Raw genomic sequence first — 112777 nt, 5'->3', positions numbered from 1 at the left:
GTTGCCGCGACGTTCCTGCATCTTCTCCAGCAGGGGCTTGAGGATCTCCCGGAAGCCGGCGACGTTCGCCCTGACCCAGCCGGGGCGGTCGACGACCAGGACCGGGGTGTCGTGGGTCTCCTCGGTGCCCATCCGGGTGAAGCCCCGGACGTGCTCCTCCGAGGCCTTGGCGTGACGGCGCAGCTCGGCGACGACGGCTCTGGCCTCGTCGCGGCTCACCTCGGGGCCCGGCCTCACGAGCCGGGTCGCGGTCGCGACCGCGAGATTCCAGTCGACCATCTCGGCACCACCGATGCTCGTCATGCGTCAACCGTACGTGAGCCCTCCCCCTTGGGGCAGGGCACGGAGCGGCCGGGGTGACGGCTCAACGGCCGTGGTTGCTCCCACCTGAGGGGCGCGGGGAACTGCGCGACCGGCCCCCACCGCCCCGCACTCCGACGACAACCCCGGCCCACCCCACGGCCCCCCCCGCCCAGCCGCAGCAGCTCAGCCGCAGCCGCACCCCGCCAGCGCCGTAGCCACCCGGTCCAGCGCCGCCTGCACCGGCGCCGCCTCCGGGCTGTCCGGGTCCGCCGTGAGGAAGGCGAAGGCCAGCAGGCGCCCGTCCTGGTCCACGACCATGCCGGAGAGCGTGTTGACGCCGGACAGCGTGCCGGTCTTGGCGCGCACCACGCCCGCCGCACCGCCGACCGGGCCGTCCACGAAGCGCGTGGACAGCGTGCCCGTGAACCTGGCGACCGGCAGCCCGGTGAGGGCGGGGCGCAGGCCGGGCCGGGTCGGGTCGGCCGCCTTGGTGAGCAGGGCGGTGAGCAGCCGCGCCGTCAGCTTGTCGGTGCGGTCCAGCCCGCTGCCGTCATGGAAGACGGCCCCCGCCGTCGGCAGTCCGAGCTTCTTCAGCTGGGCCCCGATCGCCGTGCCGCCGCCCGCGAAGTCCGCGCGCACGCCGGTCGCGAGGGCGGTCTGGCGGGCCAGGGCCTCGGCGATGTCGTTGTCGCTGTAGGTCAGCATCCGCTCGACCAGCGCGGACAGCGGCGGGGAGGACACCGTCGCGAGGGTCTCGGCGCGGGTCGACGCCTTGGAGGGACCGGGGGGCGAGGTGGTGATGCCGGCCGCGTTGAGGAACGCGGCGAACTCGTTCGTGGCCTGTGCCGCCGGGTCGGGGTAGCGCTGTACGGGGCCGCTGGTGGAGTCGTCGGTGCGGGCCTCGTCCGCCGCGAGGGCGGTGACGCGGGCGAGGTTGCCGTTCTCTCCGATGGGGTGACGACCGGACCCGGCGAACAGGGTGGTGTCGTACGACAGCGTGACCCGCTCGATGCCGCGCTTCTTCAGCGCCGCCGCGGTCGAGCCGGCCAGGGTGCGCAGGCTCGCCCAGCCGTCGGCGCGGGGGCGGGCGGTGAGGGTGGGGTCGCCGCCGCCGACCAGGACGAGTTCGCCGGTGTCGGGTTCGAAGGCGGTGCGCGTGGTGAGGCGGTGGTCGGGGCCCATCGCGGACAGCGCGGCGACGGCGGTGGCGATCTTCGTGGTCGAGGCGGGCGTCAGGGCCTGGTCGGCGCCGGAGCCGTAGAGCAGGCGTCCGGTGGCCACGTCGACGACGGCGGCGGTGTGCACGGGGCCGAGCGCCGGGTCGCCGAGGAGGGGGCCGAGGACCGTGGCGAGGGCGGCCGGGTCCGGGGCGGCGGCCTGCGGCGCGGACTTCACGGTGTTGCCGGTGGCGCCGCCATAGCCGCCGAGGCCGGCGAGGACGGCGGCGGCGCTGGGCGCGGGGCCCGGTACGGCGTCCCCGGGGTGCGTGGGGCCGTACGCGGGTCCGTGATCTGCGCCACCCGTGCGGTCGAGGGCGACGGCGTGGTCCCGCTCGGCCGTACGCTGACCGCTGGAGTCCCAGGGGCCGGCGGCGGTGACCACACCGGCGGCCAGTGCCAGCCCGACGGTCGTCGCACCCGCGGTGTAGCGCCAGTTCGGGCCGGGCTTCGGGCGTGTGCCGCGCAGGTGCCCAACCCGCGCCTTCGTGGCCTGCACCAGCCGTGCGACCTGCGGCTGGACGGCCCGCGCGACCCGGTTCCCCCGGGGGCCGGCGGCCTCCGTGTCCCGCGGTGCGCCGGACGGCGTGGCCCGCGCGGAGACGTTCCGCCGCAGTCGTGCGAGCGGCGGCGCCAGGGTCGCGGCGACCCGGGCCAGACGGGGGCGTAGGGCGGCGGCGACCCGTGCCGCGTGCGGTCCCGCGGCCCGCCAAGGCCTCAGTTCTGGCACGACCACCAGCCCCTTTCGCGATCACACACCTGCGTGAGGGACACTTAATCACCCGAAGTATGTGTTGATCATGGAGGAGCCACCGGTGGAGTTCGACGTCACGATCGAGATTCCGAAGGGTTCGCGGAACAAGTACGAGGTGGACCACGAGACCGGTCGGATCCGCCTGGACCGTCGACTCTTCACCTCGACCGCCTACCCGACCGACTACGGCTTCGTCGAGAACACCCTCGGCGAGGACGGTGACCCGCTGGACGCGCTGGTCATCCTGGACGAGCCCACCTTCCCGGGCTGCCTGATCCGCTGCCGCGCGATCGGCATGTTCCGGATGACCGACGAGGCCGGCGGCGACGACAAGCTGCTGTGCGTCCCGTCGACGGACCCGCGCGTGGAGCACCTGCGCGACATCCACCACGTGTCGGAGTTCGACCGTCTGGAGATCCAGCACTTCTTCGAGGTCTACAAGGACCTCGAGCCCGGCAAGTCCGTCGAGGGCGCCAACTGGGTCGGCCGCACGGACGCCGAGACGGAGATCGAGCGGTCGTACAAGCGCTTCAAGGAGCAGGGCGGCCACTGAGCCCTGCGTCTTCTGAGCCCTGAGTCCTGAGCTCTGGGCCCGGCACATGAAGGGGTCGCACGCGTGCGCGTGCGGCCCTTTTGTGTGTCGGATGGATCTCCGTGCGCATACTGAGGGATACGGAATGTGTCGTTCAGGGAGCGTTGCTCAGTGACGGAGGCGGAGGACCGCAAGCCGCAGTCGGACGAGGCGAGGAGTGGCTACGACGGCGAGTCGACGTCGGAGATCACCTCGGAGTTCGCCCTCCCCGAGGGGCTGGCCGTCCACAGAACCGGCGGTGAGGCGGAGACCACGTCGGAGTTCGCCGTCCCGCGGGGGCTGGACGCACCGCAGGTGACCTCGGCCGAGCCGGAGGGGTCGGCGTTCAGCCGGCCGAGCACGTACGACGCGCGCAGTGCTCCGGCCGCGTTCACGCCGCCCACCGGGATGCCGACGGTCAGCCTCGCCAAGGACGTGCCCTGGCAGGACCGGATGCGGGCGATGCTGCGCATGCCGGTGACCGAGCGGCCCGCGCCGGAGCACCGGCCAAAGGCGGAGGACGAGGGGCCGGCCGTTCCGCGCGTGCTGGACCTGACCCTGCGCATCGGCGAGCTGCTGCTCGCCGGCGGGGAGGGCGCGGAGGACGTCGAGGCGGCGATGTTCGCGGTGTGCCGCAGCTACGGCCTGGACCGCTGCGAGCCGACCGTCACCTTCACGCTGCTGTCGATCTCCTACCAGCCGTCGCTGGTGGAGGACCCGGTGACGGCTTCGCGCACGGTGCGCCGCCGGGGCAGTGACTACACGCGGCTGGCGGCCGTGTTCCGGCTCGTGGACGACCTGAGCGACCCGGAGACCCACCTGTCGCTGGAGGACGCCTACCGGCGCCTCGCGGAGATCCGCCGCAACCGGCACCCGTACCCCACCTGGGTGCTCACCTCGGCCAGCGGGCTGCTCGCGGGAGCGGCCTCGGTGCTGGTCGGCGGCGGGGTGCTGGTGTTCCTGGCGGCGGCGGTCGGCGCCATGCTCGGCGACCGGCTGGCCTGGCTGTGCGCGGGGCGCGGGCTGCCGGAGTTCTACCAGTTCCTGGTGGCCGCGATGCCGCCCGCGGCGATCGGGGTGGCGCTGACGCTCGCGCACGTCGACGTGGCCGCGTCCGGGGTGATCACCGGTGGGCTGTTCGCGCTGCTGCCGGGGCGGGCGCTCGTGGCGGGCGTGCAGGACGGGCTGACCGGCTTCTACATCACCGCGGCCGCGCGCCTGCTGGAGGTCATGTACTTCTTCGTCGGCATCGTCGTCGGGGTGCTGGTGGTGCTTTACGTCGGCGTGAGCCTGGGCGCCCACCTCAACCCCGACGCGGCGCTGGTGGGCGCGCATCGGCCGGTGGTGCAGATCGTCGCGTCCATGGTGCTGTCGCTGACCTTCGCGGTGCTGCTCCAGCAGGAGCGGTCCACGGTGCTCGCGGTGACCCTCAACGGCGGTGTCGCCTGGGTCGTCTACGGCGCGATGCGCTACGCGGGCGAGATCTCACCGGTGGCCTCCACGGCGGCCGCGGCGGGCCTGGTGGGCCTGTTCGGGCAGTTGCTCTCCCGCTACCGGTTCGCGTCGGCGCTGCCGTACACGACGGCGGCGATCGGGCCGCTGCTGCCGGGCTCCGCCACGTACTTCGGGCTGCTGGCCATCGCCCAGAACGAGGTGGACCGCGGGCTGGTGTCGCTGACCAAGGCGGCGGCACTGGCCATGGCCATCGCGATCGGCGTCAACCTCGGGTCGGAGATCTCCCGGCTGTTCCTGCGCGTCTCGGTGGAGAAGCGCAGGGCGGCGAAGCGGACCCGCGGCTTCTGAGCCGGGCGGCTGTCGCGCCGCCGCCCGGGTCGGTCAGTAGCCGCCCTGGTCGTACGGGCCGTTGCTCTGCCGGCGGTACTGGCCGTTGTCCTGCTGCTGGTACGAGCCGTCGTCCTGCTGCGGGTACGGGCCGTCGTGGCGCTGCTGGTACCGGCCGTCGTCCTGCTGCGGGTAGCCGCCCTGCTGGGCGCCGTAGGGCTGCTGCTGGGGCTGCTGCTGGGACTGCTGGTGCTGCTGCTGGTGCTGGGGGTACTGCCGACCGTAGTACTCGTTCTGGTCGTAACCCTGCTGGTAGCCCTGGTCGTTGCCGTACGGCGCCTGCTGGTGCTGGGGCTGCGGCTCGTACTGCTGCGGGTACGGCTGCTGGTGCTCCTGGGCCTGCTGCGGGTGCCGGGGCTCCGGCTCTATGCGGCGGAGCTGGGTCGTGGCGTCGTCCATCATCTGGGGCTGGTGCTGAGGCTGGTACTGGTGCTGTCGGGCCTCGGGCTCCTCGGAGGCCTGCGCCGCCGCACGCTTCTTCTTGCCGCGCTCGCGCAGGTACTCGATGAGGATCGGGACGACCGACACCAGGACGATGAGGACGAGGATGGCCTCGACGTTGCTCTTGATGACCCCGATCTGGCCCAGCCAGTAGCCCGCGAGGGTGACGCCGGTGCCCCACGCGACGCCGCCGATGACGTTGTACACGAGGAACGTGCGGTACTTCATCCGGCCGGCGCCCGCCACGATCGGGGCGAAGGTGCGCACGATGGGGACGAAGCGGGCCAGCACGATCGCCTTGGGGCCGAACTTCTCCATGAACTCGTGGGCCTTGTCCAGGTTCTCCTGCTTGAAGAGCTTGGAGTTGGGCCGGCCGAAGAGCTTGGGACCGAGGAACTTCCCGATCATGTAGCCCACTTGGTCGCCGAGGACGGCGGCCAGCACGATCAGCGTGCACACCAGCCACAGGGGCTGGCTGATGAAGTTGCCCTCCGCCACGAACAGACCGGCCGTGAACAGCAGGGAGTCGCCGGGCAGGAAGGCGAACAGCCCGGACTCCGCGAAGACGATGAGCAGGATGCCGGGCAGGCTGAACGTCTCGATCAGGTAGTCCGGGCTGAGCCACTCGGGGCCGAGCGCAAGCGTGGTCACGGGTCTGTGGCTCCTGCGGGTGGGGGTGCGGGCGGGGGCTGGCTGCCTCAACGTATCAACGCAGCCGACCGGGCCCAGGTTCCATGGGCTCCCTCAGGATGCACTGTGGGCGGCCCGGCACAAAGCTGTGTCCATGAGCATCGAGGACCACGGCGGTGGGCAGGACCCCCGCCCCGACGTACTGGTCGTCACGACGAACGACGTGCCCGGGCACCGGGTGCAGCAGGTCATCGGTGAGGTCTTCGGACTGACCGTGCGCTCGCGGCACCTGGGCAGCCAGATCGGCGCCGGCCTGAAGTCCATGGTCGGCGGCGAACTCAGGGGACTGACGAAGACCCTCGTGGCCACCCGCAACCAGGCGATGGAGCGGCTCGTCGAGCAGGCACGCGCGCGGGGCGCCAACGCGGTGCTGGCCTTCCGCTTCGACGTGACCGAGGCGGCCGACGTCGGCACGGAGGTGTGCGCGTACGGCACGGCGGTGATCGTCTCCCCGGAGTGATCCCGGGTGACCCTCAGCCGCCGTGCCGGGCCGCGTTCGCCCGGATCGCCTCGCGCAGGTGCTCGGCCAGGCCGGGCCGCATCCCGTCGTAGAACGCCTTGAAGCGCTCGTCGGCGACGTACAGGTCGGCGAGGTCGCGGTGCGCGGCGTACGAGCAGGGGTAGAACCAGCCGTCGATGTGCAGCCGGTGCTCCTCCGCGAGGTCCATCGCGGCCTCGCCGGCCGGCGCCTCCCCCGCGGCCATCAGGGCGGCGTAGCGCTCGCTCCAGTCGGCCACCTCGGCCTTCATCCGCTGCCAGTCCCCCTTGGTGTAGGACGCGGCGCGGCGCTGCGACTCGGCGTAGGTCGCCGTGCCGCCCCAGCGGCGCTCGGCCTCCTCGGCGTACTGCTCGGGGTCCTTGTCGCCGAAGACCTCGAACCTCTCCTCGGGCGTGAGGTTGATACCCATCGTGCGTGCCTCCATGGCGTGCTCCACGGCCTCGGCCATCTTCCGCAGCTTCTCGATCCGGGCGGTCAGCAGCTCGTGCTGGCGGCGCAGGTGCTCCCGCGGGTCCGCGTCCGGGTCGTCGAGCAGGGCCGCGACCTCGTCGAGCGGGAAGCCGAGCTCCCGGTAGAACAGGATCTGCTGGAGCCGGTCGAGGTCCGCGTCGCCGTAGCGCCGGTGGCCGGCGTGGCTGCGCTCGCTCGGCGCCAGCAGGCCGATGGCGTCGTAGTGGTGCAGGGTCCGCACCGTGACCCCGGCGAAGCCGGCCACCTGTCCGACGGAGTAGCTCACTTCCGCTCCTTTCCTGGTACGCGCTCCACAGTGGGTCCTCACGCCGCGTGAGGTGCAAGCGGCTTTCCCCGGCGGCCTTCGCGGCGCCCCTCCCCCGGTGGCCGCACCCCGGAGGTTGGGTCCCTTTTGTCTGCTTATCGTGATCGCGTGGCCCAGGACTCCGCGCAGCAGGCGCCCTCCACCGCTCCGGCGGCCCCCGCGCGCGTGCTGCTGCGGTCGCTGCTGCCCGCCCTGGTGGTGGGCGTGACGGCGAGCCTGATCTTCATCGGGGTGAGCGCGGCGGCCGAACAGCTCCAGCACGTGCTGTGGACGGACCTGCCGGACGCCCTGGGCGTGGGCCGCTACTCGGTGCTGTGGATGTCGGTGATGCTCGTCGCGACGGGCGTGGCGGTGGGCCTGGTGGTGTGGCGCATACCGGGACACGCGGGTCCCGATCCGGCGACCACCGGCCTCGACGCGCCCGTGCTGCCGCCCGTCGTCCTGCCCGGCCTGCTGCTCGCGACCGCCCTGATGCTGGCCGGCGGTCCGAGCCTCGGTCCGGAGAACCCGATCATCGCGGTGAACGTGGGCCTGGCGGTGTGGCTGGGCACGCGGGTGCTCCCCCACGCCCCGACCGGGCTGTGGGGCGCGCTGGCGGAGGCGGCGACGATCGGTGCGCTGTTCGGCACGCCGGTCGCGGCGGCGCTGGTCATCTCCGAGGCGCTGGCGGGCCGCCAGGTGCAGGGGCTGCTGTGGGACAACCTGTTCGCGCCGCTGGCCGCCGCCGCGGCCGGCGCGATCACCACGACGCTGGTGGCACACCCGAGCTTCGACCTGCACCTGCCGCCGCTCGGCCGCCCCGACTGGGCCGATCTGCTCGCCGCCCTCGTGGTCGCCTCGGCCGGCGCGCTGCTCGGCCTGTGCGCGGTGTACCTCTTCCCGTACGTCCACGGCGCCTTCCGGCGGCTGCGGCACCCGATGCTGGCGCTCCCGGCCGGCGGAGCCGTCCTGGCCCTGCTGGCGGCCGTGGGCGGGCACCTGACGCTCTTCAAGGGGCTGGACCAGATCGGGGAGCTGGCGCGCGACCCGGAGGGCTGGTCGGCGGGCGGCTTCGCGACCATGGCGGTGGTGAAGCTGGCGGCGATGCTCGTCGCCGCGTCCTGCGGCTTCCGCGGCGGGCGCATCTTCCCGTCCGTGTTCGTCGGCACCGCCCTCGGCCTGTGCGCGCACGCGCTCGTGCCGGCGGTGCATCCGGCGCTCGGGGTGGCGACGGCCGTGCTGGGCGTGCTGCTCGCGGTCACCCGGCAGGGCTGGGTGAGCCTGTTCACCGCCGCGGTGCTGGTCTCCTCGCCGACCGTGCTCGCCCTGCTGTGCATCGCCTCGCTGCCGGCCTGGCTGCTCGTGACGGGACGCCCGCAGATGCAGTTGCGGCCCGACGGGACCCCGGTGCGCTGACCACCGTGCGGTCAGCGGCCCAGGCGGGTGAACGTGCGCACCGCCAGCGGGAAGAAGACCGCGAGCAGTGCCAGCGGCCACAGGACCGCTGCCGTCAGGTGCCCGTCCTCCCCGCCGGGGGCGCCGAGCAGGTCCCGCACGGCCGTGGCCGTCCGGGACATCGGGTTCCACTCCACGGCCGTGCCCAGCCAGCCCGGCATGGACGCGGGTGCGGCGAGCGCGTTGGACAGGAACCCGACCGGCCAGACGAGGATCTGCACGGCCTGCACCAGCTCCGGCTTCCCGGCGACCAGGGCCAGGTGGATGCCGATCCACAGCATCGCGAAGCGCAGGAGCAGCAGCAGGCCGACGGCGGCGAGGAAGGCACCGGGGCCGCCGTGCGGCCGCCAGCCGAGCGCGAGGCCCACCCCGGTCAGCGCGGCCAGGGAGAGCACCGACTGGAGCATGTCGGCGCCCGCCCGGCCGACCAGGACGGCACCGTCGGCCATGGGCAAGGACCGGAAGCGGTCGATGACGCCCTTGTTCAGGTCCTGGGTGACGGCGAGCATCGTGCTCTCCAGCCCGAAGACCATGGTGAGCGCGAGCATGCCGGGCAGCAGGTAGTCGAGGTAGTCGCCGCGCACCCCGCGGCCGCCGCCGATGAGGTAGCCGAACATCAGCAGCAGCATCACGGAGAAGACGAGCCCGACGACCAGCCGGACGGGCTGCCGGGCCCAGTGGGCGAGCTCCCGGCGGGTCATGGTCCAGCAGTCGGTCAGCGCGTGGACGTTCATGCGGCCCTGCCCTCCGTTCGGTCGCGGTCCGCCGTGCCGTCGTGGTCCGCCGTTCGGTCGTGGTCTCCCGGGCGGTCGGGTCCCGCCATACGGTCGTCGTCGCCCGGGCGGTCGGGTCCCGCCGTCCCGTCCCCCTCCTCCGCCCCGTCCCGCGGTCCGGTCAGGTGCAGGAACACCTCGTCCAGCGTGGGCCGGCGCAGGGCGATGTCCTCGGCATCGATCCCGGCCTCGTCGAGCGCCCGTACGACGCCGGAGAGCGCGGCCATGCGGTCGGTGACCGGGGCGCTGATCAGCCGGCGGTCGGCGTCCACGCGGAGGTCGTCCCGGGGCACCGGCAGCAGCGCGACGGCGGCGCCGAGCTGTCCCGCGTCGCGCAGCACCACGTCGATGCGGTCGCCGCCGGTGCGGGACTTGAGCGCGTCGGGCGTGCCCTCGGCGACCACCCGGCCGCGGTCGACGAGCGAGACGAGGTCGGCCAGCTGGTCGGCCTCCTCCAGGTACTGGGTGGTCAGCAGCACGGTGGTACCCCCGCCGACCAGGGAGCGCACCGAGGCCCACACCTCGGCGCGGCCGCGCGGGTCGAGGCCCGTGGTGGGCTCGTCGAGGAACAGCACGCGGGGCTCGGTGACGAGGGCGGCGGCGAGGTCCAGGCGGCGCCGCATGCCGCCGCTGTAGGCGCGGACGGGCTTGCGGCCGGTGTCGGTGAGGCCGAAGCGCGCGAGGAGCTCGTCGGCGCGCACGCGTGCGTGACGGGCGCCGAGGTGGTGGAGGCGGCCGAACATCTCCAGGTTCTGCCGGCCGCCCAGCTCCTCGTCCAGGGCCGCGTGCTGGCCGAGCAGGCCGATGGCGCGGCGGACCGCGCGGGCCGCGCCCACCACGTCGTGCCCGGCCACCTCGACCCGGCCGGCGTCGGGGCGCAGCAGGGTGGCCAGGATGCGCACCAGGGTGGTCTTGCCGGCGCCGTTGGGTCCGAGGAGCGCGTGCACGGTGCCGGGGGCGACCCGCAGGTCCAGTCCGTCCAGCGCGGCCTTGCCGCCGTACCGCTTGCGGACTCCCTCGACGGTGATCGCGGGGTCGTCGGTCACAGCGCGCCCTCCCATTTAGTCAAACTTGACTACTGGCGTTCACCGTACTGCGGGCAGTCCTGGTCGTCAAACTTGATTAGTGGTCGTCCTGCGGGTGCCGGTCCCCCGTCGCGTACGGATTCTCCTGGCCGTCGGCCAGGACGCCGACGAACGGCTCGCCCTCGCCCGCGAAGGTGTACGCCCCGCCCTCGATCCGCTCGACGAGCCCGCGGGTCCACGCCGACTCCGCGTCGGCCGTGTGGACCCAGAAGTGCATGATCTCGCCGATGTGCCCGAGCTGTTCGGGGCCGTCCGCGGGGACGTAGTGCTCGGTGACGGCGGCGCGCCACTGCGCGATCCTCTCGATCCGCTCCTTCAGCAGCGCCACCGCCTCCTCGCGCGGCAGGTCGACCATGAAGCCGATCGCTGCGGACTTCACGTCCACCTTCTGGTCGTACGAGGTCAGCGCCTCGCGCACCAGGCGCAGGAACTCCTCGGTGCCGGCCCCGGTGATCTCGTACTCGGTGCGCGGCGGACCGCCGGCGGTGGACGGGGCCGTCTCGTGCGCGCGCAGCAGCCCCTGCTTGGCCATCTGCTTCAGCGCGTGGTAGATCGAGCCGGGCTTGGCGTGGGACCACTCGTGGGCGCCCCAGTACTCCAGGTCGTTGCGCACCTGGTAGCCGTGGGCCCGCCCGTGCTGGCGCACCGCGCCCAGCACGAGGAGACGGATCGCTGACATGGGCCCCAGCCTAGGACCCGTGCGGGCCGCGCCGGAGCGGGGCGGCCCGGGGCCCGGCGCGCTCAGGAGCCGCCCTGCTCCAGCGCCACGAGCTCGAAGGCGGTCCTGCCGTCCAGGGACTCCCGGATGATGTCGGCGTGGCCGGCGTGCCGCGCGGTCTCGCGGATCAGGTGCAGGCACAGCCAGCGCAGCGAGACCCGCTCGTCCGGCGGGAACCACGGCTCGTCCGGCAGCGCGAAGGTGTCGTCCAGGCTCGGTGCGGAGCGGATGAACTCCTCGGTCTCCGCGGCGACCTGCTCCCAGTACGCCAGCTGCCCGGGCAGCGTCTCGTCGCCGACGAGGACGAAGCACTCGTGCCAGTTCGACCGGTCCCGCGGGACGGCCGGCGGCACGCCCTTGGCGCGGGCGATCCAGCCCTGCTCCACCTCGGCGACGTGCTTGACCAGCCCGGCCAGGGACAGCTCACTGGCGCTCGGGCGGCTCGACGCCTGCTCCTCGGTCAGCCCCAGCACCGCCCGGCGGATGCCGCCGCGCTGCTCCGCGAGGAAGGACAGGAGCGCCCCCCGCTCGTCGCCCTGCGCCTCGGCTCGCACGTGAGTGACCATTTCCGGCCGCCTTTCGTCGGGTCCCACCGCCAGGCCCTTGCTGCCTGACACCGACGACGTTACGGACGCTTGAGGTCAGCCGCTGTCCTCAACTCGGGGACGTCCCCCGACGGGTTCCACGGCCTCCTGGGGTCCCCGCGGCCGTTCAGAAGGGGAACCGGCTCCGGCCGCGCTGCACCGAGATCCACTTCAGGGTGGTGAAGGCGTCCAGGGTCGTCTCGCCGTTCAGCCGGCCGATGCCGGAGTGCTTCTCGCCGCCGAACGGCACCAGCGGCTCGTCGTGGATCGTGCCGTCGTTGACGTGGAACATCCCGGTGTCCACGCGCTTGGCGAAGGCGACGCCCCGCTCGACGTCGGCGGTGTGGACGGCGCCGCTGAGGCCGTACGGCGTGTCGTTGACGATGCGGATGGCCTCCTCCTCGCCGTCGAAGGGGACGAGGAGCGCGAGCGGACCGAAGATCTCCTTGTGCAGCAGCGCCGAGTCGGCGGGCACGTCCGTCAGCACGGACGGCTCGACGAGGTTGTCGTGCGCCCCGCCGCGCACCAGGACCGTGGCGCCCTCGGCGACCGCCTGGTCGACGGCGGCCGACACGGCGTTCGCCTGGAGGGAGTTGACCACCGGGCCGATGACGGTCTGCGGGTCGCTCGGGTCGCCGGTCTTGAGCGTCCTGACCTTGGCGACGAACTTCTCGGTGAACTCCTCGGCCACCGAGCGGTCCACCAGGACGCGGTTGGCGGCCATGCAGACCTGGCCCTGGTCGACGTAGCGGCTGAAGACCGCCGCGTCGACGGCGTAGTCGATGTCCGCGTCGTCCAGGACCACCAGGGCGCTGTTTCCGCCGAGTTCGAGCACCGTGCGCTTGAGCTGGGCCGCGCAGACGGTGGCGATGTGCCGGCCGACCTTGTCGGAGCCGGTGAAGGAGATGACCTTGGGGACCGGGTGCTCGATGAAGGCGTCGCCTATCTCGGCTATGTCGGTCAGGACGACGTTGAGCAGCCCGGGCGGCAGGCCCGCGTCCTCGAAGATCCGGGCGATGTACGTGCCGCCGACGACCGGGGTGTCCTGGTGCGGCTTGAGCACGACGCCGTTGCCGAGGGCGAGCGCGGAGGCGACCGGCTTGATCGACAGCAGGAACGGGAAGTTGAACGGGCTGATCACGCCGACCACGCCGACCGGCTCGCGGTACAGCCGGTTCTCCTTGCCCTCGATCGGCGACGGCAGCAGCCGGCCTTCGGAGCGCAGGGTCAACTGGGCGGCCTCGCGCAGGAACTCCTTGGCGAGCCCGATCTCGAACCCGGCCTTGAGGTGCGTGCCGCCCAGTTCGGCGATGATCGCCTCGGTGATCTCCTGCTCGCGCTCCTCGACCAGGCGCAGGGCGCGCTCGAACACGGCACGGCGGGTGTAGGGATTGGTGGCCGCCCACGCCTGCTGGGCCCGCTGGGCCGCGCGGTAGGCCTGGTCCACTTCGTCGACGGTGGCGATGGTGATCGAGGCCAGCTTCGTGCCGTCGTACGGGTTGACGTCGATGATGTCCCAGGAGCCGGTGCCCGGGCGCCACTCGCCGTCGATGTACTGCAGGGCCAGGTCGGTGAAGCAGGACGACATGTGATCCCTCAATCCCTTGCCGTCGGAGCACGAAGGCTCTGATCTCGCGTCATCGTACTTATGTCCGGCACGAGTTGGAGGGCGCGTTGACGGAAAAGGCGAGGCGACGCGCGGGTTGCGGGGGTCTGTCCCCCCGGCGCGCGGGACCGCGCGGGACTACGACAGCTGGAGCAGGCCGCGCAGGAGGTCCCGGCTGGCGTCGGGGCCCGGGCTGTCCTGCTGGAGTTCGCGCAGCGCGTTCTCGTACTGGGCGACGTCCTCGCGCTTGTCCAGGTACAGCGCGCTGGTGAGCTGCTCCAGGTAGACCACGTCGGACAGGTCGGACTCCGGGAAGCTGAGGATCGTGAAGGCGCCGGACTCGCCGGCGTGGCCGCCGAAGCTGAACGGCATGACCTGGAGCCGGATGTTGGGGCGCTCGGAGATCTCGATGAGGTGCTGGAGCTGGCCGCGCATCACCTCGCGGTCGCCGTAGGGGCGGCGCAGGGCGGCCTCGTCCAGGACGATGTGGACGTCGGGGGCGTTCTCGGAGACGAGGTACTTCTGCCGCTCCAGGCGCAGTGCCACCCGGCGGTCGATGTCGGCGGCGCTCGCGTCCTTCATGCCCCGGCTGACGACGGCGTGCGCGTACGCCTCGGTCTGCAGCAGGCCGTGCACGAACTGCACCTCGTAGGCGCGGATCAGTGAGGCCGCGCCCTCCAGGCCGACGTAGGTGGGGAACCAGCTCGGCAGCACGTCCGAGTAACTGTGCCACCAGCCCGCCACGTTGGCCTCGCGGGCGAGACCGACAAGCGCCGCGCGCTCCGCCTCGTCCGTGATGCCGTACAGCGTCAGCAGGTCCTCGACGTCGCGTGTCTTGAAGCTCACCCGGCCCAGCTCCATCCGGCTGATCTTCGATTCCGAGGCACGAATGGAATACCCCGCAGCCTCGCGCGTGATGCCGCGCGACTCACGCAGCCGCCTGAGTTGCGAGCCGAGCAGCATGCGTCGCACCACCGATCCGGGCTCTCCCGCGCTCACGTTCGCCAGCCTCCCCAACCGTCTTCAGGGGCAGGAGTCTGCCACTAAAACACTTCGAGCAGTACTCGTCCGATTACAGAGACGGAAAGAAGCCAAAGCATACGCACGGAGGCGCACAAGGGAAGAGGGCGGAGGATGCGGCTCCCCGCCGTCGATCTGCGAGAAGATGGCGGAAAAAATGGCCAAGAAGCGGTACGGGCAGGTCGATTTCGGTCACGTGCACGTGCATCTGCCCTTGCATCTGGTGTACGCATCCGAAACCATGGTCCCGCGCCACCGCTGCATCGCAACGACCGCGAATTCCCGGGAGTGCCTCGCATGGGGACGAATGGATCGACCATGCTCGAGCCGTTACGGCAGGGCCTTCCGCCGCTGGATCCCGCGGCCGTGTCCAACGCTGCCTCCTGTGCCCTGCCCGCCCGCTTCGAAGCGGTGGGCGAGGCGCGCGGGTTCGCCCGGAAGACGCTCGCACAGTGGGATGTCGGCGACCGCTTCGACGACATATGCCTGGTCGTCTCCGAACTCGTCACCAACGCCCTGCGGCACGGCCTGTCGTCACTCGACGCCCCGTGTCCCGTGGACCGACACCCTTTCGTGCGGCTGCACTTGATGCACTGGACCGGCCGGCTGGTCTGCGCGGTGCGCGACCCCAGCCGTGAGGGGCCGGTCGCGGGCGAGGCGGACGACTTCGCGGCCGAGTCGGGCCGCGGCCTGTTCCTGGTGGACTCCTTCGCCGACGGCTGGGGCTGGCAGCCGCTGAGCGGCACGCTGGGCGGCAAGGTGGTCTGGGCGCTGTTCCGGCTGCACGCGCCGGCCGAGTAGACGCGATCCGGTGTCCGCGGGCGCCGGTTCTTGCCGCGTCTCTGCACGCGTTCCTCTACGCGCGTGGCGGCCGGCTCCGGCGGGCGCGGCCGTGCGGGGACGTCGGCGTGTTCGCCGGGCGGGGACGTCAGCCCGCGATCAGGTGGTCGAACTCCCCGTCCTTGACGCCGAGCAGCATCGCCTCGATCTCGGCCCGGGTGTAGACGAGCGCCGGGCCGTCCGGGAAGCGGGAGTTGCGCACCGCCACGTCACCGCCGGGCAGTCGCGCGAACTCCACGCAGGATCCTTGGGAGTTGCTGTGTCTGCTCTTCTGCCACGCGACGTCGTGCAGGTGTGTGGCCGCCATGCCGTTGTACACGTCGCGTCCCCCGTCAACATCGTGGTCCACAGGTCGCTCCCTGCTGGTGCACTGGCTCGTGTGGCCATTGGTGCGGTGGTCAACTGTCGGGGATCATAACCCCGTTCATGTGCAGTTGCATGAGCAGATGCACGTGCACGCGCGGTGTCCCTGTGATTACAGCTTTGACGCGCGCTTTACCGGACCGGTGCGATGCCATGGAATCTGCTCCAGCGTCTGCCCCGGGGGGCACCGCGCATGCGGTGACTGCCCCCCGTTCACTAGGAACAGACGCACGGGGCGCCCCCGTTGTTCCGTCGCGGATGTGAAGATCCGTGGCGTCGAGCGGGGCGGACCCCCGCCGTCCGCCGGACGGAAGGCGTCCGTTCCGTGGCGCTGGCACCGCCGGCGGCGACCGGCTGGGCGTGGCGGCGTGACCGGCCCCCCGAACGGCGACCGCGCGGTGCTGCGCCGCGCGGCGGACGCGGACCGCGGGCCCTCCGCGCGGCCGAGGCGCTTAGGTGCGCACGGCGGAGTGCACGGTACGACGCACGGGCGAGGTGCGCCGGGGGTACGACCGGGCGCGGACGTCGACGCCAGGCGGGAGCACGCTGCGCAGCATGGCCGAGATGCGTCGCCCCCGGAGACCGGCGACTGCCGTACGGATGCGGGGGATCCCGTACGGCGATGAGCGGACCCGGGAGGCGGAAACCGGACGCCGCCCGGAGGGGGGAGTTCCGGGGGCGGGTCAGGGCGAGGAGCGTCGCTCGGCGAGGCAGGGGGTGGGGCGTCGGTCGGCGGCTGCGGTCGGCGGGCGGCCGCGGTCTGCGGCTCCGGTCGGCGGCTCCGGTCGGCGGGCAGCACTGAGCCGACGGGTTGGGTGGGGGCAGCGAGGGCGCGAGGGCGCTCGGGGTCGTCGTGCGCCCCCTGCTGGTAGCTTGCTGCGGACCTCCCGGTCGGGTGGGCCGGCCGGCGACAGCTTGGAGTGTGCAGTGACTTCGGTGACCTACTCCCGCCGGTGCACGTGGGCGGCCGCCGCCGCGCTGGCCGGTGCGCTCGTGCTGGCCGGGTGCAGCGACGAGGGCGGGGACTCCGACGGCAAGGCGTCCCCCTCGCCGAGCGCCACGGCGACGGCGGACACCGGAGGGGCCGACGGCACGGACGGCAGCCCCTCGACGTCGGCGACCGCTGCCGCGGGCTCCCTGGAGGGCAGTTGGCTCGGCACGGCCGACGGCGAGGCCGTCGTGCTGATGGTGACGGGCGGCAAGGCCGCGCTGTACGCGACCGGCGGCACCGTGTGCAGCGGCAGCGCCGGCGAGCAGGCGGGCGCGCGGACGATCCGCCTGTCCTGCGCCAGCGGCAAGAAGACCCGCACCACCGGCAAGGTCGACTCCGTCAACGGCTCGACGCTCCGGGTCACCTGGCAGGGTGGCGCCGGTCAGGAGACGTACACCAAGGCGGAGAGCGGCGGCGGCTGGCCGTCGGGGCTGCCGACGACGGGACTCGGCTCGTAGCGGTCCGGTCACGACCGCGGGGGCGGGCGGCGGACGGGGCTGATCGTGCGTGATGATCCTTCGAGCACCGTCACGACACCCGAGGACCCCTTCATGCGCGCCGTTCCCATCACCGTCACCACCCTCGCAGCCGCCCTGCTGCTGACCGCCTGCGACAGCGGCGGCGACTCCGGCAACGACGACGCGAAGCCCCCGTCCACCCCGTCCGCCGCCGCCTCGGGCGGGTGCGCGGCCGACGGGCTGGACGCGCAGGTGGGCCCGGTCAGCGAGGCGCCGGCGGCCGGGGACACCGGCACCGTCACGGTCACGCTCACCAACAAGGGCGCCGAGTGCACCCTGAAGGGCTTCCCCGTGGTCCGCCTGCACGCCGACACGGCCGTCGACGTCCCCCAGGACCCCAGCGCGCCGGCCCAGGCGCTGACGCTGCCCGAGCAGGGCACCGCGTCGTTCACCATCACCTACGTGCGGGGCGACGGCGGCAAGAGCGTCGCCGCCAAGACCGCCTCCTACGCCCTGCCGAACAGCGCCGGCGCCCCCGTGGACTTCGACTGGTCCTACGGCGACGTCGCGCGCAAGGACGACGGCGCGGTGGACGCCACGGTGAGCGGGTTCCAGCAGGCGGGCGACTGATCCCGGCAGCACTGCGCAGACCGCCCGGGCCCTGCCCCTACGCGTGCGTGCATCACCCTCACGTCCAACGCGTGCGCGTGCCCGGGCGTGGTCACTCCGACGGCAGCCGCGGCCGGGAGCGCATCTGCGCCCGGTCGGCGGCGCGGGCGCCCTCGGTCCAGCCGGCCTCGTCGCTCACCCCGCGCAGACGCGTGCTGACCGTGTCCGGGAACAGCCGGTCGGCCGCCGCGCTGACCGCGACCTCGCGGGAGGCGAGCACCGGCAGCAGGTCGTCGGTCACCTGGGACCCGGCTGCCTCCGCGAGCCGGGTGCCGACGCGGTGGGCGTACGCGGCGAGGAACGACTGCCGGAAGGTCTTGGTCCGCTTGCGCCCGCCGGCCCGCTGGGCGGCCTCCGCCCGGGCCATCGCCGACTGGGCCTGCACCAGGAGCGAGGTGTGGAGCAGCTCGACGACCTCCAGGTCGGCCTCGAAGCCGACGACCGTGGAGAAGCAGAACGGCTCGTTCCACACGGCCCGGCAGTGATTGGCGGACGCCACCGCGTCCAGCAGGACCGCCTTGGCCTGCTCGTACGGCGGCTCGACCCCGATCCGGCAGGCGCCGGGCGCGTCGGGCGCGGGCGCCGCGGCGTCCAGCAGGGCCTCGTCCACGCTGTGCTTGGCCATCAGCTCCTGCGCCTTCGCGCTCAACGCCTCCGCCTCGTCGGGGAACCCGGTCGCCTCGGCCTTGGCGAGCAGGGCGCGGATCCGGGCGAGCATCCTCGCGCCGGAGCTGCCGGAGCTGCCGGAGCTGCCGGAGCTACCGGAGCCGCCCGGGCCGCCCGAGGCGTTGGTGCGGCCCGGCCCACGCGGCGGCGCGTCCTGCAACGGCTCCAGCGCGGGCAGGCGCAGCAGCAGGCGGTACAGCTCCAGGACCGCCGTCGCGTGCGAGAAGCGGTCCGGGCGGGGCGGGGCGTCGGCGAGCACCTCGTCGAGCTGGGCGAGCTGGTCGCGCCAGCGGCGCCCGCGCACCCGGTCCCGCGGCGCCTGCGCGCGGATCAGCTCCGCGAGCAGGCCCACCGAGGCGTCCCCGAGCTCGCGCCGGACCACCCGTACGACGTCGGCGGGCTGCCAGCCGCGTCCCCACAGGGCCGCCACGAACTCCTCCCCCCGGCGCGCGAGGTCGGCGTCCGCCGCGGGGTCGGCGGCCAGCAGGGAGGCGCCGGTGTCGAGGGAGGCGTCGGCACTGTCGTAGAGCGCCGTGCGGAAGGCGCGCTCGACGGTGGACGGGCCGGTGGGGGTGTCGGTGCTGCTCACCCGTCGATGGTGGCACGCGCGCGCGGAGGTGTTTTGAGGGGTCTTCCCGCGGTGGCCGCGCGCGGGCCGGTGCCTCGGCGCCCGCAGCCGCCCGACCAACTGTCAACCGCGGGTTGACGCCCGCCCACTGTCAACCTACGGTTGACACATGTCGACGAACTCCAATTCCGCCGTCACCACTCCCGTCCGCCTGGACGACCTCATCGACGCCATCAAGAAGGTCCACACCGAGCCCCTGGAGCAGCTCCAGGACGCCGTGATCGCCGCGGACCACCTCGGGGACGTGGCCGACCACCTCATCGGGCACTTCGTGGACCAGGCGCGGCGCTCCGGCGCCTCCTGGACCGACATCGGCCGCAGCATGGGCGTCACCCGGCAGGCCGCCCAGAAGCGGTTCGTGCCGAAGGAGTCCACCGACCTCGACCCCGGCCAGGGCTTCGCCCGCTACACCCCCCGCGCGCGCAACGTCGTCGTCAGCGCCCACAACGAGGCCAAGTCGGCCGGCGCCACCGAGGGCCTGCCCGAGCACCTGGTCCTCGGCCTGCTCGCCGAGCCGGAGGGGCTGGCGGTCCGGGCGGTCACCGCCCAGGGCGTCGGTCTGGACGCGGTGCGCGAGGCGGCCAGGGCCGCGCTGCCGCCCGCCGCCGAGGACGCCCCCGAGCTCGTGCCGTACGGCCCGGACGCCAAGAAGGTCCTGGAGCTGACGTTCCGCGAGGCCCTGCGCCTGGGCCACAACTACGTCGGCACCGAACACCTGCTGCTCGCCCTGCTGGAGCACGAGAACGGCGAGGGCGTCCTCAGCAGACTCGGCATCGGGAAGGCGGCGACCGAGCGGTACGTCGCCGAGGCCCTGGCGCAGCTGGTGGCGCAGCAGGCCGAGACAGATTCGCCCGAGGCACCGAAGGGCCCGTGACCGCGCCGAAGGGTCCGTGACCACGCCGAAGGGTCCGCGACCCCGGAGCGCCCCTTGCCCTCCGAGCCGCGACATCGCAGGTCAGGGCCATTGTCAGACCCCCCTGCCACACTGACCGCATGACCGACCGCTGGGCGCTCGCCCCGGCCGAGGACGGCGGCGCGGAGGTCGCCCCCCTCGGCCGGGACGGGCTGCCCGCCGGGCCGGTCGCCCGGGAGGCGGATCTCGTCGAGGCCGTGCGCCGACGGCCCGACGTGACCCGATGGGTCTGGCGTTCCACGGCCGAGGTGTACCCGCGCCTGCTCGCCACGGGGGTGCGAGTAGAGCGGTGCTACGACGTCGAGGACGCCGAGACCCTCCTCCTGGGCCACGAGGGGAGGTCCGGCGAGCCGCGCTCCGCGGCCGCCGCCCTGGCCCGGCTGCGCGGCGGACCCGTCCCGCCCGACCCGCCGCCGCGTTCCGCCGAGCCCGGCTCCCAGTCGCCGCTGTTCGAGCCGCAGGGCGGCGTCCCGGTGCGCCTGGCGGACCTCCTCGAGGTCTACGCCGACCAGCAGCGGCGCCACGACCGGGCCGAGCACCCCGACCGGATGCGGCTGCTGACCGCCGCCGAGTCGGCGGGGATGCTGGTCGCCGCCGAGATGAACCGCGCCGGGCTGCCGTGGCGCGCGGACGTCCATCGCGCGGTGCTGCACGACCTGCTGGGCGAGCGGTACGCCGGCGGGGGCGAGCCGCGGCGCCTGGCCGAGCTGGCCGACGAGGTGTCCGCCGCCTTCGGCCGCCGGGTGCGGCCCGACCTGCCGGCCGACGTGGTCAAGGCGTTCGCGCAGGCCGGGATCAAGATCAGGTCCACCCGCCGCTGGGAGCTGGAGTCGCTGGACCACCCGGCGGTGAAGCCCCTGGTGGAGTACAAGAAGCTGTACCGCATCTGGGTCGCGCACGGCTGGTCCTGGCTCCAGGACTGGGTGCGCGACGGACGCTTCCGGCCGGAGTTCCACGCCGGCGGCACAGTCACCGGCCGCTGGGTGACCAACGGCGGGGGCGCCCTGCAGATCCCCAAGGTGATCCGGCGGGCCGTGGTCGCCGACCCCGGCTGGCGGCTGGTGGTCGCCGACGCCGACCAGATGGAGCCGCGCGTGCTCGCCGCGATCTCCCGCGATCCCGGGCTGATGGAGGTGGCCGGCCGCGACAGCGATCTCTACCAGGCGGTGTCCGACCGCGCCTTCTCCGGCGACCGCGCCCAGGCCAAGATCGCCGTGCTCGGCGCCGTCTACGGCCAGACCTCCGGCGACGGCCTGAAGAACCTCGCCGCGCTGCGCCGTCGCTTCCCGCGCGCGGTGGCGTACGTCGACGACGCCGCCCGGGCCGGCGAGGAGGGCCGGCTGGTGCGCACCTGGCTGGGACGCACCTGTCCGCCCGCGACCCGGACCGGCGAGGACGCGGAGGACGAGGCCGGCATCCCGGTGGGCGAGGACGGCACCGACGACCGCCCGTGGGTGCCGGGGTACGCCTCGACCGACGCCCGCGCCCGCGGCCGTTTCGCCCGCAACTTCGTCGTCCAGGGCAGCGCCGCCGACTGGGCCCTGCTGCTGCTCGCGGCGCTGCGCCGCGCCTGTGCGGGCATGGCGGCCGAGCTGGTCTTCTTCCAGCACGACGAGGTGATCGTGCACTGCCCCGAGGAGGAGGCGGAGGCCGTCGTCGCGGCGATCCGCGAGGCGTCGCGCACCGCCGGGCGCCTGACGTTCGGGGAGACGCCGGTGCGGTTCCCGTTCACGACGGCCGTGGTGGAGTGCTACGCGGACGCCAAGTAGGGCCCGCGTCCCCTGGCGGCACAGACCGACCGCCTGACCTCCCTCACCGAACGTGCCTATTGCGTACGTCGTACTCACCTGCGTACCGTGACTGCGTACGTCGCACTCAGAAACGTTCACCGGAGGAGAGAGGGAGGGAAACGTGGACTCGCCCATCGTGTCGGTGCACGGCCTGCGCAAGCGCTACGGCGACGTGGAGGCGCTGGCCGGCCTCGACCTGGCCGTGGCACCGGGCACCGTCTACGGGCTGCTGGGCCCGAACGGCGCCGGCAAGAGCACCGTCGTGCGCATCCTCAGCACACTGACCCGCGCCACGGCGGGACGGGCCACCGTGGCCGGACACGACGTGGCCGCACGGCCCGACGCGGTCCGCGAGGCCATCGGCCTGGCCGGACAGCACGCCGCCGTGGACGAGAAGCTCACCGGCCGCGAGAACCTGAGGATCTTCGGCAGGCTGGCCCGCCTGGGCCGCCGCGGCGCCCGGCACCGCGCCGACGACCTGCTGGAGCGGTTCGAGCTGACCAAGGCGGCCGACCGGCTGGTCAGCACGTACTCCGGCGGCATGCGCCGGCGCATCGACCTGATCGCCAGCCTGCTGCGTGCCCCCGCCGTCCTCTTCCTGGACGAGCCGACCACCGGACTCGACCCGCGCAGCCGCCTGGACATCTGGGCGATCGTGCGCGAGCTGGTCGCCGAGGGCACGACGGTGCTGCTCACCACCCAGTACTTGGACGAGGCGGACCAGCTGGCGTCCGCCGTGGCCGTGGTCGACCGCGGCCGGGTGATCGCCGAGGGCAGCCCCGCCGGGCTGAAGGCGCGCATCGGCAGCCACGTCGACATCGAGGTGGGCGGCGAGGCCGACCTCGCGGGTGCGGTGGCCGTCCTGGAACGGCTGACCGGCGGCCGCCCGGTGGTCGAGGACCTGCGGATCGTCACCGGCGTACCGGGCAGGGCGCCGTCGGTGCCGCAGCTGGTGCGCGAGCTGGACGCGGCCGGCGTGGTGGTCCAGGACGTCGGCGTCCGCCGGCCGAGCCTCGACGACGTGTTCCTCACGCTGACCGGCCGCACCACCGGGACTGCTGGAACCGATGGGACCGGTGGAGCCGACGGGGACGCGACCGGGACGCGGCGGGGCGGGGCGCAGCAGGGCGGGCGCAGGGCGCCGAAGGGGCGGCGGCGCGAGCGGACGAAGGAAGGAGCGACGGCATGATCGTCCTGGCGGACGGACTCACCCTCGTGGAGCGCAAGCTGCTCCACCTCCGGCATCAGCCCGGCACCCTGGTCGCGATGCTGGTGATGCCCGCGGTCATGGTGGTGCTCTTCGGTTTCGTCTTCGGCAGCGCCATCAAGGTGCCCGGCGGCGGCAACTACCGCGAGTACCTGATGCCCGGCCTCTTCGTCATGACCGGCATGTTCGCGCTGTCCTCCGCGATGGTGGACGTCGCCACCGACCAGGGCCGCGGGGTCACCGACCGGCTGCGCTCGATGCCCACCGCGCGCGCCGCGGTGCCGGTCGGGCAGACCGGCGCCGACACCGTCACCGGCCTCTTCGGCCTGCTGATCCTGGTGACCTCGGGGCTGGCGTTCGGCTGGCGGGCCCACCACGGCCTCGGCCACGCGCTGGGCGCCCTCGGTGTCCTGCTGCTGTTCCGGTACACCATGTCGTGGGTCGGCACCTACCTCGGCCTGATCATGCCCTCCGCGCAGACGGCCGACGCGCTCGCGCCGCTCACCCTGCCGCTGAGCATGCTGTCCAACGCGTTCGTGCCGACGGACGGCATGCCGGGCTGGCTGCGGGTGGTCTGCGAGGGCAACCCCCTCAGCGCGGCGGTCGCCGCCTGCCGGTCGTTGTTCGGCAACCCGGGGGCCGCGGCCACGGCCGGCTCCTGGCCGCTCGCCCACCCGTTGGCCGCGACCCTGCTGTGGTCCGCGTTCCTCCTGGCGCTCTTCGTGCCCCTGTCGGTTCGGCGGTTCACCCGCGCCGGACTCTGACGCCGGAAGCCGCCGCCGGTGCGGCGGGAGCCCTCAGCCCGGCCGCCCGGCGAGCGCGGGGAAACGGGCCTCGATGCCGTCCAGCAGGACGGCCAGGCCGGTCTCGAACCGCTCGTCACGGCTGGGGTAGCGGGCCTCGCGGACCATCCGGTCGAGGTAGGGGAACCGGCCGGTGGCCAGCAGTTCCCTGATGTACGGACCCATCCGCTGCTGCCAGGTCCTGCGGTCCATGCCGGAGCGCAGGGCGGCCTCCCGCTCGGCCGTCTCGGCCTGCGTGGCGCCGGTGACCCAGTGCCGGATCAGGTTCACCACCTGCATCATCTCGTCGATGCCCAGCCCTCGGCCGTCGACCAGCGCGAGGTCGCGCTCGTTGCCGCGCAGCATGTTGGGCCCCATGACGGGCCGGCTGGCGACGGCGTGCGCCAGCCAGGGGTGCCGGCGCAGGGTCTCCCGGTAGCGACGGGCGAACGTGGCCAGGTCGGCCCGTACGTCACCGGTCGGCTCCTGCGGCTCGTACCCGAGGGCCTGGTCGATGACGACGGCGTACAGGTCCTCCTTGGTCGGCAGGTACCGGTACAGCGTCATCGCGCCCGTGCCCAGCTCCTTGGCGATGCGGCGCATCGTGACCGCCTCGATGCCCTCGCCGTCGGCCAGTGCGATCGCGACCTCGGCGATGCGCTCGCGGCTGTACGCCGGAACCGGCCCGCGCGCCCCCCGCTCGGGCCGCTGCCAGATGATCGGCTGCGGTTCGTTCAGGTCGCTCGGGCGGTCCGTGTCGTGTGGTTCGGCCATGCGCCCATGCTAAGTGCGTACAGCGTTCTCACCGCACTCACCGTGCTCACCGCGGACGGGCGAGGGCACCTCACCTGCCGCCCCGCTCTCCCGGCCGCCCACCGGCGGCACCGCGCCCAACCTGCCCCTCGGCCGGTTTCGCCTCCGTGGCCTGCGCCTCCTGGGCGGGGGGCCGCTGCCGGTGCCTCGGTACGACGGCACGCCGGGGCGGGCGGGTGAGCGTGATCTGCCGGACCAGCTGCTGGAAGCAGGCCAGCGACGCGACGCTCGGCAGGGCCGCCGCGACGTGGCCGGTCAGCGACCTGGGCGACTGGAGCACGCAGATCAGCAGCGCCGTCGCCGAGAAGAGGAGCACCACGCACCAGGAGTGGACGGCGCGTCGCTGGTGCACCGCGGCCCGCAGCACCGAGAGGGCCGCCACCAGCCACGGTCCGTACACGAGCAGCGGCCACCAGGCGGCCATGCCGCCTCCCGTGCGGGTGACCGCCAGCAGGTGCAGGGGGCTGTAGGCGACCATGCCACCGAACAGGCTCACCGCCGATGCCATGACGGCCACCATTCCCGTGATGGACAGGCTGATCACGCGGAGGCTGCTGACGCGCCGGCGCTTCCGGACCCTCCGGTGTCCCGCGGGCGCGTGCCGCAGGGGCGGCAGTTCGTCGGTGAGGTCCTGGAGGTTGCGCATCGGCGTACCGGGCGCCGGGTCGACGAGGGAGGCCTCCTCGCGCGCCGCCGGGATCTTCGGCCGCGGCTCGCCGTCCCGTTCCATGGCGTCCTGCAGCATGAAGGCGAGCTCTTCCGCCGGATCCCAGATCAGGTCCGCGGTTTCCGCACGGTCGACGAAGACGTCCGAGGCCGCCCGGTGCCGGCCCGTGCCGACGTCATGGAATTGCTGTCCGTGATCCTGGAATCCCCACGGGCCCGTTCGTTCGTCGTACATGATACGGACCGACTATTCCGCGCCGGAAAAAGACGAATGCCCTTGCGCGGTCATCCAGCGGCGGGCCAGATCGGCCTCCATGCAGAGCATCGATGCGACGAAGTCCCGCAGCAGCGGTTCGGTCACCCGGAGGGTCACCGCCCTTCCGTCCCTGATCAGCGCCCCGTTGGTCACGGCCGCCGAACCTCTTGGAGCGGAGACGTAGGTGTACGCCCCCAGCACGGCCGCCCGCTCGATCAGTTGACCCGCTCGTCCCTCGGTCGCCCTGAGGTCGAAGCACCCATCCCCGGTTGCCTTCGTCATATCTCACCTAACGGCGCCCGGGTGGCACGGATACTGTGGCGAACGGGTGAGGGAATTGACAGACGAGCACTATTCCGACGACCCCTAATTCCGATACTTCAGGTCAATGGCCAGGTGTATCGCCACCAGGACCGGGCCGATTTACCGCCACCCGGATTGTTTTTCCGATCTGCACCGACGCCCCCGGGCACCACACCTACGGGAACGACACCCATGACAACGCAAAAAACCCCAGCCCGGATGCATCCGGGCTGGGGCTGGTGGAGCCGCCTTCGGGATTCGAACCCGAGACCTACGCATTACGAGTGCGTTGCTCTGGCCATCTGAGCTAAGGCGGCGCGCCGTTGCGCACCATGGTGCGATCGGCAACGTCGGTAAGTCTACACAGTTTCCCAGGGTGCTCCGACCACACCCCTGGCCTCGCCCTACGTGCAGCGCTTGCCCTCCGCCGGGGGTGTGCCGCGCAGCAGGTAGGTGTCGATCGCGGTGTCGATGCAGGAGCTGCCGCGGCCGTACGCGGTGTGGCCGTCGCCCTCGTAGGTCAGCAGGCGGCCCGAGGCGAGCTGGCCGGCCAGGGCCTGAGCCCAGCGGTACGGGGTCGCCGGGTCGCGGGTGGTGCCGACCACGACGATCGGCGCCGCGCCCTTCGCCTCGATGCGGTGCGGCTCACCCGTGGGCGCCACCGGCCAGTACGCGCAGTTCAGCGACGACCAGGCCAGGCCCTCGCCGAAGACCGGCGACGCCTCCTCGAACGACGGCACCGCCTTCGCGACCTGGTCCGGGGTGTCGAAGGAGGGCGGCAGGTCCAGGCAGTTCACGGCCGCGTTGGCGAACATCAGGTTGCTGTAGCGGCCGTCGGGGTCCCGCTCGTAGTAGCTGTCCGACAGGGCGAGCAGGCCGGAGCCGTCGTCGCGCTTCATCGCCGCGGTCAGCGCCTCGCGCAGCTCGCCCCACGCGCTCTCGTCGTACATCGCCGCGATCACACCGGTCGTGGCCAGCGACTCGCCGAGCGTGCGGCCGTCGGCGTCGCCGGCCGGGATCGGGTGGGCGTCGAGCCGGTCGAAGAACGCCTTGAGGTTGCGGCCCACCTGCGCGGGCGTCGTACCGGGGCCGCCGAGCGGGCAGTCCGACTGCCGTACGCAGTCCTTCGCGAACGACTGGAACGCCGTCTCGAAGCCCTTCGTCTGGTCCAGGTTCATCCGGCGCGCCGACAGCGACGGGTCCATCGCGCCGTCCAGCACCAGCCGGCCCACCCGCTGCGGGTAGAGCCCCGCGTACGTCGCACCGAGGAACGTCCCGTACGACGCCCCCACGTAGTGCAGCTTCCGGTCGCCGAGCAGGGCTCGCAGGATGTCCATGTCCCGCGCCGCCTCGACCGTGGAGACGTGGCGCAGCAGCTTCGGGGCGTCGGCGCCGCACCCCTCGGCGAACGTCTTGAACGCGCCGACCAGCTCGGTCTTCTCCCGCTGGTCGTCCGGCGTGACGTCGGTCTGCGTGTACGCGTCCATCTTCGGCCCGTTCAGGCACTCGACGGGCTCGCTGCGGGCCACGCCACGCGGGTCGACGGCCACCATGTCGTAGCGGGCGCGCACCGGGGCCGGGTAGCCCACGCCCGCGTACTGCTGGAGGTAGCCGATCGCCGAGCCGCCCGGACCGCCCGGGTTCACCAGCAGCGACCCGATCCGCTTCCCCGGGCCGGTGGCCTTCTTGCGGGCCACCGCCAGCCGCACGTCGCCACCGTCCGGCTTCGCGTAGTCGAGCGGCGCCTTCATGGTGGCGCACTGGAAGCCGGGCACACCGCAGTCACGCCAGCTCAGCCGCTGGCCGTAGTACGGCGCCAGCGCCGACGGCGTCGCCTTCGGCAGCGGGGTGAGCACCGCCTCGGCCGCGGCGGTACTGGTCGAGCCCGCGGCGGTGCTGGCGCCTTGGGCGGAGCAGGCCGGGACGAGCAGCGCGGCCAGGGCGAGCAGGCCGAGACCGGTGGGGTGCCGGCGCCTTCGGTGGCCGGTGCGAGTGCTGGGGCGGGGGGAGCGCAGGGCGTGCATCAAGCGAGCGTAACTCTGCGCAACCGCTCAGGTGCTCTCCGTGTCGGATGCCCCACGGACGAGTGACACGGTCGTCAGCCGTCTCCGCGTGCCGTGCCGTCAGCCCGCTCTCAGCGCCATCGTCATCGCCTCCACCGCCAGCAGAGGCGCGACGTTGCGGTCCAGGGCGTCGCGGCACGCGGCGACCGCCTCGATGCGGCGCAGGGTCGCCTCGGGGGTGCTCGCGCGGGCCAGCCGCTCCAGGGCGTCCTGCGCGTCCGCGTTGGCGATGGCGACGCGGGAGCCGAGCTGGAGGGCGAGGACGTCGCGGTAGAACGCGGTGAGGTCGGTCAGGGCGACGTCGAGGCTGTCGCGCTGGGTCCGCGTGCGGCGGCGCTTCTGCTTGTCCTCCAGGTCCTTCATCACGCCCGCGGTGCCGCGCGGGAGCCGGCCGCCCTGGACCGCGCCCAGCGCCGCCTTCAGCTCCTCGGTCTCCTTGCCGTCCAGTTCCTCGGCGAGCGCCTTGGCGTCCTCGGCGGCCGCGTCGACCAGTTCCTGGGCCGCCTTGAGGGCTCCGCCGACGTCCTCGACGCGCAGGGGCAGCTTCAGCACGGCGGCGCGGCGCTCACGGGCGGCGGGGTCGGTGGCGAGGCGCCGGGCGCGGTCGACGTGGCCCTGCGTGGCGCGGGCGGCGGCCACGGCGACCGCGGGCTCGATGCCCTCCCTGCGCATCAGCAGGTCGGCTACCGCGTCCACCGAGGGCGTGCGCAGGTTCAGGTGGCGGCAGCGGGAGCGGATCGTGGGCAGCACGTCCTCGATGGACGGGGCGCACAGCAGCCAGACGGTGCGGGGGGCCGGCTCCTCGACGGCCTTGAGGACGGCGTTGGCCGACTTCTCGTTCAGGCGCTCGGCGTCATCGACGAGGATGACCTGCCAGCGGCCGTTCGCCGGCGACGTGAAGGACTTGCGGACCGTGTCGCGCATGTCCTCGGCGAGGATCTGGGTGCCTACGGCGGCGACGGTCGTGACGTCCGCGTGCGTGCCGATCAGGGCGGTGTGGCAGCCGTCGCAGAAGCCGCAGCCGGGGACGCCGCCCAGGGCGCGGTCGGGGCTGACGCACTGGAGGGCGGCGGCGAAGGCGCGGGCGGCCTGGGTGCGGCCGGCCCCCGGAGGGCCGGTGAACAGCCACGCGTGCGTCATCTTCGACGCCTCGGGCGGCGGGGCGCCGGTGGAGACCGCCGTGACGAACGCGTCGGCGTCCCGGGCGGCCGCGGCCAGCTGCTCGCAGACCTTCTCCTGCCCGACCAGGTCGTCCCACACGGTCATCGCTCGGCGCCGCCCTTCCGTGGTGCTCGGTGTCGCGGCTTCCATTGTGGGGGGCGGCACTGACAGCGGACGCCGTCAGCCGGCCCGCCCCCCACCGGGAACCTCAGCGGCGGCGCCCCCACCCGCGCCCGCGGCCCTCGTCCGGCTCGTCCTCCCCGCGGTGCGGGCCGAGCAGTTCGTCCGCCAGGGTCGGCAGGTCGTCGAGGGGCGTCTCCTCGGCCCAGTCGGAGCGGGTGCGGCGCCGCGGGGTGCCGTCCTCGTCGATCTGGGGCAGCTCACGCGTGCGGTCGTCCGGCCCCGCATCCTCGTCGCGGGCCGGTCCGGCCGGCCCGTCGCGGAAGAACCCGGGCGGCACCCGGCGGTCCACCGGCTCCTCGTCCCGCACCGGCGGCAGCACCGCCGTCTCCTCCTGCGGCGACACCGGAGGCAGTACAGCCGTCTCCTCCTGCGCCGAGACGGGCGGCAGCACCGCGGTCTCCTCCGACTCCGACGCCGGCCTTCCGGCGGGCTCCGCCGCGACCTTCGGCTGCGGCAGCTCCGCCGTCACCTCGGCGTCGGCAACCGCACCGTCGGCCCGCGCGTCCGGCTCCTTGTCACCGCGCACCGGGCGCAGCACCGTCGTGTCGTCCGACGTACCCGGCGAGGACACCACCGGCGTCGGCACGGTCAGCGCGTCCGGTGCGGCCGTGGCCGCCGCGGCCGGACGGGGTGCCACCGGCTTCGGTCCGGCCTGAGCCGCCGCGGCGGCCTCCTCGGCCGCCCGCCGGGCCTCCTCGGCCCGCAGCAGTGCCTCCTCGGCCTTGCGCTGCTTCTCCAGCCGCCGCGCCTCGGCCTCGGCGCGCAGCCTGGCCTCCTGCTCGGCCTGCTGGCGGCGCCGCTCCTCCTCGGCCTTGCGGCGCGCCTCCTCCTCGGCCCGGGCCTTCTCCTCGGCGAGCAGCCGCTGCCGCTCCTCCTCGGCCCGGCGGCGCGCTTCCTCGGCCCGCTGCCGGGCCTCCTCCGCCTGCCGCTCGGCCTCGCGGCGCTGCGCCTCCTCCAGCTCGCGCCGCTTGCGCTCCTCCTCCTCGGCGCGCAGCTTGGCGAGCTGCTCCTGGCGCTCGCGCTCCAAGCGCTCCTCCTCGGCCTTGCGCCGGGCCTCCTCCTCGGCCTTGCGGCGCGCCTCTTCCTCGGCCTTGCGCCGGGCCTCCTCCCGGGCCGCGATCTCGGCCTCGGACAGCGGCAGCATCCGGTCGAGGCGGTGGCGGATCACCGTCGTGACGCCCTCCGGCTCCTGACCGGCGTCCACGACGAGGTAGCGGCCGGGATCGGACGCGGCCAGCGTGAGGAACCCGGAGCGCACGCGCGCGTGGAACTCCGCCGGCTCCGACTCCAGCCGGTCCGGCGCCTCCGTGAACCGCTCGCGCGCGGTCTCCGGCGAGACGTCCAGCAGCACCGTCAGGTGCGGCACCAGTCCGTTCGTCGCCCAGCGCGAGATGCGCGCGATCTCGACCGGGGACAGGTCGCGACCGGCGCCCTGGTAGGCCACGGACGAGTCGACGTACCGGTCGGAGATGACCACCGCGCCGCGCTCCAGCGCCGGGCGCACCACGGTGTCCACGTGCTCGGCGCGGTCCGCCGCGTACAGCAGCGCCTCCGCGCGGTGCGAGAGCCCGGCGCTGGAGACGTCCAGCAGGATCGACCGCAGCCGCTTGCCGACCGGCGTGGCGCCCGGCTCGCGGGTGAGGACGACCTCGTGGCCCTTGGCGCGGATCCACTCGGCCAGCGCCTCGGCCTGCGTGGACTTGCCGGCGCCGTCGCCGCCCTCCAGGGCGATGAAGAAACCGTTCGTCGCAGGGGCCGAAGTCGGCTCGTCACCGCCGAGGACCGCGTCGCGCAGGTCCTTGCGCAGCGGGACGCCCGAGCGGTCGTCGAGCTTGGCCAGCACCAGCACGGCCACCGGGAGCAGCAGCGCGCCCACCAGCATCAGCGTGAACGCCGCGCCGCCGTGCGCGAAGACGAACTTGCCGTTCTCCAGCCGGTGCGGCCCGATCAGCGCGGCCACCAGCGGGGCGATCAGCGCGCCCAGCGCCACGAACACCCGGACCACCGCGTGCAGGTGCTCCGTCGTGCGCGCCTTGCGCAGCTCCTCGGCCTCCTGGTCGAGCAGCGTGTGCCCGACGTTGGCGGCGACGCCCGCGCCGACCCCGGCCAGCGTGACGATCAGCAGCACGCTGGTGACGTCCGGCACCAGTCCGGCCGCGAGCAGGGCGACGCCGGTGAAGGCGATGGCCAGCGACAGCAGGCGGCGCCGCGACAGGGCGGGCAGCACGGACGGCGCCGTACGGATGCCGACGACGACCCCACCGGTCAGGCCGAGGACCAGCAGGCCGTAGAGCACCGGGCCGCCGCCCAGGTCCTTGGCGTGCAGCACGGCGACGGCGACCGCCGCGGAGACCGCCCCGGCGACCGCAGCGCAGGCGAGCACCAGCAGCGGGATCGCGCGCGTGCGGCCGGCGTCCACCCCGGCGGACGTGCGCGGCCGGCGCAGTCCCTCGAGCGGCGAACGCGCGCGGGGCGTCCGCGTGTCGGGAAGCTCCAGGTAGACCACGACGGACAGCGCCGCGGCGAACAGTCCGGCCGCCACGTACGAAGCGAGGGCCGCCTGGTGCTGGGCGAACCAGTCGATGCCCGTGCCCAGCAGGTTGTTGACCAGTCCGGCCACGACCAGCGCGGCCGCGCCGAGCGGGATGGCCAGGAAGCCGGTGCGCAGCGACAGGCGGCGCAGGGCGTCGAGGTGGTCCGGCAGCGGCCGTACCGTCGCGCCCTCCGGGGGCGGCGGGGGGAGCAGCGCGGGCGCCGCGCTCTCGCGCGCTATCGTCCAGAACCGCTCGGCGACCCCGAGCACGAAGACGGTGACGAGGAGCAGCGCGAGGGCGTTGTCCGGCGTCCAGTCGATCCACAGCGGCGCCACGATCAGCAGCGCGGCCCGCAGGCCGTCCGCGCCGACCATGGTCCAGCGCCGGTCGAGCGGGCCGTCCTTGGCGGTGAGGGTGGTCAGCGGTCCGAGCAGCACCGCCCCGAAGAGCAGGGTGGCCAGAACGCGCACCGCGAAGACGGTCGTCACCGCGAAGGCCACGCCCCGGTAGCCGCCCCCGAAGGAGCCCTGGTCGATGGCCGCCTGCAGGGCGAGGAGGACCAGCACCAGGAGGGCGAGGGCGTCGCCCACACCGCCCACGAGCTGGGCGCTCCACAGCCGCCGTACGGTCGGCTGACGCAACAGGGCGCGCACGGCGCGTTCGCGGGAGTCGGCCACCAGGGCTTCGTCCGGGGCGGGTGTGGGGGCCGTTGGCTGCTCGGCTCGGGTCATGCATTCAGCCTATCGGCCGCGGCTGACACCGAGTGGGACACGCCCGAACGCACGCACGCCCCGACCCACCGAAGTGGGGCAGGGCGCGCGGATCGTGGAGCCGCGGTGAAGAACTGGCGGAGGATCAGAGGATCATCGGACCAGCAGGGCGGAGGCTCAGTCCTCGGAGGCCGCCGTCCGCGAAGCCGCCGCGGTCTTCTTGGCGGTGGCCGTCGTCTTGGCGGCCGCCGACTTGGCGGTCGTCTTCTTCGCGGTCGCCTTCTTCGCGGTCGTCTTCTTGGCGGCGGTCTTGGTCGCGGCCGCCTTCTTGGCCGGGGCCTTCTTCGCTGCGGCCTTCTTCGTCGTCTTCTTGGCGGGAGCCTTGGCGCGCTTCTCGGCGAGCAGCTCGTAGCCGCGCTCCGGGGTGATCGCCTCGACGCTGTCGTCGGAGCGCAGGGTCGCGTTGGTCTCCCCGTCGGTGACGTACGGCCCGAAGCGGCCGTCCTTCACCACGACCGGCTTCCCGCTGACCGGGTCCTCGCCCAGTTCCTTCAGCGGCGGCTTGGCGGCCGCCCGACCGCGCTGCTTGGGCTGGGCGTAGATCGCCAGCGCCTCCTCCAGCGTGATCGTGAAGAGCTGGTCCTCGGACTGCAGGGACCGCGAGTCCGTGCCCTTCTTCAGGTACGGGCCGTAGCGGCCGTTCTGCGCGGTGATCTCCTGGCCCTCGGCGTCGGCGCCGACGACGCGCGGCAGCGACATCAGCCGGAGGGCGTCGTCCAGGGTCACGGTGTCCAGCGACATCGTCTTGAACAGCGAGGCCGTGCGCGGCTTGACCGCGTTCTTGCCGGTCTTCGGCGTGCCCTCGGGCAGCACCTCGGTGACGTACGGGCCGTAGCGGCCGTCCTTGGCGATGATCTGGTGGCCGGTCGCCGGGTCGGTGCCCAGCTCGAAGTCACCGCTCGGCTTGGCGAGCAGTTCCTCCGCCAGCTCCACGGACAGCTCGTCAGGCGCCAGGTCCTCGGGGATGTCGGCGCGCTGGTGGTTCTCGGAGTCCTTCTCGCCGCGCTCGATGTACGGCCCGTAGCGGCCGACGCGCAGCACGATGCCGTTGCCCACCGGGAACGACGACACCTCGCGCGCGTCGATGGCGCCCAGGTCGGTCACCAGCTCCTTGAGGCCGCCGAGGTGGTCCCCGTCGCCGTTGCCGGCGTCGGCGGCGCCGCCGGTGACCGTGCCCTCGCCGAAGTAGAACCGCTTCAGCCACGGCACGGCCTGGGCCTCACCGCGCGCGATGCGGTCGAGGTCGTCCTCCATGCGAGCGGTGAAGTCGTAGTCGACGAGTCGCCCGAAGTGCTTCTCCAGGAGGTTGACCACGGCGAAGGACAGGAAGGACGGCACCAGGGCCGTGCCCTTCTTGAACACGTAGCCGCGGTCGAGGATCGTGCCGATGATCGACGCGTACGTCGACGGGCGGCCGATCTCCCGCTCCTCGAGCTCCTTGACCAGGCTGGCCTCGGTGTAGCGGGCCGGGGGCTTGGTCGCGTGCCCGTCGACCGTGATCTCCTCGGCCGACAGCGCATCGCCCTCGGCGACCTGCGGCAGGCGGCGCTCGCGGTCGTCCAGCTCGGCGTTCGGGTCGTCGGCGCCCTCGACGTAGGCCTTGAGGAAGCCGTGGAAGGTGATCGTCTTGCCGGAGGCGCTGAACTCGACGTCCCGGCCGTCGGCCGCGGTGCCGGCGATCTTGACCGTCACGCTGTTGCCGGTCGCGTCCTTCATCTGCGAGGCGACCGTGCGCTTCCAGATCAGCTCGTACAGCTTGAACTGGTCGCCGGTCAGACCGGTCTCGGCGGGGGTGCGGAAACGATCACCCGAGGGGCGGATCGCCTCGTGCGCCTCCTGCGCGTTCTTGACCTTGCCGGCGTACGTGCGCGGCTGCGGCGGCAGGTAGTCGGCGCCGTACAGCTGCGTGACCTGGGCGCGGGCGGCGGAGACCGCCGTGTCGCTCAGCGTCGTGGAGTCCGTACGCATGTAGGTGATGTAGCCGTTCTCGTACAGCTTCTGCGCGACCTGCATGGTGGCCTTCGCGCCGAAGCCGAGCTTGCGGCTCGCCTCCTGCTGCAGCGTCGTCGTGCGGAACGGGGCGTACGGCGAGCGGCGGTACGGCTTGGACTCGACGGAGCGCACCGCGAACCGGGTGTTCTCCAGGGCGGCGGCGAGGGCGCGGGCGTTCGCCTCGTCGAGGTGGAGGGTGTTCGCGCCCTTGAGCTGTCCCAGGGAGTCGAAGTCGCGGCCTTGCGCGACCCGCCTGCCGTCGACGGTCTGCAGCCGGGCGACCAGCGACGACGGGTCCGACGGGTCTCCCGCGCGGCCGGTCGAGAAGGTGCCCGTGAGGTCCCAGTACTCGGCGGAGCGGAAGGCGATGCGCTCGCGTTCCCGCTCGACGACGAGCCGGGTGGCGACGGACTGCACGCGGCCCGCCGACAGGCGCGGCATGACCTTCTTCCACAGGACCGGCGACACCTCGTAGCCGTAGAGACGGTCGAGGATGCGGCGGGTCTCCTGGGCGTCGACCAGGCGCTGGTTGAGCTGGCGCGGGTTGGCCACGGCGGCCTGGATCGCGGACTTGGTGATCTCGTGGAAGACCATCCGCTTGACCGGCACCTTGGGCTTGAGCACTTCCTGCAGGTGCCAGGCGATGGCCTCGCCCTCGCGGTCCTCATCGGTGGCGAGGTAGAGCTCGTCGGAGTCCTTCAGCAGGTCCTTGAGCTTCTTGACCTGTGCCCTCTTGTCGGCGTTGACGACGTAGATCGGCTCGAAGTCGTGTTCGACGTCCACGCCGAGGCGGCGCACCTCACCGGTGTACTTATCGGGCACCTCGGCGGCGCCGTTGGGGAGGTCGCGGATGTGCCCGACGCTCGCCTCGACAACGTATCCGGGGCCGAGATAGCCCTTGATCGTCTTCGCCTTGGCAGGCGACTCGACGATGACGAGTCGGCGGCCGCCCTTCGCGGTCTCGCTGGTCGGGGACAACTTCGCTCTTCTCTCCGGTCGACGCTGGGGCCTCCCCAGGCCTTCGTCCCGGGGCACGGTCATGGTGACGCTGCGGAGTGTGACGGTACATCCCGCCCCCGTGTCAAACGGGAAAAGCCCGCAACGGCCACTCGAACGGTAACCCGACTACCGCCATTCCTGCCGCCCGGACTGCCGACCGGTACTTTTCCACCCGACCGGAACACAGCCCTCCCCCTCAACGGTACGGCGCCCCGCGCCACCACCCCGATCCGGTGCTCACGGCCGGTGGGGCCCGCTCCTCAGAGCCGGGACAGGCACCACGCGCCCGCGGCCAGCGACAGCAGCGCGGCCAGGGTCGCGAGGGCCGCCGATGCGACAGGGCTCACACCGTGCGCGACGGGTTCGCGGTGCCGGACGCGCACCGCGGTCCACGCCAGCAGTGCGAGTCCGAACAGGGCGAACACCGCGCCCGTGAACACCGCCGGTCCGCCGTCCATGCCCGCCCCGCCCCTTTTTTCTCCCGCCCGCCCGTCGCCAGCCCCCGGAGACTGACACGCGCGGGCGGCGTCCGGGAGAACCGGAGGTGAACGGCGGGCCGACGGGGATGTGCGGGCGCGGGGAACGGGCCGGGCGCCGGGAACGGACCGGATGGCGCGCCACCGAGCCGCCGAGGGGGGCGGCGCGTGCTTTTCGGCCGACTTCCTTCCCCGGAGCCCGCGGCCCGTCATCGCGGTGCCGGCTCCAGGAACCCCTGCTCCACCAGCAGCCGGATCTGTGCGGGCGTGCGGTCGCGCAGCAGCACCGGGTCCTCGCCGACCAGCTGCGCTATGGCGTCCAGGATGCGGCCCGCGCTGAGCGTGCCGTCGCACACGCCCGCGAAGCCCGCGCCGACGGTGTCCACCTTGGTGGCCCGCCGCATGCCCCGGTGCTGGCGCAGCACGACGTGCTCGGGGTCCTCGGCCCCGGGCAGGCCGACCTGCTCCTGGACGATCTCCCCGGCCAGCCGGAAGTGCCCGGCGAGCAGCGCGGCGTCGTCGTGCGCGCGCAGGTAGTCCAGGCGCTCGAAGTGCGCCCGGACCGTGTCGCCGAGGGGCTGTTCGACCGGGTGCGGCCACTCCTCGGCCGTGATCACCGGCTCCGCGGCCGAGGTCCGGCGCAGCGTGATCCAGCCGAAGCCGACCGCCTTGACCTTGCGCGCCTCGAACTCGTCCAGCCAGGCGTCGTAGCGCGCCTGGTACTCGGCCGGGTCGCCGCGGTGGTCACCGGCGTCCCTGAGCCACAGCTCGGCGTACTGCGTGACGTCCTGCACCTCGCGCTGCACGATCCACGCGTCGCAGCCGCGCGGCACCCACGACCTGATCCGGTCCTGCCAGTCCTCCCCCTCCACGTGCTGCCAGTTCGCGAGGAACTGCGCGAACCCGCCCTCGTTCAGCCGTTCCCCCGCCCCTTGAACGAGCGAGCGGCACAGATCGTCCCCGCCCATCCCGCCGTCGCGGTACGTCAGCCGGGCGCCGGGCGAGATCACGAAGGGCGGGTTGGAGACGATCAGGTCGTACGACTCGTCGTCCCGGACCGGTTCGAACAGCGAGCCCTCGCGCAGGTCCGCGGCCGGGGCACCGGACAGCGCCAGGGTGAGCGCGGTGATGTGCAGCGCGCGCGGGTTGAGGTCGGTCGCGGTCACGCGCGTGGCGTGCCGGGACGCGTGCAGCGCCTGGATGCCGGAGCCGGTGCCCAGGTCGAGCGCGGACGCCATGGGCGTACGGACGGTGATGCCGGCGAGGGTCGTGGAGGCGCCGCCGACGCCGAGGACGACGCCCTCGTCGCGGCTGCCGATGCCGCCCGCGCCGCCGACCGCGCAGCCCAGGTCCGACACGATGAACCAGTCCTCGCCGTCGGGCCCGCCGTACGGCCGTACGTCCACGGTGGCGGCCAGGTCGCCCCCCGCGTCGCCGACGCGGGTGAGCCAGCCGCCCGCCACGCACGCGTGCACGGGCAGCACGCCCTCCACGCGCGCGTACGGCACGGGCTGCTGGAGCAGGAAGAGCCGGACGAGGGTCTCCAGCGGCGTGTCCCCGCGGGTCGCCCGCAGCGCGGGCACGGTTTCGCTGCGGGCCAGGGCCGCGTACGCGGGGGCGCCGAGCAGGTCGAGCAGGCCGTCGGCGGTGAAGGAGGCCGCGAGCAGGGCCTCGCGCAGCCGGGCGGCGACCTCATGGTCGGCGGAGGGCAGGGGGGACAGGGTGGCGTTACTCACGCCCCCATTGTGTCCCGTCCCCCTCGCGCCTTCGCGTCGCGTCGCGGGTGCGGCCCGGTCGGGATCAGCCCTGCGTCGTCTGCGGCGAGGTCCCGGCGGACGACGACGCGGCGACCTTCTTGCAGCTCTCCTGCTTGGCCATGGCCGACTTGACGTCGCCCTCCTCGAGGTTCTTCAGGGCGGTGTTGCCGCTCTTGCTGAGCGTGCCGAGTTGGGTGGCGATGTCCTGGAGGCCCTCGGCGAACTTCGCCTGGTCCTTGGTGTCGAGGACGTCGATCTTCTTCTTCAGGTCGGCGTAGGAGGTGGAGAGCGCGTTGAGCGCGGCGACGGCGTCCGACTGCTTCTTCTTGCCGTCCTCGACGCCGGGGGGCGCACCGGCGGAGTCGACGGCGCCGGCCAGCGCCTTGTAGGCGTCGGACATGTCCTGGAAGGCCTGGGAGTCGGTCTTCTGCACGGTGGCCGGCGCATTGTTGTCGGTGGCGGCCTTCTTGATCGCCTCGTTGGCCGCGTCGACCTTCGCGTCCTGGGCGGGCAGCGCGTCGCAGACCTGCTTGGCCCAGGCGTCGAGCTCCTTGTTCCCGTCGTCGTCGCTGCTGCTGCATCCCGTCAGCGCCAGTACCAGTACCGCACCGCCGGACAGTGCGGCCGCGAGCTTCTTGTTCACCGGTTGCGTCCCTTCCATGGCTCTCGGCCCCGGAACATACACGCAGACCGGGCGACCACCCCAGAACGGGTGACCGTTGTGCCCGGTCTTGCAGTGTTTCGCCCCGGAGGAGAGAAGCCTCACGGCGAGACGCGGCCCACATGGGCGGGGCGGGCGTCCGACGCGTCAACCCGCGTCGTCCGCCCGCCCGTTGAGCAGACCCCTGGAACCCTGCCTGGGGGCCGGCCCTACGAAACCACCGCCGGATCCGCCGACTTGGCGGGCCGCTCGGCGTCGTTGTCGTCCCCGACCGCGATGCCGCGCCGCTTGGAGACGTACACGGCGCCGACGATCACGAGGGCCGCCAGCACCGCGATCAGGATCCGCACCCCGACGTTCTTGTCGTCGCCGTAGGAGAACTTGATGACCGCGGGCGCGATGAGCAGCGCGACCAGGTTCATCACTTTCAGCAGCGGGTTGATCGCCGGGCCCGCGGTGTCCTTGAAGGGGTCGCCGACCGTGTCGCCGATCACCGTGGCCGCGTGGGCGTCGCTGCCCTTGCCGCCGTGGTGACCGTCCTCGACGAGCTTCTTGGCGTTGTCCCAGGCCCCGCCGGAGTTCGCCAGGAACACCGCCATCAGCGTGCCCGTGCCGATCGCGCCCGCCAGGTACGCGCCGAGCGCCCCGACACCCAGGGTGAACCCGATGAAGATCGGCGCCATGACGGCGAGCAGACCGGGCGTGGCCAGCTCGCGCAGGGCGTCCTTGGTGCAGATGTCGACGACCTTGCCGTACTCCGGCTTCTCGGTGAAGTCCATGATCCCGGGCCGCTCGCGGAACTGCCGGCGCACCTCGAAGACCACCGAGCCCGCCGACCGCGACACCGCGTTGATCGCCAGCCCCGAGAAGAGGAAGACGACCGCCGCGCCCGCGATGAGACCGACGAGGTTGTTGGGCTGGGAGATGTCCATCATCAGCGTCATCGGCGCGCCGTCGCCGCTGAGCTTCTCCCCGACGTCCTGCGCGCCGGTCGTGAGCGCGTCGCGGTACGACCCGAAGAGCGCCGACGCCGCGAGGACAGCGGTGGCGATGGCGATGCCCTTGGTGATGGCCTTGGTGGTGTTGCCGACCGCGTCGAGGTTGGTGAGCACCTGGGCACCCGCCCCCTGGACATCGCCGGACATCTCGGCGATGCCCTGCGCGTTGTCGGAGACCGGCCCGAAGGTGTCCATCGCGACGATCACACCGACCGTGGTGAGCAGGCCGGTGCCGGCCAGCGCCACCGCGAACAGCGCGAGCATGATCGACGCGCCGCCGAGCAGGAACGCCCCGTACACGCTGAGGCCGATGAGCAGGGCCGTGTAGACGGCCGACTCCAGGCCGAGGGAGATCCCGGCGAGGATGACGGTGGCGGGTCCGGTGAGCGACGTCTTGCCGATGTCCCGGACCGGGCGCCGGGTCGTCTCGGTGAAGTAGCCGGTCAGCTGCTGGATGACGGCGGCCAGCAGGATGCCGATGGCCACCGCGACGAGGGCGAGGATCCGCGGGTCACCGTTCTTCGCGCTGATCGCCGTGTCGGTGACGCCGTCCAGGTCGGCGTACCTGCCCGGCAGGTAGACGAACACCGCGATCGCGACGAGCACGAGCGAGATCACCGCGGAGACGAAGAAGCCCCGGTTGATCGCGGACATGCCGCTGCGGTCGGCGCGGCGTGGTGCGACCGCGAAGATCCCCACCATGGCCGTGAGCACGCCGATCGCGGGGACCAGCAGCGGGAAGGCGAGCCCTGCGTCGCCGAAGGCCGCCTTGCCGAGGATCAGCGCGGCGACCAGCGTCACGGCGTACGACTCGAACAGGTCGGCCGCCATGCCCGCGCAGTCGCCGACGTTGTCGCCCACGTTGTCGGCGATGGTCGCGGCGTTGCGCGGGTCGTCCTCGGGGATGCCCTGCTCGACCTTGCCGACCAGGTCGGCGCCCACGTCGGCGGCCTTGGTGAAGATGCCGCCGCCGACACGCATGAACATGGCGATCAGGGCGGCGCCGAGACCGAATCCCTCCAGCACCTTCGGCGCGTCGGCCGCGTACACGAGCACGACGCAGGAGGCGCCGAGCAGGCCGAGGCCCACCGTGAACATGCCGACCACACCGCCCGTACGAAAAGCGATCTTCATCGCTTTGTGCGAGACGGTGATGAGATCCTTTTCCGGTTCGCCTTCCGCGGGCGTCGCTTCCCGGGCCGCCGCGGCGACCCGCACATTGCTGCGCACGGCGAGCCACATGCCGATATAACCGGTGGCCGCGGAGAACACGGCGCCGATCAAGAAGAACAGGGATCGTCCGGCGCGCTGTTTCCAGTCGTCGGCGGGCAGCAGCATGAGCAGGAAGAAGACGACCACGGCGAATACGCCGAGGGTGCGCAGCTGCCGGGCCAGGTAGGCGTTGGCGCCTTCCTGGACCGCCGCGGCGATCTCCTTCATGCTGTCGGTGCCCTCGCCGGCCGCGAGCACCTGCCGCAGCAGCAGGCCCGCGACCACCAGGGCGGCCAGGGCCACGAGCCCGATGACCATCACGAGGATGCGGTTGTCGTCGGTCAGCACCGCGGCTGCGAACGTTGTGGTGTGGTCCAACCGTTGAGGGGTAGAAAGCCCCGCCATTCGTCCTCCTTGACGCTTGGGCTGAGCTCAAGATGTGGACGGATTGTAGGTACCGGAACCCGATCAAAACAGATCGCGGGAAACGGAATTCGCCTCGGCGTCAAGTAATGCCTCAAAGGCGTTGATCGTGAATTGCTTCACGATATTCCCCGCACCATGATTCACTTTCCATGATTCATTTCATGGAACCACTGTAAGCACGCCCGCCCGGGTCCGCACACACCGAAGGGCCCCACCCGGTGGGTGGGGCCCTTGGGAAAGAAGAGTCCGGCCGACTGCTCCGTCCGGGACGGATTAGGCCAGTGGAGTGATGGCCGGGGTCGTCGGCCAGGTCATGCGGATCAGGCCGCCGTTCTCCCCGGTGGAGACCTCGACGTCGTCGACGAGGCCGCTGATGACCGCGAGGCCCATCTCGTCCTCCTCGGTCTCCTCGGGCTCGGCACCGCCGGCACCCCGCGCCCCGGGCACCGCGTGCGGCGCCTCGTCGCCCACCTCGATGGAGAACTGCTTCTCCTCCTCGATGAGCGACACCTTCACCGGCGCGGTCACCCCGCTGAGCTGATGCAGTCCCACGGCACGCGAGCAGGCCTCGCCGACGGCGAGCCTGACCTCGTCGAGGACGGCCTCGTCCACTCCGGACCTGCGCGCGACCGCCGCCGCCACCAGACGGGCGGTCCGCACGTGCTCCGGCAGCGCGCTGAAGCGGAGTTCAACGGTGGCCATGCATCCCCTCCGAACTACGGGCGTGCTGTCGGGGGGCCGGGCGCGAGGGCCCGGTCCCCCGGTGTTCACCTGATGCCGCCCGGGCGCGCGGCCCGGAGCGGCGGGTCAGTCGGTGGCCGCGACCGCTTCGTCGACCGAGGTGTGAATGGGGAACACCTTGGTGAGGCCGGTGATGCGGAAGATCTTCAGAATGCGCTCCTGGTTGCACACCAGGCGCAGCGAGCCCTCATGGGCACGCACTCGCTTCAGGCCGCCGACCAGTACGCCGAGCCCGGTGGAGTCGAGGAAGTCCACGCCCTCCATGTCGACGACGAGGTGGAAATTCCCGTCGTTCACCAGCTCGACCAGCTGCTCGCGCAACTTGGGCGCGGTATATACGTCGATTTCGCCACCGACCTCGACGACCGTACGATCGCCGACGGTACGGGTCGACAGGGACAGGTCCACGGATCCTCCAGCACCTTGCTATCGAGCGGTCGCCCCTAGGGTCACCTCGGCTTGAAGCCCCCAGGACGGTTCGCCAGCCGCGATGGCATTCAATCACTTACCGGCAGGCGTGCACGACGCCTTGGCTCCATTGTCCGTCACTCCGGTGACACACTCGGTGCCGATGGCCAAGAATCACCGATCCGATCGATCCCCGGCGGACACCGTGCAGCGCCCGTCCCCGGGCACTGTCCTGGACCGGCTCGCCTCGGGACCGAGCCGAGCCTCGCGCATCACTCATACGGAGCACTTGCCCCCGCGTGCGGGCCGCCATGCCGTCTGGCCTGACCGGATTCACTCCGAAGTGATCGCCGCGGTCCACGCGGCGGGCATCGAGCACCCCTGGGCGCACCAGGCACTGGCCGCCGAGCACGCCCTGGACGGCGACTCGGTGGTCGTCGCCACCGGCACGGCCTCCGGGAAGTCCCTGGCGTACCTCGTGCCCGTCCTGTCCACCCTCCTGGAGGGGTCGAAAGCCCCGAACGGCCGAGGCGCCACCGCCCTCTACCTCGCCCCGACCAAGGCCCTCGCGGCCGACCAGTGCCGCGCGGTGAAGGACCTCGCCCGACCGCTGGGCACCGCCGTGCGCCCCGCCGTGTACGACGGCGACACGCCCTTCGAGGAACGCGAGTGGATCCGCCAGTACGGCAACTACGTACTGACCAACCCGGACATGCTGCACCGCGGGATCCTGCCCTCCCACCCGCGCTGGGCCTCCTTCCTCAAGGCGCTCAAGTACGTCGTCATCGACGAGTGCCACACCTACCGCGGCGTGTTCGGCTCGCACGTCGCCCAGGTGCTGCGCCGACTGCGCCGGCTCTGCGCCCGCTACGGCGCGTCGCCGGTCTTCCTGCTGGCCTCGGCGACCGCCGCCGAGCCGTCCGTGGCCGCCCGCCGCCTCACCGGCCTGCCCGTGGTCGAGGTGGCCGACGACGCCTCACCGCGCGGTGAACTGGTGTTCGCCCTGTGGGAGCCCCCGCTCACCGAGATGCAGGGCGAGAAGGGCGCTCCGGTGCGCCGCACGGCGACCGCGGAGACCGCCGACCTGCTCACCGACCTCGCCGTCCAGGGCATCCGCACGGTCGCCTTCGTCCGCTCCCGGCGCGGCGCCGAGCTGATCTCGGTCATCGCCCAGGAACGGCTGGGCGAGGTCGACCGCTCCCTGGCCCGGCGTGTCGCGGCCTACCGCGGCGGCTACCTCCCCGAGGAGCGCCGCGCCCTGGAACGCGCCCTGCACTCCGGCGAACTCCTCGGCCTCGCCGCGACGACGGCCCTGGAACTCGGCGTCGACGTCTCCGGCCTCGACGCCGTCCTGATCGCCGGCTACCCCGGCACCCGCGCCTCCCTGTGGCAGCAGGCGGGCCGCGCCGGCCGCTCCGGACAGGGCGCCCTGGCGGTCCTGATCGCCCGCGACGACCCCCTGGACACCTTCCTGGTCCACCATCCCGAGGCCCTGTTCGACCAACCGGTGGAATCCACGGTCCTCGACCCCGACAACCCGTACGTCCTCGCCCCCCACCTGTGCGCGGCCGCCGCCGAGCTCCCGCTGACCGACGACGACCTGCCGCTGTTCGGCCCGGCCACCGCCGAGCTGATGCCCCAGCTGGAGGCCGCCGGCCTGCTGCGCCGCCGCACCAAGGCCTGGCACTGGACCCGCCGCGAACGGGCCGCCGACCTCACCGACATCCGCGGCGAGGGCGGCCGGCCGATCCAGATCGTCGAGGCCGGCACCGGCCGCCTCCTCGGCACGGTCGACGCGGGCTCCGCGCACACCACCGTGCACGAGGGCGCCGTCCACCTGCACCAGGGCCGCACCTACCTGGTGCGGTCACTGGACCTGGAGGACTCGGTCGCGCTCGTCGAGGAGGCCGCCCCGCCCTACTCCACCGTCGCCCGCGACACCACGGCGATCTCCGTCCTGGAGACCGACGTCGAGGTCCCCTGGGGCGACGGCCGCCTGTGCTACGGCTCCGTCGAGGTCACCAACCAGGTCGTTTCCTTCCTGCGCCGCCGCCTCATCACCGGCGAGGTCCTCGGCGAGACCAAGCTCGACCTCCCTCCCCGGACGCTGCGCACCCGCGCGGTGTGGTGGACGGTCACCGAGGACCAGCTGGACGCGGCCCGCATCAACCCCGAGATCCTCGGCGGCGCCCTGCACGCCGCCGAACACGCCTCGATCGGCATGCTGCCACTCTTCGCGACCTGCGACCGCTGGGACATCGGCGGCGTGTCCATCCCCCTGCACCCCGACACGCTGCTCCCGACCGTCTTCGTCTACGACGGCCACCCCGGCGGCGCTGGCTTCGCGGAGCGCGCCTTCCACACCGCCCGCGCCTGGCTCACCGCCACCCGCGAGGCCATCGCCTCCTGCGAGTGCGACGCCGGCTGCCCGTCCTGCATCCAGTCCCCCAAGTGCGGCAACGGCAACGATCCCTTGCACAAGCGGGGCGCGGTACGGCTGCTCACGGAACTGCTGCGGGGGGCGCCGGAGGAAGCGGGGGTGGAGGGCGCGGAGGCGGAGGAACCGAGGGCTCAGCGGCCTGAGGCCGCAGGGATTGAGGGCGCGGAGGCGAAGGAACCGAGGGCTCAGCGGCCTGGGGCCTAGGGGGGTGCGGCCGGACCCGAGGTGGTGCAGCGACTCGGCCCAGGGCTGCGGCTGACAGGCTCAGGGAGGCGCGCTCCCCCGTGTCCCAAACCCGCCGGGCCCCGCGTCGCCGGTCCCAGGTCCCCCGGATCCACCCCCACAGGCCCCGCCCGTGCCCTCGCCTCCGCCGTGAACGGGCCTCCTCCCGATCTCGCCGTCACGTCCGAGACCTCGCCGACGACCGCGCACCGCACCAGCCGGGCCCCCTGCTCCCGGGCCACCCGCTCCGCCCGGTCGCACGCCGCCGCCTCGCCGTCGGTCCAGTGGTCGGCCGCCGCCAGGGCCGCCAGGTCGGCACCGCCGGCGGCCCGGTGCCGGACCACGACGGCGTGCCCGAGCGACAGCACCACGCCGAACACCACGCACAGCACGGCGATCACCACCACGCCCCAGACGGAGGCGGAGCCCCGGTCCCGCCCGACACGTGCCCTCACGACGACCCCACCTCCGCGTCCTCCGCCACCGCCACGGCCTCCTCCCGCACCTCGAAGGGCAGCCCGCGCAGCAGCGGCGGCCGCGCCACGACCACCACGCGGACCTGGTCGCCCTCGCGGCCGACCGTCACCTCGGCGTCCTCGGGCGCGGCCGACCGGGCCATCTCGACCACGGCGTCCGGGGACTCCTGCCGAGCCGCCGCCCGGGCGCCGGCCCTGGCCGCGTCCACGCACTGGATCTGGGCGGCGGCCACGAGCAGCCCCCACACCAGCGCCATCGCGAACGCCACCAGGACCGGCAGCACCACGGCCGCCTCCGCCGTCACGAACCCCTGGTCCGAACGGCACCGGCGCCCCCGCTCACATCCGCGCACTGAGCGCTCGCTTCACGATGGCCTGCAGTTGCTCGGCGACGGCCGGAGACGTCACCACCTTGTAGAGCAGCACCGCGAACGCCACCGCCGCGACGATCCCCATCGCGTACTCGGAGGTGACCATCCCCGCGTCGCCTCGCGCCGCCCGCACCCTGCACACCAGGGCGCGCAGCCGCGCCCGTACCGCCTTGTACATCTCAACCCCCGTGAGGTCTCGTTCCGTTGTCGGTGTCCTGCACCGCTGTCGCTGCACTGATCCGCGGCGTTTCCTCGGTCCGCGGCGTCTCTCACTGATCCGCTCACTCGCGCGTCGTCATCCCGTCACGGCCCACCTCCTCCCAGCACGCCGCCCGCCAGTCCGATCACCACGGGCAGCACCCCCACCGCGATGAAGGCGGGCAGGAAGCACAGCCCCACCGGCGCGGTGACCACGACGGCCGCCCGCCGGGCCCGTACCGTCGCCGCGCGCACCCACTCCGCGCGGGCGTCGGCGGCGAGCCGCGCGACCGGTCCGGCCGCCGGAAGCCCGGACACGTCCGCCCTCTCCAGCAGCGCGGCCAGGGGCGCCGCTCCGGGCGCCGAGGCCAACCGGCGCCAGGCGTCGGCCGGTTCACCCCCGAGCCGTACCTCCGCCGCCCCGCGCGCCAGCCCTTCGCCCACCGGACCGCCCAGCGCCTCCCCCACGGCCTGTGCGGCCGCCACCGGCCCCGCCCCCGCCGCGATGCAAGCGGCCAGCAGGTCTGCCGCCAAGGGGAGTTGGCGGGCCGCCTCGGCCCGCTGCTCGGCCTCCTGTGCCGCACCGGACGCCTCCTGCCGCCGACGCCACCGCCACAGCGCCGCCGCGCCGCACAGGCCGACCACGACCCCGGTGGCACCCCCGATCAGGGCCCAGCCGATGCCCACGACCCCGACCTCGGGAAGCCACCGCCGCGCACGGCCGCCGAGCACGAACCCCGGGGCCCGCCGCGCCACCGCCACCGCCAGCAGTTCGGCGGCCCGCTGCCGCGCCCGTCGTCGGTGCCGTACGCCCTCCGCGCACCGCACCAGCCACGCGAGGGCCACCACGATCCCCACGGCCACCCCCAGCCTGTGGACGAACTCCGCGCTCACCGCACGCCTCCGTTCCCGCTCCGCGTCCGTTCCCCGCTCCGCCTCATGCCGCCTCGGCTCCCTTCACGACCCGCAGCGCCCACCACAACCCGGCGCCCTCCAGCACCGCCCCGGCCGCCAGGCAGCCGAGGCCCGCGCCGGTGTGCAGCAGGACGTGCAGCGGATCGGCGCCCAACGCCGCACCGAGGAGCAGCCCGAGGACCGGCAACCCGGCGAGCATCACCGCCGTGGACCGCGGCCCCGCCAACTGGGCCCGCAGGTCGGCACGCTGGTCGCGCTCGGCCCGCAGGGCCCCTTCCAGGCGGTCCAGCCCGTCGGCCAGGCCGGCGCCCTGGTCCACGGCCACGCGCCAGCACGCCGCCAGCCCCAGCAGTCCCTCCGCCCCCGGTCGCCGAGCCGCCGCCGCGAGCGCTCCGGGCACGTCCCCGCCGAACCGGGCCGCCGCCAACACCCCCGCCTGCGCCCCGCCCAGCCCTCCGGAGTCCCGCGCCGCGACCAACAGCGCCTCCCCGGGCTGCCGTCCCGCCCGCACCTCACCGGCGAGCGCGGCGCACAGCGCGATCACCGCGTCCCCCCGGCGCTCGCGGGCCCGCCGCCGCGTCCCGGCCAGGCGCACCCGGCCGAGCAACGGCACCCCGATCGCCCCCGCGACGACCGGGAGCACCGACGCCCCCAGCACCGAGAGCGCCAGCCCGGCCACGAGCGACCACCACTCCGGCCGCCACCTGCGCCGGATCCGCCGCACCTCCTCGGCCCAGTCCTGCCACGTCGGCGGTCCGACGCCCACCACTCCGCCATCGGCACCGGCCAGCACCAGTCGGGCCCGCCGGGCCCCGGAGTGCCACCGGCTCGACATCCACGCCGCGACCGCGAGCCACGCCACCGCCGCGACCGTCGCCACCTCACGCAACCCGCTCACCGCACCCTCCCGTCACTTCCGCCGCACGACTACGGACCTGCGGACCCGCGCCCTCCACAGCCACCGGCCCAACTGCATCGCCCGCCAGGCCCACCGAGCCCAGCGCCCCACCCGCACCCAGCAACCCCCGCAACCGCCCCCACCCGGCCTCCGCCACGAACGCCCCCGCCCCCCACCGCAGCGCCGGCACGGTCCGCACCAGCCCCGCGGGGTCCCGTTCCAGCACGTGCACCTCGGCGATGCGCCGCTGTCCCCTCCGGTCCCGCACGAGGTGGATGACGACCGACAGCGCCGCCGCCAACTGGCTGTGCAGCGCGGCCCGGTCCAGCCCGGCCGCCGTGCCGAGCGCCTCCAGGCGAGCGGGCACGTCCGCCGCCGCGTTGGCGTGGACCGTCCCGCAGCCGCCCTCGTGGCCGGTGTTGAGCGCGGCCAGCAGGTGCACGACCTCCGCGCCGCGGACCTCGCCGACGACCAGCCGGTCGGGTCGCATCCGCAGGGCCTGCCGCACGAGGTCCTCGAGCGTGACCAGCCCGACGCCCTCCTGGTTGGCCGGTCTGGTCTCCAGCCGCACCACGTGCGGGTGGTCCGGTCGCAGCTCGGCCGAGTCCTCGGCGAGCACGATCCGCTCCCCGGGCCCGACCAGTCCGAGCAGTGCGCTCAGCAGGGTCGTCTTGCCGCTGCCGGTGCCCCCGCTGACGAGGAACGACAGCCGCGCCTCCAGCAGGGCCCGCAGCACCCGGTCACCGCCGGGCGGCACCGTGCCGGCGGCCACCAGCTCGTCGAGGGTGAACGCGCGGGGGCGTACGACCCGCAGCGCCAGGCAGGTGCAGCCGACGGCCACCGGGGGCAGGACCGCGTGCAGCCGGGTCCCGTCGGGCAGCCGGGCGTCCACCCACGGCCGGGCGTCGTCCAGGCGCCGTCCGGCCACCGCGGCCAAGCGTTGCGCGAGGCGTCGTACCGCCGCCGCGTCCGGGAAGGACACGTCGGCCCGTTCCAGGCCGCCGCCCCGGTCCACCCAGACCCGGTCAGGTGCGGACACCAGGACGTCGGTCACCGACGGATCGGCGAGCAGCGGCTCCAGCGGCCCGCTGCCGACCAGCTCCGAGCGCATCCGCTCCGCCGCGCCCAGGACTTCCGCGTCCCCGAGCACCCTGCCCTGTTCCCGCAGCGCCTGCGCCACACGCGCGGGCGTCGGCTCGGCCCCGCTCTCGGCGAGCCACCGCCGCACCCCGTCCAGCAGCGCCGGGGCGCCCCGCTCGTCGAACCCCGCGCTCATCCGCTCCCCACCTCCGTCAGCGCCCGCTCCCAGAACTCCTTGCAGAAACGCGCGAGCGGTCCGCGCGCCGCCGCTCCCGGAGGAGTCCGGCCGCCGTCCGGGCGGAGCAGCACCGGCTCCACGGGCACCTCGCCCACCAGCGGCAGGCCGAGCAGGCGGGCCACCTCGCGGTCGTCCAGGCCGGGGGCGTAGGGACCGCGGACGGCCACCCTGACGTCCTTCAGGACCATGCCGACGGCGGAGGCGACCCGTCCGGCCGCGGCGACGGCGCGCAGTTCGGCCGGCACCACGAGCAGACCGACGTCGAGCTGGGCGAGGACCTCGGCGACGCCGTCGTCGACGCGGCGCGGCAGGTCGACGACGACCGTGCCGCCCCGTCGGCGGGCCGCGGCGAGGACGGCGCGGACGGCCTGCGGAGGGACGGCGACCCGGTCACCGCGGTCCCAGCTGAGCACCCGCAGGGCGTACAGCTCGGGCAGGGACTCCTCCAGGGCGCCCCCGCCGACGCGTCCTCGCGAGGCGGCGAACGCGGGCCAGCGCAGGCCCTGGGCCGTCTCGCCGCCGAGGAGTACGTCGAGTCCGCCGCCCAGGGGATCGGCGTCCACGAGCAGGGTGCGCAGTCCCTGACGCGCGGAGGTGACGGCGAGGGCGCACGCGAGCGTGGAGGCGCCGGCCCCGCCGCGGCCGCCGATGACGCCGACGGTGAGGGCGGGTCGTCCGACGCCCTCGGCTACATCGGCGATCCGGTCGACCAGCCACTGCTCGCCGTCGGGCAGCACCAGGACGTGGTCGGCGCCGATCTCGACGGCCCGGCGCCAGACGCCTGAGTCGTCCTGGTCACGTCCGACGAGGACCACACCGCGCCGTCGGGTGGCCCCTCGGACCCGTCGGGCGGCGTCGTCGCCGACCAGGACGAGCGGTGCGGATTCCCAGCTCCCCCTTCCTCGCGGGAGGGAGTGGCGGACTTCGGGTGTGGCGCCGGCGGCGGCGCACAGCCGCAGCAGGTCGTCGAGGAGCTGGGTGTCCTCGGTGATGATCAACGGCCTTCCCTGACGGCCCGAGGCCGCGGGTGGCGGGTCGTGTGTGACGGCTCCGGTCACGGTTTCCGTCCCCCTTCGCTGCGTCTCGCCGGGCCCCTGCGGCCCCGCGATTCCCCAATGTGTGAAGAACCGGTAACCGGTCCCCCTTTGAACGGCCGTGAGGAACAGCCGCCGTGAACGGCCGGCGGAAACCGGTCGTGGGCGTCCGACAAACGGAACGGGACTTGAACTCGGCCCGAGCGGGACGCCTGGGAATCACCGTGCAGCGAAGCCGGAAATCGTGTGGATCTTGGTCGATTTCTGTGGACGAGTCAGGGCTTGTGAATATCGCCTTCACCCAAAGCGGTGAGCCCCGCGGCAACTCCGGTACGACTTCCACAGAGCAGCGCGACGACTACACACAGTGACTATGCTGGGGTCCACGACGCGAGCGGTGCGCTACGACCAGGAGAGGGGGATGCACCGTGATGATAAGAGGAAAATGCACCCGGACATGCGACGACCCCCGCCGGGGGGGAGAGCGGGGGTCGTCTCCACGGCCGACTCGGGGGGGGAGGAGTCGGGCCGGGTTAGCACGGTCGCGAACGATCCGTGACTTCCATGGTGTACCCGACAGCCCTGTCAGGCAAACCCACGCGCCCACCTTACGCCGAATGGGCTGCCCCTATGCTCAGGGGCGTGGAAAACCACTCCCTGCCCCGCACAGCCGCCTTCTTCGATCTGGACAAGACGGTCATTGCGAAGTCGAGCACGCTCACCTTCAGCAAGTCGTTCTACCAAGGCGGTCTGATCAACCGCAGGGCCGCCTTGCGTACCGCGTATGCCCAGTTCGTCTTCCTCGTGGGCGGTATGGACCACGAGCAGATGGAACGCACCCGCGAGTACCTGTCCGCCATGGTGCGCGGGTGGAACGTCCAGCAGGTGAAGGAGATCGTGGCCCAGACCCTGCACCAGCTGATCGACCCGATCATCTACGACGAGGCCGCCTCCCTCATCGAGGAGCACCACCGGGCCGGCCGCGACGTCGTGATCGTCTCCACGTCCGGCGCCGAGGTCGTCGAGCCGATCGGCGCACTGCTCGGCGCGGACCGGGTGGTGGCGACCCGGATGGTCGTGGGCGACGACGGCTGCTTCACCGGCGAGGTGGAGTACTACGCGTACGGCCCCACCAAGGCGGAGGCGATCCGGGAGCTGGCGCAGTCCGAGAACTACGACCTCGACCGCTGCTACGCCTACAGCGACTCGGCGACCGACCTGCCGATGCTGGAGGCGGTGGGCCGTCCGCACGCGGTGAACCCGGACCGGGCGCTGCGCCGCGAGGCCGTCGCACGCGGGTGGCCGATCCTCGACTTCCACCGCCCGGTGCGCCTCAAGCAGCGGATGCCCCGCTTCTCCGTACCGCCGCGCCCGGCCCTGGTCGTGGCGGCGGCCGTGGGAGCGGCGGCCGCCACCGCGGGCCTGGTCTGGTACGCCAGCCGGCGCCGGGCGGCCGCGCCCGCCTGAGCCGTCCGACCGACCGGCGGCCCCACCGTCGTCCACCTGTCCGCTTGCACCGTATTTGAGCATAAAAGTAAAGAACTCCGGTCAGGGCTTTCGCTCGTCGGGGGCTTGGAGTACAAAGGATTCAGCGGCCCGCGAGACCAAAGGACATCCGCGAGGATCCCCTTCTTCAACGCATTGGCCCCACGGACCGAGCATGAACACCGGGCACCCACGCGACGTCGACCCGTCGATTACGGGCCAGCCGCACCAGGTGGCGGGCAAAGTTCCCGGCCTGATGGGCACATATCGAGGACGCTTGGTAACCCGGTGGACGTGCCAGCGGCGGTACGAGCCCTCGTACCGCCGCATTTCTCTTGCCCGCCGGCTATGCCGCTCCGCGCTGCAGGGCCTCGCACACCGCCGTGGACTCGCGGGCGCCCAGTTCCACGGCCCGGCCGCAGTGGGCGATCCAGGCCGCCATGCCGTCGGGCGTGCCGGAGACATAGCCGTCCAGGGCCGCGAGGTAGGCGGCCCGGCCCAGCTCGGCGTGGCCCACCTCGGACGGGCAGACGGCCTTGGGGTCGAGACCGCTGCCGATCAGCACGATCCGCTCGGCCGCGCGCGCGACCAGGGCGTTGTGCGAGACGAAGGGCCGCAGGGCGAGGAGTTCGCCGTGCACGACGGCCGCCGTCACCAGGGCGGGCGCGGAGCTGCCCGCGACGATCAGCTCGGCCAGGCCGTCCAGCCGCCCGGACACCTCGTCGGCACCCGGCGCCGGCAGCTCGATCAGCGGCTCGCGCACCGCTTCACCGGCCCGCCGCGGCCGCCCCACCGCGTCGTCCGCCTCCGCGGCGGCGACCACGTGCAGCCTCGCCAGCACCCGCAGGGGCGACTGCCGCCAGACCGACAGCAACTGGCCCGCCTCCGCGGTCAGCCGCAGCGCGGCACCCACGGTCCGCGCCTCGTCGTCCGCGCCGAAGTCGCTGCGCCGGCGCACCTCCTCCAGGGCCCAGTCCGCGCCGGACAGCGCGGCGGAGCCGCGGGAGGCGCGCAGAGCGGCCTCGGAGGTGATCGCGGTACTGCGGCGACGCATGATGCGGTGCCCGTAGACGCGGTCCACGGCCTTGCGGACGGACTCCACGGAATCGGACACGCCGGGCAGCGAGCCCAGGGCCGCGAGCGGATCGGCGGTGGCGCCTGTCGTACTCATGCGTACGACCCTACGCATCCCCGGCCGCGACCCCACGAAGGAGTGGTCTTCTTCACGCACCCCTGCCACGCACAGCAATCATGCGACTACGCTTGGTGAACATGAAAATTGCTTTCGTCGGGAAGGGCGGCAGCGGCAAGACCACCCTCTCCTCCCTGTTCGTCCGTCACCTCGCGGCGAGCGGCGCACCGGTGATCGCCGTCGACGCTGACATCAACCAGCACCTGGGGGCCGCCCTCGGCCTGGAGGAGGCGGACGCCGCCGCGCTGCCCGCGCTGGGCGCGCACCTGCCCCTGATCAAGGACTACCTGCGCGGTGCCAACCCCCGCATCGCCTCCGCCGGGACGATGATCAAGACGACCCCGCCCGGCGAGGGCTCCCGGCTGCTGCGGGTCCAGGAGGACAACCCGGTCTACGACGCCTGCGCCCGCCCGGTGGAACTCGACGGCGGCGCCGTCCGTTTGATGGTCACCGGCCCCTTCACGGACGCCGACCTGGGGGTCGCCTGCTACCACTCCAAGACCGGAGCGGTGGAGCTGTGCCTGAACCACCTGGTGGACGGCCCCGACGAGTACGTCGTGGTCGACATGACGGCGGGCTCGGACTCCTTCGCCTCCGGCATGTTCACCCGCTTCGACATGACGTTCCTCGTCGCCGAGCCGACCCGGAAGGGGGTCTCCGTCCACCGCCAGTACAAGGAGTACGCCCGCGACTACGGCGTCGAGCTGAAGGTCGTCGGCAACAAGGTGCAGGGACAGGACGACATCGACTTTCTCCGCGCCGAGGTCGGTGACGACCTGCTCGTGACGGTCGGGCACTCGGACTGGGTGCGCGCCATGGAGAAGGGCCGCCCGCCCCGGTTCGACCTCCTGGAGGAACCCCAGCACGAGGCCCTGCGCCGGCTGCGGTCGGCCGCCGACGCGACGTACGCACGGCGCGACTGGGAGCGCTACACCCGCCAGATGGTCCACTTCCACCTGAAGAACGCCCAGTCGTGGGGGAACGAGCGCACCGGGGTCGACCTGGCCGCGCAGGTCGACCCCGGCTTCGTGCTCCACGAGGGCGTCACGGCCCCCGCGTAGCCGGAGCTCGGCCCCGCGCAGCCACGGCTCGGCCGCCCGTAGCCACGACTCGGCTCCCGTGTGGCTACGGCTTGGCCGCCGGTGCCCCCGGGACCCCCTTGGGGGCCGGGGCGGGCCGGTCCGAGAGGAACTGCTCCCAGCCCTCGCGCGGTGCCTCGCCCACCTCCAGGGTGCGCAGCTTGGCCAGGGTCTCCGGATCCTGGGCGTCCAGCCAGTCGGCCAGCTGGTGGAAGGAGACGCAGCGTACGTCGGGCTTGTTGCAGACCGCCTCGACGACGTCCTGGACGGCGCGCATGTACACGCCGCCGTTCCAGGACTCGAAGTGGTTGCCGATGACGAGGGGCGCGCGGTTGCCGTCGTACGCCCGCTGGAAGCCGGCGAGCAGGCTGTCGCGCATCTGGTGCCCCCAGAACGCACGCTTGGCGGGGTCGCCCTGGGTGGCGGTCCCGGACTGGTTGACCATGAAGTTGTAGTCCATGGTCAGCTGCTCGTAGGAGTGGCCGTAGAAGGGCACGAGCTGCATCGACAGGTCCCACAGCCCCTCCTTCTTGCCGGGCCAGACCTGGTTGTTGACGCCGCTGGTGTCGTAGCGGAAGCCCATGTCCCGGGCGGCCTTCATGAAGTTCTTCTGGCCTTCGAGACAGGGGGTGCGGGCGCCGATCAGCTCCTTGTCGTAGTCGAAGGGCAACGGGGCGGCCTTCGACATCCCGGTGTTGGTCTTCCAGGTCTTCACGAACTGCTTGGCCTGGGTGATCTCGTCCTTCCAGTCCTCCACCGACCACTGGCCGACGCCGCCGTCCTTGCCGCAGAAGTGGCCGTTGAAGTGGGTGCCGATCTCGTTGCCCTCCTGCCACGCGAGGCGTAGCTGCTTGGCGGTGTCGGCGATCCCCTGCTCGTCGTTGAAGCCGATGTCGGAGCGGCCGGGCGAGTGCTGCGGCGGCTTGTACAGGTCGCGCTTCTCCTCGGGCAGCATGTACACGCCGCTGAGGAAGAACGTCATCGTCGCGTTGTTGGCCTTGGCGACCTCGCGGAAGTGCGAGAACAGCTTCTGGCTGTCCTCGCCGGCGCCGTCCCAGGAGAACACGACGAACTGCGGCGGCTTCTGCCCCGGCTTCAGCCGCTCGGGCCGGGGCAGGTGCGGCTGGGCCCCCGTATACGCGGTCGAGCCGTCGCCGATCAGGCGGACGAGGCTCTTGGGCGCGGGAGCCGCCTGCTGCCTCCCGGGCCCGGACGCGCCCGCGCCCGCGCCCGCTGCGTGAGAACCGGTGGCCCCCGTCGAGCAACCGGCCAGTGACGCGGCGACGGCCGCGGCGACCACGGTTCCCGTGGCGATCCTCTGGGTGGCGGTCATGTTCCGCCCACCTTCTTCCTTCTCTCAGGCCAACGCCGACCACGGCGTTCTGGTGCGCCGCCGACCAGCCGACGGCGCCGTCAACGTCGCACGGAGGACGAGAAGGAATTAATACGACAAGCCGATAAAAAGCCCACTTCACTCTTTAGGGGGGTTACGTGCGCCATTTGCCATGAATGCCCATGCTCGTCCTTTACTCTGCATTACGATCCATTTACCAAGCGTTGATCCATCCCGCCGCTTGTACGCCGTGACCCACGGCCGCGACCACCCCCGCCACCGCCGGGGGAAGACCGAGTTCCGCGACCGCGCTGCCCCGGAGGAGACGGGAACATGTCAGCCTGCGTCCCCACACGCCCCACCGAACCGACCGACCCGGCCACGCCCGAGCGCCTGCACCAGCCCCACAGCCCGCCACCGGCCCCGCGCCGCCGCTTCCACCTCGCGGGCGCCGACGTGTCCGCGTCCATCGCCGTCTTCCTGATCGCCCTTCCCCTGTCCCTCGGCATCGCCCTGGCCACCGGCGCGCCACTCCAGGCCGGCCTCGTCGCCGCCGCCGTCGGCGGGCTGGTCGCCGGCCGGCTCGGCGGTTCCGCCCTGCAGGTCAGCGGGCCGGCCGCCGGACTCACCGTGGTCACCGCGGACCTCATCCACCGCTACGGCTGGCGCACGACGTGTGCCATCACCGTCCTCGCCGGACTCGCCCAACTCGGCCTCGGCTGCCTGCGCGTGGCCCGCACCGCGCTCGCGGTGAGCCCCGCCATCGTGCACGGCATGCTCGCCGGCATCGGCGTGACCATCGCCGTGGCCCAACTGCACATCGTTCTGGGCGGCACGCCACAGAGCTCCGTGCTCGCCAATCTGCTGGCCCTCCCCGCGCAGGTGGCCGCGGTGCGCCCGGCCGCCCTCGTGGTGAGCACCCTGACCCTCACCCTGCTGCTCCTCTGGCCGCGGCTGCCCGGCCGCGCGGGCCGTCTGCTCCGCAAGGTGCCCGCCGCGCTCGTCGCCGTCTCCGGAGCGACCGCGGTCGCCGCCCTCACCGGACTCACCCTGCCCCGCGTCGCGTTGCCGTCGTGGAGCAGCCACGCCCTGGCCGGACTGCCCGAGGGTCCGGCCCTCGGCCTGGTCGCCGCCGTGCTCACCATCACCCTGGTGTGCAGCGTGCAGTCGCTGCTCGGCGCGGTCGCCGTGGACAAGCTGGTGGCCTCCCGCGCCACGTCGCCCGACGAAGCGCAACCGGCCGACGGCACGGGCTCCCGCTCCACCACCGACGCCACGGCCTCGTCGGCCGTAACCGGCTCGACCTCCGCCGACGCCTCGCCGGCGACCGCCCCCTCGACGCCCCGCGTCGCCCGTTCCGACCTCGACCGTGAGCTGCTCGGTCAGGGCGCCGCCAACATCGTCTCCGGGGCGCTCGGCGGACTGCCCATCGCCGGTGTGGCGGTACGGAGTTCGGCGAACGTGCGAGCCGGGGCGGTGAGCCGGAACTCCACGATGCTCCACGGCGTTCTGGTAGTAGTCGCCGCGCTGCTGATGGTCCCGATCCTGGAGCTCATCCCGCTCGCCGCCCTCGCCGCCCTGGTGATGGCCGTCGGTATCCAGATGGTGTCCCTGCACCACATCCGCACGGTGACCCGCCACCGCGAGGTGCTGGTGTACGCCGTCACCACCCTCGGCGTGGTGTTCCTCAACGTCCTCCAGGGCGTGGCGCTCGGCATCGCCGTCGCCGTGGCCACCGCCCTGCACCGCCTCGCCCACACCCGCATCACCCATGACGAGAAGGAAGGAGTCCATCACGTACGCGTCCGGGGCCAGTTGACCTTCCTCGCGGTCCCGCGCCTCAGCCGGGCCCTGCACCTCGTGCCCCACGGCGCCCCCGCCGTCGTGGAGTTGGACGGTTCGTTCATGGACCACGCGGCATACGAGACCCTCCAGGACTGGCAGAAGACGCACACCGCGCACGGAGGCACGGTCGAGTTCGGCGGCCGCCGCCCCGGTCTGCGGATCGCCGAGCCGGTGATCCCGCACGCCGACGAGGACGCCGACTGCCGCTGCGGCCCTTGGACACCGTGGCGCAACCACCAGTGCGACCTGACGAGCCTCACCCCGACGGGCACGGGCGACGTGGACCGCCGCCCGGACACCGGCACCGCCACCAGCACAGGCACCGAAACCGCCACCGGCACCAGCACCAGCACCAGCACCAGCACCAGCACCGACCCTGCGGCCGCCGAGAGCACGGGCCTCGACAGCGCGGACGCCCAGACTGCGGACGTCGCGCACGAAGACACGGACGAACGCAGGAACGGGCACCCCGGCCGGAAGGAGACCGACCCCCACCCCCAACCCACCACCCACCAACTCGTCCGCGGCATCAGCGCCTTCCAGCGCAACACCGCCCCCCTGGTGCGGGACGAGTTGGAGCGGCTGGCGCGGGAGGGGCAGCGGCCCTCGCAGCTGTTCCTCACCTGCGCGGACTCGCGGCTGGTGACGTCGATGATCACGTCCAGTGGTCCGGGCGACCTGTTCGTGGTGCGCAACGTGGGCAACCTCGTGCCCTTGCCCGGTGAGGACAGTGGGGACGACTCGGTGGCCGCCGCGATCGAGTACGCGGTGGACGTGCTGGAGGTGCGGTCCATCACGGTGTGCGGGCACTCCGGGTGCGGGGCCATGCAGGCCCTGCTGAACGCCGAGCCCGGTGAGGCGCACACCCCGCTGAGGCGGTGGCTCCGGCACGGGCTGCCCAGCCTGGAGCGGATGGCCGACGACGGCCGACCCTGGGCCCGGCTCGCCGGACGCGCCGCCGCGGACGCGGTGGAACAGCTGTGCCTGACCAACGTGGTGCAGCAGCTGGATCACCTGCGGGCCCACGCGTCCGTGGACCGGGCGCTGCGGGCCGGTGCGCTGGAGCTGCACGGGATGTACTTCCACGTGGGTGAGGCGCAGGCGTACCTGCTCACCGAGGGCAGGGTGTTCGACCACGTACGACCGGTCGACGTCCCGGCGTGACGACCGCGCGGCCGCCCACGCCCGGGCGGCCGCACCACTGGAAGGGGTGCACCCGCTGAACTGCTGAACTCTCCCCCACCGGGGTCCGTGCCTACCGACGACAGCCCGGCCGTGCCCACCCCCACAGCACAGGTCTAAACCAATTCCCGGGCTGCCCTTGTCACCGGCTCCCGGGTCTGATGAGCTGTGGCCCGGGACACAACGGACACCCTGGGAAAGGGAGATGTCGTGAGCAACGAAAGCCTGGCCAACCTCTTGAAGGAGGAGCGACGCTTCGCGCCGCCCGCTGACCTGGCCGCCAACGCCAACGTCACGGCAGAGGCGTACGAGCAGGCCAAGGCTGACAGGCTCGGTTTCTGGGCCGAGCAGGCCCGCCGACTGACCTGGGCCAAGGAACCGACCGAGACGCTCGACTGGTCGAACCCGCCGTTCGCCAAGTGGTTCGCGGACGGCGAGCTGAACGTCGCGTACAACTGCGTCGACCGTCATGTGGAGGCCGGGCACGGCGACCGCGTGGCGATCCACTTCGAGGGCGAGCCGGGTGACAGCCGCTCCCTGACCTACGCCGAGCTGAAGGACGAGGTCTCCCGGGCGGCGAACGCCCTGCTGGAGCTGGGTGTGCAGAAGGGCGACCGGGTCGCCGTCTACATGCCGATGATCCCCGAGACGGCCATCGCCATGCTGGCCTGCGCCCGGATCGGCGCCGCGCACTCCGTGGTCTTCGGCGGCTTCTCGGCGGACGCGCTCGCCACCCGCATCCAGGACGCCGACGCGCGCGTGGTGATCACTTCGGACGGCGGCTACCGGCGCGGGAAGCCGTCCGCGCTCAAGCCGGCCGTCGACGAGGCGGTGACCAAGGCCGACAACGTCGAGCACGTGCTGGTGGTCCGCCGTACCGGGCAGGACGTGGCGTGGAACGACGAGCGGGACGTGTGGTGGCACGACCTGGTCGGGCGCCAGTCGGCCGAGCACACCCCGGAGGCGTTCGGCGCGGAGCACCCGCTGTTCATCCTCTACACCTCGGGGACGACCGGGAAGCCGAAGGGCATCCTGCACACCTCCGGCGGCTACCTCACCCAGACCGCGTACACCCACCACGCGGTCTTCGACCTCAAGCCGGAGACCGACGTCTACTGGTGCACGGCCGACGTCGGCTGGGTGACCGGCCACTCGTACATCGTGTACGGACCGCTGGCCAACGGCGCCACCCAGGTGATGTACGAGGGCACCCCGGACACCCCGCACCAGGGCCGCTTCTGGGAGATCGTGCAGAAGTACGGGGTCACGATCCTCTACACCGCCCCGACGGCGATCCGGACGTTCATGAAGTGGGGCGACGACATCCCCGCGAAGTTCGACCTGTCGAGCCTGCGGGTGCTGGGTTCGGTCGGCGAGCCGATCAACCCCGAGGCGTGGATCTGGTACCGCAAGAACATCGGCGCCGACCGCACGCCGGTCGTGGACACCTGGTGGCAGACCGAGACCGGCGCGATGATGATCTCCCCGCTGCCGGGCGTCACGGAGGCCAAGCCGGGCTCGGCGCAGCGTCCGCTGCCGGGCATCTCCGCCACGGTCGTCGACGACGAGGCGAACGAGGTGCCGAACGGCGGGGGCGGCTACCTGGTGCTCACCGAGCCGTGGCCGTCGATGCTGCGCACCATCTGGGGCGACGACCAGCGGTTCCTCGACACGTACTGGTCGCGCTTCGAGGGCAAGTACTTCGCCGGTGACGGCGCGAAGAAGGACGACGACGGCGACATCTGGCTGCTGGGCCGGGTCGACGACGTCATGCTCGTCTCGGGCCACAACATCTCCACCACCGAGGTGGAGTCCGCGCTGGTGTCGCACCCCTCCGTCGCCGAGGCGGCGGTCGTGGGCGCGGCGGACGAGACGACCGGTCAGGCGATCGTGGCGTTCGTCATCCTGCGCGGTACGGCCGCGGAGAGCGACGGGCTGGTCGACGAGCTGCGCAACCACGTCGGCGCGACGCTCGGCCCGATCGCCAAGCCCAAGCGGATCCTGCCGGTGGCGGAGCTGCCGAAGACCCGCTCCGGCAAGATCATGCGGCGCCTCCTGCGTGACGTCGCGGAGAACCGGCAGCTCGGCGACGTCACGACCCTCACCGACTCCACGGTGATGGACCTGATCCAGGCGAAGCTGCCCGCGGCGCCCTCCGAGGACTGACGGCCGGCCGGGGAGGTTCCGAGGAGATCCGCTCCGGGTGCGGGGGCCACGCGTCCCCGCACCCGGAGCGCCCGCCCCCAAGGACGTACGCAGGGCTCGTCGGGTGTGGGCCGCCCCGCTTGGGTAACCTGAACGAAGCGACACGCAACACGCGAAGACCGCAATACGAGAAGACCACGGTGTGCCGGGAAGTCTGGTCGGCAGGTGCTCAGTCCTGCCCACCGACCGGAGGTTCCCCCCGTGGCCGCGCCCCGCTCCACCGCTCCCCGCCAGAGCTCGTCCGGCAAGCTCTTCGGCCGTCTGTCCCTGCCGGAGCGGACCCTGGTCGGGGACGCGCTGCGCACGGAGACGGTCGGCGGTGTGCTGCTCCTGCTGGCCGCCGTCGCGGCGCTCGTGTGGGCGAACGTCCCCGCGCTGCACGACAGTTACGAGAGCGTCAGCGACTTCCACTTCGGCCCCGAGGCCCTCGGACTGCACCTGTCGGTCGCGCACTGGGCGGCGGACGGACTGCTCGCGGTCTTCTTCTTCGTGGCCGGCATCGAGCTCAAGCGGGAACTGGTCGCCGGTGATCTCCGCGACCCGAAGGCGGCCGCCCTGCCCGTCGTGGCGGCGCTGTGCGGGATGGCCGTACCGGCGCTGGTGTACACGCTGACCAACACGGCCGACGCGGGTTCCCTGGCGGGCTGGGCGGTGCCCACCGCCACCGACATCGCGTTCGCGCTGGCGGTGCTCGCCGTGATCGGCACCTCCCTGCCGAGCGCGCTGCGGGCCTTCCTGCTCACCCTCGCCGTGGTCGACGACCTGTTCGCGATCCTGATCATCGCGGTCTTCTTCACCGACACCATCCACTTCGCCGCGCTCGGCGGGGCCGTCGTCGGCCTCGGCGTGTTCTGGCTGCTGCTGCGCCGGGGCGTGCGCGGCTGGTACGTCTACGTCCCGCTCGGGGTCGTGATCTGGGCGCTGATGTACAACAGCGGCGTCCACGCCACCATCGCCGGCGTCGCGATGGGACTGATGCTGCGCTGCACCACCCGCCAGGGCGAGCGGTGCTCCCCCGGCGAGCGCGTCGAGCACTTGGTGCGCCCCCTGTCGGCGGGACTCGCGGTGCCGCTGTTCGCGCTGTTCAGCGCGGGTGTCACCGTCTCGGGCGGGGCGCTCGGCGACATCTTCACCCGGCCGGAGACGCTCGGGGTGGTGCTCGGTCTGGTCGTCGGCAAGACGATCGGCATCTTCGGCGGCACCTGGCTGACCGCGCGCTTCACCCGCGCCTCGCTCAGCGACGACCTGGCGTGGCCGGACGTCTTCGCGGTCGCCTCGCTGGCCGGCATCGGCTTCACGGTGTCGCTGCTCATCGGCGAACTCGCCTTCGAGGGCGACGCGGTCCTGACCGACGAGGTCAAGGCGGCCGTGCTCGTCGGCTCGCTGATCGCCGCCGCCTGGTCGACGGTGCTGCTGAAGATACGGAACGCCAGGTACCGCAGGCTCTGCGACGCGGAGGAGCGCGACGACGACGGGGACGGCATCCCGGACGTCTACGAGGAGGACGACCCGGAGTACCACCTGCGGATGGCCGCGATCCACGACCGCAAGGCCGCCGAGCACCGCCGGATCGCCGAGGAGATGGCCGCGGCGCGGCGCGCACGCGCCGAAGTGCCGGGCGGGGCGGGCGAGGAGGGCGGCCGTCCGGCATGATCTGACGGGACGGTACAAAAGACGGGACCGTGTGCGGTCCGGCCGAGCGGCCGGGCGGCGCACCCCCGAGGAGAACGAGGGAGACCGCGATGAGCGCACCCGACGGCAGCCCGGTCGGCGCGGAACGCAGCATCGGCCAGCTGTTCGCCTCGGCGACGACCGAGATGTCGGCGCTGGTGCACGACGAGATCGCGCTGGCGAAGGCGCAGCTGAAGCAGGACGTCAAGCGCGGGGCGACGAGCGGCGGCGCGTTCTCGCTGGCCGGCGCGCTGCTGGTGTTCTCCCTGCCGATGCTCAACTTCGCCCTGGCGTACGGCATCCGCACCTGGAGCCACTGGAACCTGGCCGTCTGCTTCCTGCTCTCCTTCGCGGCGAACGTCCTGGTCGCCGGCGCGCTCGCACTGATCGGCGTGGTGTTCGCGAAGAAGGCCAAGCAGGGCAAGGGCCCGCAGAAGGTGGCCGCGTCGGTGAAGGAGACGGCGGGCGTCCTGCAGAACGCCAAGCCGCACCCGCGGCCGGAGCTCGACGTGGACCGCGGCCCGCAGGCCATCGAGGCTGTGGCACGCTCGTCCTCATGACGGACCCGGCCCCCACCCCTTCGGCGCAACCCGCCTCGGTCGTACGACCCGACGGTCCCTGGACCCACCGGGACGTGGCGGCCAACGGTGCCCGCTTCCACATCGCGGAGGCCGGCGACGGGCCGCTGGTCCTCCTGGTGCACGGCTTCCCGCAGTTCTGGTGGACGTGGCGGGAGCAGCTGACGGCGCTCGCCGACGCCGGTTTCCGCGCGGTCGCGGTCGACCTGCGCGGTGTCGGCGGCAGCGACCGCACGCCGCGCGGCTACGACCCGGCCAACCTCGCCCTCGACATCACCGGCGTGATCCGCTCGCTGGGCGAGCCGGACGCCGCGCTGGTCGGTCACGACCTAGGCGGCTACCTTGCGTGGACGGCGGCCGTGATGCGCCCGGGGCTCGTACGACGGCTCGTGGTGTCCTCGATGCCGCACCCACGGCGCTGGCGCTCGGCGATGCTCGCCGACTACCGGCAGTCAGCGGCGAGCTCCCACATCTGGGGCTTCCAGCGGCCGTGGATCCCGGAGCGCCGGCTCACCGCGGACGACGGCGCGCTGGTCGGCGAGCTGATCCGGCAGTGGTCCGGCCCGAACGCGCCGGACGACAAGGCGATCGAGACGTACCAGCGGGCGATGTGCATCCCCTCCACGGCGCACTGCTCGGTCGAGCCGTACCGGTGGCTGGTGCGCTCGCTGGCCCGGCCGGACGGCGTCCAGTTCTACCGCCGGATGAAGCGCCCGCTGCGGGTGCCGACGCTGCACCTGCACGGTTCGCTCGACCCGGTGACCCGCACGCGCAGCGCGGCCGGCTCCGGGGAGTACGTCGAGGCGCCGTACCGGTGGCGGCTGTTCGACGGCCTGGGGCACTTCCCGCACGAGGAGGACCCGGTCGCCTTCTCCTCCGAACTGGTCAATTGGCTGAAGGATCCCGAACCCGACCGGTGACCGTTCGAACGTGCCCGGCACCCGGGGCCGGACCTACTGTCCTATGAACGGCCACATGCCTGTCGCATAGGCCAATTGGCCGTCGCCCAGGCGGTTATGGACCTTGGGGCGGGGGCAGACGTCGAGGTATGGGCTGGACGCACGACTACAGTGACGCAGCACGCAACCGTCGCTCGGCCTCGGGCCTGAGCACCCACCAGCGGGACGGCTCCCCACAATCGGGCGCCGACCTCCGGGTGGGCATTCCGGTCATCCTGCGCCGCCGGGCCCGCTGGGTCTCGGTACGCCTGCGCCACCCCCGTCCCTGACACCCGCGCGGGCACGGGGCGTGCGCTACAGGGCGCAGCTGTCGCTGTCCACCTGCTGGTTCGCGGTGCGGCCCTTGGCGATGTCCCGCTGGATCTCGTCCGCGGTGAGCGCGTAGCCGGTGTCGGCGTCGTCGAGCGACTTCGCGAAGACCACGCCGTACACCCGGCCGTCGGGCGTCAGCAGCGGGCCGCCGGAGTTGCCCTGGCGGACGGTGGCGTACAGCGAGTACACGTCGCGGCGCACGGTGCCCCGGTGGTAGATGTCGGGACCGTTGGCCGTGATCCGGCCGCGCACCCGGGCCGCGCGCACGTCGTACGCGCCGTTCTCCGGGAAGCCGGCGACGATCGCGCCGTCCCCGCTCGAGGCGTCCTTGGTCGCGAAGCGGAGCGCGGGCGCGTGGAGGTCGGGCACGTCCAGCACGGCGATGTCGCGCTTCCAGTCGTAGAGGACGACGGTCGCGTCGTAGCGCCGGCCCTGGCCGCCTATCTGGACGGTGGGCTCGTCGACGCCGCCGACCACGTGCGCGTTGGTCATCACGCGGCGCTCGCCGAAGACGAAGCCGGTGCCCTCCAGGACCTTGCCGCAGCTCTCGGCGGTGCCCATCACCTTGACGATGGAGCGCTGCGCGCGCAGGGCCACCGGGCTGTTCGCCAGGGCCGGGTCGGGCGGCTGGACGTCGGTGATCGGCTCGTTGGAGAACGGGCTGAAGACCTGCGGGAAGCCGTTCTGCGCGAGGACGGAGGAGAAGTCGGCGAACCAGGTGTCGGCCTGGTCGGGCAGCGCCCGTGAGACGCCCAGCAGCACCTTGGAGCTGCGGACCTCCTTGCCCAGCGTGGGCAGGGTGGTGCCAGCCAGGGCGGAGCCGATCAGCCAGGCCACCAGCAGCATCGCGACGACGTTGACGAGGGCGCCGCCGGTGGCGTCCAGGGCGCGGGCCGGGGACCAGGTGATGTAGCGGCGCAGCTTGTTGCCCAGGTGGGTGGTCAGTGCCTGGCCGACGGAGGCGCAGACGATCACGATGACGACCGCGACCACGGCGGCGCTGGTGCTCACCTCGGAGTTGTCGGTGAGGGCGTCCCAGGCGACCGGCAGGAGGTAGACGGCGACGAGTCCGCCGCCGAGGAAGCCGATGACCGACAGGATGCCGACGACGAAGCCCTGGCGATAGCCGACGACCGCGAACCACACGGCAGCGACCAGCAACAGGATGTCCAGCACGTTCACCGCTTGGGGCCTCGCCTCGTCGTCTCGCCGTCGGTTCCGGTCGGCCGTGGACCCCGGAGGCGCCCCCCGGGCTGACACGGCTCGGGGGACACCCTGTCATGACCTCCAGTCGAGCGGGACCTGCTTGTCCCGGTCCCAGGGCCGCTCCCAGCCCGCGTAGTGCAGCAGGCGGTCGATGAGGCCGGCGGTGAAGCCCCACACGAGGGCCGATTCGACCAGGAATGCCGGGCCGCGGTGGCCGCTGGGGTGCACGGTGGTGGCGCGGTGGGCGGGGTCCGTGAGATCCGCCACGGGGACGGTGAAGACCCGTGCGGTCTCGTTGGGGTCCACCACCCCGACCGGGGTCGGCTCCCGCCACCAGCCCAGCACCGGGGTCACCACGAACCGGCTCACCGGGATGTACAGCTTCGGCAGCACGCCGAAGAGCTGGACGCCGGACGGATCGAGGCCGGTCTCCTCCTCGGCCTCGCGCAGGGCGGCCCGCAGCGGACCGTCGCCCTCGGGGTCGCCGTCCTCCGGGTCGAGCGCGCCGCCCGGGAACGACGGCTGGCCGGCGTGCGAGCGCAGCGAGCTGGCCCGCTCCATCAGCAGCAGCTCCGGCCCCCGCGCGCCCTCGCCGAACAGGATCAGCACCGCCGACTGCCGTCCGGTGCCGTCGCGCGGCGGCAGGAAGCGGCTCAGCTGGAGCGGCTCGACCGTCTCCACGGCCCGCACCACCGGGTCCAGCCAGTCCGGCAGGCCCTCCTTGCTCAGCATCACGTCCCGGATGTCACTCGCCCGCGTCATCTGCGCACCACCCCCCGCTCACCCCGCACAACGCCCGACGCCCCCGAGATCGTTCCTCATCCGGCCCCCAGCGGCGGTGCCGGCCGGCCGCCCGCGTCCAGGTAGGCCTGGGGCGGGTTCAGCCGCTGGCCGGGGAAGCCGCCCTTCTCGTACTTCAGCAGCTTCTTCGCCTTCTCCGGGTCCGTCTCGCCCTCGCCGTAGGCCGGGCAGAGCGGGGCGATGGGGCAGGCGCCGCAGGCCGGCTTGCGGGCGTGGCAGATGCGGCGGCCGTGCCAGATGACGTGGTGGGACAGGTCCGTCCAGTCGCTCTTGGGGAACAGCGCGCCGATCGCGGCCTCGATCTTGTCGGGGTCGGTCTCGTCGGTCCACCGGAAGCGCCGCACCAGCCGCTGGAAGTGGGTGTCCACGGTGATCCCCGGGCGCCCGAAGGCGTTGCCGAGGACGACGAAGGCGGTCTTGCGGCCGACGCCGGGCAGCTTGACCAGGTCCTCGAGCCGGCCGGGCACCTCGCCGCCGAAGTCCTCCACGAGCGCCTTGGACAGCCCTATCACCGACTTGGTCTTGGCCCGGAAGAACCCGGTGGGGCGGAGGATCTCCTCCACCTCCTCGGGGTCGGCCGCGGCCAGGTCCTCGGGGGTGGGGTACTTCGCGAAGAGGGCGGGCGTCGTCTGGTTCACGCGCAGGTCGGTGGTCTGGGCGGACAGCACCGTGGCCACGATCAGCTGGAAGGGGCTCTCGAAGTCCAGCTCCGGATGGGCGTACGGGTACACCTCGGCGAGTTCGCGGTCGATGCGCCGGGCGCGGCGGACCAGGGCCGTGCGGGACTCGCCGCCCGGCGGGCGCACTTCGACCGTCCTGGCGGCGCCGGCCTTCTTCACCGGGGCGGCCGCCTTCGCGGGCGCGGCCTTCTTCGCGGCGGCCCTCACCTTCTTGGCGGCCGCCTTCTTGACCGGAGCGGCCTTCGCCTTGACCGGAGCAGCCTTCGCCGCTTTCGTTGCTTTTGTCGTTTTTTCATCACCGCCCGGAGCCTGTTCGCCCACAGCGGAATCACGACGTACAGCCACCCGCCCAGCCCCCTTGGCCTGTGCTCTCACCGGCGTTTTGGACACCCGGCCAGCCTAGGGCCCGGCACCGACATCCGCCGTGGGGCCTAAGGATCGGCCCCCGATTGGACCCCTGCCGCGTACCCCCGGACACGTGTACGGCATCCTTGTGACAGATCACACTGTTTGGACCGTCCGGCAAAATGGGCACCACGGACCCCTGGTACACGGGTACACGGGGGGCAAGATCCCCTGAGCAGGTCGACAAGGAGAGAACTCGTGGACGACGTTCTGCGGCGCAACCCGCTCTTCGCGGCTCTCGACGACGAGCAGGCCGCGGAGCTGCGCGCCTCCATGAGTGAGGTGACCCTCGCGCGTGGCGACTCCCTGTTCCACGAGGGCGACCCGGGCGACCGGCTCTACGTCGTCACCGAGGGCAAGGTCAAGCTCCACCGCACGTCCCCGGACGGCCGGGAGAACATGCTGGCCGTCGTGGGCCCCGGCGAGCTCATCGGCGAGCTGTCGCTGTTCGACCCGGGCCCCCGTACGGCGACGGCGACCGCCCTCACCGAGGTCAAGCTGCTCGGCCTCGGCCACGGCGACCTCCAGCCCTGGCTGAACGCCCGCCCCGAGGTGGCCGCCGCCCTGCTGCGCGCGGTCGCCCGGCGCCTGCGCAAGACCAACGACGCCATGTCCGACCTGGTCTTCTCGGACGTCCCCGGGCGCGTGGCCCGCGCCCTGCTGGACCTGTCGCGCCGCTTCGGCGTGCAGTCCGAGGAGGGCATCCACGTCGTCCACGACCTCACCCAGGAGGAGCTGGCCCAGCTCGTCGGCGCCTCCCGCGAGACGGTCAACAAGGCCCTCGCCGACTTCGCCCAGCGCGGCTGGCTGCGCCTGGAGGCCCGTGCGGTGATCCTCCTGGACGTGGAACGCCTGGCCAAGCGGTCGCGGTAGCGCGCGCATGGGGCCGGGCAACGGCCCCGCCCCCATGACCGGGACACCGCAGCGGCACGCGAGGGGCCTGGACCCTCAGGGTCACATCGCTCGCGAAGGCGCCCTGACGCGGGTGCCACCCGCCTTCCGGCCGGTGGTCGCCGCGGCCCGCGAGCGGCTGCGTGACGTCCTCGGCGCGCGGCTGCACAGTGCGTACCTCTACGGCTCGGTCCCCCGCGGCACCGCACGCGTGGGGCGCAGCGACCTGGACCTGCTCGTCGCCCTCCACGAGGAGCCGACGGACACGGACCGGGAGGACCTACGGGCGGTCGAGCGGACCCTCGACGCGGAGTTCGAGCAGGTCGACGGGGTGGGGGCGCTGCTGTACAGCCGGGCACGGGTGCTCAGCGAGCTCGAGCGGTACGACCTGGGGTGGTTCGTCGCGTGCCTGTGCACGCCGCTGCTCGGTGACGACCTCGCCGCGCGCCTTCCGCGCTACCGTCCCGACAGCCTCCTCGCCCGCGAGACCAACGGCGACCTGGCGGCGCTGCTGCCGCGCTGGCGCGAGCGCATCGCCGGCGTCGCGGACACCGAGGAGGCGCGACGGCCCCTGGTCCGTTTCATGTCGCGCCACCTGGTGCGTACCGCCTTCACCCTGGTCATGCCCCGCTGGAACGGCTGGACCAGCGATCTGCGCGAGATGGCGGAGGCGTTCGGGGCGTACTACCCCGAGCGCGCCGACGAGGTCCGCGCCGCGGCGGCACGGGGACGGGAGCCGGTCGGCGATCCTGGCGTGCTGCGTTCCTACGCCGATGACCTGGGCCCCTGGCTGGCCGGGGAGTACGCACGCTTGCACGGGGTGAAGGCGCCCCGGCCCGACGGGCCGTGACGGTCCCCGTAGACCGGCGGCAGCAGGTTCAGATCAGGCCGTGTTCCCGCAGGTACTCCAGCTGGGCCCGGACCGAGAGTTCCGCCGCGGGCCACAGGGAGCGGTCGACGTCGGCGTAGACGTGGGCGACGACCTCCTCCGGGGTGCGGAAGCCGTCCTCGACGGCCGTCTCGACCTGGGCGAGGCGGTGGGCGCGGTGCGCGAGGTAGAACTCCACGGCGCCCTGGGCGTCCTCCAGGACGGGACCGTGGCCCGGCAGCACCGTGTGGACGCCGTCGTCCACGGTCAGCGACCTCAGGCGGCGCAGCGAGTCCAGGTAGTCGCCGAGACGGCCGTCGGGGTGCGCCACGACCGTCGTGCCCCGCCCGAGGATCGTGTCCCCGGTCAGCACCGCCCCATCGGCCGGGAGGTGGAAGCACAGCGAGTCGGCCGTGTGGCCCGGCGTCGGGACGACCCGCAGCTCCAGGCCGCCCACCTCGACCACGTTCCCGGCGGCCAGCCCCTCGTCCCCGAGCCGCAGCGCCGGGTCCAGGGCCCGCACCTTGGTGCCGGTCAGCCCGGCGAAGCGCGCGGCGCCCTCGGCGTGGTCGGGGTGCCCGTGCGTCAGCAGCGTCAGGGTGACGCGCTGGCCGGCCTCCTCCGCGGTGTCGATCACCCGGCGCAGGTGGCCGTCGTCCAGCGGGCCGGGGTCGACGACCACGGCGAGCGCGGAGTCCGGCTCGGACAGGATCCACGTGTTGGTGCCGTCCAGCGTCATCGCGGACGCGTTGGGCGCGAGGACGTTGACCGCGCGGGGCGTCGCGGGGCCCGACAGCACAGCGCCGCGCGGCTGGCCGGGCAGGGCGGCCGCTTCCGTCATCGGAGGGCTCCTTCCGGACGCGGGCGGATCCGGGTGGCGCGGCCGGCCGGCGGCCGCCCCGTACGGGTACACGCGTGCGCGTCGCTCATGCGGGGATCCCACCGGTCGGTGCGGTCGCTCATGCGGGGGCTCCGCCGGTCGGTGCGGTCGGGACGTGCTGGGTGAACTCGTCGTGACCCGGCCAGCTCAGCACGACCTCGTCGCCCTCCAGCCGGGCCCGGGCCAGCACCGGCGTCAGGTCACGCGCGGGTGCCGCCGCGAGCGCCTCGGCCGCGGAGCCGTACGGCGCGAGCTGGCGCAGGGTCGCGATCGTGGGCGGCATCATCACCAGCTCGCCCCGGTCGTACGACGCGGCCGCCTCGGCCGGGCGGATCCACACCGTGCGGTCCGCCTCCGTGGAGGCGTTGCGGGTGCGCTGGCCCTCGGGCAGCGCGGCCACGAAGAACCAGGTGTCGTAGCGGCGGCTCTCGAACTCGGGGGTGATCCACCGCGTCCAGGCGCCCAGCAGGTCCGAGCGCAGCACCAGGCCCCGCCGCTCCAGGAACTGAGCGAAGGACAGCTCACGGGCGACCAGCGCGGCCCGGTCGGCCTCCCAGTCGGGGCCCGTCGTGTCGCCGACCACCGTCTCGGCGGTCGGCCCGGCGAGCAGAACGCCGGCCTCCTCGTACGTCTCCCGCACGGCCGCGCACACGATCGCCTGGGCGGCCGCCTCGTCGACCCCGAGCCGCTCGGCCCACCACGCGCGCGTGGGGCCCGCCCAGCCCACGTGGTGGTCGTCGTCGCGCGGGTCGACGCCGCCGCCCGGGTACGCGTAGGCGCCCGCGGCGAAGGCCATGGAGGCGCGCCGGCGCAGCATGTGGACGACGGGACCCTCACCGGTGTCCTTCAGGAGCATGACCGTGGCGGCGCGTCTGGGCACGACCGGCTCGAGCGTGCCGTCCGCAAGCGCGCGGATGCGTTCCGGCCAGTTCGGGGGGAACCACTGCCCATTCGCCATGGCCGGAGGCTATCCCGTGGTGAGCGAATGTTCGAGAGGGGCCCGCGACCTGGGGCCGGGCGACCGGAGACCGCTCTCAGCGGCCCGCCCGGGGCCGCCGGCCCCTCTCCGTGCGCCTCAGGCCAGCTCGACCTGGATCTCGACCTCCACCGGCGCGTCCAGCGGCAGCACCGCCACGCCGACCGCGCTGCGCGCGTGCACGCCCTTGTCGCCGAGGACCTCGCCGAGGAGCTCGCTGGCGCCGTTGACCACGGCCGGCTGGCCGGTGAAGTCCGACGCGGAGGCGACGAAGCCGACGACCTTCACCACGCGCGCGATGCGGTCCAGGTCACCGGCGACCGACTTCACGGCGGCCAGGGCGTTCAGCGCGCAGGTGCGGGCCAGCTCCTTGGCCTCCTCCGGGGTGACCTCGGCCCCGACCTTGCCGGTGACCGGCAGCTTGCCCTCCACCATGGGCAGCTGGCCGGAGGTGTACACGTACGCACCCGACTGCACGGCCGGCTGGTAGGACGCGAGCGGCGGCACGACCGCCGGCAGCGTCAGGCCCAGCTCGGCGAGCCTCTCCTCGACCGCGCTCACGCCTGCTTCTCCCGCTTCAGGTAGGCCACGAGCTGCTCGGGGTTGTTCGGCCCGGGCACGACCTGGACGAGCTCCCAGCCGTCCTCGCCCCAGGTGTCCAGGATCTGCTTCGTGGCGTGGACGAGCAGCGGCACGGTTGCGTATTCCCACTTGGTCATGGGCCGACTGTAGCCGCTGGCCGGGGCCGCGCAGCGCCCCGGTCGCACCCCGCGATCGTCGTACTGTCGGCCCGGTTGTCCACAGGCTGCTGATTGGTCCCGGCGCCGAGTGGTTACGCTCGAAGACGTGAGCAGGCTCCAGGTCGTCAGCGGTAAGGGCGGGACCGGAAAGACGACGGTCGCCGCGGCCCTCGCGCTGGCCCTCGCCGAGGAGGGGAAGCGGACGCTTCTCGTCGAGGTGGAGGGCCGGCAGGGCATCGCACAGCTCTTCGAAACGGAGGCGTTGCCCTACGAGGAGCGCAAGATCGCCGTGGCCCCGGGGGGCGGCGAGGTCTTCGCGCTCGCCATAGACCCCGAACTGGCCCTTCTGGACTACCTCCAGATGTTCTACAAGCTGGGCGGCGCGGGCCGCGCCCTGAAGAAGCTCGGCGCCATCGACTTCGCCACCACCATCGCGCCGGGCGTGCGGGACGTCCTGCTGACCGGCAAGGCGTGCGAGGCCGTGCGGCGCAAGGACCGGGCCGGCCGCTTCGTGTACGACTACGTCGTCATGGACGCGCCCCCCACCGGCCGCGTCACCCGCTTCCTGAACGTCAACGACGAGGTGGCCGGGCTGGCCAGGATCGGCCCGATACACAATCAGGCGCAGGCGGTGATGCGGGTGCTGAAGTCGTCCGAGACGGCCGTGCACCTGGTGACGCTGCTGGAGGAGATGCCGGTCCAGGAGACCGCCGACGGCATCGCCGAACTGCGCGCTGCGCGGCTGCCGGTGGGCCGGGTCGTCGTCAACATGGTCCGCCCCGAGCTGCTGGGCGCGGCCGACCTGGACCTCGCGCGCACCGCCCCGCGCACGGCGATCGCCCGCTCCCTGTCCGCGGCCGGCCTCGGCGGCGCACGCCGCGGCGGCACCGCGGAGAAGCTGGTGGCCCCGCTGCTGACCCAGGCCGAGGAGTACGCCGAGCGGTACGCGCTGGAGCAGGAGCAGCGCGCGGTGCTGGGCGAGCTGGGCCTGCCGCTGCACGAGCTGCCGCTCCTCGCCGAGGGCATGGACCTGGCGGGTCTGTACGAATTGGCCACCGAGCTGCGGAAGCAGGGGATCGCATGAGTCCGGACCCGGCCGCCACCCAGGAGCGCCGTCTCGGCCCCGCGCGGGTGCTCGACGTCGACCCGCTGCTCGACGACCCGGACACCCGGATCGTGGTGTGCTGCGGCTCGGGCGGGGTCGGCAAGACGACGACCGCGGCGGCGCTCGGGCTGCGCGCGGCCGAGCGCGGGCGGAAGGTGGTCGTGCTCACCATCGACCCGGCCCGCCGGCTCGCCCAGTCCATGGGCATCGACTCCCTGGACAACACCCCGCGCCGGGTGAAGGGCGTCGAGGGGGACGGCGAGCTGCACGCCATGATGCTCGACATGAAGCGCACCTTCGACGAGATCGTCGAGGCGCACGCGGACCCGGAGCGGGCGGCCGCCATCCTCGGCAACCCCTTCTACCAGTCGCTCTCGGCGGGCTTCGCGGGCACGCAGGAGTACATGGCGATGGAGAAGCTGGGGCAGCTGCGGGCCAAGGAGGAGTGGGACCTCATCGTGGTCGACACGCCCCCGTCCCGCTCGGCGCTGGACTTCCTCGACGCGCCGAAGCGGCTGGGGTCCTTCCTGGACGGCAAGCTGATCCGGGTGCTGCTGGCGCCCGCCAAGGTCGGCGGCCGCGCGGGGATGAAGTTCCTCAACGTCGGGATGTCGATGATGGCCGGCGTCCTGGGCAAGGTGCTGGGCGGTCAGCTGCTGAAGGACGTGCAGACGTTCGTGGCGGCGATGGACTCGATGTTCGGCGGCTTCCGCACGCGCGCGGACGCCACCTACAAGCTGCTCCAGGCGCCCGGGACGGCGTTCCTGGTGGTGGCGGCGCCCGAGCGGGACGCGCTGCGGGAGGCGGCGTACTTCGTGGAGCGGCTGGCCGCGGAGGACATGCCGCTGGCGGGCCTGGTGCTCAACCGGGTCCACGGCAGCGGGGCCACGCAGCTGTCGGCCGAGCGGGCGCTGGACGCCGCGGAAAATCTTGCGGACGCCCGCATTGTCGATCAGGACGACGGGAAAGCTGGTCTTCGTAACTCTCCCGAAACGTACGGCAGTTCAGGAACCACCACGTCATCCGGCCCGTCCGGGTCCGGGGCCGCCCCCACGGCATCCGACGACCCGTCCGGGACCGACCCGTTCGGGACGACACCGGCTCCCGGTGGCGACCGTGGTGACGGCGACGACGGCGGCGACGGCGCCTCTGCCGAGGAGCGGCCGGTCGACCAGCTCACCGCGGGTCTGCTGCGGCTGCACGCCGAGCGCATGCACCTGCTCTCGCGGGAGCAGCGCACGCGTGACCGCTTCACCGCGCTCCACCCGGAGGTGGCGGTGGCCGAAGTGGCCGCCCTCCCCGGCGATGTGCACGACCTGGCGGGCCTGCGGGACATCGGCAACCGGCTCGCGGACAACCGCCCGGAACTGCCGGGGCCGGCCGGGGCCTGACCCGACACGCCGGGCGACCGTCGGTGAACACGCCTGGGGGACGGCCGTGAAGGCGCCCTGGGGACGGCGCCTCGACACACGGCGTCACCGAGGTGACGGGCGGTCGGCCGGGTGACGCGGAGGCCGTAGGGCCCACCGCGGCCGCGGTGACCGCCGCGGCCGTGTCAGCCCACGGCCGCGTAGTTCTCGTACACCTGGTCGTCGTCGAGCGGCACGATGCCCACGCCGCGCTCGTACTCCGTACGCGCCGTCTCCAGCAGGCGCCGCCACGAGGTGACGGTCGGCCGCCGGCGCAGCAGGGCGCGGCGCTCGCGCTCCGTCATGCCTCCCCACACACCGAACTCCACACGGTTGTCGAGCGCGTCGGCCAGACATTCGGTGCGCACCGGGCAGCCCGTGCACACCGCCTTGGCCCTGTTCTGCGCTGCTCCCTGAACGAACAGTTCATCCGGATCGGTAGTGCGGCAGGCAGCCTGCGCACTCCAGTCGGTAACCCAGCCCATACCGGCGCCGTCCTCTCCCGAATCGAGGCTCCCCCACGGCGGCAAGCGGCATATTCACCGCCGCCAGTTGAGGACGTTACGGAAGGTGGGCGCAGCGCAACACCCCCTCCGGGCCCAATCTTGAATGGCCCGAACGGACTATGGGTAAGCGGCAGATCACCCGGGGGAGTGAGCCCACGACATGCGCGACCATCCCGGCGAAGCGGGACATTTCCAGTGCGTCACACCGGACGCGGGATGACACAGAAGGCGGATTCGGACACGCCCCCACCAAGAAATCGGGGAACCTCCGGAACGATTCGGGGTCGCCGGACGTATTGATACGTAGCCCTGCTGCTGTGACAGTTGCAAGCAGCTTAGGCCAAGGCATATACGCGTGTCCGGCGAATGAGAACGTAGGCTGCCCCTATGCCAAAGAAGCGCTCGGGCGGTGGCCTGTCCACCACGCAGCAGGCCGCCAAGTTCCTCGGTGTCAGTGTGCTCGCGGGAGCGGTGCTGGCCGGCATCGCGCTGCCCGCGGTGGGCGCGCTGGGGCTGGTCGCCAAGGGTTCCGTCGAGTCCTTCGACGAACTCCCGGCCAACCTCAAGACGCCGCCGCTGAGCCAGCGCACCTCGATCCTGGACGCCAACGGCCACCAGATCGCCTCGGTCTACTCGCGCGACCGCACCGTGGTGCCGCTGAAGAGCATCTCGCCGTACCTGCAGAAGGCGATCGTCGCGATCGAGGACTCGCGCTTCTACGAGCACGGCGCGGTCGACCTCAAGGGCATCCTGCGCGCGCTGAACAAGAACGCCCAGAGCGGCGGTGTCAGCCAGGGCGCCTCGACACTCACCCAGCAGTACGTCAAGAACGTCTTCATCGAGGAGGCCGGCGACGACCCGACGAAGGTCGCCGAGGCCACCCAGCAGACCCTCGGCCGCAAGATCCGCGAACTGAAGTACGCGATCCAGGTCGAGGAGGAGCTGGGCAAGAAGAAGATCCTCGAGAACTACCTGAACATCACCTTCTTCGGTGAGCAGGCCTACGGCGTGGAGGCGGCCTCCCAGCGCTACTTCTCCCAGCACGCCAAGGACCTGACCCTTCCGCAGGCGGCACTGCTGGCGGGCATCGTCCAGTCCCCCACCTTCTACGACCCGATGAACGAACCCGAGCAGGCCACCGAGCGACGAAACGTCGTGCTGGAGCGCATGGCCGAGCTCGGGGACGTCTCCCAGGCGGAAGCCGACGCGGCGAAGAAGACCCCGCTCGGCCTGAAGGCCACCCAGCCGAAGAACGGCTGCATCACCGCGACCAAGGGCGCCAGTTTCTTCTGCAAGTACGTCGAGAAGGTGTTCCTGGGCGACCCGGTCTTCGGCCGGACCAGGGAGGAGCGGGCCAAGATCTGGAACCAGGGCGGCCTGACCATCCGCACGACCCTCGAGCCGCAGGCCCAGGAGTCGGTGCAGGAGTCGCTCAAGGACCACGTCTACAAGTCGGACAAGGTCGCCGCGGCCGCCACGCTGGTCGAGCCCGGCACCGGCAAGATCCTGGCGATGGGCCAGTCCAAGCCGTACGGCTACGGCAAGAACGAGACCGAGATCAACTACTCGGTGGGCTCCGACCGGGGCGGCTCGAACTTCGGCTTCCCGACTGGTTCGACGTTCAAGCCGTTCGTGGCCGCGGCCGCGCTGGAGCAGGGCCGCCCGCCCACCCAGGAGTACTCCTCGCCGTACCAGATGGAGTACCCGAGCCCGGTCCAGACGTGCGACGGCAAGCAGTGGGTCAACACCGAAAGCGCCCGCCTGGAGAACGAGAGCGAGTCGGAGCACGGCCCGTACCGACTGCAAGAGGCGATGGCCAAATCGGTCAACACCTACTTCGTGCAGATGATCTCCGACATCGGCCTGTGCCCGGTGATGAAGATGACCGACGGGCTGCACGTGGTGCAGGGCAACGGCGACCGGCTGCCCCAGGTCCCCGCGATCGCGCTCGGCTCCAAGGGCATCTCGCCGCTGACCATGGCCTCGGCGTACGCGGCCTTCGCCTCGCGCGGCATGTACTGCACGCCGGTCGCCATCGAGTCGATCACGCAGAAGGTCGGTGACCAGCAGAAGTCGCTGGAGGTCCCGAAGTCCACCTGCTCGCGCGCGATGAGCGAGAAGACCGCGGACACCATCAACACCCTGCTCCAGGGCGTGATCGACTCCGGTACCGGTCAGGCGGCGGGCCTGAAGGACCGCGACAACGCCGGCAAGACGGGTACGACCGACTCCCGCAAGAACGCCTGGTTCGTCGGCTACACGCCGACCCTCTCCGGCGCCGTGTGGGTCGGCAGCGCCACCCAGAAGGTGGAGATGACCGACATCACCATCGGCGGCCGGTACCACGCCCAGGTCTACGGCGGTGACACGCCCGGCCCGATCTGGAAGGACGCCATGGCCGGCGCCCTGGAGGGCAAGGACTCCGGAAACTTCCACACCGTCCACCTCCCGAACGACAAGAAGGACGGCGACGAGGGCGACGGCGACGGGAACGGGAACGACAACGGCGGCGACGACAACGGCAACGGTGACGGCGGCGGCTTCATCGGCGGGTTCCTGAACGGCGGCACGGGCGACGGCGGCAACGGAGGCCCCGCCCCGACGGTCTCCTTCCCGGACAACCTGTTCCAGGGGCAGGGCAACGGGGGGCACGGGAACGGGACCGGTGGGCGGCGCTGAAGCGCCGGTGACGGCGTGACGGTGTCTCCGTGACGTTGTTGTCCTGGTGGTGAGACGGGAACGGCCCCTGCTCCGGTGAGCAGGGGCCGTTCGTCCGTCGGGGTCGGCGTCGTACGTCGTGCGCGGGCGGGGTTATCCGACGGCGCCGGGGTCAGCGTCGTACGCGGGCGGGGTGGCCCGCCGACGTCGGGGTCGACGTCATGCGCGAGCGGGGTGACCCGACGGCGCCGGGGTCAACGTCGTACGCGGGCGGGGTGACCCGCCGACGTCGAGGTTGGCGTCGTACGCGGACCGGATGGCCCGCCGACGTCGGGGTCAGCCGGCGAGGAGCTTCTTCACCGCGGCGGCGACGCGGCCGCCCTCGGCCTGACCAGCCACCTTCGGGTTCACGATCTTCATGACGGCGCCCATGGCCCGGGGCCCCTCGGCGCCGCCGGCCTTGGCCTCCTCGACGGCCTGGGCCACGATCGCGTTCAGCTCGTCGTCGCTCAGCTGCTTGGGCAGGTACGCGGCGAGCACCTCACCCTCGGCCTGCTCCCGCTCGGCCTGCTCGGGCCGGCCGCCCTGGGCGAAGGCGTCGGCGGCCTCACGGCGCTTCTTCGCCTCCTTGGTGATCACCTTCAGGACGTCGTCGTCGGAGAGCTCACGCTTCTCCTTGCCGGCGACCTCCTCCTTGGTGATCGCGGCGAGCGTCAGCCGGAGCGTCGAGGAGCGGAGCTCGTTGCGCTCCTTGATCGCGGCGTTGAGGTCTTCCTGCAGCTTCGACTTGAGCGTGGTCATGTCGTCGATTGTCGCAGGTGCGGGAGGGGGGCCGCCCGCGGATTTCGCGGGCGGGGTGACGCCGCGGATGCCTTGGAGGGTCGAACCGGGGTCGTGGCCGCCGGTGCACCGTCACGACCCACCCCACCCCCGGGTCTGAGACGATGGACGCATGCGCGCGCGATACAAAATCCCCCTGGGAATCACGGCGGTTGGCGCCGCCGGTCTGGTGTACGCGGCGGGTTTCGAGGCCCGCTCCTTCCGCCTGCGCCGGGTGACGGTCCCGGTGCTGCCCCCGGGCATGCGCCCCCTGCGCGTCCTGCAGGTCTCCGACATCCACATGGTGAGCGGCCAGCGCAAGAAGCAGCGCTGGCTGCGTTCGCTGGCGGGCCTGCGTCCGGACTTCGTGATCAACACGGGCGACAACCTGTCGGACCCGGAGGGCGTGCCCGAGGTGCTGGACGCGCTCGGCCCGCTGATGGAGTTCCCCGGGGCGTACGTCTTCGGCTCGAACGACTACTACGGCCCCACGCTGCGCAACCCGGGGCGCTACCTGCTGGAGAAGCTCAGCGGCCGGCACGGCCTGAACGGCAACCCGCCGGTCGTCGGCGCGGTCCACAACCCGTGGGAGGACCTGCGCGACGGCTTCGACGCGGGGGGCTGGCTCAACCTGACGAACACGCGGGGCGTGCTGAAGGTCGACGGCGTGGCGGTGGAGCTGACGGGTGTGGACGACCCGCACATCAAGCGGGACCGGTACGAGCGGGTCGCGGGCGGCCCGTCCGGCTCGGCGGACTTCTCGATGGGCGTGGTGCACGCGCCGTACCTGCGGGCGCTGGACGCGTTCACGGCGGACGACTACCCGCTGGTCCTGGCCGGCCACACGCACGGCGGCCAGCTGTGCATCCCGTTCTACGGCGCCCTGGTCACCAACTGCGACCTGGACACGGACCGGGTGAAGGGCCTGTCCACGCACACGGCGGAGGGCAGGACTGCGTACCTGCACGTCTCGGCGGGCTGCGGGACGAGCCGGTACACCCCGGTACGGTTCGCGTGCCCGCCGGAGGCGACGTTGCTGACGCTGGTGGGGCGGGAGTAGCGGCAGGGGCGGTCGTTCACTGCGCTCGGCTGCACGCGGCTCCACCTGCTTCCGCTCTGCTTCCGCTTTTGCTTCACTCGAACGGTGCCCCCCTATAGCCGTTGATGCCCCTTTTGCCTAGCTTGGGGGCATGACGGCACCGATACCCAGGGACATCCCGGAGCTGCCGGCGATCCCCCGCACGCACGCGCTGATCCCCTCCTACGTCCCCGCGGCGGCGGTGGTGGCCCCGGTCCGGCGCCCCCTGGTGGGGGTGTTCCGCCTGCTGATCGCGGGCCTGGCGGCGGCGACGGTGGCCCTGACCCTGCTCCTGGGGAGTCCCGTACGGGTACTGAGCCACTTCGCGGTGCAGAGCACGATCCTGCTGGCGCTGGTGACGGCGGCGTCGGCACGGCGGGCCTGGACGGCCCGTAAACCGCTCCCGTCGGCGCTGACGGGAGCGGTACTGCTCTACACGGTGATGACGGCGCTGGTGGACCACCTGCTCCTGTCGGACAGGACCCCGCCGTTCTCGGTGACGACCCCGGGCACGGCACCGACGGGCTGGCACCAGCTGGCGGACGTCCTCCTGCACACGGTGGTCCCGGCGGCGGCGGTCCTGGACTGGCTGCTGCTGACGGCACCGGGCGCGCTGCGGTTGCGGCAGGCGGCGTCGTGGCTGGTGTACCCGGCGCTGTACCTGGTGTTCACGCTGGCGAGAGGGGCGCTGGGACTGCCGGGCACGGTGGCGGCGAAGGGTGAGAAGGGGACGCGGTACCTCTACCCCTTCCTGGACGTGGCCGCCCACGGTTACCGGCACGTCCTGGCCAACGCCCTCCTCCTCGGCCTGGCCTTCTACGCCCTCGCCCTCGCCCTGGTAGCCCTGGACCACGCCCGCCCGAACCCCACCCGTCACCGCACCAAAACCGGATTTCGTCTCCAGCCTCCGGTGGGCTAAAGTAAACGACGTCGCCGCGCGAGCAGCGACACCGGGGTGTAGCGCAGCTTGGCAGCGCGCTTCGTTCGGGACGAAGAGGTCGTGGGTTCAAATCCCGCCACCCCGACAGCCAAAACACCAGGTGAGGCACCTATCGAACTCGGTAGGTGTCTCACTTGTTTGTGCCTGCGGAACTGTGTTCAGGCCCTCGACGGCCCACAGCCGATCAAGCTGGGCGTAGGGCCGTGCCGTGGCGGTCGGCGATCAGGTGGTGCTTGCTGCCGGCCGCGCGCGGGCGACCGGCGAAGGTCCGGTGTGAGCCCCCCTGCCATGCCCGCACGTGTGGGCCATCGGCACGCAGGCGTCCGTATCGAGCAGACCAGCCTTCGGAGCTCGGCCAGGAACACCTCATGCTCCCGGGTACCGGTGGCGTGCCTCCGCAGAAGCTGCCCCCACTCGGCGCTCTGGACGGGGTTGTCGTCGGGCATCATGCCGCCGACACCCACGGCGGGGTACTGCTCGCCGTCAGCGCCGTACATCGTGGTGAAGCACCAGCCTTGAACGCTCAGATCGCCAATGGCACGTCTCTCGACGGACAGGACGACGGGCTCAGGCATCGGCGACCAGAGCTGCCGGGAGCGGGATGGCGGTGTCCCGGATCCGACAGGCCGGCGCGGTGCGGCACCATCCGCAGAGTTACGTGCAGGCGCGTCAGATCTTGGGACCGGCAGAATGAGCTTGACCCTATTTCTGCCGGTGGAACTGCCTGGTATCGCACCTGCTCGCAGTGATCAACTGTGGCTGGTTCAGGGGCGCCGTCCCCTGCCGACGGACAGCTCGACACCCGACGCACAGCGCCCCGACCCCGTAGTGGTCCGGGAGTGGTGAGCAGGAAATGACTGCGCTGCGCTGCGCAAGTGAACAGTCAAACGGTGAGCTGACGAGAAATCATCTCCTGGCCCATTGGCCTGGATCGAGCACGATACGGGGAGAGAACAGCATGGTCAGCTTCAAGCGATGGCAGACCGCCGTGGTCGCCGTTGTCACCATGGCGGGATTGGCTGTGGCCGTCGCGCCGGCCCAGGCGACCGACATCTGCGACACGGGTGGTGCCGGCAGGTACATATGCGACTACGGCATCAAGAAGCACTCGTTGCCGAACGGCGAGAAGGAACAGTTCGTGGTCGGAACCGATTACGCGGTGTGGATGCGCTGGACCACCAAGGGCCAGTGGTCCAGTTGGACGTCCATGGGCAAGCCCGACCCCCTCGGCACCGCCAAGGCCGCGAGCAGTATCGGTCTGGATGACGAACAGGTTCTGGGCGATTTCCGCACCACCTTCTACCTCACCAACAGCAACGGCGCCCTCGTGAGCAGGACGCGCCCCTACCTCGGGGCAGGCTGGTTCACCTGGGACTTCCCCAAATGCTGCTGAGTATCGTCCGTCGGCCCGCGCCATGGCGCGGGCCGGGTGCGGGTCCGGGTCCAGCTGTGCGCCCACGTCTCGGGCTGCGAGATCACGGCTGCGCGCTGGGGCGAGGCAAGAGCGAACTCATCCGGGTGGGACCTCGACGAGCTGCGGTCGTGACCCGCAGGGGCAGCGCGTAATGTGGGCCGTGCATCCGGACCGCGCCCGCTGGGCGTGAAGTCCCGCGTGCCTCCCCCAGCCCATCATTCCGTGGCTGAGGTGCGCCTGGACGAGCGGAGGATCATCTCGATGGGTACAGTCACGACCGACGACGGCACCACGATCTTCTACAAGGACTGGGGTCCTCGGGACGGGGAGCCGATCGTCTTCCACCACGGGTGGCCGCTGAGCGCCGACGACTGGGACAACCAGATGTTGTTCTTCCTGGCGCAGGGCTACCGGGTCATCGCCCACGACCGCCGTGGCCACGGACGCTCCACCCAGACCGCGACCGGCCACGACATGGACACCTACGCCGCGGACGTGACCGCGCTGACCGACGCGCTCGACCTGCGGGGCGCCGTGCACATCGGCCACTCCACCGGCGGCGGCGAGGTCACCCGCTACGTCGCCCGCGCCAAGGCCGGCCGTGTCTCGAAGGCGGTCCTGGTGGGCGCGGTGCCACCGTTGATGCTGAAGACGGAGGCCAACCCGGGCGGCTTGCCGAAGGAGGTCTTCGACGGCTTCCGTGAGGCCGTTGCCAGCAACCGGGCGCAGTCGTTCATCGACATTCCCTCGGGGCCGTTCTACGGCTTCAACCGTCCCGGAGCGCAGGTGTCCCAGGGCCTGATCGACAACTGGTGGCGCCAGGGCATGATGGGCGCGGCGATCGCGCACTACCTGTGCGTCGCGGCGTTCTCCGAGACCGACTTCACCGAGGACTTGCGGCAGATCGACGTGCCCGTCCTCGTCGCGCACGGAACCGACGACCAGGTCGTCCCGTACGACGACTCGGCACCCCTGACGGTCAAGCTCCTGAAGAACGGGACCCTCAAATCCTACGAGGGCTATCCGCACGGGATGCTGTCGACGCACCCGGAGGTCCTCAACCCGGACATCCTCGCGTTCATCCGTTCCTGAGCAGGCGGCCGGCCTCAGCGTCCGGCCCGTTCATGATGGCGTCGTTACGGGGCGACGTTCGGATCATTCCGGCACCGCAGGCTTTGGCACGCGCGGGTCGGCGGCAAGGGGCCGTGGGCCGGGCCCGACTGATCCGAACGACAGGCCCTGGGCGGCACCTCAGCCACTCGCCCGCCAGGACGGGGGCCAGCTCGCGCGCTCGGCTATGACCCCGCCCGGGACTTGCAGGCTCGCCCGCGCCTTGTCGTAGAAGGTCTGCCTGGCGGCCCGGTACTCGCGGTACGCCTGGTCCCAGGCCGCCGCGTCTCCCGTCAGACGCCCACGCGCCATCCACTCCAGGTGCCAGACAGCGTCGTTCAGGCTGCGGACGGCAGCGGCAGTGGTGGGATCAGCCAGCAGTCGGAGCGGTTCCGTCATCGCGGCACGCTTCGTCTCCGCCTGCGCCGCCTGTTCCAACGCGTCGTTCGTGGGCTCCACCGGCGTGGGATCTTCAGTCAACCCCTGATGAGCGGCGAGCCTCTGGTAGGCGACCACGCACTCCTTGATCGCCTGTCCGTAGTCGCTGTACGCCTGCAGGAGCAGGCCGTCCCATCGTGCACCGTGCTCCCTACGCCAACGGGTCCGGTCGTTCAGCATCCCCACCAGGTACGACAGAACCGCACCCAGTACGACGCCGATCAAGGTCGACAGCTCGTTCGCCATGTGATTCCCCAGCCCCTGATGTCGTCACCTTCGGCCACACCTCACCATCAGGTTGTGGGAGAAGGGCGTCCTCCAAACGAGCTGCGGCAGCGCATCCCCAGGCGGGCCGGCGGAGAACGTGTGCAGCCGCGCCGGGAACAGGGGGTCCGGCCGGTGATGTTGGATTGGCCGGAGGGCCGGCGCTCTACGGGCGAAGACCCGGCATCCACCCACGGGAACCAAGACGTACGCATGTCCGCAGGAGGACTCCTTGACGACTGACCGGCCCTTGACGCTCATGGCTGTGCACGCCCACCCCGACGACGAGGCCACCGGGACCGGAGGGGTGCTCGCGCGGTATGCCGCGGAAGGCATCCGCACGGTGCTCGTGACGTGTACCGACGGTGGGTGCGGTGACGGGCCGGGGGGTGTCAAGCCGGGCGATCCCGGGCACGATCCGGCGGCCGTCGCCCTGATGCGTCGACAGGAACTCGAGGCCAGCTGCGACGTCTTGAAGATCAGTGATCTGGAGATGCTGGAGTACGCCGACTCCGGGATGATGGGCTGGCCTAGCAACGACGCCCCCGGTTCCTTCTGGCAGACCCCCGTGGAGGAGGGCGCGGCCCGGCTCGCGGAGCTCATGCGGCACTACCGGCCTGACGTGGTCGTCACCTACGACGAGAACGGCTTCTACGGCCACCCCGACCACATCCAGGCCCACCGCATCACCATGGCGGCGCTGGAGATGACCGGGCTGACGCCGAAGGTGTACTGGACCACGATGCCCCGCTCGGCGATGCAGCGGTTCGGCGAGGTCATGCGTGAGTTCCAGCCGGACATGCCGGAGCCGGATCCTGCCGAGGCTGCGGCGATGGCCGAGATCGGCCTGCCCGATGACGAGATCACCACGTGGGTGGACACCACCGCGTTCAGCGGCCAGAAGTTCGACGCGCTGGCCGCGCACGCCAGTCAGGGCGAGAACATCTTCTTCCTCCGGATGGGCAAGGAGAGGTTCGGCGAGTTGATGGGCGTGGAGACCTTCCTCCGTGTCCAGGACACCACGGGCGCGGCCGTACCCGAGAACGATCTCTTCGCCGGCCTGCGCTGAGCTTCGTCCACGGCGTAGATCGGGGTCATCGAGGCGAAGCCGGTGGCGCAGGGTGCCAGGACCGGCGTTCCCGGGGCCTCACGTGTCCAGTTGGTCGTCCGTCGCGTACGGATGCACGTGTCGGCCCTTGTCGAGGGGGGTGAACCACTCCTTGAACCGCAGCGGGCGCACTCCCAGGGCGTTGCCGACGGGGCTTTCTTCGATGCCGTCCAGGGAGTCGTCGTAGAGCCATGTGTGGTCCATGTCCTCGTGGACGGTGTCGGCGAACGTCTCCAGCGCGGTCGAGACGCCGTCGCCCAGGAGGCCGAAGGTCTCCAGGGTCACGCGCGCCTCGTCCAGCAGCAGCTTCAGAGCGAGTTCCTCCGCGACGCAGCTCAGGCGTCGGAACGTGCCGTCCGTGAAGCGGGTGGTCAGGGCGATCACCGTCACCAGGAAGCGGCGCGCGAACAGGCTGTCGTACTGGAGCGCGTACCTGGCGGGCAGGGCTTCGAGGTGCCACAGGGGGCTGTCGCACTCGGCGACCGTGGTGTCCTCCTCCGACAGGGTCTGCACGTCCTCGAAGAGGTGGTCGACCAGTACGCCGGTCGCCCACACCAGGGCGCCGGCGGCCAGCCGGGCGTCGTCCTCGGCTCGTACGCCGAACGTCGCCGGGGGGAATGAGTGCAGTGCGTCGGCCAGTCCCAGCATCTGGCGGCGGGCCCCCTGCGCCTCGGCGTCCGCGTCGTGGCCGATCCCCGCGCCTGTCCCCCGCGGGGGCTCGCTGTGGCGGGCCTTGCGGGCGGCCGGGTCGGCCGGGGGAGCATCCGGACCCCCTGCTGCCTCCAGGCTCTCCAGGGCGGCCTTCGAATGCAGGACGACCTCGCACCGATCGATCGGCCAGTCGGCCAACAGCTCGGACCGCTCCAGCAGTCCCTCCACCAGGAAGCGCACGGCACGTTCGGCCGCCTCCAGTGCGGGGGCGTCCACGACGACCTTGAGCAGCGCCCCGCGCGGGTGGACGGCCACGACGCTGTCCACGAGATCGACCCGCAGGTCGGCGGGGGCCCTCGCGGTGTCGACCGCGCGGAACCCGTCCTCCAGGAGAGCCACCGCTCCGACCCGCTGGAGCGGGCCCAGCTCCGGAACGCCCCCGGGAAGGCCGACATCCACCGTCACTATGTACGTCACAGCCCCGAGCCTCGCAGGTCGCGCCCCCATCCGTCGCGGAATCCCCGTCATGGATTCGCTGTCGCGGATTCGCCGTCGTCGATCTCCGTCGCGCCGCTGTCAGTGCCCCGCGCTACCGTGCGAAGTATTGGTTCTTTCGTCCCGGTTCATGGAGGTTGTCATGGTGTCGCGGCTGAATCCCTACCTGACGTTCGACGGGGACGCACGGCGGGCGATGGAGTTCTACCGGGAGGTGTTCGGGGGGAGTCTCACGCTCAGTACGTTCGGGGAGTTCGGGCTGGAGGGGACTCCGCACGGCGAGCGGATCATGCACGGGATGCTGGAGACGGGCAGCGGGTTCACGCTCATGGGGGGCGATCTGCCGCCCGGGGCCGAGTTCAGCGCCGGGTCCAACTTCGCCGTCGCCCTCAGCGGGGACGACGACGCCGAGCTGCGGGGGTACTGGGAGAAGCTGTCCGACGGCGGGTCCGTGTCCGTGCCGCTGGAGAAGCAGATGTGGGGGGACGTCTACGGGGCGTGCACCGATCGGTTCGGGGTTCCCTGGATGGTCGACATCGGGGAGGGGGAGCGAGGCGGAGGGCAGGGGTGACGCGTCCTCCCGACGGCGTCGTTCAGGGAGCGGGCCTGGCGAGCCTCGCCCTGGTCGCCCACGACGCCACGGCCGCCACCCCGATCAGTCCCGCCAGCGTCGCGTAGCCGTACGTCAGGGTCCACACGGACGCCACCCCCGCCACCAGCAGCGGGCCGCCGGCGTCGCCCAGTTCCCGGCCCAGTTCGGCGGCCCCCATCGTCTGGCCGAGGCGTTCCTGCGGGGTGTGCGTGGACAGGGACGCGAAGCCGAGCGGGGTGATCAGGCCCGTTCCCACGCCGGTGAGGGCCGCCGCCGTGAGGATGCCGGTCAGGCCCGGGAGCGTCGCGCAGGCCAGGCCCGCCGCCGTGAGGACCAGGCCCGCGGTCAGGCCGGTACGGGTCGACACGCGGCCCTCGTCCAGGGCGCGGCCCGCCCAGGGCTGGACCAGCGCGGCGGACGCCGCCAGCAACGACACCGCCGCTCCCGTCGCCACCGTGCCCAGGCCCGCCACGCGTCCCGAGACCAGCAGGAAGCCGACGCCCACCGACAGCGCCGCCGTCGCCGCGGCCAGTGCCGCCGTCGGCGCGAGGAAGACCGGGTCGGCCAGGCGCCGGACCAGGTCGAGCACCGTCTGGCGGGCCTTCGGCAGCGGCGGTACGGCCGGGACGGCCAGCGCGGCCCACACCGCCACCCCCGCGCCCAGCACCGTCAGCACCGCGAAAAGCAGCCGCAGTCCCCCGGCCCACACCAGGACCCCGCCCAGCAGCGGGCCGAGCGTGTAGCCGATCGACTTGTGGAAGCCATAGCCGCCGAAGGCGCGGCCCCGCTTCGCCGCCGGGTTCAGCCGCGCGACCAGGGCCGAGGCGGACGGGGAGAACGCCGAGGCCGCCGCGCCCTGGCCCAGCCGGGCCGCCCACAGCCACCCCGGGCTGTCCGCCACGACGTACACCGCGGACGCGGCCGCGAAGGCGACCAGGCCGCCCAGCAGCACCGGGCGGGCGCCCACCCGGTCGGCGAGGGTGCCGAAGAGCGGCTTGAGGACGACCTCCGCGCCGTCGTAGAGGGCCAGCAGGCCGCCCAGGACCAGGAGCGAGGTGACGGCGTCGGAGGAGAAGCCGCCGAGGTTCGCGGCGATGCCGTGCGCGCCGAAGGCCGTGGTGAAGCCGGCGGCGTACAGCGGCCACATCCGGCGGCGCGGGGAGGCCGCCGGCTCCTGCGGGGCGGCCGCCGGCTCCTGCGGGGAGGGGCCGGGCGCGGCGGCCTCCGTGCCGTTGTCGCGTGCGGTCATCAGGGCTCCGGGGGGTTTCGTCGAGCGGTGACGGCGCGGTCGGCGCGTCCGGCGTGGTTCGCGCAGGCCGCGGCGCACTCTGTCACCTCAGCTCCCGCGTCCGCTGCCGTCAAGGCGCATCCACCCCCCTTCCCCATCCGCCGGGGTCGCGCCCGACTAGGCTCCTCACCATGTCGCACCCTGACGAACTGCTCGTCGGCATCGCCGAGCTCGTGGAGTCGCAGCACACCAGTCGGATGTCCCTGACCGTCGTGGTCCCCGGGGCCGTCATCACGGGCCGGCTGGCCCCCGAGGCCATGTGGAAGGAGCGCGTGGCGGAGGTCCTGCGGGATTCCGCCCAGCTCGGGGACTTCGCCGCCGTCTTCATCCGCTCCGCCCGCGAGGGCACGGTCGCGCCACGGCGCGACGGGCCGCCGACCCACCTCCACTTCCACGTCGCCCGCATCCTCCAGGGCAGCTACGGCATCCCTGACTCCGGCGGGATGTACCGCGTGGCGCTCTCCGACGTGAGCGCCTGGACCATCGGGGACATCGGGTACTCGGACCAGTGAGCCGGTAGAGGTCGAAGGGAGCCCACCGAGACTCGGTGGGCTCCCCTGTCAGGTGTTCCAGCTCTCGTCGTACGGGTCGTGCGGCACCGGTACCGGTGCCGCCGTCGTCACCCGCAGGAACGGGATCGGCCCACCGTTCACCGGGTCCTTCTCCGTGCGGGGCGTGTACGTGCCGGTGACCGTCAGCCAGGTGTCCGGCTGCAGGACCGGCGGGATCGCCCCGGTGAGGCCGATCTTCACCGGCTGGGCGTCCGCCGCGCAGCAGTTGAGCGCCATGCGCACCAGGTACGGCGTGCCGCTGCGGTCCACCGCCACGAAGCCGGTGACCTGGATCCGGCGGCCCTCCAGCGTGCGGCCCTTGCCGTAGACCGCGCGGCCCGCGTAGTCCACCACGCTCAGCCGCAGGGGGCCGGTGGCGGGCAGCGCCGGGTAGGCGAGCGGCTGTTGCAGGGCGGTACCCGTACGGGTCGCGCTGTACGAGCCCAGCGCCGGCGGCGCCACCAGGATCAGCGCCAGCAGGGGCAGGAGCAGCAGCCAGGAGACGTGCGGGGCATGGTGACCGTGCCCTTCCGCAGCGGCCCCCGGCTCAGGTCCGGACCCGGACGCGGACCCCGGCCCAGGTCCGGACCCGGAGCCGGACGCGGACCCCGACCCGGACGTGACCCAGGCACCGCGCCGCGCCCTCCGCCACCCGTACCCCACCGACGCCACCGCCGCCGCGACCAGCACCACCGCCGCCGCCAGCAGCAGGGGGCGCAGGCCCGCCTTGACGTAGCGCAGGTACAGGTCGGTCGTGCCCGCGTGCCACAGCGCCGCGCCCAGCAGGAACAGCAGCGCGGACTGGGCCTGCCGGTTCACAGCAGCACCGTCCCGACCAGCACGGACACCGCCACCGCCAGGACGAACGTGGCCGGCGCGAACCGTACCGCGAAGGCGCGGCCGAACGTCCCCGCCTGCATGGCGAACAGCTTCAGGTCGATCATCGGGCCCACCACCAGGAACGCCAGCCGTGCCGTCAGGGAGAACTGGGTCAGCGACGCCGCCACGAACGCGTCCGCCTCCGAGCAGATCGACAGCACCACCGCGAGGACCGCGAGCGCCAGGACCGAGAACACCGGGTTCTCCGCCGCCGTGCGCAGCCAGCTCTGGGGGGCCACCGCCTTCAGCGTGGCCGCGGCCATCGCGCCGAGCACCAGGAAGCCGCCCGCGTGCATCACGTCGTGCCGCACCGAGTTCCAGAAGGTCTCCCCCCTGGTGGCGCCCTCGTGCGGGGCGTGCCGGGGCGGGCGCAGCCAGTCGGTGCGGCCCAGCCGCTGCCACAGCCAGCCCATCAGACAGGCCACCAGCAGCCCGCCGACGAGCCGGGCCACCACCATCCGGGGCTCGCGCGGGAAGGCCACCGCCGTCGCCGTCAGGACGACCGGGTTGATCGCGGGCGCGGACAGCAGGAACGCCAGTGCCGCCGCCGGGGTCACCCCCCGCCGCACCAGCGCCCCGGCCACCGGGACCGACGCGCACTCGCAGCCGGGCAGCACCGCTCCCGCCAGCCCGGCCACGGGCACCGCCAGCGCCGGGCGGCCGGGCAGCGCGCGGGCGAAGAACGACGGCGGTACGTAGACGGCGATCGCCGCCGACAGCAGCACACCGAGGACCAGGAACGGCAGCGCCTGCACCACCACCGCCACGAACACCGTGGTCCAGCTCTGCATCACCGGCGCCGACAGGGCCCGGCGGACGGGGGCCTGGAAGGTCACGAGGAGCAGGAGGACGAGGGTGAGGACGAGGGGCGAGGTGACCCGCCGTGGGGGGCCGGTCGGCGCGCTCCCCCCGGGCTCGTCGTGCGGAGTCGCCTCCTGCGGGGCCGACTTGGTGAGGGCCACGTGCGGGTACCTCCGGTCGTGTCGTCGCCTCCCCTTCCGTACGGGCGGGCGCCGCCCTCCGTTCAGTCGTGCGTTCGGCCGGCCGGTGGAACCAGCCGCCCCGGTGGGGCACTCTTCTCCCTCGTGGGGAGCGTTCCGAACCAGGGTGTGCGGCCGGGGTCGCCGGACGACGGCGGCCACATGGTGGTGTGCGGCGACGACGGGCTCGCGCACCGCCTCGCCGCCGAACTCCGGGGCGTGTACGAGGAGCAGGTCACCCTCGTCGTCCCGGCCTCCGAGCGCACGGTCCGGCCACCCGTCGTGGGGCGGGCCCGCGCGGTGTCGGCGGCGCTGCTCGACCGGGTGGTGAGCGCGGCCGTCAGCCGGGCCGGCGTCGCCCCCAACGGCGGTGGGGGTGCTGATGCGTCCGCCGTCGGGGAGACGGCCGCGGGCCAGCGGACCCTGGAGGCCGCCGAGCCGAGCGAGGCCGTGCTCGCCGAGGCGGGCGTGGAGCGGGCCGCCGCGCTGGCGCTGGTCTACGAGGACGACGAGACCAACATCCGTGCCGCCCTCACCGCCCGGCGCCTCAACCCGCGGCTGCGGCTCGTCGTCCGGCTGTACAACCGGCGGTTGGGCCAGCACATCGAGGAACTCCTCGACCAGGCGGCCGCGTTGGCGACGGGGCACCCGGGCGGGACGGACGCCGCCGGGACGGACGCGGCCACGACGACCGTGCTGTCCGACGCCGACACCGCCGCGCCCGCGCTGGCCGCGAGCGCCGTGGTGGGCACGACCAAGGTGGTGCAGACGGACGGGCTGTTGCTGAGAGCCGTCGAGCGGGCGCCGGGCGAGACGGCCGGTCCGGGCCTGGCCACCCTCGCGTTGCTGTCCGGGGCGGCCAACGGCAGCACCGCGGGCGGCCCTTCGGCCACGGGCGACGACCTGGGGCCGACGCTCCTCCCCGACGCCGACGCCGTACGGTCGGCGGCCGGGCGCGGGACGGTCGTGCTGGAGCAGGTGTCGTACGCCGCGGACACCCCGTCCGGTGGGTCCCGTCGGCGTGGGCGCGGGGACGGTGGGCCGCTCGGGCTGGTGTCGGGGGTCGTGTCGCGGCTCGCCTCGTTGTTCTCCCGGCAGCTGCGGTGGTCGCTCGCCGGGCTGGTGGCGTGTGTGCTCGCGCTGGCGGTGGCGCTGTGGCTGGCCACCGGCATCCATCCGCTCGGGGCGCTGTACCTGACCCTGCTCGACCTGTTCTCCATCAACGATCCGGCGGTCGGCGCGTCCACCGAACGGCAGGTGCTCCAACTGTTGTCCGGGCTGGTCGGGTTGCTGCTGCTGCCGGTGCTGCTCGCGGCGGTGCTGGAGGCGCTCGGTACCTTCCGCGGGGCCGGGGCGCTGCGGCGGCCGCCGCGTGGCATGGGCGGGCACGTGGTGCTGCTGGGGCTGGGGAAGATCGGCACGCGGGTGCTGATCCGGCTGCGGGAGCTGGACATCCCGGTGGTGTGTGTGGAGGCCGGGGCCGACGCGCGCGGGCTGGCCGTGGCGCGGCGGCTGCGGGTGCCGGTGGTGCTGGGGGACGTGACGCAGGAGGGGGTGCTGGAGGCCGCGAAGATCCACCGGGCGCACGCGTTGCTCGCGGTGACCAGCTCGGACACGACGAACCTGGAGGCGGTGCTGTACGCGCGGTCCGTGCGGCCGGACCTGCGGGTGGTGCTGCGGCTGTACGACGACGACTTCGCCACGGCGGTGTACCGGACCCTGCGGGTGGCCTACCCGGGGGCGCAGACCCGCAGCCGGAGCGTGTCGCACCTCGCGGCACCGGCGTTCGCGGGGGCGATGCTGGGCCGGCAGATCCTGGGGGCCATACCGGTCGAGCGGCGGGTGCTGCTGTTCGTGGCGCTGGAGGCCGGGGCGCACGCGCAGTTGGCGGACCGGACGGTCGGCGAGGCGTTCCGGGCCGGGTACTGGCGGGTGCTGGCGCTGGACACGGGCGTCGGGGCGTCGGGGCTGGTGTGGGACCTGCCCGACGCGTACGTGCTGCGGGGGCAGGACCGGGTGGTGCTGGCCGCGACCCGGCAGGGGCTGGCGGAGCTGCTGCGCCGCCGGCGGCGGGACACGACGGCCCGCACCGCCGCGCCCCGACCGCAGGTTCCCTGAAGGGGCCGGCTGCCCCGGGCCACTTGCTGCCCCGGTGGCCCCTCCAGCTGTCGGCTACGTCGCCAGGTGCCGTGCCGCGAAGTCCAGTTCGAGCTTCACCTGCTTGATGCGCTCGTCCACCACCAGGGAGCCGTGCCCGGCGTCGTAGCGGTACACCTCGTGGGGCGCGCCGCGGGACTCCAGGCGCTTGACGTAGTTGTCGATCTGGCGGATGGGGCAGCGCGGGTCGTTGACCCCCGCCGAGATGTGGACGGGGGCCTCGACCTGGTCCACGTAGGTCAGGGGGGAGGAGGCCGCGAAGCGCTCGGGGACCTCCTCGGGGGTGCCGCCGAGCAGCGTGCGGTCCAGGGCCTTCAGGGCCTCCATCTCGTCGTGGTACGCCGTGACGTAGTCGGCGACCGGGACGGCGGCGATGCCCAGCGTCCAGGCGCCGGGCTGGACGCCGAGGCCCAGCAGGGTGAGGTAGCCGCCCCAGGAGCCGCCGGTGAGGACCAGCCGCGCCGGGTCGGCGAGTCCCGAGCCCACCGCCCACTCGCGCACCGCCGCGATGTCCTCCAGCTCGATCAGGCCGACGCGGTGCTTGAGCGCGTCCGTCCAGGCGCGGCCGTAGCCCGTGGAGCCGCGGTAGTTGACGCGGACCACGGCGTACCCGTGGTCGACCCAGGCGGCCGGGGCCGCCGCGAAGGCGTCGCTGTCGTGCCAGGTGGGGCCGCCGTGGATGTCGAACACCGTGGGCAGTGGGCCGGTGGCGCCCTCCGGCCTCTGCACCAGGGCGTGGATGCGGCCGCCGGGGCCGTCCACCCACACGTCCTCCACCGGCACCGAGCCGGGGCACTTCATGCCGGGCGGGTCGAGCACCACGTCACCGGTGGTGGAGCGCACGACGGGCGGCTCGGCGGCCGAGGACCACAGGTACTCCACGCTGCCGTCCGGGCGGGCCGTCGCCCCCGAGACGGTGCCGGGCGGGGTGGGGATGCGGGTCAGCGCGCCGCCGGCGAGGTCGTAGCGGAACAGCTCGCTGCGGGCCTCGAAGCCGTGGACGACGAGCAGCGCGGAGCCGTCCGGGTACCACTCGGCGCTCACGTCGCCCGGGAGGTCCAGCTCCAGGTCGGTCTGCTCGCCGGTCAGCACGTCCCACACCAGCGGCTCCCAGCGGCCCCGGCGCTGGTGCCCGACGAGGAGGCGGGTGTCCCCGTCGACGGGTGCGAAGCCGAGCACGTCCAGGCCGAGCTCCTCGCGGCCGCCGTCGGTGTCGTCGAGCTCGGCGACCGTGGTGCCGTCGGGGCGCAGCACGCGCAGCGCCGAGTGCATGGCGTCGCCGTGCTCGGTGTGCTCGACCGCGATGAGCGAGCCGTCGCGGGAGAGGTCGCCGACGCCCGCGGACTCGCGGTGCCGGTACAGCTCGAACGGTGCCTCGCCCTCGCGGGCCAGGTGGATGGTCGTGCCGTCCTCGTCGGTGGAGCGGCCGACCACCGCGGTGCGGCCGTCGCGGCTCAGGGCGAGGCCGGCCGGGTAGGACGGGTCGAGCCCGGGGGCCGCCAGCTCGTCCTCGCCGCCGGTGAAGGGCTGGCGGCGCCACACGCCGAACTCGTCGCCGTCCTTGTCGTCGAACCACCAGATCCAGGCGCCGTCCGGGGAGAGCACGCCGTCCGTGGTGCCGTTCGCCCGGTCGGTCACCTGGCGCTGTTCGCCGGTGGCGCGGTCCCACGCGTACAGCTCGTACGTCCCCGTCGCGTTCGACACGAACAAGGACCGGTCCGGTGCGTCCTCCGCCCAGTCGGGCAGGGACACCCTCGGCGCGCGGAAGCGCTTCTCCCAGTCCGGCATACCCTCGGTCCGCTCGGCCGCGTCCGGCCCGTTGCTCTCAGTCATGGCCCCATAGTGCCTGCTCGGACCGTCCGTGTGCTGGTCCGCTCCCCAGCCTGTGGACAACTTTCGTCATGTACTTACCAGGCGCGCCCCGGAGCCGCCGTGACGCGCGCTGCCGAACCCGCCCCCCGCGCCCCGGCACAGCGCGGCGGCCCCGTACCGTTGAGGGCGTGTACCGGTTCCTGCTGACGCCCCGCTGGTGGGGGATCAACGTCTTCCTGCTGCTGGCCGTGCCGTTCTGCATCTTCATGGGGTCCTGGCAGCTGAGCCGGTTCGAGGCCCGCGTCGACGACCACCGCACCGCGCAGGCGCAGGTCTCCGAGGACCGCACCGAGGCCCCGCGCCCGCTCGCCGGGATGCTGCCGGTGGACAAGGCGACCTCGGGCAAGCGCGTCACCGCGACCGGCCGCTACGGCGAGCAGCTGCTCGTGCCCGACCGCACGCTGGACGACCGCAAGGGGTTCTACGTGCTGACCCTGCTGCGCACCGACGGCGGCAAGGCGCTTCCCGTGGTCCGGGGCTGGCTGCCGGGCACCGCCGACGCGGCCACGGCGCCCGCCCCGCCGGCCGGCGAGGTGACCGTCACCGGCGCACTCCAGGCGTCCGAGACGCCCGGGGACAACGGCGTGAGCGCCCGGGGCGGGCTGCCGGCCGGGCAGACCGCCGCGATCAGCGCGGCCTCCCTGGTCAACGTCGTGCCGTACGACGTCTACGACGCCTGGGTCACGCTGGACCGGGCCGACTCGGGGATGACGGCGGTGCCCGCGACCGCGCCCGCCGGGACCGGCCTGGACCTGAAGGCGTTCCAGAACCTCGGCTACACCGGCGAGTGGTTCGTCTTCGCGGGCTTCGTGGTCTTCATGTGGTTCCGCCTGCTGCGCCGCGAGGTCGAGTTCCAGCGCGACGCGGCCCTCGGCCTGCTCCCGGAAGGGGAGGCCGGGGAGGCGGCGACGGGCGAGGAGCCCGCCGCCCCCGCCACTGCCTACGACGGCGCCAGCACGCCCGTCCGGTAGACCGTCCCGGCGCACGCGTCGGGCACCGTCGCGGTGACCGTCGGCCCGCCGCCGTCCGGGGTGTACGCCACGGCGACGCTGCCGTCGGCCGTGCCGTCCTCGGTGTACAGCTGCGGGGACGTGTCGTTCGCGCCGGACCCGCCGGTCGCGCCGGTGGTCGTGGCGCCGTTCGTCGCGCTGCCCTGCTCGCTCGGGCTCGGGCTCGGTGACGAGGAGCCGCCGGAGTCGCCGCCGCTGTCGGTCGGGCAGGTCTCCGAGGGCACCCAGGCGAACCGCACGTCGTAGGCGGAGCCCGGCGGGAGGACCAGCCGGGAGACGTACAGCGACGGGTCGGGCAGGGCGGCCGCGGCGTCGCCCGAGGTGTGCTCGGTGACGCTGATCTTCGCCGGGTCGGCGGCGCCCTGCGGGGTGGTCGTCAGGGCGACCCCGCCGTCGACGGCGCAGCTCTTGGCGGAGACGTTGGTCACGCGGAAGCTGCCGTAGACGATGCCGGCCGCGTCGGCGCCCTCGACGGCGGCGGTGGCGGAGCCGAGCTGGTCGGCGCCGCAGGCGGGGGCCTCGGCGGAGCTGGGTGCGGACGGGTCGCCGTCGCCGGCGGCGCCTGCGGAACCGCCGCCGCCCTTGCCCTCGTCGCCGCCCTTGGTGCTGCCGCTGCCCTGGCTGCCGGTCGGGCCGCCGGAGCCGGCCTCGCCCGCGGAGCCGCCGTCGGGCTGCTTGCCCTCGCCGGTGCCGCCGTGGGCCTGGGAGGCCTGACCGGCGATGGCGGGGTTGGCGTCGGTGCCGCCGGAGTTCGAGACGTGGATCAGGGCCGGGACGGCGGTGCCGACGAAGAGTGCCGCGGCCGCCATGCCGACGGCTGCCTGGCGCTTGCGGGCCCGGCGGGCCGGGACGGCCTTGCGCAGGTGGTCGAGGGTGCCGTCGCGCGGTTCGATGTCGGAGACCGCCTGCTGCAGCAAACGCCGCAGGGCCAGCTCGTCCGAGCCGAACCCGTCGGGGCCCTGGTCGTCGAGGTGGTGGTTCACGTGTCCGTTCCCAGCGTGCGGGTGCTTCGGGTGGCCGGCCGGGTCCATCGGCTCGTGCCACGCGTACGGTTCGTGTCGCTCATGGGAGTCGTGTCCCTCGCCGTCCTGGTTCACGCCGACGCTCCCATCGCGCCCCGCAGGGCGGCGATGCCGCGTGAGCCGTACGCCTTGACGGAGCCGAGCGAGATGCCGAGGGTCTCGGCGACCTGGGCCTCCGTCATGTCCGCGAAGTAGCGCAGCACCAGGACCTCGCGCTGCCGGCGCTGGAGGCCCTTCATCGCCTTGATCAGGGCGTCGCGCTCCAACTGGTCGTAGGCGCCCTCCTCCGCGCTCGCCATGTCGGGCATCGGCTTGGAGAGCAGCTTCAGGCCGAGGATGCGCCGGCGCAGCGCGGAGCGGGAGAGGTTGACGACGGTCTGGCGCAGGTACGCCAGGGTCTTCTCCGGGTCGCGGACGCGCTTGCGCGCGGAGTGGACGCGTATGAAGGCCTCCTGGACGACGTCCTCGCAGGAGGCGGTGTCGTCGAGCAGGAGGGCGGCGAGGCCGAGGAGCGAGCGGTAGTGCGCCCGGTAGGTCTCGGTGAGGTGGTCGACGGTGGTGCCGGCCGCCACGGTCTCGTCGGCGCCGTCACGCGGGCTGGGGATGCGGGCGGGCCGCGCTGCGGGCATGGGCGCGATCACCGGCATGCCGCCGGGCGCCCCGGCCGTGCGGGGTCGGACGCTCCGGCGGGGCGGCCGCAAAGCGGTGCCCCGGGTCGTCGCGGGGAAGTCGAGTACCTCTGCCACGCCAGTTGGACACACACACCCCCTCGGGGGTTGTACGCGCGATGCCCCCCTCTTGCGCGGGGTGGCACCGCCCGTCTCCCCCCGGACGCCCCGGCCGGCCCGTCTCCGGCGCCGGGCAGCACAACCGACGGTGTGTCCCATGCCCTCATGCGTCCCGCTCTTCCCCTGTGTCCACCAACGATCGGGCGTCCCCACGCCCGCGACCGCGGCGCCCCCTGCGCGCCGTGGCCGTCTGCCTCCGCACCCCGGAAAGGGCGACCGCAAAGACGCTCCCCGCGCTCCGCACGGTTGCGGAGCGCGGGGAGGAAACAACCGGTGAGCAAATCCTACAAACGTTTTCGGCCCTGGCCAGGGGTTACTTACGGCAACCCCCCACCGGGAAGCGTTCACTGACGCTCAGCCACGACCAGTTCCGCGATCTGCGCGGCGTTGAGGGCGGCGCCCTTGCGCAGGTTGTCGCCGCAGGCGAAGAGCTCCAGGGCGGTCGGGTCGTCGAGGGCGCGGCGCACCCGGCCCACCCAGGTGGGGTCGGTGCCCACCACGTCGGCGGGGGTGGGGAACTCGCCGGCGTCGGGGTCGTCGCACAGCACCACCCCGGGCGCGGTGGCGATGATCTCGCGGGCCCGGCCCACGGTGACCTCGTCCTGGAAGCGCGCGTGGACGGTGAGGGAGTGCACGGTGACCACCGGCACCCGTACACAGGTCACGGCCACCGGCAGGGCGGGCAGGCCGAGGACCTTGCGGGTCCCGTCGCGGACCGCCATCTCGTCCGAGGACCAGCCGTCCGCGTGCAGCGACCCGGCCCACGGCACGACGTTCAGCGCGACCGGCTCCGGGAACGGCCCGGTGCCGTCCCCCACGGCCCGCCGTACGTCCCCGGGGCTGGTGCCCAGTGCGGTGCCGGCGACCAGGGACAGCTGCCGGCGCAGGGTGCCGACGCCGGCCCGTCCCGCACCGCTGACCGCCTGGTACGAGGAGACCACCAGCTCGCGCAGCCCGAACTCGGCGTGCAGGGCACCCAGGGCCACGATCATGGTCAGGGTCGTGGCGTCCGGGCCGGCGAGGATGCCGCGCGGCCGCATCCGCACGGCGTGCGGGTTGACCTCCGGCACGACGAGCGGCACCTCGGGGTCCGTGCGGAACGCGGCGGAGGTGTCGACCACGACGGCGCCGCGCGCGACGGCGACCGGCGCCCACTGGGCGGCGACCTCGTCGGGCACGGCGAACAGCGCGAGGTCGACGCCGTCGAAGGCGTCCTCGCCCAGCGCGGCCACCTCGGCCTCCTCGCCGCGCACGGCCAGCTTGCGGCCGGCCGAGCGCGGCGAGGCGACGAGACGGATCTCACCCCAGATGTCCGCCCGGTGGGACAGGATCTGGAGCAGCACGGTCCCGACGGCGCCGGTCGCCCCCACGACCGCCAGCGTCGGACGTTGCGATGCGGGCATCTGCTGTCCCGGGCCTCAGCGCCCGGTGCCCCCGTAGACGACGGCCTCGTCGCTGTCGGAGTCGAGACCGAAGGCGGTGTGCACGGCGCGGACGGCCTCCGGCACGTCGTCGGCGCGCGTGACGACCGAGATGCGGATCTCGGAGGTCGAGATCAGCTCGATGTTCACGCCGGCCTCCGACAGGGCGGTGAAGAAGTCCGCCGTGACGCCCGGGTTGGTCTTCATGCCCGCGCCGACCAGGGAGATCTTGCCGATCTGGTCGTCGTAGCGCAGGGAGTCGAAGCCGATGCCGGACTTGTTCTTCTCCAGTGCGTCGATGGCCTTGCGGCCCTCGGTCTTCGGCAGCGTGAAGGAGATGTCCGTCAGGCCGGTGGCCGCGGCGGACACGTTCTGCACGACCATGTCGATGTTGACCTCGGCGTCGGCGATCGTGCGGAAGATGGACGCCGCCTCGCCGGGCTTGTCGGGCACGCCGACGACCGTGATCTTGGCCTCGGAGGTGTCGTGCGCGACACCGGAGATGATGGCCTGCTCCACCTGCTGGTCCCCAATCGGCTCACTGCTGACCCACGTGCCCTGCAGTCCGCTGAAGCTGGACCGGACGTGAATCGGGATGTTGTAACGGCGGGCGTACTCCACACAGCGGTGGAGCAGCACCTTGGAGCCGCAGGCGGCGAGCTCCAGCATGTCCTCGAAGGAGATCCAGTCGATCTTCTTCGCCTTCTTCACCACCCGCGGGTCGGCGGTGAACACGCCGTCGACGTCGGTGTAGATCTCGCACACCTCGGCGTCGAGCGCGGCGGCCAGCGCGACCGCGGTGGTGTCGGAGCCGCCGCGGCCCAGCGTGGTGATGTCCTTGGTGTCCTGGCTGACGCCCTGGAACCCCGCGACGATGGCGATGTTGCCCACGTCGAGCGAGTCGCGGATGCGGCCCGGCGTGACGTCGATGATCCGGGCTTTGTTGTGGACCGAGTCGGTGATGACACCTGCCTGGCTGCCGGTGAACGACTGGGCGTTGTGCCCCAGGTTCTTGATCGCCATGGCCAGCAGGGCCATGGAGATCCGCTCTCCGGCGGTCAGCAGCATGTCGAGCTCGCGCCCGGCAGGGATGGGGGATACCTGCTCGGCGAGATCGATCAGCTCGTCCGTCGTGTCGCCCATCGCGGAAACCACGGCGACCACCTGGTGGCCGTTCTTCTTGGCTTCCACGATCCGCTTGGCGACGCGCTTGATGCCCTCGGCATCGGCTACGGAGGAGCCTCCGTACTTCTGCACGACAAGGCCCACGTGCGCTCCTCGCTCAGTTTGTCTGTTTCCGCACGTACGCCCTTGTACTGCGGGTCGGCTCAGTCTAACGAGCGCCCGAATCCCGCCCCTGGGGTATCGCATCGTGAGATGCCCCGGACACCCGCCGCGAGGGCTCCTTCCCAGGCCGTCCGGAGGCCAAGCGGGATGTGTGCCGGGTCACGACTCCCGGGTCCGCAGGGCCCCGACGAAGGCGGACCAGGCGGGGGCGGGGAGGGTGAGGTGGGGGGCGCGGGGGGTCTTGGAGTCGCGGACGTGGACGGTGGCGGGGGTGGCGGCGACTTCTACGCAGTTGCCGCCTTCGGAGTCGCTGTAGGTCGACTTGCACCACGTGAGCTGGTCAGTCATGGCGATCCACCATCCGCTCTAGGAAATGGGCCGACTCGTCGGGCCTGAGAGCCTGCGTGCGGATCATGCTAAGTCGCTCGGTGGTACGCCTGACAACCTCCGGGTCGGCCGACAGTTCGCTGGCCAACGGCCCCTCGGTGAAGGCGAAACGCTCATGGTCGCCGGTCTCCAGCAGCACCATCGGCCCCATGAACGCGGCCGGGATGGCCCGTTCGAAGGGGAGCACCTGGAGCACGACGTTGCGCAAGGCGGACGCCTTCAGCAATTGACGTAACTGCTCGGCGTCCACCTGGGGGGCCCGCAGAGCTGCCTCGTAGACCACGAAGCTCAGGGCCACCGGGGGCTTCCGCTCGGTGAGAAGCGCTTGCCGGTCCATTCGGGCGGCGATTCGCTGTTCCACCGTCCCCTCGTCGAGGGTGGGAACGTGGTTGTCGATGAGCAGGCGCGCGTAAGCCTCGGTCTGCAACAACCCCGGAATGTACGTCGGTTCGTACGACCAGTGACTCACCGCCTCCCTCTCCCGCTCCATGAACTCCTGCGCCCGCGGCGGGAACTTCTCCCTGCTCAAGTAGTCCTTCGCCGCGCTCAGGATTCCCTCCGCGCCGCACAACTCATCGGCCACGTCCAGGACTCGGGGGGTCGGCATGCGGACCCCCTGTTCCATGGCCTTGATCGTGTCCGGGGAGTAGTTCGACGCGGCCGCCAACTCCTCGCGGGAGACGTTCGCCTTCGTGCGCCAGCGCTTCAACTGGTTGCCGCTGAAGCGCCACATGGGGGGCGACTGGGTCACTGCACGCACCTCCGGCCGGTACACCGCGCTGTGTCACACGGGGGTCACTACCGAGCGTAGCCATGTGGACGCCAGTGTGTGACCATGATGAACGCAATGCAGCACCGGCACCGGCCCTCCTGGGTGCCGGTCCGGGGACACCGGCTCCGGCTCGCCGGCGTGCACTTCGACGCCGTGCGGATCGCGGGCCGGCGGGGCGAGGCCGTCGCGGACGAGCTGATCGAGCGGACCGACGACGACGCGGGACCGATCGTGTGCGCGGGCGGCGCGGGCACCCGGTGGGTGTACTTCCTGCTGCCGCCCGGCACCGTGCACCGGCACGACTGGCCGCTGGGCGTCCAGTGGTACGGCTGGTGCGCGCACCGGAGCGTCACCTACGTCGGCGTACCGGCCCTGGAGGGCAACACCTGGCCGCTGCGCTGGTACAGCGAGCCCACGCGCACGGCGCCGTTCGTCGCGGCCGGGACGCTGCTGGCGGTCACTTCCTCGCCGGGCGCAGGCCCAGCGGCCCCGCGATCTCCTGCACCATGACCCGGCCCGCCTCGAACTCCAGGGTGTCGTCACCGAGGTCGGACTGGTCGGTGTCGAGGCCGTCCAGCTCCTCCAGGGGCTGGTTGAGGCGGACGTGGATGAGGACCGACTGCAGGGCGCGCAGCACGGCGGAAGCCGTGGGGCCCCAGTTGGAGAAGTAGGAGAACTGCCACCACCACAGGGCCTCCGTGGTGCGGCCGGACCGGTAGTGGGCCATGCCGTGGCGCAGGTCGCTGATGACGTCGGCGAGGTCGTCGGAGATCCGGGCCGGCACGGGCGCCGTGCGGGGCTCGTACGGGTCGAAGACCTCCGAGTAGACGTCGACCGGCTCCAGCAGCCGGACGAGGTTCTCGCGCAGCTCGTCCATGTCGGTGTCCGGACCGGCGTCGGGCTCGTAGCGCTCGTCGGGGACGAAGTCCTCGTGCGCGCCGAGCCGGCCGCCGGCCAGGAGCAGCTGGGAGACCTCCAGCAGGAGGAACGGGACGGCGGAGCCGGGCTCGTCACCCCGGGCCACCTCCGTGACGGCCACCAGGAAGCTCTCCACCTGGTCCGCGATCTGGACCGCGAAGTCGTCCGGGTTGTGCTCGGTCGCGTGCAGCGTGGCGTCAGACATCTAGGAGTCGTCTCCCCTCGAAGGCGCGGCCGAGGGTCACCTCGTCCGCGTATTCCAGGTCGCCACCCACCGGGAGGCCGCTGGCCAGGCGGGTGACCTTCAGGCCCATGGGCTTGATCATCCGGGCGAGGTACGTGGCCGTCGCCTCGCCCTCGAGGTTGGGGTCCGTGGCGAGGATCAGCTCGGTGACCGTGCCGTCGGCCAGCCGGGCGAGGAGTTCCCTGATGCGCAGGTCGTCCGGGCCGACGCCCTCGATGGGGCTGATCGCGCCGCCGAGGACGTGGTACCGGCCGCGGAACTCGCGCGTGCGCTCGATCGCGACGACGTCCTTCGGCTCCTCGACCACGCAGATCACCGACGCGTCGCGGCGGGGGTCGCGGCAGATGCCGCACAGCTCCTCCTGTGCGACGTTGCCGCAGGTCGCACAGAAGCGGACCTTCGCCTTGACCTCCATCAGGGCCTGCGCGAGCCGCCGCACGTCGGTCGGCTCGGCCTGGAGGATGTGGAAGGCGATCCGCTGCGCGCTCTTGGGACCGACGCCGGGCAGCCGCCCCAGTTCGTCGATGAGGTCCTGGACCACGCCTTCGTACAACGGACTGCCTTCTTCCTCGGGTTCCTTCAGTACGTACGGTAGTTGCCCGCCGCCCCTCCTAGGAAGGCGGCGGGAGTGTCACGTGGGGGGCGAACAGGGGAACGACCCGGGTCAGAAGGGCAGGCCCGGGATGCCGCTGCCGCCGCCGAGGCCCTGGGCCAGCGGGCCGAGCTTCTGCTGCTGGAGGGCCTGCGCGTTCTCGTTGGCCGCCTGGACGGCCGCGACGACCAGGTCGGCGAGGGTCTCGGTGTCCTCCGGGTCCACCGCCTTGGGGTCGATCTTCAGGGCCCGCAGCTCGCCCGCGCCGGTCACGGTGGCCTGCACCAGGCCGCCGCCCGCCTGTCCGTCGACCTCCGTGCGCGCCAGCTCCTCCTGGGCCTGCTGGAGGTCCTGCTGCATCTTCTGGGCCTGCTGGAGCAGCTGCTGCATGTTGGGCTGGCCACCACCGGGAATCACGATCACTCCTAGCGTCCGTACGGGTTGTTTCCCGCTCGGCACGAGCCTACGTGGTCCGGGTGACGCTCGCCCCGCCACTCTTTCGAGTGAGCCGATCGGCGGGTCTCCACCTGATCAAGGGCCTCTTCCGGGCGGAAAACGCACCGAAGCGATCCCCCGGCCGCCCGGGGGGCGGTAGGAAGGGTCCGGCGCAGGGTCAGGGCAGAGTCGTGAGGGAGTGCCGGGTGGGTCAGCCGGAGATGCAGCCCGAGGGTCCCCCTCAGGAGGAGCGGGGCGGGGGCGCGGCCGGGCTGCGGCCGGGCGACCTGTCCGGGCGGGCGTTCCCGCTCGGCGACTGGGGCGAGCCGGCCGCCCGCCTCGACGAGCTGTACCGGTGGGCGGAGCGCGGCGCGCTGGAGACGGCGGCCTGGTACCTCGCGGACCGGACCGGCAAGCGGCGCGGGGCGCGGGCGCTGCGCGCCGGGACGGCGGCGGGGGCCGTGGCCGGGGCGGCGCTGCCGTTACTGGACCTGACGGGGGTGCTGGACGGGGCGGCGCGGTGGGCGTACCTCGCCGTGCTCGTGGCGGTGTCGTGCGCGGGCGTGGACCGGTTCTTCGGGGTGACGTCCGGCTGGATGCGGGACGTGGCGACGGCGCAGGCCGTGCAGCGGCGGCTCCAGGTGCTCCAGTTCGACTGGGCGGCGGAGAGCGTGCGCGAGGTCCTGGGGCCGGCCGAGGGCACGGCGGCGGAGGCGGCGGAACGGTGCCTGGCGGTGCTGCGGCGCTTCTCGGAGGACGTCACCGAGCTGGTCCGCACCGAGACCGCGGACTGGATGGTCGAGTTCCGCACGGGCCCGGCCCCGCTCGGCATCCAGTCGGCCCTGACCGCGGGCGGCCGGGGTGCCGACCTCCCCGACCGGGCCCGCTTCTCCGCCCACCCGAACGGCGGCCGCCCCAACATGCCGAGGCAGCGCCCGCCGGAACCGAGGTGAGCCGGGGGCGTCCCCCTCAGCCCTGACCCTTCGCGTACGTCAGCTTCTCCCCCGTGCTCGTGTTCACCCGCTGCAACCGCCCGTCGGAGAGCAGCGTGACCTCCGTCGGCGCCCCCGGGGTGCACGACGTGCGCGGCTCACCCGTGGTGACCTTCGAGGGTCCGATCTTCAGCGGGCCGTTCCCGGAGGGCCGGGCCGCCAGGGTCGCGGTGAACTCGCAGTGGTACTCCGCCCCCTCCGCGACCAGCGTGAGCACGGCGTCGCCCACCTCCCCCTGGACCAGGGTGAGCCGCCGCGTGTTGGTCCCGCCCGCGTTGTCGATCGTCGTGGTCCACGTGCCGAGGTAACCGTCCGGGACCGCCCCGTCCGTGCTCGCGGAGGGCGACGGCGACCCGGACGCCGACTCCGAGGGCGTCGGACCGTCCGAGGACGTGGTGGGCGTCGGACCGGGTGACGTGCCGTGCGCCTGCCCGCCCCCGTCGTCGTGCCCGCCCCCGAGGAACGCGTACACCGACCCTCCGGCGGCCAGCGCCACCACCAGCGCGATCACGACGAGCAGCACGGTCCGCCCCCCGCGCCGCGACTCCTCTGGCTCGTCGTCGCCGGGACCGTACGGGCCGTAGGGGCCGTCCGGGCCGACGGGTCCGGCCGGGTCGTACGACCCGTACGGCTGCGTGAGCGGCGGGCCGCCGTGGCCGGTGTACGGCGGCTGCGGCGCGGTCCCGCCGGCGTACGGATTGTCCGGCACCGGCTGCCCCGCCCAGCCGGCCTGTTGCGGGTAGCCGTAGGCGGCCTGCGGATGCGGCTGGGCGTGCCCGTACGCGGGCGCCGCGGGCGGCGGGACCGGCGCCGCCGGCTGCGACGGTACCCCGACGGGGCCCGGCGCCAGGGCGGGCCGGCCGGGCGAGCCGTGCTCGGGCACCGCCCCCTCCGGGTCCTCCGTGTCGAGCAGCCGTACGGCGTGCCGCCCGAGCTGCGCCACCAGCGCGCCCGGCAGCCAGGGGTCGCGGGAGCGGCCCTCGAAGACGGTGTCCTCGGCGCCGGTGCGCTCCAGGATCCACTCCAGCGTCGGGCGGGCGGCCGGGTCCTTGCGCAGGCAGGCCCCGACCAGGTCGGCGAGGCCCTCGGGCAGGCCCGCCAGGTCGGGTTCGCCCTCGGCGATCCGGTACATCAGGGCGTGCGCCCCGCTGTCGGCGGAGCCGAAGGGCAGCGTGCCGGTGGCCGCGTACACGAGCACCGAGCCGAGGCAGAAGACGTCCGACGCGGGCGTGATCCGCTCGCCGCGCACCTGCTCGGGCGCCATGAAGCCGGGCGAGCCGATCACCGCGCCGGTCCGGGTGAGGCCGTCCGTGCCGGGCGCGCCGGACGTCTCCAGCGCCCGGGCCACACCGAAGTCGATGACCCGGGGCCCCTCGATGGTGACCATCACGTTGGACGGCTTGAGGTCGCGGTGGACGATCCCGGCCGCGTGGATGTTGGTGAGCGCGTGGGCGAGGCCGGCGGCGAGGATGCGCACCGACCGCTCCGGCAGCGGCCCGTGGTCGCGGCCCACGACCTGTTCCAGGCTGGGCCCGGCGACGTAGCCGGTGGCGACCCAGGGCACGGGCGCCTCGGTGTCGGCGTCGAGCACGGGCGCGGTCCAGTAGCCCCCGACCCGCTGGGCGTTGCGCACCTCCTGCCGGAAGCGCGCCCGGAACTCCTCGCGGGCCGCCAGATCGGCCCGCACCAGCTTCACCGCGACCGTCCGCCCGCGGTCCGAGCGGGCGAGGTAGACCTGGCCCATGCCACCGGCCCCCAGCCGCCCGAGCAGCCGGTAGCCACCGATGCGCTGCGGATCCCCCGGTCCCAGCTTCTCCATGGCCGCCCCACCTTCCCCCCACACGTGTGATCGGGGCGAGGATAATCCCGCAGCCCGGGGAGTCGTGCGGCACGGTGTCTACGGTTCCGTAACGGGTGGCCCCAGCGTGTCCAGGACCGCCGCCAGCCGTTCCAGCGCGGCGACGGCCGCGGCCAGCTCCGCCTCCCCGTACGCCTCGGCCAGCCGGTCGGCGAAGGCCGCGTGCCCCGGGCCGATGCGGGCGACCGCCTCCCGCCCGGCCGCGGTGGGCGCGAGGAGCTTGGCGCGGCGGTGCGCCGGGTTGGGCCGGTAGTCGGCGAGGCCGCGCTCCACGAGCAGGTCGGCGATGCGCTGCACGCTCTGCCGGGTGATGCCCATGGCCCGGGCGATCCCGGCGACCGGCAGCGGCTCGGACAGCACCGCGCCGAGCACCTGCCACCAGGCGGCGGTCAGCCCCGCGGGCCGGGCCAGCTCCTCGGCGACCGCGAGGAACTGGCCGTTGAGCCGGAACACCCCGAGCGCACCGCGGCTGAGCAGCTCCTGGCGCTCCCGGCTCACCGGGCGGCCGCCTGCTGGAGCACCGCGTAGGCGCCCGCGTCGGAGTCGTGGAACAGCCGGTACCAGGCGTCGAGCACCTCGCCCTCGTACACACCGAGCAGCGCCAGCACCTCGCGGGCGAAGGCGACGGGCTCGGTCGGCCCCGCCGTGACCAGGCCGCGGTCGGTGACGGCGTCGGCCTCCACGTACCGCTCGCCGCCCGCGTAGCCGGAGGCGGCCAGGTAGAACGAGACCGCGCTGGTGTGGTCGCGGTCGTCGAGCAGGCCCTCGCGGGCGAGGCCGAGGGTGGCGCCGCAGATCGCGGCGACGGGGACGCCGGCGTCCAGGAAGGCGCGGGCCGCGCGGGCGAAGGGGGCGAGGTCGTCGCCCGCGTCCCACAGGTCGGCGCCGGGCAGGACGAGCAGCGCCGCGTCCTCGGGGCGCAGCTCGGCCAGCGCCAGGTCGGGCCGCACGCGCAGCCCGCCCAGGGAGCGGACCTCGTCGGTGGTGGGGCCGACGGTGCAGACCGGGAAGCCGGCCCGGGCCAGGTGGGCGGTCGCGTGCCCGGTCTCCCAGTCGGCGAAGGTGTCGTACACGGCGAGGTGCACGGGCTTGCGGTTCATGAGTCCTCCTCGGGCCTCGCGACGAACCTGCATGACAGAATGCTGTCACTTGGACAGCCTGCTGTCAAAGCACCTTCAGGGGGCTCCGGCCACTCCCGTACGCCCCTCACGCCCGACAACCTGTCGCGGAAAGCCCGGGTCCGCAGACAGGACGCCGATACCGCTTCCGCATCGCGGACACCTACGCTCGCGGGCATGACCCCTCAGACCGACCCCCGGGCCGGCGCCGCCGTGAAGGCCGCCGACCGCGCGCACGTCTTCCACTCCTGGTCCGCACAGGAACTCATCGACCCGCTCGCCGTGGCCGGCGCCGAGGGGTCGTACTTCTGGGACTACGACGGCAACCGCTACCTCGACTTCACCAGCGGGCTCGTCTACACGAACGTCGGCTACCAGCACCCCAAGGTCGTCGCCGCGATCCAGGAGCAGGCCGCCCGCCTGACCACCTTCGCGCCCGCCTTCGCCGTCGAGGCCCGCTCCGAGGCCGCCCGGCTGATCGCCGAGCGCACCCCCGGCGACCTCGACAAGATCTTCTTCACCAACGGCGGCGCCGACGCCGTCGAGCACGCGGTGCGCATGGCCCGGCTGCACACCGGCCGCCCCAAGGTCCTGTCGGCCTACCGCTCGTACCACGGCGGCACCCAGCAGGCCGTGAACCTCACCGGCGACCCGCGCCGCTGGGCCAACGACAGCGGCACCCACGGCGTGGTGCACTTCTGGGCGCCCTTCCTGTACCGCTCCCGCTTCTACGCCGAGACCGAGGAGCAGGAGTGCGCCCGGGCGCTGGAGCACCTGGAGACCACGATCGCCTTCGAGGGGCCCGGCACCATCGCCGCGATCCTGCTGGAGACCGTCCCGGGCACGGCGGGCATCATGGTCCCGCCGGCCGGCTACCTGGCCGGGGTGCGCGCGCTGTGCGACCAGTACGGCATCCTCCTCGTGCTGGACGAGGTCATGGCGGGCTTCGGCCGGACCGGCACCTGGTTCGCGGCCGACCTGTTCGACGTCGTGCCCGACCTGATGACCTTCGCCAAGGGCGTCAACTCCGGCTACGTCCCGCTCGGCGGCGTGGCGATCTCCGGGAAGGTCGCGGAGACCTTCGGCAAGCGGCCCTACCCCGGCGGCCTGACGTACTCCGGACACCCGCTGGCCTGCGCGGCCGCCGTCGCGACGATCAACGCCATGGCCGAGGAGGGCGTCGTCGAGAACGCCGCCCGGCTCGGCGCGTCGGTCGTGGCGCCGGGCCTCGCCGCGCTGGCCGAGCGGCACCCGAGCGTCGGCGAGGTGCGCGGCGTCGGCATGTTCTGGGCCCTGGAACTGGTCCGCGACCGCGAGACCCGCGAGCCGCTCGTGCCGTACAACGCGACCGGCGAGGCCAACGCGCCGATGGCCGCCTTCGCCGCCGCGGCCAAGGGGCACGGCCTGTGGCCGTTCGTGAACATGAACCGCACCCACGTGGTCCCGCCCTGCAACGCGAGCGAGGCCGAGCTCAAGGAGGGCCTGGCGGCGCTGGACGCGGCGCTGTCGGTGGCCGACGAGTACACCCCGTAGCGGTACCGCCCGAACAGGCCGGGCCCCGCCCGATGCGACCGCGTAAGGTGGCGTGCTCGTAAGGACAGACGAGCACGCCCCCCGCGGGCGAGCGGTGCGACCACGAGGGAGACGTCCCGTCCATGCCCGGCAGCAGCGGCACCGGTGCCGTGACGCGCAGCACCCTGCGGCAGCAGATCGCGGACGCGCTCCGCGACGAGGTGCTGGCGGGGCGCCTCCAGCCGGGCCAGGCGTTCACCGTGAAGGAGATCGCCGACCAGTACGGCGTCTCCGCGACCCCGGTCCGCGAGGCCCTGGTGGACCTCTCCGCGCAGGGCCTGCTGGAGGCCGACCAGCACCGGGGCTTTAGGGTGCACGCGTACTCGGTCGCCGACCACCGGGGCATGGTCGAGGCCCGCAGCCTGATCACCGACGGCATGTTCCTCGCCCTGGAGGACGGCCACCCGGGCCTGCATGACCTCGACGACCCGCGCACCGCGGCCGCCGTCGCGGGCGTACGGCGCCGGGGCGAGGAGGCCCAGCGCGCCGCGGCCGCCGGTGACCTCACCGTCCTCATCGGCTACGATCTGCGCTTCTGGCGCGAGTTGAGCGCCCTGTTCGGCAACCCCTACCTGGTCGACTTCCTGCACCGGCTGCGCGTGCAGTCCTGGGTGTGCACCGTGCAGCACCTGCGCCGGCTCACGGACCTGCGCGGCCACCTGTGGGCCGGGCACACCGAACTGGTCGACGCCCTGCTGGCGAAGGACATCCCCGCGGCCCGCTCGATCCTCACCGCGTACCACGCGCACTCCGCCGAGCTGGTCGAGCGCCTGGCCGCGGGATAGCGGGACAGGACAACCGGCTCCGGTGCGGCCGGCTCCGCTGCGGGCATCCCCGGTGCGGGCGTCCCCGTGTGGGTAGGGGACCTGCACGAGGCCGCCCGCCCCGACTACGCTTCCCTGACCGTTCTGCGCACCGTACGCACCGAATGAGGAGCCCTCGTTGGCCTGTGACCTGTGGCTGGTACCGCTCGTCGACGTGTTGTGCCACACCCCCGACAACCCGTTCGCCGAGGAACTCGCGCAGTACAACACGGCGCTCGCCGAGAACGGCCTCCCACCGGTCCCGGTGTACCAGTACATGCCGGGCCTGTCCGGCGAGGTCGCCCCGGTGGCCGGCTTCGACTACGACGCACTGCACTTCCTGCGCCGCGCCTACCTGCTCCAGGTGTGCCGGCTGCCGGTGACGCCGGTCGACGAACTCGGCGGCGACTACGAGCAGTTGCTGGAGATGTTCGAGACGACGGCCCAGCAGTCCCACCTGGTGTGGCACTACGACCACGCGGGCGCCTACGTCCCGGTGGACTTCGCCCACCCGCTGTCCAACGACGACCTGCTGGCCGGGGGCGGCCCGCTCGGCTCCTCGCAGGCACTGCTGCGCGAGCTGGAGCACGTCGCCCCGACCATCGGCATCGACCCGGCCAACCCCCCGGCGGCCCCCCAGGCCCCCACCGCTCCCACGGAGTTGGAGGAGCCCGCCGTACCGGCGCCGTACGACCCCAGCCCCTTCGCCCGGGAACGCCACGTCTGGCTGGGACTGCACGCGGCGGCTACCCGGTCGCTGGCGCAGGGGTCGATGATCGTGTTCAGCTGACCCGGCGCGGGGTCAGCGCAGCCGGGACAGGCCCCGGTGCAGGTCGTCCAGGTTCATGATGGGGTACACCTCGACCTCGGCGTTCAGCTGCGAGAAGAACGGCTCGCCGTTGCGCGGCATCTCGGAGCTGTCCTGCATGTCGAGGAAGAGCAGGGCCGTCCGCCTGCCGCCGATGGCGCCGAAGTAGGCCGCCTCCGGCTTCAGCATGTCGAGGGTCTCCTGCAGCAGCTCGGGCATCTTGCCGCTTCGGATGACCTCGTTGGCCTTCTCCGTGTCCATGGTCGCCTTCATCAGCACGCGCATCGTGATCACCTTCTTCTGGCCGACGCACGTGGGTACCGGATCAGAATATGCCGGTATGCGGCGTTTGGCGCGACCAGTGAGGGGGTAGCGAACGGGCCCCGCGCGAGGGGTCAGAGACGGCCGATCAGAGTGATCTCCGGCGGCCACAGCACGCCGCTCGCCATCAGCAGCGAGGGGCCGAGGTGCACCGGGCACACCCGCAGCGGGGGCCGGTCGTGGCGGGCGACCTCGAAGACGGCCGGGTCGGCGCAGTCCGTGCCGTCGGTCCCGTCGTCACCGCCGTACGGTCCCCGGCACAACGCGCTCCGGTGGACGCCCATGCACCGATTGTCCCCCGGTCGGCGCGCTGCCGCCCGGGGGACGAACCGGTGGTGCCGCGGAGCGGCTACAGGAACGAGTTGATCTCGATCGTCTCGTCCCGGCCCGGGCCCACGCCGATCGCGGAGATCGGGGCGCCGGACATCTCCTCCAGCGCCTTGACGTAGTTCTGGGCGTTCTTCGGCAGGTCGGAGAACGACTTCGCCTTGGTGATGTCCTCGGACCAGCCCGGCAGCGTCTCGTAGACCGGCTTCGCGTGGTGGAAGTCCGACTGGGAGTACGGCAGTTCCTCGACGCGCTTGCCGTCGATCTCGTACGCGACGCAGACCGGGATCTGCTCCCAGCCGGTGAGCACGTCCAGCTTGGTGAGGAAGAAGTCGGTCAGGCCGTTCACGCGGGTCGCGTAGCGGGCGATGACCGCGTCGAACCAGCCGCAGCGGCGGTCGCGGCCCGTGGTGACGCCCCGCTCGCCGCCGATGCGGCGCAGCGCGTCGCCGTCCTCGTCGAACAGCTCCGTCGGGAACGGACCGGCGCCCACCCGCGTGGTGTACGCCTTCAGGATGCCGATGACCCGGCTGATCTTCGTCGGGCCGACGCCGGCACCCGTGCAGGCGCCGCCCGCGGTCGGGTTGCTGGAGGTCACGAAGGGGTACGTGCCGTGGTCGATGTCCAGGAGCGTGCCCTGGCCGCCCTCGAACAGCACGACCTTGTCGTCCTCCAGCGCCTGGTTCAGCACCAGCACCGTGTCGGCGACGTACGGAGCGAGCTTCTCCGCGTAGCCCACCAGCTCCTCGACCACCTGGTCGACGGCGATGGCGCGCCGGTTGTAGAGCTTGGTGAGGATCTGGTTCTTGACGTCGAGGGCCGCCTCGACCTTCTGCGTCAGGATCGACTCGTCGTACAGGTCCTGCACGCGGATCCCGACGCGGTTGATCTTGTCGGCGTACGTCGGGCCGATGCCGCGCCCGGTGGTGCCGATCTTGCGCTTGCCGAGGAACCGCTCGGTGACCTTGTCCACCGTCACGTTGTACGGCGTGATGATGTGAGCATTGCCGCTGATCAGGAGCTTGGACGTGTCGACGCCTCGCTCGTTCAGACCGCTCAGCTCGGAGAGCAGGACCGACGGGTCGACGACGACGCCGTTGCCGATGACCGGCGTACATGTGGGCGAGAGGATTCCGGAAGGGAGGAGGTGGAGTGCGTACTTCTGGTCGCCGACGACCACCGTGTGGCCGGCGTTGTTGCCGCCCTGGTAGCGCACTACATAGTCCACCGAGCCACCGAGCAGGTCGGTGGCCTTCCCCTTGCCTTCGTCACCCCACTGAGCACCGAGCAGCACAAGTGCGGGCACGCGCGTACACCCCTTCCGGGCGGGGCATGTCCAAGGTCAGGGGCGTGGGCGTAAGGTACACCGCCGCGTGCCACCGCGACCGTCGTTGGCCGCACAACCGTCGGACCGGATGCCCCGGAATAGACGAAGCCCCTGGCGCAATAGCGCAAGGGGCTCTTGCACAAAGATGCTACCCGAGGAAGCGAGGCAGGACCGAGGTGGCGACTTCCGCGATGTCCGAACAGCTGCTGGTGGTCGTCGATCCGGTCGCCCGGCGGACGGACGGAGAGTCCGTGCGCATCGCGAAAGACGTGCTCAGCGCGGGTGCGGCCACCAAGGTGTGTCTGCCCGGGGACGCCGAGGAGTTCGCCCGCGCCCTCACCCGGCGCGGCTCGCGCCGCCCGGTGGTGATCGGCGACGACCGCTCGCTGGTGCGCGCGGTGTCGCTGCTGCACCGGCGCCGCGAGCTGTCGGGCTGCGCCCTGTCGGTGGTCCCGGTCGGGCCGTACCTGTCCGTGGCCCGCTCCCTGGGCGTCCCCACGGGCACGGTCGCGGCGGCCCGGGCGGTCCTGGAGGGCAGGGAGCGCCGGCTGGACGTCCTGGTCGACGACAGCGACGGGGTGGTCCTGGGCGCCCTGCGCATACCGTCCGTGCCGCTGACGCCCTCCTGCGGCCCCGGTGAAGCCGCCGGGGCCCGGCCCTGGCTGCGCACCTGCCAGTCCCTGGTCCGCACCCTGGTCCCGGCCCGCCCCCAGCGGGTCGCCCCGGCGCCGGCCCCGGCCCCGCCGCGGCTGCGCATCGAGGTCGACGGCGAGACCCTGGTCGACCTCGGCCAGCCCCTGGAGGCGGTCTCGGTGGCCCCGGGCGCCGCCGGACTCGCCGACGTCGAGGTCCGCCCCCTGTCGGTCGGCGCGGAGGCGTCCCCGCTGCTGGCCCGGGGCCGACGGGTCACGGTCTCCGGGCCGGACTTCCGCTACCGCGCCGACGCGGGCGAGGCGGGCCCGGTCCGCCGCCGCACGTGGACGGTGTGGGAGGGGGCTCTGGGGCTGGTGCTGCCGGAGGGGTGAGGGCCGGGGGGCCGGGCCGGGGGGCCGGGCCGGGGGGCGATTGGCCCTGACCCGGCCGGCCGGGGAGCTTTCGTGGCGCCATGACGCCTGACGGCGGGTGCGGGTCAGCGGACCTCCACGGGCAGGCCCTCCAGGCCGCGGATCACGAAGTTCGGCTTGCGGGCGGGTTCCGCCGCGAGGGCGAGCGTCGGGGTCTTCGTGAGCAGGGCCGTCATGGAGGCGGCCAGTTCGATGCGGG

105 protein-coding genes and 2 tRNA genes (2 of these 107 running past the window's edge) are annotated in these 112777 nt (G+C 72.8%); 41 read left to right on the top strand and 66 right to left on the bottom strand.

What is annotated here, in order from left to right; genetic code table 11:
* Together E4U91_RS19335 and dacB are read right to left on the bottom strand one after the other, a co-directional pair.
* Positions 1–303, bottom strand: partial view of a zinc-dependent metalloprotease gene (locus tag E4U91_RS19335; protein WP_137308023.1) — the 5' portion only. 822 nt of this gene lie to the left of the window's left edge; 303 of the gene's 1125 nt are visible here — the first part of the coding sequence; the start codon lies at positions 301–303; its stop codon lies beyond the left edge, outside the window.
* A gap of 183 nt (positions 304–486) precedes the next feature.
* Positions 487–2256 (bottom strand): D-alanyl-D-alanine carboxypeptidase/D-alanyl-D-alanine endopeptidase, encoded by a 1770-nt coding sequence (dacB, locus tag E4U91_RS19330; protein WP_137308022.1) that lies wholly within the window; start codon positions 2254–2256, stop codon positions 487–489.
* Positions 2257–2335: 79 nt separating this feature from the next.
* Between dacB and E4U91_RS19325 the strand changes: the two genes are divergently transcribed.
* A complete protein-coding gene (locus tag E4U91_RS19325) occupies positions 2336–2827 on the top strand; it encodes an inorganic diphosphatase (protein ID WP_067240787.1) in 492 nt (163 codons plus the stop codon).
* A 150-nt stretch (positions 2828–2977) separates the two neighbouring features.
* Complete coding sequence (locus tag E4U91_RS19320; RefSeq protein WP_137308021.1) at positions 2978–4648, top strand: threonine/serine exporter family protein; 1671 nt, start codon at positions 2978–2980, stop codon at positions 4646–4648.
* Between the two features lie 33 nt (positions 4649–4681).
* Here the strand turns inward: E4U91_RS19320 and E4U91_RS19315 are convergent, their stop codons facing one another.
* Complete coding sequence (locus tag E4U91_RS19315; protein ID WP_137308020.1) at positions 4682–5779, bottom strand: DedA family protein; 1098 nt, start codon at positions 5777–5779, stop codon at positions 4682–4684.
* 133 nt (positions 5780–5912) lie between these two features.
* On the opposite strand from E4U91_RS19315, the gene E4U91_RS19310 reads away from it, so the two are divergent.
* Entirely contained in the window at positions 5913–6278 is a 366-nt protein-coding gene (locus E4U91_RS19310) for a YbjQ family protein (protein ID WP_137308019.1), read from the top strand.
* 13 nt (positions 6279–6291) lie between these two features.
* On the opposite strand, the gene E4U91_RS19305 is transcribed toward E4U91_RS19310, so the two are convergent.
* Entirely contained in the window at positions 6292–7053 is a 762-nt protein-coding gene (locus E4U91_RS19305) for a MerR family transcriptional regulator (RefSeq protein WP_137308018.1), read from the bottom strand.
* 147 nt (positions 7054–7200) lie between these two features.
* Between E4U91_RS19305 and E4U91_RS19300 the strand changes: the two genes are divergently transcribed.
* Positions 7201–8487: an ion channel protein gene (locus E4U91_RS19300; RefSeq protein WP_137308017.1), complete on the top strand. Its 1287-nt coding sequence runs from the start codon at positions 7201–7203 to the stop codon at positions 8485–8487.
* A gap of 11 nt (positions 8488–8498) precedes the next feature.
* On the opposite strand, the gene E4U91_RS19295 is transcribed toward E4U91_RS19300, so the two are convergent.
* The 6 genes from E4U91_RS19295 to E4U91_RS19270 form a co-directional block, all read right to left on the bottom strand.
* Positions 8499–9260, bottom strand: a complete 762-nt coding sequence (locus E4U91_RS19295; RefSeq protein ID WP_137308016.1) for an ABC transporter permease — start codon at positions 9258–9260, stop codon at positions 8499–8501.
* Positions 9257–10360, bottom strand: a complete 1104-nt coding sequence (locus tag E4U91_RS19290; protein WP_137308015.1) for an ATP-binding cassette domain-containing protein — start codon at positions 10358–10360, stop codon at positions 9257–9259. The genes E4U91_RS19295 and E4U91_RS19290 overlap by 4 nt, the downstream gene beginning before the upstream one ends.
* A 61-nt stretch (positions 10361–10421) precedes the next feature.
* Positions 10422–11063, bottom strand: a complete 642-nt coding sequence (locus tag E4U91_RS19285) for a PadR family transcriptional regulator (protein WP_137308014.1) — start codon at positions 11061–11063, stop codon at positions 10422–10424.
* A gap of 62 nt (positions 11064–11125) precedes the next feature.
* On the bottom strand, positions 11126–11668 hold the full coding sequence (locus E4U91_RS19280) for a DinB family protein (RefSeq protein ID WP_137308013.1): 543 nt from the start codon (positions 11666–11668) through the stop codon (positions 11126–11128).
* 145 nt (positions 11669–11813) lie between these two features.
* A complete protein-coding gene (locus E4U91_RS19275; protein ID WP_137308012.1) occupies positions 11814–13274 on the bottom strand; it encodes an aldehyde dehydrogenase family protein in 1461 nt (486 codons plus the stop codon).
* Between the two features lie 156 nt (positions 13275–13430).
* On the bottom strand, positions 13431–14255 hold the full coding sequence (locus tag E4U91_RS19270; protein ID WP_137303396.1) for a helix-turn-helix domain-containing protein: 825 nt from the start codon (positions 14253–14255) through the stop codon (positions 13431–13433).
* Positions 14256–14630: 375 nt separating this feature from the next.
* Here E4U91_RS19270 and E4U91_RS19260 point away from each other — a divergent pair, with 375 nt between their 5' ends.
* The gene (locus tag E4U91_RS19260; protein ID WP_137308010.1) at positions 14631–15113 is read left to right on the top strand and encodes an ATP-binding protein; all 483 of its coding nucleotides are present in this window, start codon (positions 14631–14633) and stop codon (positions 15111–15113) included.
* A gap of 127 nt (positions 15114–15240) precedes the next feature.
* On the opposite strand, the gene E4U91_RS19255 is transcribed toward E4U91_RS19260, so the two are convergent.
* On the bottom strand, positions 15241–15501 hold the full coding sequence (locus E4U91_RS19255; protein WP_174867828.1) for a DUF397 domain-containing protein: 261 nt from the start codon (positions 15499–15501) through the stop codon (positions 15241–15243).
* Positions 15502–16451: 950 nt separating this feature from the next.
* On the opposite strand from E4U91_RS19255, the gene E4U91_RS19250 reads away from it, so the two are divergent.
* Positions 16452–16964: a hypothetical protein gene (locus E4U91_RS19250; RefSeq protein ID WP_137308009.1), complete on the top strand. Its 513-nt coding sequence runs from the start codon at positions 16452–16454 to the stop codon at positions 16962–16964.
* Between the two features lie 93 nt (positions 16965–17057).
* Complete coding sequence (locus tag E4U91_RS19245; RefSeq protein ID WP_137308008.1) at positions 17058–17594, top strand: DUF4232 domain-containing protein; 537 nt, start codon at positions 17058–17060, stop codon at positions 17592–17594.
* A gap of 91 nt (positions 17595–17685) precedes the next feature.
* On the opposite strand, the gene E4U91_RS19240 is transcribed toward E4U91_RS19245, so the two are convergent.
* Positions 17686–18888 carry a DUF2786 domain-containing protein gene (locus tag E4U91_RS19240; RefSeq protein ID WP_137308007.1) on the bottom strand — a complete coding sequence of 401 codons (1203 nt, stop codon included), beginning with the start codon at positions 18886–18888 and terminating at the stop codon, positions 17686–17688.
* A gap of 148 nt (positions 18889–19036) precedes the next feature.
* Here E4U91_RS19240 and E4U91_RS19235 point away from each other — a divergent pair, with 148 nt between their 5' ends.
* The 4 genes from E4U91_RS19235 to E4U91_RS19220 all read left to right on the top strand — a co-directional run bounded on the left by E4U91_RS19235 (position 19037) and on the right by E4U91_RS19220 (position 23601).
* Positions 19037–19801, top strand: coding sequence for a Clp protease N-terminal domain-containing protein (locus E4U91_RS19235; RefSeq protein ID WP_137308006.1), 765 nt, complete (start codon positions 19037–19039; stop codon positions 19799–19801).
* A 119-nt stretch (positions 19802–19920) separates the two neighbouring features.
* The gene (locus tag E4U91_RS19230) at positions 19921–21609 is read left to right on the top strand and encodes a bifunctional 3'-5' exonuclease/DNA polymerase (protein ID WP_137308005.1); all 1689 of its coding nucleotides are present in this window, start codon (positions 19921–19923) and stop codon (positions 21607–21609) included.
* A 142-nt stretch (positions 21610–21751) separates the two neighbouring features.
* The gene (locus E4U91_RS19225; protein ID WP_241678629.1) at positions 21752–22819 is read left to right on the top strand and encodes an ATP-binding cassette domain-containing protein; all 1068 of its coding nucleotides are present in this window, start codon (positions 21752–21754) and stop codon (positions 22817–22819) included.
* A complete protein-coding gene (locus E4U91_RS19220; RefSeq protein WP_137308004.1) occupies positions 22816–23601 on the top strand; it encodes an ABC transporter permease in 786 nt (261 codons plus the stop codon). The genes E4U91_RS19225 and E4U91_RS19220 overlap by 4 nt, the downstream gene beginning before the upstream one ends.
* A 33-nt stretch (positions 23602–23634) precedes the next feature.
* On the opposite strand, the gene E4U91_RS19215 is transcribed toward E4U91_RS19220, so the two are convergent.
* The 14 genes from E4U91_RS19215 to bldG all read right to left on the bottom strand — a co-directional run bounded on the left by E4U91_RS19215 (position 23635) and on the right by bldG (position 42038).
* Positions 23635–24393 (bottom strand): TetR/AcrR family transcriptional regulator, encoded by a 759-nt coding sequence (locus tag E4U91_RS19215; RefSeq protein WP_137308003.1) that lies wholly within the window; start codon positions 24391–24393, stop codon positions 23635–23637.
* Positions 24394–24463: 70 nt separating this feature from the next.
* Positions 24464–25333 carry a DUF2637 domain-containing protein gene (locus E4U91_RS19210; RefSeq protein WP_137308002.1) on the bottom strand — a complete coding sequence of 290 codons (870 nt, stop codon included), beginning with the start codon at positions 25331–25333 and terminating at the stop codon, positions 24464–24466.
* 12 nt (positions 25334–25345) lie between these two features.
* Positions 25346–25636 carry a hypothetical protein gene (locus tag E4U91_RS19205; protein ID WP_241678628.1) on the bottom strand — a complete coding sequence of 97 codons (291 nt, stop codon included), beginning with the start codon at positions 25634–25636 and terminating at the stop codon, positions 25346–25348.
* A gap of 261 nt (positions 25637–25897) precedes the next feature.
* Positions 25898–25974: transfer RNA gene (locus E4U91_RS19200), tRNA-Thr, on the bottom strand.
* An 87-nt stretch (positions 25975–26061) separates the two neighbouring features.
* On the bottom strand, positions 26062–27681 hold the full coding sequence (locus E4U91_RS19195) for an alpha/beta hydrolase (protein WP_137308001.1): 1620 nt from the start codon (positions 27679–27681) through the stop codon (positions 26062–26064).
* Positions 27682–27780: 99 nt separating this feature from the next.
* Entirely contained in the window at positions 27781–28986 is a 1206-nt protein-coding gene (locus E4U91_RS19190) for a DNA polymerase III subunit delta' (protein WP_137308000.1), read from the bottom strand.
* Between the two features lie 103 nt (positions 28987–29089).
* Positions 29090–32329 carry a dTMP kinase gene (gene tmk, locus E4U91_RS19185; protein ID WP_137307999.1) on the bottom strand — a complete coding sequence of 1080 codons (3240 nt, stop codon included), beginning with the start codon at positions 32327–32329 and terminating at the stop codon, positions 29090–29092.
* A 156-nt stretch (positions 32330–32485) separates the two neighbouring features.
* On the bottom strand, positions 32486–35338 hold the full coding sequence (topA, locus tag E4U91_RS19180) for a type I DNA topoisomerase (protein WP_137307998.1): 2853 nt from the start codon (positions 35336–35338) through the stop codon (positions 32486–32488).
* Positions 35339–35619: 281 nt separating this feature from the next.
* Positions 35620–35817, bottom strand: coding sequence for a hypothetical protein (locus E4U91_RS19175; protein ID WP_067240831.1), 198 nt, complete (start codon positions 35815–35817; stop codon positions 35620–35622).
* 227 nt (positions 35818–36044) lie between these two features.
* Complete coding sequence (locus tag E4U91_RS19170) at positions 36045–37571, bottom strand: DUF7059 domain-containing protein (protein ID WP_137307997.1); 1527 nt, start codon at positions 37569–37571, stop codon at positions 36045–36047.
* 64 nt (positions 37572–37635) lie between these two features.
* Positions 37636–38253, bottom strand: a complete 618-nt coding sequence (locus E4U91_RS19165) for a small secreted protein (protein ID WP_137307996.1) — start codon at positions 38251–38253, stop codon at positions 37636–37638.
* A gap of 209 nt (positions 38254–38462) precedes the next feature.
* Positions 38463–40868, bottom strand: coding sequence for a sodium-translocating pyrophosphatase (locus tag E4U91_RS19160; RefSeq protein WP_137307995.1), 2406 nt, complete (start codon positions 40866–40868; stop codon positions 38463–38465).
* Between the two features lie 294 nt (positions 40869–41162).
* Complete coding sequence (locus E4U91_RS19155; RefSeq protein WP_137307994.1) at positions 41163–41591, bottom strand: ATP-binding protein; 429 nt, start codon at positions 41589–41591, stop codon at positions 41163–41165.
* A gap of 105 nt (positions 41592–41696) precedes the next feature.
* Positions 41697–42038: an anti-sigma factor antagonist BldG gene (gene bldG, locus E4U91_RS19150; protein ID WP_009189842.1), complete on the bottom strand. Its 342-nt coding sequence runs from the start codon at positions 42036–42038 to the stop codon at positions 41697–41699.
* An 82-nt stretch (positions 42039–42120) separates the two neighbouring features.
* On the opposite strand from bldG, the gene E4U91_RS19145 reads away from it, so the two are divergent.
* Positions 42121–44682 carry a DEAD/DEAH box helicase gene (locus tag E4U91_RS19145; protein ID WP_241678627.1) on the top strand — a complete coding sequence of 854 codons (2562 nt, stop codon included), beginning with the start codon at positions 42121–42123 and terminating at the stop codon, positions 44680–44682.
* On the opposite strand, the gene E4U91_RS19140 is transcribed toward E4U91_RS19145, so the two are convergent.
* The 7 genes from E4U91_RS19140 to ssd all read right to left on the bottom strand — a co-directional run bounded on the left by E4U91_RS19140 (position 44679) and on the right by ssd (position 49934).
* Entirely contained in the window at positions 44679–45155 is a 477-nt protein-coding gene (locus E4U91_RS19140) for an Rv3654c family TadE-like protein (RefSeq protein WP_168218135.1), read from the bottom strand. The two genes, E4U91_RS19145 and E4U91_RS19140, sit on opposite strands and share 4 nt — an antisense overlap.
* Positions 45152–45481, bottom strand: a complete 330-nt coding sequence (locus tag E4U91_RS19135; protein ID WP_404766196.1) for a TadE family type IV pilus minor pilin — start codon at positions 45479–45481, stop codon at positions 45152–45154. Before E4U91_RS19135 ends, E4U91_RS19140 begins: the two co-directional genes overlap by 4 nt.
* Before the next feature lie 34 nt (positions 45482–45515).
* Positions 45516–45725, bottom strand: coding sequence for a DUF4244 domain-containing protein (locus tag E4U91_RS19130; protein WP_137307990.1), 210 nt, complete (start codon positions 45723–45725; stop codon positions 45516–45518).
* 125 nt (positions 45726–45850) lie between these two features.
* Complete coding sequence (locus tag E4U91_RS19125; protein ID WP_137307989.1) at positions 45851–46639, bottom strand: type II secretion system F family protein; 789 nt, start codon at positions 46637–46639, stop codon at positions 45851–45853.
* Positions 46640–46682: 43 nt separating this feature from the next.
* Complete coding sequence (locus tag E4U91_RS19120; RefSeq protein WP_137310899.1) at positions 46683–47495, bottom strand: type II secretion system F family protein; 813 nt, start codon at positions 47493–47495, stop codon at positions 46683–46685.
* Between the two features lie 46 nt (positions 47496–47541).
* Positions 47542–48834 (bottom strand): TadA family conjugal transfer-associated ATPase, encoded by a 1293-nt coding sequence (locus tag E4U91_RS19115; RefSeq protein ID WP_241678626.1) that lies wholly within the window; start codon positions 48832–48834, stop codon positions 47542–47544.
* Complete coding sequence (gene ssd, locus E4U91_RS19110; protein WP_137307988.1) at positions 48831–49934, bottom strand: septum site-determining protein Ssd; 1104 nt, start codon at positions 49932–49934, stop codon at positions 48831–48833. The genes E4U91_RS19115 and ssd overlap by 4 nt, the downstream gene beginning before the upstream one ends.
* Positions 49935–50540: 606 nt before the next feature.
* Between ssd and E4U91_RS19105 the strand changes: the two genes are divergently transcribed.
* The gene (locus E4U91_RS19105) at positions 50541–51377 is read left to right on the top strand and encodes an HAD family hydrolase (protein WP_137307987.1); all 837 of its coding nucleotides are present in this window, start codon (positions 50541–50543) and stop codon (positions 51375–51377) included.
* Between the two features lie 364 nt (positions 51378–51741).
* On the opposite strand, the gene E4U91_RS19100 is transcribed toward E4U91_RS19105, so the two are convergent.
* Positions 51742–52566, bottom strand: a complete 825-nt coding sequence (locus tag E4U91_RS19100) for a Fic family protein (protein ID WP_137307986.1) — start codon at positions 52564–52566, stop codon at positions 51742–51744.
* Between the two features lie 101 nt (positions 52567–52667).
* Here E4U91_RS19100 and E4U91_RS19095 point away from each other — a divergent pair, with 101 nt between their 5' ends.
* A complete protein-coding gene (locus E4U91_RS19095; RefSeq protein WP_137307985.1) occupies positions 52668–53648 on the top strand; it encodes an ATP-binding protein in 981 nt (326 codons plus the stop codon).
* A 64-nt stretch (positions 53649–53712) separates the two neighbouring features.
* Here E4U91_RS19095 and E4U91_RS19090 read toward each other — a convergent pair whose 3' ends face one another.
* Positions 53713–54999, bottom strand: coding sequence for a polysaccharide deacetylase family protein (locus E4U91_RS19090; RefSeq protein WP_137307984.1), 1287 nt, complete (start codon positions 54997–54999; stop codon positions 53713–53715).
* Between the two features lie 333 nt (positions 55000–55332).
* On the opposite strand from E4U91_RS19090, the gene E4U91_RS19085 reads away from it, so the two are divergent.
* The 6 genes from E4U91_RS19085 (at position 55333) to E4U91_RS39040 (ending at position 63708) form a co-directional block, all read left to right on the top strand.
* Positions 55333–58008, top strand: a complete 2676-nt coding sequence (locus tag E4U91_RS19085) for a bifunctional SulP family inorganic anion transporter/carbonic anhydrase (RefSeq protein WP_137307983.1) — start codon at positions 55333–55335, stop codon at positions 58006–58008.
* A 228-nt stretch (positions 58009–58236) separates the two neighbouring features.
* A complete protein-coding gene (gene acs / locus E4U91_RS19080) occupies positions 58237–60192 on the top strand; it encodes an acetate--CoA ligase (RefSeq protein ID WP_137307982.1) in 1956 nt (651 codons plus the stop codon).
* Positions 60193–60432: 240 nt separating this feature from the next.
* Positions 60433–61884, top strand: coding sequence for a Na+/H+ antiporter NhaA (gene nhaA / locus E4U91_RS19075; protein WP_137307981.1), 1452 nt, complete (start codon positions 60433–60435; stop codon positions 61882–61884).
* Positions 61885–61973: 89 nt separating this feature from the next.
* Entirely contained in the window at positions 61974–62462 is a 489-nt protein-coding gene (locus tag E4U91_RS19070; RefSeq protein ID WP_137307980.1) for a phage holin family protein, read from the top strand.
* Positions 62459–63400, top strand: a complete 942-nt coding sequence (locus E4U91_RS19065) for an alpha/beta fold hydrolase (protein WP_137307979.1) — start codon at positions 62459–62461, stop codon at positions 63398–63400. Before E4U91_RS19070 ends, E4U91_RS19065 begins: the two co-directional genes overlap by 4 nt.
* Positions 63401–63528: 128 nt before the next feature.
* Positions 63529–63708 carry a hypothetical protein gene (locus E4U91_RS39040; protein WP_137307978.1) on the top strand — a complete coding sequence of 60 codons (180 nt, stop codon included), beginning with the start codon at positions 63529–63531 and terminating at the stop codon, positions 63706–63708.
* A 25-nt stretch (positions 63709–63733) separates the two neighbouring features.
* On the opposite strand, the gene E4U91_RS19055 is transcribed toward E4U91_RS39040, so the two are convergent.
* From E4U91_RS19055 to nth, 3 genes are all read right to left on the bottom strand, one after another.
* Entirely contained in the window at positions 63734–64933 is a 1200-nt protein-coding gene (locus tag E4U91_RS19055) for a MarP family serine protease (RefSeq protein WP_137307977.1), read from the bottom strand.
* A gap of 96 nt (positions 64934–65029) precedes the next feature.
* Positions 65030–65719: an NUDIX hydrolase gene (locus E4U91_RS19050; RefSeq protein WP_174867826.1), complete on the bottom strand. Its 690-nt coding sequence runs from the start codon at positions 65717–65719 to the stop codon at positions 65030–65032.
* Positions 65720–65775: 56 nt separating this feature from the next.
* Positions 65776–66759, bottom strand: coding sequence for an endonuclease III (gene nth / locus E4U91_RS19045; RefSeq protein WP_137307976.1), 984 nt, complete (start codon positions 66757–66759; stop codon positions 65776–65778).
* A 282-nt stretch (positions 66760–67041) separates the two neighbouring features.
* On the opposite strand from nth, the gene E4U91_RS19040 reads away from it, so the two are divergent.
* Both E4U91_RS19040 and E4U91_RS19035 read left to right on the top strand, forming a co-directional pair.
* Positions 67042–67716 carry a Crp/Fnr family transcriptional regulator gene (locus tag E4U91_RS19040; RefSeq protein ID WP_029382547.1) on the top strand — a complete coding sequence of 225 codons (675 nt, stop codon included), beginning with the start codon at positions 67042–67044 and terminating at the stop codon, positions 67714–67716.
* A 34-nt stretch (positions 67717–67750) separates the two neighbouring features.
* The gene (locus tag E4U91_RS19035) at positions 67751–68584 is read left to right on the top strand and encodes a nucleotidyltransferase domain-containing protein (RefSeq protein ID WP_137307975.1); all 834 of its coding nucleotides are present in this window, start codon (positions 67751–67753) and stop codon (positions 68582–68584) included.
* Positions 68585–68612: 28 nt separating this feature from the next.
* Here E4U91_RS19035 and E4U91_RS19030 read toward each other — a convergent pair whose 3' ends face one another.
* The 4 genes from E4U91_RS19030 to E4U91_RS19015 form a co-directional block, all read right to left on the bottom strand.
* A complete protein-coding gene (locus tag E4U91_RS19030) occupies positions 68613–69443 on the bottom strand; it encodes an MBL fold metallo-hydrolase (protein WP_137307974.1) in 831 nt (276 codons plus the stop codon).
* 118 nt (positions 69444–69561) lie between these two features.
* On the bottom strand, positions 69562–70440 hold the full coding sequence (locus E4U91_RS19025) for an NUDIX hydrolase (protein WP_137307973.1): 879 nt from the start codon (positions 70438–70440) through the stop codon (positions 69562–69564).
* A gap of 117 nt (positions 70441–70557) precedes the next feature.
* Positions 70558–71019 (bottom strand): RidA family protein, encoded by a 462-nt coding sequence (locus E4U91_RS19020; RefSeq protein WP_137307972.1) that lies wholly within the window; start codon positions 71017–71019, stop codon positions 70558–70560.
* Positions 71016–71177, bottom strand: coding sequence for a Sp36 family protein (locus E4U91_RS19015; protein WP_003975360.1), 162 nt, complete (start codon positions 71175–71177; stop codon positions 71016–71018). The genes E4U91_RS19020 and E4U91_RS19015 overlap by 4 nt, the downstream gene beginning before the upstream one ends.
* A gap of 127 nt (positions 71178–71304) precedes the next feature.
* Here E4U91_RS19015 and bagA point away from each other — a divergent pair, with 127 nt between their 5' ends.
* Together bagA and bagB are read left to right on the top strand one after the other, a co-directional pair.
* The gene (bagA, locus tag E4U91_RS19010) at positions 71305–72282 is read left to right on the top strand and encodes an ATPase BagA (RefSeq protein WP_137307971.1); all 978 of its coding nucleotides are present in this window, start codon (positions 71305–71307) and stop codon (positions 72280–72282) included.
* Entirely contained in the window at positions 72279–73694 is a 1416-nt protein-coding gene (bagB, locus tag E4U91_RS19005) for an ATPase BagB (RefSeq protein WP_137307970.1), read from the top strand. The genes bagA and bagB overlap by 4 nt, the downstream gene beginning before the upstream one ends.
* A 164-nt stretch (positions 73695–73858) precedes the next feature.
* Here the strand turns inward: bagB and wblA are convergent, their stop codons facing one another.
* The gene (wblA, locus tag E4U91_RS19000) at positions 73859–74197 is read right to left on the bottom strand and encodes a transcriptional regulator WblA (protein ID WP_137310897.1); all 339 of its coding nucleotides are present in this window, start codon (positions 74195–74197) and stop codon (positions 73859–73861) included.
* 408 nt (positions 74198–74605) lie between these two features.
* On the opposite strand from wblA, the gene E4U91_RS18990 reads away from it, so the two are divergent.
* A complete protein-coding gene (locus E4U91_RS18990; RefSeq protein ID WP_137307969.1) occupies positions 74606–76897 on the top strand; it encodes a transglycosylase domain-containing protein in 2292 nt (763 codons plus the stop codon).
* A gap of 315 nt (positions 76898–77212) precedes the next feature.
* Here E4U91_RS18990 and E4U91_RS18985 read toward each other — a convergent pair whose 3' ends face one another.
* The gene (locus E4U91_RS18985; RefSeq protein WP_137307968.1) at positions 77213–77677 is read right to left on the bottom strand and encodes a GatB/YqeY domain-containing protein; all 465 of its coding nucleotides are present in this window, start codon (positions 77675–77677) and stop codon (positions 77213–77215) included.
* A 151-nt stretch (positions 77678–77828) separates the two neighbouring features.
* On the opposite strand from E4U91_RS18985, the gene E4U91_RS18980 reads away from it, so the two are divergent.
* The 5 genes from E4U91_RS18980 (at position 77829) to E4U91_RS18960 (ending at position 82219) form a co-directional block, all read left to right on the top strand.
* Positions 77829–78755: a metallophosphoesterase gene (locus tag E4U91_RS18980; RefSeq protein ID WP_137307967.1), complete on the top strand. Its 927-nt coding sequence runs from the start codon at positions 77829–77831 to the stop codon at positions 78753–78755.
* A gap of 130 nt (positions 78756–78885) precedes the next feature.
* The gene (locus tag E4U91_RS18975; RefSeq protein WP_137307966.1) at positions 78886–79692 is read left to right on the top strand and encodes a Pr6Pr family membrane protein; all 807 of its coding nucleotides are present in this window, start codon (positions 78886–78888) and stop codon (positions 79690–79692) included.
* 32 nt (positions 79693–79724) lie between these two features.
* Positions 79725–79798, top strand: a tRNA-Pro gene (locus E4U91_RS18970).
* Positions 79799–80671: 873 nt separating this feature from the next.
* Positions 80672–81106 (top strand): PLL family lectin, encoded by a 435-nt coding sequence (locus E4U91_RS18965; RefSeq protein WP_137307965.1) that lies wholly within the window; start codon positions 80672–80674, stop codon positions 81104–81106.
* Positions 81107–81388: 282 nt separating this feature from the next.
* Complete coding sequence (locus E4U91_RS18960) at positions 81389–82219, top strand: alpha/beta fold hydrolase (RefSeq protein ID WP_137307964.1); 831 nt, start codon at positions 81389–81391, stop codon at positions 82217–82219.
* A gap of 159 nt (positions 82220–82378) precedes the next feature.
* Here E4U91_RS18960 and E4U91_RS18955 read toward each other — a convergent pair whose 3' ends face one another.
* On the bottom strand, positions 82379–82921 hold the full coding sequence (locus E4U91_RS18955; RefSeq protein WP_137307963.1) for a hypothetical protein: 543 nt from the start codon (positions 82919–82921) through the stop codon (positions 82379–82381).
* 277 nt (positions 82922–83198) lie between these two features.
* Between E4U91_RS18955 and E4U91_RS18950 the strand changes: the two genes are divergently transcribed.
* Positions 83199–84008 carry a PIG-L family deacetylase gene (locus tag E4U91_RS18950; RefSeq protein ID WP_137310896.1) on the top strand — a complete coding sequence of 270 codons (810 nt, stop codon included), beginning with the start codon at positions 83199–83201 and terminating at the stop codon, positions 84006–84008.
* A gap of 78 nt (positions 84009–84086) precedes the next feature.
* Here the strand turns inward: E4U91_RS18950 and E4U91_RS18945 are convergent, their stop codons facing one another.
* Complete coding sequence (locus E4U91_RS18945) at positions 84087–85175, bottom strand: hypothetical protein (protein WP_137307962.1); 1089 nt, start codon at positions 85173–85175, stop codon at positions 84087–84089.
* A gap of 160 nt (positions 85176–85335) precedes the next feature.
* Here E4U91_RS18945 and E4U91_RS18940 point away from each other — a divergent pair, with 160 nt between their 5' ends.
* The gene (locus E4U91_RS18940; protein WP_137307961.1) at positions 85336–85764 is read left to right on the top strand and encodes a VOC family protein; all 429 of its coding nucleotides are present in this window, start codon (positions 85336–85338) and stop codon (positions 85762–85764) included.
* A gap of 22 nt (positions 85765–85786) precedes the next feature.
* On the opposite strand, the gene E4U91_RS18935 is transcribed toward E4U91_RS18940, so the two are convergent.
* Positions 85787–86932, bottom strand: a complete 1146-nt coding sequence (locus E4U91_RS18935) for an MFS transporter (protein WP_137310895.1) — start codon at positions 86930–86932, stop codon at positions 85787–85789.
* Between the two features lie 272 nt (positions 86933–87204).
* On the opposite strand from E4U91_RS18935, the gene E4U91_RS18930 reads away from it, so the two are divergent.
* Positions 87205–87585, top strand: coding sequence for a hypothetical protein (locus E4U91_RS18930; RefSeq protein ID WP_137307960.1), 381 nt, complete (start codon positions 87205–87207; stop codon positions 87583–87585).
* A gap of 48 nt (positions 87586–87633) precedes the next feature.
* Here E4U91_RS18930 and E4U91_RS18925 read toward each other — a convergent pair whose 3' ends face one another.
* A complete protein-coding gene (locus tag E4U91_RS18925) occupies positions 87634–88443 on the bottom strand; it encodes a TIGR03943 family putative permease subunit (protein WP_137307959.1) in 810 nt (269 codons plus the stop codon).
* On the bottom strand, positions 88440–89465 hold the full coding sequence (locus E4U91_RS18920; protein WP_137307958.1) for a permease: 1026 nt from the start codon (positions 89463–89465) through the stop codon (positions 88440–88442). Before E4U91_RS18920 ends, E4U91_RS18925 begins: the two co-directional genes overlap by 4 nt.
* A 180-nt stretch (positions 89466–89645) precedes the next feature.
* Between E4U91_RS18920 and E4U91_RS18915 the strand changes: the two genes are divergently transcribed.
* Positions 89646–91601, top strand: a complete 1956-nt coding sequence (locus E4U91_RS18915) for an NAD-binding protein (RefSeq protein ID WP_137310894.1) — start codon at positions 89646–89648, stop codon at positions 91599–91601.
* Positions 91602–91655: 54 nt separating this feature from the next.
* Here E4U91_RS18915 and E4U91_RS18910 read toward each other — a convergent pair whose 3' ends face one another.
* Positions 91656–93473: a S9 family peptidase gene (locus tag E4U91_RS18910; protein WP_137307957.1), complete on the bottom strand. Its 1818-nt coding sequence runs from the start codon at positions 93471–93473 to the stop codon at positions 91656–91658.
* 167 nt (positions 93474–93640) lie between these two features.
* Between E4U91_RS18910 and E4U91_RS18905 the strand changes: the two genes are divergently transcribed.
* Positions 93641–94483 (top strand): SURF1 family protein, encoded by an 843-nt coding sequence (locus E4U91_RS18905; RefSeq protein ID WP_174867824.1) that lies wholly within the window; start codon positions 93641–93643, stop codon positions 94481–94483.
* Here the strand turns inward: E4U91_RS18905 and E4U91_RS18900 are convergent.
* The 6 genes from E4U91_RS18900 to E4U91_RS18875 all read right to left on the bottom strand — a co-directional run bounded on the left by E4U91_RS18900 (position 94453) and on the right by E4U91_RS18875 (position 100160).
* Entirely contained in the window at positions 94453–95505 is a 1053-nt protein-coding gene (locus tag E4U91_RS18900) for a hypothetical protein (RefSeq protein WP_137307955.1), read from the bottom strand. The genes E4U91_RS18905 and E4U91_RS18900 overlap by 31 nt on opposite strands.
* Positions 95506–95615: 110 nt before the next feature.
* Entirely contained in the window at positions 95616–96290 is a 675-nt protein-coding gene (locus tag E4U91_RS18895; RefSeq protein ID WP_422070904.1) for a SigE family RNA polymerase sigma factor, read from the bottom strand.
* A gap of 386 nt (positions 96291–96676) precedes the next feature.
* Positions 96677–97735, bottom strand: coding sequence for an aspartate-semialdehyde dehydrogenase (locus E4U91_RS18890; protein WP_137307954.1), 1059 nt, complete (start codon positions 97733–97735; stop codon positions 96677–96679).
* Between the two features lie 15 nt (positions 97736–97750).
* Positions 97751–99022: an aspartate kinase gene (locus E4U91_RS18885; RefSeq protein ID WP_137307953.1), complete on the bottom strand. Its 1272-nt coding sequence runs from the start codon at positions 99020–99022 to the stop codon at positions 97751–97753.
* 177 nt (positions 99023–99199) lie between these two features.
* The gene (locus tag E4U91_RS18880) at positions 99200–99388 is read right to left on the bottom strand and encodes a DUF397 domain-containing protein (protein ID WP_137307952.1); all 189 of its coding nucleotides are present in this window, start codon (positions 99386–99388) and stop codon (positions 99200–99202) included.
* Positions 99381–100160, bottom strand: coding sequence for a helix-turn-helix domain-containing protein (locus E4U91_RS18875; RefSeq protein WP_137310893.1), 780 nt, complete (start codon positions 100158–100160; stop codon positions 99381–99383). The genes E4U91_RS18880 and E4U91_RS18875 overlap by 8 nt, the downstream gene beginning before the upstream one ends.
* 102 nt (positions 100161–100262) lie before the next feature.
* On the opposite strand from E4U91_RS18875, the gene E4U91_RS18870 reads away from it, so the two are divergent.
* Positions 100263–100709: a hypothetical protein gene (locus E4U91_RS18870; RefSeq protein ID WP_338326672.1), complete on the top strand. Its 447-nt coding sequence runs from the start codon at positions 100263–100265 to the stop codon at positions 100707–100709.
* On the opposite strand, the gene E4U91_RS18865 is transcribed toward E4U91_RS18870, so the two are convergent.
* From E4U91_RS18865 to E4U91_RS18855, 3 genes are all read right to left on the bottom strand, one after another.
* A complete protein-coding gene (locus tag E4U91_RS18865; protein WP_137307950.1) occupies positions 100657–101322 on the bottom strand; it encodes a DUF5063 domain-containing protein in 666 nt (221 codons plus the stop codon). The two genes, E4U91_RS18870 and E4U91_RS18865, sit on opposite strands and share 53 nt — an antisense overlap.
* Complete coding sequence (gene recR / locus E4U91_RS18860; RefSeq protein WP_067240942.1) at positions 101315–101914, bottom strand: recombination mediator RecR; 600 nt, start codon at positions 101912–101914, stop codon at positions 101315–101317. The genes E4U91_RS18865 and recR overlap by 8 nt, the downstream gene beginning before the upstream one ends.
* A 111-nt stretch (positions 101915–102025) precedes the next feature.
* Complete coding sequence (locus tag E4U91_RS18855; protein ID WP_137307949.1) at positions 102026–102370, bottom strand: YbaB/EbfC family nucleoid-associated protein; 345 nt, start codon at positions 102368–102370, stop codon at positions 102026–102028.
* A gap of 224 nt (positions 102371–102594) precedes the next feature.
* Between E4U91_RS18855 and E4U91_RS18850 the strand changes: the two genes are divergently transcribed.
* Positions 102595–103341 carry an SLATT domain-containing protein gene (locus E4U91_RS18850; protein ID WP_137307948.1) on the top strand — a complete coding sequence of 249 codons (747 nt, stop codon included), beginning with the start codon at positions 102595–102597 and terminating at the stop codon, positions 103339–103341.
* Between the two features lie 16 nt (positions 103342–103357).
* On the opposite strand, the gene E4U91_RS18845 is transcribed toward E4U91_RS18850, so the two are convergent.
* The 3 genes from E4U91_RS18845 to E4U91_RS18835 all read right to left on the bottom strand — a co-directional run bounded on the left by E4U91_RS18845 (position 103358) and on the right by E4U91_RS18835 (position 106338).
* On the bottom strand, positions 103358–105199 hold the full coding sequence (locus tag E4U91_RS18845; RefSeq protein ID WP_137307947.1) for a serine/threonine-protein kinase: 1842 nt from the start codon (positions 105197–105199) through the stop codon (positions 103358–103360).
* Positions 105200–105277: 78 nt separating this feature from the next.
* A complete protein-coding gene (locus E4U91_RS18840) occupies positions 105278–105736 on the bottom strand; it encodes a MarR family winged helix-turn-helix transcriptional regulator (RefSeq protein WP_137307946.1) in 459 nt (152 codons plus the stop codon).
* The gene (locus tag E4U91_RS18835) at positions 105733–106338 is read right to left on the bottom strand and encodes a DJ-1/PfpI family protein (RefSeq protein WP_137307945.1); all 606 of its coding nucleotides are present in this window, start codon (positions 106336–106338) and stop codon (positions 105733–105735) included. Before E4U91_RS18835 ends, E4U91_RS18840 begins: the two co-directional genes overlap by 4 nt.
* 195 nt (positions 106339–106533) lie before the next feature.
* Between E4U91_RS18835 and E4U91_RS18830 the strand changes: the two genes are divergently transcribed.
* From E4U91_RS18830 to E4U91_RS18820, 3 genes are all read left to right on the top strand, one after another.
* Positions 106534–107889 (top strand): aspartate aminotransferase family protein, encoded by a 1356-nt coding sequence (locus E4U91_RS18830; protein WP_137307944.1) that lies wholly within the window; start codon positions 106534–106536, stop codon positions 107887–107889.
* A 122-nt stretch (positions 107890–108011) separates the two neighbouring features.
* Complete coding sequence (locus tag E4U91_RS18825; protein WP_137307943.1) at positions 108012–108713, top strand: GntR family transcriptional regulator; 702 nt, start codon at positions 108012–108014, stop codon at positions 108711–108713.
* Between the two features lie 157 nt (positions 108714–108870).
* Positions 108871–109521 (top strand): hypothetical protein, encoded by a 651-nt coding sequence (locus E4U91_RS18820; protein ID WP_137307942.1) that lies wholly within the window; start codon positions 108871–108873, stop codon positions 109519–109521.
* Between the two features lie 12 nt (positions 109522–109533).
* Here the strand turns inward: E4U91_RS18820 and E4U91_RS18815 are convergent, their stop codons facing one another.
* The 3 genes from E4U91_RS18815 to E4U91_RS18805 all read right to left on the bottom strand — a co-directional run bounded on the left by E4U91_RS18815 (position 109534) and on the right by E4U91_RS18805 (position 111493).
* Entirely contained in the window at positions 109534–109824 is a 291-nt protein-coding gene (locus tag E4U91_RS18815) for a hypothetical protein (RefSeq protein ID WP_137307941.1), read from the bottom strand.
* 110 nt (positions 109825–109934) lie between these two features.
* Positions 109935–110144, bottom strand: coding sequence for a hypothetical protein (locus E4U91_RS18810; protein ID WP_137307940.1), 210 nt, complete (start codon positions 110142–110144; stop codon positions 109935–109937).
* Between the two features lie 65 nt (positions 110145–110209).
* Positions 110210–111493: an adenylosuccinate synthase gene (locus E4U91_RS18805; RefSeq protein WP_137307939.1), complete on the bottom strand. Its 1284-nt coding sequence runs from the start codon at positions 111491–111493 to the stop codon at positions 110210–110212.
* A gap of 212 nt (positions 111494–111705) precedes the next feature.
* Here E4U91_RS18805 and E4U91_RS18800 point away from each other — a divergent pair, with 212 nt between their 5' ends.
* Positions 111706–112539 (top strand): diacylglycerol kinase family protein, encoded by an 834-nt coding sequence (locus tag E4U91_RS18800; RefSeq protein WP_137307938.1) that lies wholly within the window; start codon positions 111706–111708, stop codon positions 112537–112539.
* Positions 112540–112643: 104 nt separating this feature from the next.
* Here E4U91_RS18800 and E4U91_RS18795 read toward each other — a convergent pair whose 3' ends face one another.
* Positions 112644–112777, bottom strand: the end of a protein-coding gene (locus E4U91_RS18795) for a cytochrome P450 (protein WP_137307937.1). It continues 1072 nt past the right edge of the window; the window shows 134 of its 1206 coding nt (coding positions 1073–1206); its start codon lies beyond the right edge, outside the window; its stop codon occupies positions 112644–112646.

It is taken from the genome of Streptomyces lasalocidi (assembly GCF_005280215.1).
Classification (GTDB): domain Bacteria; phylum Actinomycetota; class Actinomycetes; order Streptomycetales; family Streptomycetaceae; genus Streptomyces; species Streptomyces longwoodensis.
The sequence above is the reverse complement of the archived record's forward strand: the minus strand, read 5'-3'. Positions and strand labels throughout refer to the sequence as shown.

Excerpts from the sequence above, each read along its gene's own strand:
- E4U91_RS19275 (WP_137308012.1), bottom strand. The coding sequence starts at position 13,274 with ATGTCGTCCTGCTTCACCGACCTGGCCCTGCAGTACATCGACGGCGAG.
- E4U91_RS19280 (WP_137308013.1), bottom strand. The coding sequence starts at position 11,668 with ATGGTCACTCACGTGCGAGCCGAGGCGCAGGGCGACGAGCGGGGGGCG.
- E4U91_RS18845 (WP_137307947.1), bottom strand. The coding sequence starts at position 105,199 with ATGGAGAAGCTGGGACCGGGGGATCCGCAGCGCATCGGTGGCTACCGG.
- E4U91_RS19205 (WP_241678628.1), bottom strand. The coding sequence starts at position 25,636 with ATGACGAAGGCAACCGGGGATGGGTGCTTCGACCTCAGGGCGACCGAG.
- E4U91_RS19085 (WP_137307983.1), top strand. The coding sequence starts at position 55,333 with ATGTCAGCCTGCGTCCCCACACGCCCCACCGAACCGACCGACCCGGCC.
- E4U91_RS18915 (WP_137310894.1), top strand. The coding sequence starts at position 89,646 with ATGGTGGTGTGCGGCGACGACGGGCTCGCGCACCGCCTCGCCGCCGAA.
- E4U91_RS19220 (WP_137308004.1), top strand. The coding sequence starts at position 22,816 with ATGATCGTCCTGGCGGACGGACTCACCCTCGTGGAGCGCAAGCTGCTC.
- E4U91_RS19095 (WP_137307985.1), top strand. The coding sequence starts at position 52,668 with ATGAAAATTGCTTTCGTCGGGAAGGGCGGCAGCGGCAAGACCACCCTC.
- E4U91_RS19210 (WP_137308002.1), bottom strand. The coding sequence starts at position 25,333 with ATGTACGACGAACGAACGGGCCCGTGGGGATTCCAGGATCACGGACAG.
- E4U91_RS19015 (WP_003975360.1), bottom strand. The coding sequence starts at position 71,177 with ATGACCAAGTGGGAATACGCAACCGTGCCGCTGCTCGTCCACGCCACG.
- E4U91_RS18910 (WP_137307957.1), bottom strand. The coding sequence starts at position 93,473 with ATGACTGAGAGCAACGGGCCGGACGCGGCCGAGCGGACCGAGGGTATG.
- E4U91_RS19260 (WP_137308010.1), top strand. The coding sequence starts at position 14,631 with ATGCTCGAGCCGTTACGGCAGGGCCTTCCGCCGCTGGATCCCGCGGCC.
- E4U91_RS19175 (WP_067240831.1), bottom strand. The coding sequence starts at position 35,817 with ATGGACGGCGGACCGGCGGTGTTCACGGGCGCGGTGTTCGCCCTGTTC.
- tmk (WP_137307999.1), bottom strand. The coding sequence starts at position 32,329 with ATGACCCGAGCCGAGCAGCCAACGGCCCCCACACCCGCCCCGGACGAA.
- E4U91_RS19230 (WP_137308005.1), top strand. The coding sequence starts at position 19,921 with ATGACCGACCGCTGGGCGCTCGCCCCGGCCGAGGACGGCGGCGCGGAG.
- E4U91_RS18800 (WP_137307938.1), top strand. The coding sequence starts at position 111,706 with ATGTCCGAACAGCTGCTGGTGGTCGTCGATCCGGTCGCCCGGCGGACG.
- E4U91_RS18880 (WP_137307952.1), bottom strand. The coding sequence starts at position 99,388 with ATGACTGACCAGCTCACGTGGTGCAAGTCGACCTACAGCGACTCCGAA.
- E4U91_RS19215 (WP_137308003.1), bottom strand. The coding sequence starts at position 24,393 with ATGGCCGAACCACACGACACGGACCGCCCGAGCGACCTGAACGAACCG.
- E4U91_RS19130 (WP_137307990.1), bottom strand. The coding sequence starts at position 45,725 with ATGTACAAGGCGGTACGGGCGCGGCTGCGCGCCCTGGTGTGCAGGGTG.
- E4U91_RS19165 (WP_137307996.1), bottom strand. The coding sequence starts at position 38,253 with ATGGAAGGGACGCAACCGGTGAACAAGAAGCTCGCGGCCGCACTGTCC.
- E4U91_RS18935 (WP_137310895.1), bottom strand. The coding sequence starts at position 86,932 with ATGTGGCCGCTGTACGCCGCCGGCTTCACCACGGCCTTCGGCGCGCAC.
- E4U91_RS18950 (WP_137310896.1), top strand. The coding sequence starts at position 83,199 with ATGGCTGTGCACGCCCACCCCGACGACGAGGCCACCGGGACCGGAGGG.
- E4U91_RS18815 (WP_137307941.1), bottom strand. The coding sequence starts at position 109,824 with ATGCGCGTGCTGATGAAGGCGACCATGGACACGGAGAAGGCCAACGAG.
- E4U91_RS18980 (WP_137307967.1), top strand. The coding sequence starts at position 77,829 with ATGCGCGCGCGATACAAAATCCCCCTGGGAATCACGGCGGTTGGCGCC.
- E4U91_RS18830 (WP_137307944.1), top strand. The coding sequence starts at position 106,534 with ATGACCCCTCAGACCGACCCCCGGGCCGGCGCCGCCGTGAAGGCCGCC.
- E4U91_RS18810 (WP_137307940.1), bottom strand. The coding sequence starts at position 110,144 with ATGGGCGTCCACCGGAGCGCGTTGTGCCGGGGACCGTACGGCGGTGAC.
- E4U91_RS18825 (WP_137307943.1), top strand. The coding sequence starts at position 108,012 with ATGCCCGGCAGCAGCGGCACCGGTGCCGTGACGCGCAGCACCCTGCGG.
- E4U91_RS18870 (WP_338326672.1), top strand. The coding sequence starts at position 100,263 with ATGATGAACGCAATGCAGCACCGGCACCGGCCCTCCTGGGTGCCGGTC.
- E4U91_RS18890 (WP_137307954.1), bottom strand. The coding sequence starts at position 97,735 with ATGCCCGCATCGCAACGTCCGACGCTGGCGGTCGTGGGGGCGACCGGC.
- bagB (WP_137307970.1), top strand. The coding sequence starts at position 72,279 with ATGAGTCCGGACCCGGCCGCCACCCAGGAGCGCCGTCTCGGCCCCGCG.
- E4U91_RS19190 (WP_137308000.1), bottom strand. The coding sequence starts at position 28,986 with ATGACCGTGTGGGACGACCTGGTCGGGCAGGAGAAGGTCTGCGAGCAG.
- E4U91_RS18955 (WP_137307963.1), bottom strand. The coding sequence starts at position 82,921 with ATGGCGAACGAGCTGTCGACCTTGATCGGCGTCGTACTGGGTGCGGTT.
- E4U91_RS18985 (WP_137307968.1), bottom strand. The coding sequence starts at position 77,677 with ATGACCACGCTCAAGTCGAAGCTGCAGGAAGACCTCAACGCCGCGATC.
- E4U91_RS19050 (WP_174867826.1), bottom strand. The coding sequence starts at position 65,719 with ATGACGCGGGCGAGTGACATCCGGGACGTGATGCTGAGCAAGGAGGGC.
- E4U91_RS18930 (WP_137307960.1), top strand. The coding sequence starts at position 87,205 with ATGTCGCACCCTGACGAACTGCTCGTCGGCATCGCCGAGCTCGTGGAG.
- E4U91_RS19160 (WP_137307995.1), bottom strand. The coding sequence starts at position 40,868 with ATGGCGGGGCTTTCTACCCCTCAACGGTTGGACCACACCACAACGTTC.
- E4U91_RS39040 (WP_137307978.1), top strand. The coding sequence starts at position 63,529 with ATGGGCTGGACGCACGACTACAGTGACGCAGCACGCAACCGTCGCTCG.
- E4U91_RS19115 (WP_241678626.1), bottom strand. The coding sequence starts at position 48,834 with ATGAGCGCGGGGTTCGACGAGCGGGGCGCCCCGGCGCTGCTGGACGGG.
- E4U91_RS19035 (WP_137307975.1), top strand. The coding sequence starts at position 67,751 with ATGACCGGGACACCGCAGCGGCACGCGAGGGGCCTGGACCCTCAGGGT.
- E4U91_RS19105 (WP_137307987.1), top strand. The coding sequence starts at position 50,541 with ATGCTCAGGGGCGTGGAAAACCACTCCCTGCCCCGCACAGCCGCCTTC.
- E4U91_RS19235 (WP_137308006.1), top strand. The coding sequence starts at position 19,037 with ATGTCGACGAACTCCAATTCCGCCGTCACCACTCCCGTCCGCCTGGAC.
- E4U91_RS19100 (WP_137307986.1), bottom strand. The coding sequence starts at position 52,566 with ATGAGTACGACAGGCGCCACCGCCGATCCGCTCGCGGCCCTGGGCTCG.
- E4U91_RS19290 (WP_137308015.1), bottom strand. The coding sequence starts at position 10,360 with ATGGGAGGGCGCGCTGTGACCGACGACCCCGCGATCACCGTCGAGGGA.
- E4U91_RS19120 (WP_137310899.1), bottom strand. The coding sequence starts at position 47,495 with ATGTCGAGCCGGTGGCACTCCGGGGCCCGGCGGGCCCGACTGGTGCTG.
- E4U91_RS19090 (WP_137307984.1), bottom strand. The coding sequence starts at position 54,999 with ATGACCGCCACCCAGAGGATCGCCACGGGAACCGTGGTCGCCGCGGCC.
- E4U91_RS18835 (WP_137307945.1), bottom strand. The coding sequence starts at position 106,338 with ATGAACCGCAAGCCCGTGCACCTCGCCGTGTACGACACCTTCGCCGAC.
- E4U91_RS19285 (WP_137308014.1), bottom strand. The coding sequence starts at position 11,063 with ATGTCAGCGATCCGTCTCCTCGTGCTGGGCGCGGTGCGCCAGCACGGG.
- E4U91_RS18875 (WP_137310893.1), bottom strand. The coding sequence starts at position 100,160 with ATGTGGCGCTTCAGCGGCAACCAGTTGAAGCGCTGGCGCACGAAGGCG.
- E4U91_RS19030 (WP_137307974.1), bottom strand. The coding sequence starts at position 69,443 with ATGACGGAAGCGGCCGCCCTGCCCGGCCAGCCGCGCGGCGCTGTGCTG.
- E4U91_RS19195 (WP_137308001.1), bottom strand. The coding sequence starts at position 27,681 with ATGCACGCCCTGCGCTCCCCCCGCCCCAGCACTCGCACCGGCCACCGA.
- E4U91_RS19295 (WP_137308016.1), bottom strand. The coding sequence starts at position 9,260 with ATGAACGTCCACGCGCTGACCGACTGCTGGACCATGACCCGCCGGGAG.
- E4U91_RS18940 (WP_137307961.1), top strand. The coding sequence starts at position 85,336 with ATGGTGTCGCGGCTGAATCCCTACCTGACGTTCGACGGGGACGCACGG.
- E4U91_RS19245 (WP_137308008.1), top strand. The coding sequence starts at position 17,058 with ATGCGCGCCGTTCCCATCACCGTCACCACCCTCGCAGCCGCCCTGCTG.
- E4U91_RS18865 (WP_137307950.1), bottom strand. The coding sequence starts at position 101,322 with ATGTCTGACGCCACGCTGCACGCGACCGAGCACAACCCGGACGACTTC.
- E4U91_RS19155 (WP_137307994.1), bottom strand. The coding sequence starts at position 41,591 with ATGGCCACCGTTGAACTCCGCTTCAGCGCGCTGCCGGAGCACGTGCGG.
- E4U91_RS19145 (WP_241678627.1), top strand. The coding sequence starts at position 42,121 with ATGGCATTCAATCACTTACCGGCAGGCGTGCACGACGCCTTGGCTCCA.
- E4U91_RS18975 (WP_137307966.1), top strand. The coding sequence starts at position 78,886 with ATGACGGCACCGATACCCAGGGACATCCCGGAGCTGCCGGCGATCCCC.
- E4U91_RS19270 (WP_137303396.1), bottom strand. The coding sequence starts at position 14,255 with ATGCTGCTCGGCTCGCAACTCAGGCGGCTGCGTGAGTCGCGCGGCATC.
- E4U91_RS18990 (WP_137307969.1), top strand. The coding sequence starts at position 74,606 with ATGCCAAAGAAGCGCTCGGGCGGTGGCCTGTCCACCACGCAGCAGGCC.
- E4U91_RS19070 (WP_137307980.1), top strand. The coding sequence starts at position 61,974 with ATGAGCGCACCCGACGGCAGCCCGGTCGGCGCGGAACGCAGCATCGGC.
- wblA (WP_137310897.1), bottom strand. The coding sequence starts at position 74,197 with ATGGGCTGGGTTACCGACTGGAGTGCGCAGGCTGCCTGCCGCACTACC.
- E4U91_RS19065 (WP_137307979.1), top strand. The coding sequence starts at position 62,459 with ATGACGGACCCGGCCCCCACCCCTTCGGCGCAACCCGCCTCGGTCGTA.
- E4U91_RS18965 (WP_137307965.1), top strand. The coding sequence starts at position 80,672 with ATGGTCAGCTTCAAGCGATGGCAGACCGCCGTGGTCGCCGTTGTCACC.
- E4U91_RS19025 (WP_137307973.1), bottom strand. The coding sequence starts at position 70,440 with ATGGCGAATGGGCAGTGGTTCCCCCCGAACTGGCCGGAACGCATCCGC.
- E4U91_RS19310 (WP_137308019.1), top strand. The coding sequence starts at position 5,913 with ATGAGCATCGAGGACCACGGCGGTGGGCAGGACCCCCGCCCCGACGTA.
- E4U91_RS18960 (WP_137307964.1), top strand. The coding sequence starts at position 81,389 with ATGGGTACAGTCACGACCGACGACGGCACCACGATCTTCTACAAGGAC.